Annotated in this window: 103 protein-coding genes, 3 tRNA genes and 1 riboswitch (1 of these 107 cut by a window edge); of the genes, 74 read left to right on the top strand and 32 right to left on the bottom strand. The window is 63.6% G+C overall.

Annotated elements, in window-relative coordinates; translation table 11 throughout:
- Positions 1–478: the 5' portion of a LysR family transcriptional regulator gene (locus GM909_RS16780; RefSeq protein WP_157017895.1), read on the bottom strand. 434 nt of this gene lie to the left of the window's left edge; 478 of the gene's 912 nt are visible here — the first part of the coding sequence; it begins with the start codon at positions 476–478; its stop codon lies off the left edge, out of view.
- 248 nt (positions 479–726) lie between these two features.
- On the opposite strand from GM909_RS16780, the gene GM909_RS16775 reads away from it, so the two are divergent.
- From GM909_RS16775 to GM909_RS16750, 6 genes are read left to right on the top strand one after another with little or no spacing between them, the layout of a single operon-like run.
- Positions 727–1,932 carry an ABC transporter substrate-binding protein gene (locus GM909_RS16775; protein WP_157017893.1) on the top strand — a complete coding sequence of 402 codons (1,206 nt, stop codon included), beginning with the start codon at positions 727–729 and terminating at the stop codon, positions 1,930–1,932.
- Positions 1,933–1,940: 8 nt separating this feature from the next.
- A complete protein-coding gene (locus tag GM909_RS16770; protein ID WP_157017891.1) occupies positions 1,941–2,735 on the top strand; it encodes an ABC transporter ATP-binding protein in 795 nt (264 codons plus the stop codon).
- Positions 2,728–3,444 (top strand): ABC transporter ATP-binding protein, encoded by a 717-nt coding sequence (locus GM909_RS16765; protein WP_157017889.1) that lies wholly within the window; start codon positions 2,728–2,730, stop codon positions 3,442–3,444. Before GM909_RS16770 ends, GM909_RS16765 begins: the two co-directional genes overlap by 8 nt.
- Positions 3,445–3,448: 4 nt before the next feature.
- Positions 3,449–4,336, top strand: a complete 888-nt coding sequence (locus GM909_RS16760) for a branched-chain amino acid ABC transporter permease (protein ID WP_157017887.1) — start codon at positions 3,449–3,451, stop codon at positions 4,334–4,336.
- Complete coding sequence (locus GM909_RS16755) at positions 4,329–5,315, top strand: branched-chain amino acid ABC transporter permease (RefSeq protein ID WP_198174288.1); 987 nt, start codon at positions 4,329–4,331, stop codon at positions 5,313–5,315. Before GM909_RS16760 ends, GM909_RS16755 begins: the two co-directional genes overlap by 8 nt.
- Positions 5,316–5,320: 5 nt before the next feature.
- Positions 5,321–6,919: a GMC family oxidoreductase gene (locus GM909_RS16750; protein WP_157017883.1), complete on the top strand. Its 1,599-nt coding sequence runs from the start codon at positions 5,321–5,323 to the stop codon at positions 6,917–6,919.
- A 46-nt stretch (positions 6,920–6,965) separates the two neighbouring features.
- Here GM909_RS16750 and GM909_RS16745 read toward each other — a convergent pair whose 3' ends face one another.
- The 3 genes from GM909_RS16745 to GM909_RS16735 form a co-directional block, all read right to left on the bottom strand.
- Positions 6,966–8,951 (bottom strand): BCCT family transporter, encoded by a 1,986-nt coding sequence (locus GM909_RS16745; protein WP_157017881.1) that lies wholly within the window; start codon positions 8,949–8,951, stop codon positions 6,966–6,968.
- Positions 8,952–9,040: 89 nt separating this feature from the next.
- On the bottom strand, positions 9,041–9,334 hold the full coding sequence (locus tag GM909_RS16740; protein ID WP_157017879.1) for a hypothetical protein: 294 nt from the start codon (positions 9,332–9,334) through the stop codon (positions 9,041–9,043).
- A gap of 18 nt (positions 9,335–9,352) precedes the next feature.
- A complete protein-coding gene (locus tag GM909_RS16735; RefSeq protein WP_157017877.1) occupies positions 9,353–10,246 on the bottom strand; it encodes a helix-turn-helix domain-containing protein in 894 nt (297 codons plus the stop codon).
- Positions 10,247–10,571: 325 nt separating this feature from the next.
- On the opposite strand from GM909_RS16735, the gene GM909_RS16730 reads away from it, so the two are divergent.
- Both GM909_RS16730 and GM909_RS16725 read left to right on the top strand, forming a co-directional pair.
- Positions 10,572–10,817, top strand: coding sequence for a hypothetical protein (locus GM909_RS16730; RefSeq protein WP_157017875.1), 246 nt, complete (start codon positions 10,572–10,574; stop codon positions 10,815–10,817).
- Positions 10,818–10,834: 17 nt separating this feature from the next.
- Positions 10,835–11,188, top strand: a complete 354-nt coding sequence (locus tag GM909_RS16725) for an EF-hand domain-containing protein (RefSeq protein WP_157017873.1) — start codon at positions 10,835–10,837, stop codon at positions 11,186–11,188.
- Positions 11,189–11,384: 196 nt separating this feature from the next.
- Here GM909_RS16725 and GM909_RS16720 read toward each other — a convergent pair.
- Positions 11,385–11,474: transfer RNA gene (locus tag GM909_RS16720), tRNA-Ser, on the bottom strand.
- Positions 11,475–11,766: 292 nt separating this feature from the next.
- Between GM909_RS16720 and GM909_RS26315 the strand changes: the two genes are divergently transcribed.
- The 8 genes from GM909_RS26315 to GM909_RS16680 all read left to right on the top strand — a co-directional run bounded on the left by GM909_RS26315 (position 11,767) and on the right by GM909_RS16680 (position 19,935).
- Entirely contained in the window at positions 11,767–13,023 is a 1,257-nt protein-coding gene (locus GM909_RS26315) for a septal ring lytic transglycosylase RlpA family protein (protein WP_157017871.1), read from the top strand.
- A gap of 263 nt (positions 13,024–13,286) precedes the next feature.
- The gene (locus GM909_RS16710) at positions 13,287–14,399 is read left to right on the top strand and encodes a D-alanyl-D-alanine carboxypeptidase family protein (protein WP_235911952.1); all 1,113 of its coding nucleotides are present in this window, start codon (positions 13,287–13,289) and stop codon (positions 14,397–14,399) included.
- 74 nt (positions 14,400–14,473) lie between these two features.
- Positions 14,474–15,133 (top strand): dTMP kinase, encoded by a 660-nt coding sequence (tmk, locus tag GM909_RS16705; RefSeq protein ID WP_157017867.1) that lies wholly within the window; start codon positions 14,474–14,476, stop codon positions 15,131–15,133.
- The gene (locus GM909_RS16700; RefSeq protein WP_157017865.1) at positions 15,130–16,179 is read left to right on the top strand and encodes a DNA polymerase III subunit delta'; all 1,050 of its coding nucleotides are present in this window, start codon (positions 15,130–15,132) and stop codon (positions 16,177–16,179) included. The genes tmk and GM909_RS16700 overlap by 4 nt, the downstream gene beginning before the upstream one ends.
- An 84-nt stretch (positions 16,180–16,263) precedes the next feature.
- Positions 16,264–17,817 (top strand): methionine--tRNA ligase, encoded by a 1,554-nt coding sequence (metG, locus tag GM909_RS16695; protein ID WP_157017863.1) that lies wholly within the window; start codon positions 16,264–16,266, stop codon positions 17,815–17,817.
- Between the two features lie 10 nt (positions 17,818–17,827).
- Positions 17,828–18,622, top strand: coding sequence for a TatD family hydrolase (locus GM909_RS16690; RefSeq protein WP_157017861.1), 795 nt, complete (start codon positions 17,828–17,830; stop codon positions 18,620–18,622).
- Complete coding sequence (locus tag GM909_RS16685; RefSeq protein WP_157017859.1) at positions 18,619–19,446, top strand: MBL fold metallo-hydrolase; 828 nt, start codon at positions 18,619–18,621, stop codon at positions 19,444–19,446. Before GM909_RS16690 ends, GM909_RS16685 begins: the two co-directional genes overlap by 4 nt.
- 18 nt (positions 19,447–19,464) lie before the next feature.
- Positions 19,465–19,935, top strand: coding sequence for a YbaK/EbsC family protein (locus GM909_RS16680; RefSeq protein ID WP_157017858.1), 471 nt, complete (start codon positions 19,465–19,467; stop codon positions 19,933–19,935).
- Between the two features lie 40 nt (positions 19,936–19,975).
- On the opposite strand, the gene GM909_RS16675 is transcribed toward GM909_RS16680, so the two are convergent.
- The 4 genes from GM909_RS16675 to GM909_RS16660 form a co-directional block, all read right to left on the bottom strand.
- Positions 19,976–23,236: an error-prone DNA polymerase gene (locus tag GM909_RS16675; protein ID WP_157017856.1), complete on the bottom strand. Its 3,261-nt coding sequence runs from the start codon at positions 23,234–23,236 to the stop codon at positions 19,976–19,978.
- Positions 23,233–24,843 (bottom strand): Y-family DNA polymerase, encoded by a 1,611-nt coding sequence (locus tag GM909_RS16670; protein ID WP_157017854.1) that lies wholly within the window; start codon positions 24,841–24,843, stop codon positions 23,233–23,235. Before GM909_RS16670 ends, GM909_RS16675 begins: the two co-directional genes overlap by 4 nt.
- A complete protein-coding gene (locus tag GM909_RS16665; protein WP_157017852.1) occupies positions 24,734–25,522 on the bottom strand; it encodes an ImuA family protein in 789 nt (262 codons plus the stop codon). Before GM909_RS16665 ends, GM909_RS16670 begins: the two co-directional genes overlap by 110 nt.
- 128 nt (positions 25,523–25,650) lie before the next feature.
- Positions 25,651–27,411, bottom strand: coding sequence for an adenylate/guanylate cyclase domain-containing protein (locus GM909_RS16660; protein ID WP_157017850.1), 1,761 nt, complete (start codon positions 27,409–27,411; stop codon positions 25,651–25,653).
- Between the two features lie 170 nt (positions 27,412–27,581).
- On the opposite strand from GM909_RS16660, the gene GM909_RS16655 reads away from it, so the two are divergent.
- From GM909_RS16655 to nirB, 4 genes are all read left to right on the top strand, one after another.
- Positions 27,582–28,190, top strand: a complete 609-nt coding sequence (locus tag GM909_RS16655) for an ANTAR domain-containing response regulator (RefSeq protein ID WP_157017848.1) — start codon at positions 27,582–27,584, stop codon at positions 28,188–28,190.
- A complete protein-coding gene (locus tag GM909_RS16650; RefSeq protein WP_157017846.1) occupies positions 28,187–29,419 on the top strand; it encodes a CmpA/NrtA family ABC transporter substrate-binding protein in 1,233 nt (410 codons plus the stop codon). Before GM909_RS16655 ends, GM909_RS16650 begins: the two co-directional genes overlap by 4 nt.
- 550 nt (positions 29,420–29,969) lie before the next feature.
- Positions 29,970–31,250: an MFS transporter gene (locus GM909_RS16645; RefSeq protein WP_157017844.1), complete on the top strand. Its 1,281-nt coding sequence runs from the start codon at positions 29,970–29,972 to the stop codon at positions 31,248–31,250.
- Positions 31,251–31,279: 29 nt separating this feature from the next.
- Positions 31,280–33,724, top strand: coding sequence for a nitrite reductase large subunit NirB (gene nirB, locus GM909_RS16640; protein ID WP_157017842.1), 2,445 nt, complete (start codon positions 31,280–31,282; stop codon positions 33,722–33,724).
- 7 nt (positions 33,725–33,731) lie between these two features.
- Here nirB and GM909_RS16635 read toward each other — a convergent pair whose 3' ends face one another.
- Both GM909_RS16635 and GM909_RS16630 read right to left on the bottom strand, forming a co-directional pair.
- Entirely contained in the window at positions 33,732–34,019 is a 288-nt protein-coding gene (locus tag GM909_RS16635) for a helix-turn-helix domain-containing protein (RefSeq protein WP_157017840.1), read from the bottom strand.
- On the bottom strand, positions 33,985–34,251 hold the full coding sequence (locus GM909_RS16630) for a BrnT family toxin (RefSeq protein ID WP_157017838.1): 267 nt from the start codon (positions 34,249–34,251) through the stop codon (positions 33,985–33,987). The genes GM909_RS16635 and GM909_RS16630 overlap by 35 nt, the downstream gene beginning before the upstream one ends.
- An 80-nt stretch (positions 34,252–34,331) precedes the next feature.
- Between GM909_RS16630 and nirD the strand changes: the two genes are divergently transcribed.
- From nirD to GM909_RS16610, 4 genes are all read left to right on the top strand, one after another.
- The gene (nirD, locus tag GM909_RS16625; RefSeq protein ID WP_157017836.1) at positions 34,332–34,676 is read left to right on the top strand and encodes a nitrite reductase small subunit NirD; all 345 of its coding nucleotides are present in this window, start codon (positions 34,332–34,334) and stop codon (positions 34,674–34,676) included.
- Between the two features lie 78 nt (positions 34,677–34,754).
- On the top strand, positions 34,755–37,430 hold the full coding sequence (locus tag GM909_RS16620; protein ID WP_157017834.1) for a nitrate reductase: 2,676 nt from the start codon (positions 34,755–34,757) through the stop codon (positions 37,428–37,430).
- A gap of 222 nt (positions 37,431–37,652) precedes the next feature.
- Positions 37,653–38,822 (top strand): Fic family protein, encoded by a 1,170-nt coding sequence (locus GM909_RS16615; protein ID WP_157017832.1) that lies wholly within the window; start codon positions 37,653–37,655, stop codon positions 38,820–38,822.
- A gap of 275 nt (positions 38,823–39,097) precedes the next feature.
- Positions 39,098–40,342 (top strand): tyrosine-type recombinase/integrase, encoded by a 1,245-nt coding sequence (locus tag GM909_RS16610; RefSeq protein WP_157017830.1) that lies wholly within the window; start codon positions 39,098–39,100, stop codon positions 40,340–40,342.
- Between the two features lie 156 nt (positions 40,343–40,498).
- On the opposite strand, the gene GM909_RS16605 is transcribed toward GM909_RS16610, so the two are convergent.
- A complete protein-coding gene (locus GM909_RS16605; RefSeq protein ID WP_157017828.1) occupies positions 40,499–41,893 on the bottom strand; it encodes an STAS-like domain-containing protein in 1,395 nt (464 codons plus the stop codon).
- A gap of 562 nt (positions 41,894–42,455) precedes the next feature.
- On the opposite strand from GM909_RS16605, the gene GM909_RS16600 reads away from it, so the two are divergent.
- The 11 genes from GM909_RS16600 to GM909_RS26400 all read left to right on the top strand — a co-directional run bounded on the left by GM909_RS16600 (position 42,456) and on the right by GM909_RS26400 (position 51,334).
- Positions 42,456–43,184: a hypothetical protein gene (locus GM909_RS16600; protein WP_157017826.1), complete on the top strand. Its 729-nt coding sequence runs from the start codon at positions 42,456–42,458 to the stop codon at positions 43,182–43,184.
- The gene (locus GM909_RS16595) at positions 43,184–44,998 is read left to right on the top strand and encodes a hypothetical protein (RefSeq protein WP_157017824.1); all 1,815 of its coding nucleotides are present in this window, start codon (positions 43,184–43,186) and stop codon (positions 44,996–44,998) included. The genes GM909_RS16600 and GM909_RS16595 overlap by 1 nt, the downstream gene beginning before the upstream one ends.
- 324 nt (positions 44,999–45,322) lie before the next feature.
- Positions 45,323–45,820 carry a hypothetical protein gene (locus tag GM909_RS16590; RefSeq protein WP_157017822.1) on the top strand — a complete coding sequence of 166 codons (498 nt, stop codon included), beginning with the start codon at positions 45,323–45,325 and terminating at the stop codon, positions 45,818–45,820.
- A 59-nt stretch (positions 45,821–45,879) separates the two neighbouring features.
- Complete coding sequence (locus GM909_RS16585; RefSeq protein ID WP_157017820.1) at positions 45,880–46,248, top strand: hypothetical protein; 369 nt, start codon at positions 45,880–45,882, stop codon at positions 46,246–46,248.
- Positions 46,248–46,802, top strand: a complete 555-nt coding sequence (locus tag GM909_RS16580) for a hypothetical protein (protein WP_157017819.1) — start codon at positions 46,248–46,250, stop codon at positions 46,800–46,802. Before GM909_RS16585 ends, GM909_RS16580 begins: the two co-directional genes overlap by 1 nt.
- Positions 46,802–47,044, top strand: coding sequence for a hypothetical protein (locus GM909_RS16575; RefSeq protein ID WP_157017817.1), 243 nt, complete (start codon positions 46,802–46,804; stop codon positions 47,042–47,044). The genes GM909_RS16580 and GM909_RS16575 overlap by 1 nt, the downstream gene beginning before the upstream one ends.
- A 14-nt stretch (positions 47,045–47,058) precedes the next feature.
- On the top strand, positions 47,059–47,490 hold the full coding sequence (locus tag GM909_RS16570; protein WP_157017814.1) for a hypothetical protein: 432 nt from the start codon (positions 47,059–47,061) through the stop codon (positions 47,488–47,490).
- Positions 47,491–47,998: 508 nt separating this feature from the next.
- Positions 47,999–50,002 carry a phage tail tape measure protein gene (locus tag GM909_RS16565; RefSeq protein WP_157017812.1) on the top strand — a complete coding sequence of 668 codons (2,004 nt, stop codon included), beginning with the start codon at positions 47,999–48,001 and terminating at the stop codon, positions 50,000–50,002.
- Positions 50,003–50,008: 6 nt separating this feature from the next.
- On the top strand, positions 50,009–50,350 hold the full coding sequence (locus GM909_RS16560; protein WP_157017810.1) for a hypothetical protein: 342 nt from the start codon (positions 50,009–50,011) through the stop codon (positions 50,348–50,350).
- Positions 50,351–50,579: 229 nt separating this feature from the next.
- On the top strand, positions 50,580–50,978 hold the full coding sequence (locus tag GM909_RS16555) for a hypothetical protein (RefSeq protein ID WP_157017808.1): 399 nt from the start codon (positions 50,580–50,582) through the stop codon (positions 50,976–50,978).
- On the top strand, positions 50,924–51,334 hold the full coding sequence (locus GM909_RS26400; RefSeq protein WP_328600465.1) for a helix-turn-helix transcriptional regulator: 411 nt from the start codon (positions 50,924–50,926) through the stop codon (positions 51,332–51,334). The genes GM909_RS16555 and GM909_RS26400 overlap by 55 nt, the downstream gene beginning before the upstream one ends.
- Before the next feature lie 20 nt (positions 51,335–51,354).
- Here the strand turns inward: GM909_RS26400 and GM909_RS16545 are convergent, their stop codons facing one another.
- The 3 genes from GM909_RS16545 to GM909_RS16535 all read right to left on the bottom strand — a co-directional run bounded on the left by GM909_RS16545 (position 51,355) and on the right by GM909_RS16535 (position 52,478).
- The gene (locus GM909_RS16545; protein ID WP_157017806.1) at positions 51,355–51,630 is read right to left on the bottom strand and encodes a type II toxin-antitoxin system HicB family antitoxin; all 276 of its coding nucleotides are present in this window, start codon (positions 51,628–51,630) and stop codon (positions 51,355–51,357) included.
- A gap of 6 nt (positions 51,631–51,636) precedes the next feature.
- Positions 51,637–52,221: a hypothetical protein gene (locus GM909_RS16540; protein ID WP_157017804.1), complete on the bottom strand. Its 585-nt coding sequence runs from the start codon at positions 52,219–52,221 to the stop codon at positions 51,637–51,639.
- 181 nt (positions 52,222–52,402) lie between these two features.
- A tRNA-Thr gene (locus GM909_RS16535) sits at positions 52,403–52,478 on the bottom strand.
- Between the two features lie 290 nt (positions 52,479–52,768).
- On the opposite strand from GM909_RS16535, the gene GM909_RS16530 reads away from it, so the two are divergent.
- From GM909_RS16530 to GM909_RS16515, 4 genes are all read left to right on the top strand, one after another.
- The gene (locus GM909_RS16530) at positions 52,769–53,269 is read left to right on the top strand and encodes a (2Fe-2S)-binding protein (RefSeq protein ID WP_157017802.1); all 501 of its coding nucleotides are present in this window, start codon (positions 52,769–52,771) and stop codon (positions 53,267–53,269) included.
- 161 nt (positions 53,270–53,430) lie between these two features.
- Positions 53,431–55,785, top strand: a complete 2,355-nt coding sequence (locus tag GM909_RS16525) for a xanthine dehydrogenase family protein molybdopterin-binding subunit (protein ID WP_157017800.1) — start codon at positions 53,431–53,433, stop codon at positions 55,783–55,785.
- A gap of 123 nt (positions 55,786–55,908) precedes the next feature.
- Positions 55,909–56,712: an FAD binding domain-containing protein gene (locus tag GM909_RS16520; protein WP_157017798.1), complete on the top strand. Its 804-nt coding sequence runs from the start codon at positions 55,909–55,911 to the stop codon at positions 56,710–56,712.
- 205 nt (positions 56,713–56,917) lie between these two features.
- Complete coding sequence (locus GM909_RS16515; RefSeq protein ID WP_157017796.1) at positions 56,918–57,157, top strand: hypothetical protein; 240 nt, start codon at positions 56,918–56,920, stop codon at positions 57,155–57,157.
- 137 nt (positions 57,158–57,294) lie between these two features.
- Here the strand turns inward: GM909_RS16515 and dgcN are convergent, their stop codons facing one another.
- Together dgcN and GM909_RS16505 are read right to left on the bottom strand one after the other, a co-directional pair.
- Positions 57,295–58,296, bottom strand: coding sequence for an N-acetyltransferase DgcN (gene dgcN, locus GM909_RS16510; RefSeq protein ID WP_157017794.1), 1,002 nt, complete (start codon positions 58,294–58,296; stop codon positions 57,295–57,297).
- Positions 58,297–58,441: 145 nt separating this feature from the next.
- A complete protein-coding gene (locus GM909_RS16505; RefSeq protein ID WP_157017792.1) occupies positions 58,442–59,395 on the bottom strand; it encodes an NAD(P)H-dependent flavin oxidoreductase in 954 nt (317 codons plus the stop codon).
- A 270-nt stretch (positions 59,396–59,665) separates the two neighbouring features.
- Between GM909_RS16505 and GM909_RS16500 the strand changes: the two genes are divergently transcribed.
- Positions 59,666–60,826 (top strand): serine/threonine-protein kinase, encoded by a 1,161-nt coding sequence (locus GM909_RS16500; RefSeq protein WP_157017790.1) that lies wholly within the window; start codon positions 59,666–59,668, stop codon positions 60,824–60,826.
- 28 nt (positions 60,827–60,854) lie between these two features.
- Here GM909_RS16500 and GM909_RS16495 read toward each other — a convergent pair whose 3' ends face one another.
- Entirely contained in the window at positions 60,855–62,456 is a 1,602-nt protein-coding gene (locus GM909_RS16495; protein ID WP_157017788.1) for a cisplatin damage response ATP-dependent DNA ligase, read from the bottom strand.
- A 236-nt stretch (positions 62,457–62,692) separates the two neighbouring features.
- On the bottom strand, positions 62,693–63,703 hold the full coding sequence (locus GM909_RS16490) for a ligase-associated DNA damage response exonuclease (protein WP_157018027.1): 1,011 nt from the start codon (positions 63,701–63,703) through the stop codon (positions 62,693–62,695).
- Positions 63,704–63,914: 211 nt separating this feature from the next.
- Here GM909_RS16490 and GM909_RS16485 point away from each other — a divergent pair, with 211 nt between their 5' ends.
- Both GM909_RS16485 and pdeM read left to right on the top strand, forming a co-directional pair.
- Positions 63,915–66,437, top strand: a complete 2,523-nt coding sequence (locus tag GM909_RS16485) for a ligase-associated DNA damage response DEXH box helicase (RefSeq protein WP_157017786.1) — start codon at positions 63,915–63,917, stop codon at positions 66,435–66,437.
- Entirely contained in the window at positions 66,434–67,147 is a 714-nt protein-coding gene (pdeM, locus tag GM909_RS16480) for a ligase-associated DNA damage response endonuclease PdeM (protein ID WP_157017784.1), read from the top strand. Before GM909_RS16485 ends, pdeM begins: the two co-directional genes overlap by 4 nt.
- 42 nt (positions 67,148–67,189) lie before the next feature.
- On the opposite strand, the gene GM909_RS16475 is transcribed toward pdeM, so the two are convergent.
- The 3 genes from GM909_RS16475 to GM909_RS16465 all read right to left on the bottom strand — a co-directional run bounded on the left by GM909_RS16475 (position 67,190) and on the right by GM909_RS16465 (position 72,764).
- A complete protein-coding gene (locus GM909_RS16475; RefSeq protein WP_407941309.1) occupies positions 67,190–67,993 on the bottom strand; it encodes a TIGR02186 family protein in 804 nt (267 codons plus the stop codon).
- Positions 67,994–67,997: 4 nt separating this feature from the next.
- Positions 67,998–68,921, bottom strand: a complete 924-nt coding sequence (locus tag GM909_RS16470) for a sulfite exporter TauE/SafE family protein (RefSeq protein ID WP_157017782.1) — start codon at positions 68,919–68,921, stop codon at positions 67,998–68,000.
- 201 nt (positions 68,922–69,122) lie between these two features.
- Positions 69,123–72,764: a peptidoglycan-binding protein gene (locus tag GM909_RS16465; RefSeq protein WP_157017780.1), complete on the bottom strand. Its 3,642-nt coding sequence runs from the start codon at positions 72,762–72,764 to the stop codon at positions 69,123–69,125.
- Positions 72,765–73,218: 454 nt separating this feature from the next.
- On the opposite strand from GM909_RS16465, the gene GM909_RS16460 reads away from it, so the two are divergent.
- Positions 73,219–73,674: a MerR family transcriptional regulator gene (locus tag GM909_RS16460; RefSeq protein WP_157017778.1), complete on the top strand. Its 456-nt coding sequence runs from the start codon at positions 73,219–73,221 to the stop codon at positions 73,672–73,674.
- Positions 73,675–73,755: 81 nt separating this feature from the next.
- Here the strand turns inward: GM909_RS16460 and GM909_RS16455 are convergent, their stop codons facing one another.
- The 3 genes from GM909_RS16455 to GM909_RS16445 all read right to left on the bottom strand — a co-directional run bounded on the left by GM909_RS16455 (position 73,756) and on the right by GM909_RS16445 (position 76,634).
- On the bottom strand, positions 73,756–75,078 hold the full coding sequence (locus tag GM909_RS16455) for a TRAP transporter large permease (RefSeq protein ID WP_157017776.1): 1,323 nt from the start codon (positions 75,076–75,078) through the stop codon (positions 73,756–73,758).
- On the bottom strand, positions 75,071–75,559 hold the full coding sequence (locus tag GM909_RS16450) for a TRAP transporter small permease (protein ID WP_157017774.1): 489 nt from the start codon (positions 75,557–75,559) through the stop codon (positions 75,071–75,073). Before GM909_RS16450 ends, GM909_RS16455 begins: the two co-directional genes overlap by 8 nt.
- A 70-nt stretch (positions 75,560–75,629) precedes the next feature.
- On the bottom strand, positions 75,630–76,634 hold the full coding sequence (locus GM909_RS16445; protein WP_157017772.1) for a DctP family TRAP transporter solute-binding subunit: 1,005 nt from the start codon (positions 76,632–76,634) through the stop codon (positions 75,630–75,632).
- A gap of 226 nt (positions 76,635–76,860) precedes the next feature.
- Here GM909_RS16445 and GM909_RS16440 point away from each other — a divergent pair, with 226 nt between their 5' ends.
- The 14 genes from GM909_RS16440 to GM909_RS16380 all read left to right on the top strand — a co-directional run bounded on the left by GM909_RS16440 (position 76,861) and on the right by GM909_RS16380 (position 91,872).
- Positions 76,861–77,667 carry an IclR family transcriptional regulator gene (locus GM909_RS16440; protein WP_157017770.1) on the top strand — a complete coding sequence of 269 codons (807 nt, stop codon included), beginning with the start codon at positions 76,861–76,863 and terminating at the stop codon, positions 77,665–77,667.
- A 5-nt stretch (positions 77,668–77,672) separates the two neighbouring features.
- Positions 77,673–77,807, top strand: a complete 135-nt coding sequence (locus GM909_RS26305) for a hypothetical protein (RefSeq protein WP_268890780.1) — start codon at positions 77,673–77,675, stop codon at positions 77,805–77,807.
- Positions 77,804–79,441, top strand: a complete 1,638-nt coding sequence (locus GM909_RS16435) for an acyl-CoA synthetase (protein ID WP_157017768.1) — start codon at positions 77,804–77,806, stop codon at positions 79,439–79,441. The genes GM909_RS26305 and GM909_RS16435 overlap by 4 nt, the downstream gene beginning before the upstream one ends.
- 5 nt (positions 79,442–79,446) lie before the next feature.
- Positions 79,447–80,205, top strand: a complete 759-nt coding sequence (locus GM909_RS16430; RefSeq protein WP_157017766.1) for an SDR family NAD(P)-dependent oxidoreductase — start codon at positions 79,447–79,449, stop codon at positions 80,203–80,205.
- Positions 80,202–81,098 (top strand): PCC domain-containing protein, encoded by an 897-nt coding sequence (locus GM909_RS16425; protein WP_157017764.1) that lies wholly within the window; start codon positions 80,202–80,204, stop codon positions 81,096–81,098. The genes GM909_RS16430 and GM909_RS16425 overlap by 4 nt, the downstream gene beginning before the upstream one ends.
- 197 nt (positions 81,099–81,295) lie before the next feature.
- Positions 81,296–83,092, top strand: coding sequence for an acyl-CoA dehydrogenase C-terminal domain-containing protein (locus GM909_RS16420; protein WP_157017762.1), 1,797 nt, complete (start codon positions 81,296–81,298; stop codon positions 83,090–83,092).
- Between the two features lie 272 nt (positions 83,093–83,364).
- Entirely contained in the window at positions 83,365–84,534 is a 1,170-nt protein-coding gene (locus GM909_RS16415) for an acyl-CoA dehydrogenase family protein (RefSeq protein ID WP_157017760.1), read from the top strand.
- A gap of 3 nt (positions 84,535–84,537) precedes the next feature.
- Complete coding sequence (locus GM909_RS16410) at positions 84,538–85,170, top strand: glutathione S-transferase family protein (protein WP_157017758.1); 633 nt, start codon at positions 84,538–84,540, stop codon at positions 85,168–85,170.
- Between the two features lie 58 nt (positions 85,171–85,228).
- Positions 85,229–86,437, top strand: a complete 1,209-nt coding sequence (locus GM909_RS16405) for an acetyl-CoA C-acetyltransferase (protein ID WP_157017756.1) — start codon at positions 85,229–85,231, stop codon at positions 86,435–86,437.
- Positions 86,438–86,613: 176 nt separating this feature from the next.
- Complete coding sequence (locus GM909_RS16400; RefSeq protein ID WP_157017754.1) at positions 86,614–88,833, top strand: 3-hydroxyacyl-CoA dehydrogenase NAD-binding domain-containing protein; 2,220 nt, start codon at positions 86,614–86,616, stop codon at positions 88,831–88,833.
- Positions 88,834–88,992: 159 nt separating this feature from the next.
- A complete protein-coding gene (locus GM909_RS16395; protein ID WP_157017752.1) occupies positions 88,993–89,538 on the top strand; it encodes a thioesterase family protein in 546 nt (181 codons plus the stop codon).
- A 59-nt stretch (positions 89,539–89,597) separates the two neighbouring features.
- Entirely contained in the window at positions 89,598–90,221 is a 624-nt protein-coding gene (locus tag GM909_RS16390; protein WP_157017750.1) for a 2-hydroxychromene-2-carboxylate isomerase, read from the top strand.
- A gap of 90 nt (positions 90,222–90,311) precedes the next feature.
- A complete protein-coding gene (locus GM909_RS16385; RefSeq protein WP_157017748.1) occupies positions 90,312–90,962 on the top strand; it encodes a LexA family transcriptional regulator in 651 nt (216 codons plus the stop codon).
- Positions 90,963–90,981: 19 nt separating this feature from the next.
- Complete coding sequence (locus GM909_RS16380) at positions 90,982–91,872, top strand: thermonuclease family protein (RefSeq protein WP_157017746.1); 891 nt, start codon at positions 90,982–90,984, stop codon at positions 91,870–91,872.
- A gap of 27 nt (positions 91,873–91,899) precedes the next feature.
- Here the strand turns inward: GM909_RS16380 and GM909_RS16375 are convergent, their stop codons facing one another.
- A complete protein-coding gene (locus GM909_RS16375) occupies positions 91,900–93,555 on the bottom strand; it encodes a lysine--tRNA ligase (protein WP_157017744.1) in 1,656 nt (551 codons plus the stop codon).
- 128 nt (positions 93,556–93,683) lie between these two features.
- Between GM909_RS16375 and GM909_RS16370 the strand changes: the two genes are divergently transcribed.
- Together GM909_RS16370 and GM909_RS16365 are read left to right on the top strand one after the other, a co-directional pair.
- Positions 93,684–94,109, top strand: coding sequence for a tellurite resistance TerB family protein (locus GM909_RS16370; RefSeq protein WP_157017742.1), 426 nt, complete (start codon positions 93,684–93,686; stop codon positions 94,107–94,109).
- Between the two features lie 59 nt (positions 94,110–94,168).
- On the top strand, positions 94,169–95,005 hold the full coding sequence (locus GM909_RS16365) for a sterol desaturase family protein (protein ID WP_157017740.1): 837 nt from the start codon (positions 94,169–94,171) through the stop codon (positions 95,003–95,005).
- Here GM909_RS16365 and GM909_RS16360 read toward each other — a convergent pair.
- On the bottom strand, positions 94,981–95,829 hold the full coding sequence (locus GM909_RS16360) for a transporter substrate-binding domain-containing protein (protein ID WP_157017738.1): 849 nt from the start codon (positions 95,827–95,829) through the stop codon (positions 94,981–94,983). The two genes, GM909_RS16365 and GM909_RS16360, sit on opposite strands and share 25 nt — an antisense overlap.
- A gap of 185 nt (positions 95,830–96,014) precedes the next feature.
- Here GM909_RS16360 and GM909_RS16355 point away from each other — a divergent pair, with 185 nt between their 5' ends.
- From GM909_RS16355 to GM909_RS16330, 6 genes are all read left to right on the top strand, one after another.
- Positions 96,015–96,746, top strand: a complete 732-nt coding sequence (locus tag GM909_RS16355; RefSeq protein ID WP_157017736.1) for a helix-turn-helix transcriptional regulator — start codon at positions 96,015–96,017, stop codon at positions 96,744–96,746.
- Positions 96,747–96,816: 70 nt separating this feature from the next.
- Positions 96,817–97,455 (top strand): acyl-homoserine-lactone synthase, encoded by a 639-nt coding sequence (locus GM909_RS16350; protein WP_157017734.1) that lies wholly within the window; start codon positions 96,817–96,819, stop codon positions 97,453–97,455.
- An 82-nt stretch (positions 97,456–97,537) separates the two neighbouring features.
- The gene (locus tag GM909_RS16345) at positions 97,538–98,272 is read left to right on the top strand and encodes an enoyl-CoA hydratase-related protein (RefSeq protein WP_235911943.1); all 735 of its coding nucleotides are present in this window, start codon (positions 97,538–97,540) and stop codon (positions 98,270–98,272) included.
- Between the two features lie 238 nt (positions 98,273–98,510).
- The gene (locus tag GM909_RS16340; protein WP_235911942.1) at positions 98,511–99,182 is read left to right on the top strand and encodes a helix-turn-helix transcriptional regulator; all 672 of its coding nucleotides are present in this window, start codon (positions 98,511–98,513) and stop codon (positions 99,180–99,182) included.
- Between the two features lie 82 nt (positions 99,183–99,264).
- Positions 99,265–99,918, top strand: a complete 654-nt coding sequence (locus GM909_RS16335) for an acyl-homoserine-lactone synthase (RefSeq protein ID WP_157017728.1) — start codon at positions 99,265–99,267, stop codon at positions 99,916–99,918.
- Positions 99,919–99,936: 18 nt separating this feature from the next.
- Complete coding sequence (locus tag GM909_RS16330) at positions 99,937–101,916, top strand: glycosyltransferase (protein WP_157017726.1); 1,980 nt, start codon at positions 99,937–99,939, stop codon at positions 101,914–101,916.
- Here GM909_RS16330 and ppk2 read toward each other — a convergent pair.
- A complete protein-coding gene (gene ppk2, locus GM909_RS16325; protein ID WP_157017724.1) occupies positions 101,913–102,812 on the bottom strand; it encodes a polyphosphate kinase 2 in 900 nt (299 codons plus the stop codon). The genes GM909_RS16330 and ppk2 overlap by 4 nt on opposite strands.
- 105 nt (positions 102,813–102,917) lie before the next feature.
- On the opposite strand from ppk2, the gene GM909_RS16320 reads away from it, so the two are divergent.
- Complete coding sequence (locus GM909_RS16320; protein WP_157017722.1) at positions 102,918–104,060, top strand: ATP-binding protein; 1,143 nt, start codon at positions 102,918–102,920, stop codon at positions 104,058–104,060.
- Positions 104,061–104,186: 126 nt separating this feature from the next.
- Positions 104,187–104,924 carry a phosphate signaling complex protein PhoU gene (gene phoU / locus GM909_RS16315; RefSeq protein WP_157017720.1) on the top strand — a complete coding sequence of 246 codons (738 nt, stop codon included), beginning with the start codon at positions 104,187–104,189 and terminating at the stop codon, positions 104,922–104,924.
- A 197-nt stretch (positions 104,925–105,121) separates the two neighbouring features.
- Here phoU and GM909_RS16310 read toward each other — a convergent pair whose 3' ends face one another.
- Positions 105,122–105,637: a GcrA family cell cycle regulator gene (locus tag GM909_RS16310; RefSeq protein WP_157017718.1), complete on the bottom strand. Its 516-nt coding sequence runs from the start codon at positions 105,635–105,637 to the stop codon at positions 105,122–105,124.
- Between the two features lie 422 nt (positions 105,638–106,059).
- Here GM909_RS16310 and GM909_RS16305 point away from each other — a divergent pair, with 422 nt between their 5' ends.
- Genes GM909_RS16305 through GM909_RS16295 form a run of 3 tightly spaced genes read left to right on the top strand, consistent with a single transcriptional unit; the run spans position 106,060 to position 109,194 of the window.
- Positions 106,060–107,256, top strand: coding sequence for an aspartate aminotransferase family protein (locus GM909_RS16305; RefSeq protein WP_157017716.1), 1,197 nt, complete (start codon positions 106,060–106,062; stop codon positions 107,254–107,256).
- Positions 107,257–107,276: 20 nt separating this feature from the next.
- Positions 107,277–108,197 (top strand): ornithine carbamoyltransferase, encoded by a 921-nt coding sequence (gene argF / locus GM909_RS16300; protein WP_157017714.1) that lies wholly within the window; start codon positions 107,277–107,279, stop codon positions 108,195–108,197.
- A gap of 4 nt (positions 108,198–108,201) precedes the next feature.
- Positions 108,202–109,194, top strand: coding sequence for an Hsp33 family molecular chaperone (locus GM909_RS16295; RefSeq protein WP_157017712.1), 993 nt, complete (start codon positions 108,202–108,204; stop codon positions 109,192–109,194).
- Positions 109,195–109,197: 3 nt separating this feature from the next.
- On the opposite strand, the gene apaG is transcribed toward GM909_RS16295, so the two are convergent.
- Positions 109,198–109,590 (bottom strand): Co2+/Mg2+ efflux protein ApaG, encoded by a 393-nt coding sequence (gene apaG / locus GM909_RS16290; RefSeq protein WP_157017710.1) that lies wholly within the window; start codon positions 109,588–109,590, stop codon positions 109,198–109,200.
- Between the two features lie 131 nt (positions 109,591–109,721).
- Between apaG and GM909_RS16285 the strand changes: the two genes are divergently transcribed.
- Together GM909_RS16285 and GM909_RS16280 are read left to right on the top strand one after the other, a co-directional pair.
- Positions 109,722–110,327: a CDP-alcohol phosphatidyltransferase family protein gene (locus GM909_RS16285; RefSeq protein ID WP_157017708.1), complete on the top strand. Its 606-nt coding sequence runs from the start codon at positions 109,722–109,724 to the stop codon at positions 110,325–110,327.
- A gap of 68 nt (positions 110,328–110,395) precedes the next feature.
- A complete protein-coding gene (locus GM909_RS16280) occupies positions 110,396–110,941 on the top strand; it encodes a RidA family protein (protein WP_157017706.1) in 546 nt (181 codons plus the stop codon).
- A gap of 207 nt (positions 110,942–111,148) precedes the next feature.
- Here GM909_RS16280 and GM909_RS16275 read toward each other — a convergent pair whose 3' ends face one another.
- Entirely contained in the window at positions 111,149–112,339 is a 1,191-nt protein-coding gene (locus GM909_RS16275) for an O-succinylhomoserine sulfhydrylase (protein WP_157017704.1), read from the bottom strand.
- A 44-nt stretch (positions 112,340–112,383) separates the two neighbouring features.
- A riboswitch (SAM riboswitch) is annotated at positions 112,384–112,461 on the bottom strand.
- 77 nt (positions 112,462–112,538) lie between these two features.
- Here GM909_RS16275 and GM909_RS16270 point away from each other — a divergent pair.
- Positions 112,539–113,624: a 2'-deoxycytidine 5'-triphosphate deaminase gene (locus tag GM909_RS16270; protein ID WP_157017702.1), complete on the top strand. Its 1,086-nt coding sequence runs from the start codon at positions 112,539–112,541 to the stop codon at positions 113,622–113,624.
- A 94-nt stretch (positions 113,625–113,718) separates the two neighbouring features.
- On the opposite strand, the gene GM909_RS16265 is transcribed toward GM909_RS16270, so the two are convergent.
- Positions 113,719–114,504 carry an ion transporter gene (locus GM909_RS16265; RefSeq protein ID WP_157017700.1) on the bottom strand — a complete coding sequence of 262 codons (786 nt, stop codon included), beginning with the start codon at positions 114,502–114,504 and terminating at the stop codon, positions 113,719–113,721.
- A 201-nt stretch (positions 114,505–114,705) separates the two neighbouring features.
- On the opposite strand from GM909_RS16265, the gene GM909_RS16260 reads away from it, so the two are divergent.
- Positions 114,706–114,780 (top strand) — tRNA-Gly (locus GM909_RS16260).
- Positions 114,781–114,889: the final 109 nt, after the last annotated feature.

The raw sequence follows: 114,889 nt of genomic DNA, 5'->3' as shown, positions 1-114,889 counted from the left end.
CTTTCTCGCAGTGATGCGAACCGGTGCCGGTAGGAGAGAGAGACACCGATATGTCCGCCTCGCGGCGCGACAATGACACGATCTGCTGGATGATGAGAAGCTCGATCGATAGGCCAGGCAGGGACTGGGCGAGGTCGGGCAGTCGGTCGGCAAGAAAGAAATTGCCGAACCCTTCCAGCGTACTGATGCGCACCACGCCGCTGACGGAGGTGGCCGCGCCGGCGACGTCGCTTTCCACGACTGTTGCCTCGCGTTCCATCGCTTCGGCGCGCTCGACCAGCTTTTCGCCGGCCGAGGTCAAGAGATAACCGCGCGGATTGCGTTCGAACAGCTTGGTCGCGAGCGCATTCTCCAGCCGGTCGATGCGGCGCGACACCGTTGCGTGATTGGTCCTGAGCTTGCGGGCGGCCGCAGAGAGCTGTCCCGTCCTTGCGACGGCGAGGAAGAACTGCAGGTCGTCCCAGGAGAATGGTCGCATCTATCTGTACATTTTTGCACCGGATTTGTGCGAAAATAGAGAGTTGTGTGCAGAAAGGTCAATGCTATGACTAGACCTAGTCGAGCATGGGGGAGGGAGGCCCTTGTCATGGCGCTTCCAGCACCCGTTTGACATGCCGATTTTCCCGCCGGGAGAGTGTTGATGAGGCACAGGCTCTCCCTGCGGCACGCCAGAGCGTTTGTCTGCGCGCCGCGCTGACATGATCCAAGGATTTTGGGAGGACAATAATGAAACTTCGTGCGCTTGCATCCGCGGCCCTGATGGCCGCCACCGCCATGCCGGCATTGGCCCAGGTGTCCGACGACAAGGTCAAGATCGGTATTCTGAACGATCAGTCGGGCGTCTATGCCGATTTCGGCGGAAAGTGGTCCTACGAAGCCGCGCTGATGGCTGTCGAGGATTTTGGAGGCACGGTGCTCGACAAACCGGTCGAGGTCATCACCGCCGATCACCAGAACAAGCCCGACATTGCCGCCAACATCGCCCGCCAATGGTATGACACCGAGCAGGTGGATGCGATCATGGAACTGACCACCTCCTCGGTGGCGCTTGCCGTGCAGGGCATTTCCAAGGAAAAGAAAAAGATCGACATCGTGACGGGCGCGGCGACCACTGAACTCACCGGCGCGCAATGCTCGCCCTATGGCTTCCATTGGGCCTATGACACCCACGCGCTGGCTGTCGGCACCGGCGGCGCGCTGGTGGAGCAGGGCGGCGACAGCTGGTATTTTCTGACCGCAGACTATGCCTTCGGCTATTCGCTCGAAGAGCAGACCGGCAACTTCGCCAAGTCCAAGGGCGGTGAGATCGTCGGCGCCGTGCGCCATCCGCTGGCAACCAATGACTTCTCGTCCTTCCTGCTGCAGGCGCAGGCGTCCGGCGCCAAGGTGATCGGCCTGGCCAATGCGGGGCTCGACACCTCCAACGCGATCAAGCAGGCCGCCGAGTTCGGTATCGTCGCCGGCGGGCAGCGCCTCGCGGCTCTCCTGTTCACGCTGGCCGAAGTGCACGGCCTCGGTCTCGAGGCAGCGCAGGGGCTGACCCTGACCGAAGGATTCTACTGGGATCGCGACGAGCAATCGCGGGAGTTCGGTCGCCGCTTCTTCGAGCGCACCGAGCGCATGCCCAACATGATCCATGCGGGCACCTATTCGGCCGTCCTGCAGTATCTCAAGGCCGTCGACAAGGCCGGCACCGACGAGACCGAGGCGGTTGCCAAACAGCTGCATGAGATGCCCGTCAACGACCTGTTTGCCCGGGATGCCAAGGTCGGCGCCAATGGCCGCCTGCTCAACGACATGTACCTGATGGAGGTCAAGGCGCCGGCGGACAGCAAGGAGCCCTGGGACTATTACAACGTCCTGGCGACCATCCCCGGCGAGGAAGCCTATATCGATCCTTCCGAGAGCGGCTGCTCCCTGGCTGCCCAGTGACGGAGGCCATGGTGAGCGAAGCGCCGGGTTCCGGTGCGGTGAATGAGGCCGAGCCGCGGGTGGTGCTTTCCGCCCGCGGCCTGCGCCGCGAGTTTTCCGGATTCGTGGCCGTCAACAATGTCGATCTCGACGTGCGGCATGCCAGGATACATGCGCTGATCGGCCCCAACGGGGCCGGCAAGACGACCGTGTTCAACCTTTTGACCAAGTTCCTCGCCCCGACGGCGGGGCGCATCGAACTGCTCGGCCGCGACATAACCAGCACGTCGCCGGCCAGGGTGGCGCGGCTCGGCCTCGTGCGCTCGTTCCAGATTTCGGCGGTCTTTCCGCATCTGAGCGTGCTCGACAATGTGCGCGTTGCGCTGCAGAGGCCGGGCGGGCTCGGCTATCAGTTCTGGCGCTCGCTCGGCAGTCTCGACCTTCTGACGCCGCGCGCCGAACAGCTCCTGGAGACGGTGGGGCTGCAGAACGAGCGCTACAAGCTGGCCGCCGATCTGTCCTACGGACGCAAGCGCGTTCTCGAAATCGCCACGACACTGGCGCTCGACCCGAAGGTGCTGCTTCTCGACGAGCCGATGGCCGGCATGGGGCATGAAGATGTCTACACCGTTGCCGAGATCATCCGCGATGTGGCCAAGGACCGTGCAGTGCTCATGGTGGAGCACAATCTGAAAGTGGTGGCGGATCTGTGCGACTGGATCACCGTCTTGCAGCGCGGCGAGATCATTGCCGCCGGCGATTATGCGACGGTCAGCCAGGATGAGCAGGTGAAGGTCGCCTATATGGGGACCGCCCATGACTGACAACCGGGCAAAGCCTCTTCTGTCCGTCCGCGATCTGCATGCCTGGTATGGCGAAAGCCACGCGCTGCACGGCGTGAGCCTGGATGTCGCCGAGGGCGAGACCGTCACGCTGCTCGGCCGCAACGGCGTGGGCAAGACGACGACGCTGCGCGCCATCATGGGCATCATCCGCAAGCGCAAGGGCGCGATCGCGTTCGATGGCCGTGACCTGATGCAGATGCCTTTGCATCGCACCGCGCATGCCGGGCTCGGCTTCGTGCCCGAGGAACGCGGCATCTTCGCCACGCTCTCGGTGGACGAGAACCTGCTGCTGCCGCCGATCGTCTCGCCGGGCGGGATGGGCGTGGAGGAAATATTCGACCTGTTCCCCAATCTGAAGGAGCGGCGCAACAGCCAGGGCACCAAGCTTTCCGGCGGCGAGCAGCAGATGCTGGCGATCGCCCGGATGCTGCGCACCGGCGTCAAGCTGCTTCTCCTGGACGAGCCGACCGAGGGCCTCGCCCCGGTCATCGTCGAGCGCATCGGCGAGGTGCTCGCAACGCTCAAGGCGCGCGGCATGACGATCCTGTTGGTCGAGCAGAATTTTCGCTTTGCCAGCCGTATCGCCGACCGCTTCTACCTCATGGAGCATGGCCGGATCGCCACAGAGTTCCCGGCCGCCGAGCTGGAGGAGCGCATGGAGGTACTGCACGAGGTGATTGGAGTTTGATGTCATGACCATGATCTTCGGAATCCCGATCCAGGCCCTTCTCGGCCAATTGCTGGTCGGGCTCATCAACGGCTCCTTCTACGCCATGCTGAGCCTCGGCCTGGCCATCATTTTCGGTTTGCTGCGGGTGATCAATTTCGCCCATGGCGCGCAATATATGCTGGGCGCCTTTGTCGGCTACCTGCTGCTGGCGCATCTGGGCATCGGCTACTGGCCGGCGCTGATTCTTGCGCCGCTGATCGTCGGGCTTTTCGGCATGGTGGTCGAGAAACTGGCGCTGTCGCGGCTTTACGATGTCGACCCGCTCTACGGATTGCTCTTCACATTCGGCCTGGCGCTGGTCCTGGAAGGGGCGTTTCGGTATTTCTTCGGCGTTTCCGGCCAGTCCTACACGCCGCCGCCGCAGCTTTCCGGCGGCACCAATCTCGGCTTCATGTTCCTGCCCAACTACCGCGGCTGGGTGGTCGTTGCCTCTCTCGTCATCTGCCTCGGCACCTGGCTCCTGATCGAGAAGACCAAGCTCGGCGCCTATCTGCGCGCGGCGACGGAGAACCCGACGCTGGTGCAGGCCTTCGGCGTCAACGTGCCGCTCTTGTTGACGCTGACCTACGGCATCGGCTCGGCCCTCGCTGGACTGGCCGGCATCATGGCCGCGCCGGTCTATCAGGTCAGTCCGCTGATGGGATCGAACCTCATCATCGTGGTCTTTGCCGTGGTCGTGGTGGGCGGCATGGGCTCGATCCTCGGCGCCATCGTCACGGGCTACATGCTGGGCCTCGCCGAGGGCCTGACGAAGGTCTTTTATCCGGAAGCCTCCAACATCGTCATCTTCGTCATCATGGCGATCGTGCTTCTTGTCCGGCCCGCCGGATTGTTCGGGAAGGATGCCTGACATGACCGATCTGACCACAACCGGGATCGAGCGTCAGACGCGGATGCGTGCCGAGTGGCTGCTTGTCGGCGCGGGCATTGCCCTGCTCGTGGCGGCGCCGTTCTTCCTCTACCCCGTCTTCCTGATGAAGATGCTGTGCTTTGCGCTGTTTGCCGCGGCCTTCAACCTGCTTCTCGGCTATACGGGCCTGCTCTCCTTCGGCCATGCCGCCTTTTTCGGCGGAGCGGCCTATTTCACCGCCCATGCGGTGAAGGAATGGGGCTGGACGCCGGAACTGGGCGTGTTGCTCGGCGTTGCCGGGGCGGCGGTTCTTGGCCTGATCGTCGGGTTCTTCGCCATTCGCCGGCAGGGCATCTATTTCGCCATGATCACCCTGGCGCTGGCGCAGATGTTCTACTTCTTCTGCCTGCAGGCGCCGTTCACCAGGGGCGAGGACGGCATCCAGGGCGTGCCGCGCGGCCACCTGTTCGGCCTGATCGATCTGAACGTGCCATTGAACATGTATTACTTCGTGCTGGCCGGCTTCCTGATCGGCGTCTTCGCCGTGTGGCGCATCGTCCATTCGCCTTTCGGGATGATCCTGAAATCGATCCGCGAGAACGAGAACAGGGCCATCTCGCTCGGCTACAGCGTGGCACGCTACAAGCTTGCCGCCTTCGTCATGTCGGCGACCCTGGCCGGCCTTGCCGGAGCGATGAAGACGCTGGTCTTCCAGTTCGCGACACTGACCGACGTCACCTGGCAGATGTCGGGCGAGGTGATCCTGATGACGCTGCTTGGCGGCATCGGCACCATGCTCGGCCCGATCGTCGGCGCCGGGCTGGTGGTCGCCTTTCAGAACTATCTCGCCACGTCGGCGTTTCCGGTGACGGTGATCACCGGCGCGATCTTCATGATCTGCGTCCTGCTTTTCCGGCGCGGCATTGTCGGCGAACTCCTCGCGCGCTTCTCGCGCGGGGAGGCGGGCGGCGCGCGCTGACGACCATGGCGGACGCGTTCGATTATATTGTCGTCGGCGCGGGCACGGCCGGTTGCCTGCTGGCCAACCGCCTCTCGGCGGACCCGAACGTCTCCGTGCTGCTCCTGGAGGCGGGCGGTCGCGACAACTACCCCTGGATCCACATTCCGGTCGGCTATCTCTACTGCATCTCCAACCCGCGCACCGACTGGTGCTTCACCACGGATGCCGAGCCGGGGCTTGGCGGCCGCTCGCTCGCCTATCCGCGCGGCAAGGTGCTCGGCGGCTGCTCCTCGATCAACGGCATGATCTATATGCGCGGCCAGGCGCGCGATTACGACCAGTGGCGCCAGATGGGCTGCACCGGCTGGGGCTGGGACGACGTTTTGCCCTATTTCAGAAAGCCGGAGGATTATTACCGCGGCGCCGACGAGATGCATGGCGCGGGCGGCGAATGGCGGGTGGAGGAAGCGCGGGTGCGCTGGGACATCCTCGACGCCTTCCAGGACGCGGCGCAGGCCGTGGGCATTCCCAAGGTGGATGATTTCAACCGCGGCGACAATGAGGGCTCGTCCTATTTCAAGGTCAACCAGCGCGCCGGCGTGCGCTGGAACGCATCGAAGGCCTTCCTGAAGCCGGTGCGCAACCGGAAGAATCTCAGCGTCGAAACGGGCGCCCATGTGCGCCGGCTCATCATCAGCGAAGGCCGCGTGACCGGCCTCGCCTTCGAGCAGAACGGCACGGCGCGCGAGGCGCAATGCCGCCGCGAGGTCGTGCTGGCCGCCGGCGCGATCGGCTCGCCGCACATTCTGGAATTGTCGGGCATCGGCCGCGGCGACGTGCTGCAGGCTGCCGGCATTCCCGTGGTCTGCGAGCAGCCGTTTGTGGGCGAGAACCTGCAGGACCATCTGCAATTGCGCTGTGCCTACAAGGTGTCCGGCATTCGCACGCTCAACGAGCAGGCCAGCCGTCTGACCGGCAAGGCGGCAATCGCGCTCGAATATCTGGTAAGCCGCTCCGGGCCCATGTCGATGGCGCCGAGCCAGCTTGGCCTGTTCACGCGTTCAGATGCCTCGCGGGAGACGCCCAACCTGCAATATCACGTCCAGCCCTTGTCGCTGGAAAAGTTCGGCGATCCGGTCCATCCGTTCCCGGCCTTTACGGCAAGCGTGTGCAATCTGAGGCCGGACAGCCGTGGCTCGGTGCATGCCGTTTCGGATGATTTCCGCCGGCAGCCGGCGATCCGGCCCAACTATCTCTCGACCGACAGCGACCGGCAGGTGGCGGCCGATGCGATCCGCCTGACGCGCCGCATCGTCGACCAGCCTGCCTTGCAGCGCTATAGGCCGGAGGAATTCAAGCCCGGGCCCGATTACCGCACCGAGGAGGAACTGGTCGAGGCGGCCGGCCGGATCGGCACGACGATCTTCCATCCCGTCGGCACCTGCCGCATGGGCGCGGACGACCGGGCGGTGGTCGATGCGCGTTTGAAAATGCGCGGAATTTCAGGCCTGCGGATCGCCGATGCCTCGGTGATGCCCTCCATTACGTCGGGCAACACCAATTCGCCGACCCTGATGATCGCCGAAAAGGCGGCTATGATGATGCTCGAGGACGGGCGGTAGGCCAGCGCATCGCGTCCAGGACGCAATGCGCTGATCGTGCTCGTCGTCAGACTTCGACCGAATGCTCTGGCGCGGCCTGCACGAGTTGGGATTCCGGTGATTGAACGAGGTTCAGGTATCGTTCGAATTGAACCAGAATATCCGTGATCAGCTGGTCGCGCGTCATGCCCATGACGTCATAACCGCGCGCTCCGCTGGAAAAATAGGTCTTGGCCTCGTATCGGAATTGCGGCTTGCCGGCGCGAAGAGACGGCAATTGATGTTTGTTCAACACGACGCCATAGACGAAGTCGCGAACGCCCTCGGCGTGTGAGCGCAGTGCAATCGCGCCGTTCTCCTCTTCCTGCACGACCGTTTCGCGGCCGCGATTGGAGAGCTCCCCGGCGACTTGATCCAGGGCGGGGCGCACCTCCTTGGTGATGAATCGCTCGACCTCTTTCTGAATTGGAGCATGGAGCATCAGTGCCAGCCGGCGCTGCCAGGTCAGGCCAGCAGCGGGTTGGGCGGGAGGCGAATGGGATGCGGCCGCAGCCGCGTGTTCTTGCGCAAGGTCGGCGCGCATGCCTTGAATCAACGCCCAAACAAGCGCGAGCATGACGAAGGTGAACGGCAGGGCGCTGGCGACTGTCGCCGATTGCAGCGCACCCAATCCGCCCGCCAACAGCAGGCACGCCGCGACAAACCCTTCAAGGCTGCACCAGAAGACGCGTTGTGCGGTTGTCGTTTCCGTCTCCCCGCCGGCGGCGATGGAATCGACCACCAGCGAGCCCGAATCCGACGAGGTGACGAAAAAGACCGCGACCAGAATGATTGCCAGCGTCGACGTCAGCGCCGGCAGGGGCAGATACTGGAAGAACTGAAACAGTCCCACCGACACGTCTTCGGCGATTGCCGTTCCCAGAGCGCCGGCGGCGATGCCCGTGTCGATGGCGATTGCCGTATTGCCGAAGACGGTCATCCAGAAGAAGGTGAATCCGGCGGGAATGAACAACACCGCGACGACGAATTCCCGCACCGTGCGCCCGCGCGATATGCGTGCGATGAACATCCCGACGAAGGGCGACCAGGATATCCACCAGGCCCAATAGAAGAGCGTCCAGCTATCGATCCACGGGGTCGGTTCGTAGGCGTAGATGTTGAACGTGCGCAGGATCAGCGTGTCGAGATAAAGGCCGACATTCTGGACGAAGTCGCGAAACAGGTTCTCCGTCGGCCCCACCACCAGCACAAAGAGCATGAGGAGAACGGCGACGATGAGATTGGTCTCGGAGAGGATTCGAATCCCCTTGTCCAGGCCGGTCACGACGGAAATCGTCGCCAGTGCCGTGATCGCCGCGATCAAGGGCAGTTGGACCTGCGGACCGATCGGCAGGCCGATCAGGTAGTTGAGACCCGCATTGATCTGGCTGACGCCGAGGCCCAGCGACGTGGCGATGCCAAACATGGTGCCGACGATGGCGAAGATGTCGACCGCGTGCCCGATCGGACCGTCAATGCGTTCCTTCAGCAGCGGATAGAGCCCCGAACGGATGGTCAGCGGCAGATTGTACCGGTAGCCGAAATAGGCAAGCGAGAGCCCCACCACGGCATAGATCGCCCAGGCGTGAATGCCCCAGTGGAAAAAGGTCACCGACATGGCCTCGCGCGTCGCTTCGATCGTGCGCGGTTCGGCGGTCGGCGGCAGCATGAAATGCGACATCGGCTCGCCCACCGCGAAGAACATCAGGCCGATTCCCATGCCGGCGGCAAACAGCATCGCGATCCACGAGACGAACCGGAAATCCGGCGTGGAGTCGTCCGGCCCCAGTTTGAGCTGACCGTAATTGCCCAGACACAGGAGCAGAACGGTGGCCAGGAAGATGCCGACGGCCAGCAGATAGAGCCAGCCAAAGGCGTTCAGAATGGCCGACTGCAGTGCGCTGAAGATTTCGCCGGCCTGGTCAGGTACGACAACGCCGATTGCCAGAAAGAGAGCGATAATCAGGATCGAGCCGTAAAAGACCGGCGGATTGATGACAAATGACTTAAACATTGATCGCATCCCATTCGTTCGTTGGCCAGCGCCGCCTCACCGTATTGCAGGACGGGACATGGCTAAATCCCTTCATCGCGGAAGCTGCCTTATCGCCGGAAACCCTTGTCGCGCATGCAGGATTTGACGAGTTCGTCCTCATCCATGACCTGGATCACGGCATCACCTATTCCATCGCCGATGGCCTCGCCCCAGGTCTTCGGGTGATCGTTCGCCCCGATCCCGATCGTCGCCGCCTCTGCCTGGTACTTGCATTCGGCCAGAGCCTGTTCCGTCTCCGTACGAGGCGTGTCATCCTTGACCCACGCGGTGTCGTCGCTCACGCAGCCGGCGAAAGCCAGAGCGGCGATGGCGAGGGTCGCATGGACGGCGAATTTCATCATGAAAGTCTCCTCGGGGATCTATCGTGGCGTGCCGGCCCTGCGCAGGATGTGATCGCGGCGCAGGGCGCTGGGCGTGGTGAATTTGTGCCGCCGCATGGATGCGGTGAGATGGCTGTGATTGGCAAAGCCCGCCATGCCGGCGATCCTCGACAGGGGCAGGTCCGTCGTGACCACCAGGTGCTCGGCCCGTTCGAGGCGTGCCGTGAGGATGTATTGATGCGGTGACTGGCCGGCGGTCTTCTTGAAGGCGCGCAGAAAATGGCTGGGTGAGAGACCGGCAAGCAATGCCAGCCGTTCGACCGGCAATTGTTCGCCGATATTGGCCTTGATGTAATCCTGTACGTCACGCCATCTCTTGGGCGACAAGCCCCCGCGGTATCGGGAGGCGGGCCGGTCCTGGAACGTCGAATAGTTGCGCAGGAGATAGGTGGAAAAGACCGTCAGCAGGGAATCCATGTAGACACGGTTCAGCGCCTCGCCTTTTTGAATTTCGTCCTTCACCAGATGGGCGAGCAGAAGCGCCTTCTCGTCGACATGCCCGACCGATGGAGGCCGGAACTCGAAATCGTTCCGCTCGAATTCCAGGCCCGCCAGCTTGCCGAGTTGTTCGGGCGCCAGGGCCAACAGCAAGTTTTCCTTCGGCACCTTCCAGCGGGCAAAAATATCCGCGTTGCAGGGAACGATCTCCAACGTGCCGACAGGCGCCAGGAACTGTGACGGCTTGTCCGAATTGAGCGCCACCTCGCGCCCGGGTTGCGGCGTCAGCATGACCAGCGCCATGTGGGAGGGTGCGTTGAAGCCGATCGAATTGGGACCCGTCAGCGTCCGAGTGGCCGCTCCGCTGGCCGTCTCGACCTTGGGGCCCCATTCGTCGGGAACGTTGCTCAAAAGACTGCTGGCGGCTTCGGCCAATATTGCCCTCGCAACGTAATGAATTTCGGACTCGGGACACTAGCGAGTTTTTAACAACCGTCCCCTAAAATTCAAGAAGCTCATCTCATTCTCATCATGATATCGCTATGATTCCGACAGGATGGGCAGGAAATTCAAGAAACATTTCAAATTATTACATCTCGTGGTGCCGGAAAGGGACAGAAAGTCCTCCTGACCTGCTGTCAAGATTCTATCATCTGTCAAGTATTCGCCATTTTTCCCGCGCCGGTCGATGAAAGATTGCCGTTTCTGTGCTTCATCCTGGGGTGTGCGGCGGGCGGTACAGGAAATGGCAGGTGAGGGAATGATCAAACGAAAGGCAATCGTCTTCGCCGGGACGGCGATGCTGCTGGCGGGCTGTCAGGCCAGCACCGACCCCCAGGTTCAGGCACGCAACCACGAGTTCGGATGTATCGCCGGCACCGTCGGCGGCGCCATCGTGGGCGGACTGATCGGCAGCACGATCGGCGGCGGATCGGGTACAGTGATCGCCGAGGCCGTCGGCATCGGCGGCGGCGGTTACCTTGGCAACCGTCTGGCATGCCGCTAGCAGTGAGGGGACATCAGATGCACAAGATCATACTTGCCGCCGCAATCACCTTCGTGGCTGGAACCGGCCTGGCAGCGGCGCAACAGGCACCCGCCATGCATGAAGGTCACCTCGACCGGCTCGACGCCAACAACAATGGGGGCGTCAGTCAGCAGGAATACGAGGCTTTCATGGTGGAAAGCTTTGCCAGGCTCGACAAGAACGGGGATGGGGTTCTCATTGAGAGTGAAGTGACGGAGGTGCTGACGCCGGAGCAGTTCCGCACCACGGACAAGAACGGGGATGGCCGCGTGAGCCGCGACGAGTTCCGGCGGCAGGTCATGAGCGATTTCGCTGCAGCCGACCGCGACGGCGACGGGCATCTGAAGTGATCCGCCCCGCAATCACTTCATGGAACGCGAAGTCTAAGGAGAGGCCGCCCCCTTGGCGGCCTTTTGGCTGTCCGCTTCCCTTCGAGGGTGAGCCAAGAGTGTTGAGGCAACGCCCGGTGCGCTCGGCACGAGACTGTCACCGACGTCTTAGCGACGATCTGTTACCTATGTCTCCGGGTCGTACACGCGGAAAATGTGGCGGAGGGAGTGGGATTCGAACCCACGAGACGGTTGCCCGCCTGCCGGTTTTCAAGACCGGTGCCTTCAACCACTCGGCCATCCCTCCACGGAACACAAGGCGGTGTATGTGCGAATGGGAACGAAATATCAAGCATGCGATACGATTGCGCCAAACGGTCTCCGGCCCCCGGGAACGCCGCACAAGGCCGGCAATTGCGGGGATATCGGGCGCCGGACCGCATTTCCTTGCCGTCTTGCCACAAAACCGCCGGGTTCGCGTCACAATCGGTTAAGAAAGTGATAATGATTTGTCGGGCAATGAACGCTCGGCTTGCGGGTTGCATTGATTGACCGCCCGTGTTGGTTTCCGCATCGATTTGAATGAGCGGTGATATTTGATGGTGAGTGGGGACGCGAGGGACGGCCGTCAGGCCGTGCAGCAACACAGGGGACGTGTCGCAACGATTGGCCCTGTCTTTCTGGCCGGCTTGTTTCTGGCGTCCTGCGCCGGCGCGCCGCAGACGGCCGAAAACGAAACGGGCAAGACCAAGGAATATTTCGCCGAATCCGCCTATGGCGTGAAGGCCAGCCCGCGCGTGACGACGAAGCGCAGCCGCGTCAAGCGCGGCGGCGGCCGCGAACAGGTCGGCAAGCCCTACAAGGTCAAGGGCAAATGGTACTACCCCAAGGAAGACCCCGACTATGAGAAGAGCGGGCTTGCCTCGTGGTATGGCGAAGCCTTCCATGGCCGGCTGACGGCCAATGGCGAGATCTACGACATGACCCATCTGACGGCAGCGCATCCGACCATGCCGCTGCCGAGCTACGCCAGGGTCACCAATGCCGCCAACGGCAGTTCGATCGTGGTGCGCGTCAATGACCGCGGTCCCTTCGCCCATAACCGCATCATCGATTTGTCGAAGCGGGCCGCGCAACTGCTCGACTACACCCAGAACGGCACGGCCAAGGTCAAGGTGGAATATCTCGGCCGCGCGCCGCTGCACGGCCAGGACGACCAGTATCTCATGGCGTCCTATCGGCCGGGCGACGGCCAGGACCAGCCGGCCGGTTCCGACGTGCCCGGCGTGATGGTGGCGATGAACGGATCGACGCCGAGCGCGTCGGGCGGCGCGCCGGCAGCACCCTTCCCGGGTGAACTGCGCACCAATTCCTCCGTGCGGGGCGCATCGATGTCGGCGGGCCAGCGCGCGATTGCCAGCACCTTCGAGCTCGATCTGCCGAAAGCGGGCCCCGCCGTGCCCGAGCGCCCTGCCGCGGCCGCTCCACGGCAGGCCGTGGCCATGGCCATCCTGTCCTATGCCGACGAGCGTGTCGCACGTGCGGCGCGCCCGTTCGAGGCGCTCGGCCCGGAGATGGATCCCGCGCGCATCGTCGCCTCGTGGAAGCGCGGGCACGGGCTGGAGGACGAAGCGGGCGGCTATGTCGCCGTCGGCTCCTTCGCCGACCGGCAGGAGGCCGAGCGCATCATCGCCCGGCTCTCCGATATCGGCCAGACGCGATTGCAGGTCGAGCCCACGGCGAGCGGCGCTTGGTATAGCGTTACGCTGCATGGCGGTGCGGCCACGCCGCTCGACGATCTGCTCCTGGCTGCCTGGGACGCCGGCGCCAGCGAAGCGCTTCCGGTACGCCGATAGAACATGTCCCGCTCAAACGGTGACGTTTGAGCGAAAGGTGCATGCTCCAACAGATTGATCTGGCGTGCATATCTTTGCTTCAAACGGTTCCGTTTGATGCGAATGCGCGCTAGGCTTGCCTCGGGGCATGTCCGGTGCCGCCGCCATTGGCGCGAAGGCGCAGCCTGCCGCAACGGCGCCAGCATGTGGATACGGGGCCAGCATCGATGACGTCGAAGCTCAATGCCGCGATCGGGGTGCTCGCCTTCCTGGCGGCGTTTGTGATGGTCAGCGTCGGCGCGCGCGCGCAGCTTTTTCAGACCCGCGCCGAGCAGGCTTTCCTCATCGATGCCGGGACCGGCACGGTGCTGTTTTCCATGGGGGCGGACGATCCGATTCCGCCGGCGTCGCTCGCCAAGCTGATGACGATGGAGGTCGTCTTCAACGCCGTCAAGGCGGGCCGGTTGTCGCTCGACGACACTTTTTTCGTCAGCGAGAACGCCTGGCGCACCGGCGGTGCGCCGTCCGGTACCTCTACAATGTTCGCCGAGCTCAATTCGTCGATCCGCCTGGGGGATCTGATCCAGGGCGTCATCGTGCAGTCGGCCAATGACGGCTGCATCGTCATCGCCGAGGGCATGGCGGGTTCGGAGGAGAATTTCGCCGAACTGATGACCGAGCGTGCGCGTGCCATCGGCCTGGAGAATTCGGTGTTCAAGAATTCCACCGGCCTGCCCGCCGAGGGCCAGGTGGTGACGGTGCGCGAGTTGACCATGCTCGCCCAGCATATCTGGCGCACCTATCCGCAGTTCTACAAATACTATTCGCAGCCCGAATTCACCTGGAACAAGATCCGCCAGACGAACCGCAATCCGCTGCTCAAGATGGATATCGGTGCCGACGGCATGAAGACCGGCTACACCGAGGAGTCCGGCTATGCGATCGTCGGTTCCGTGGAACGGGGCGACCGGCGGCTGTTTGCCGCGCTGTCCGGCATGACCAGCGAAAGACAGCGTGCCGAGGAGGCGCGCAAGCTGCTCGACTGGGGCATGCGCGCCTTCGAGCGCCGCGTCATTTTCGAGGAGGGCGAGGTGGTCGGCCAGGCGCGGCTTTACGGCGGCGCCAAGCGCAATGTCGCGCTGACCACACATGGCGGCGTTTCGATTTTCCTGCCGATCACCAACCGGGACCGCCTGATTGCCCGTATCGTCTATGACGGCCCGGTCGAGGCGCCGGTGGAGGAGGGAAAGCGCGTCGGCGCGCTGAAGGTCTGGATCGGCGACACGTTGAGTCAGGAAACGCCGCTTTATGCCGCCGAATCCGTCGCGGCGGGCCCCGTTCACCGGCGCGCCATGGACGCCATCGAGGAGCTCTTGACCGGCTGGCTGCGGTCCTAGGCCGTGCGGGCCATGGACCTCGCCGCACGCCCGCATTATGACGGGCGCGAAGCGCAATCCTGAAAGGGCTGTCGTTGGGACGCGGACTGTTCATCACATTCGAGGGCGGCGAAGGGGCCGGCAAGTCGACCCAGATCCGCCGGCTCGCCGATCTGCTGGCAAAAGAGGGCCGCCAGACGCTCGTGACGCGCGAGCCGGGCGGTTCGCCCGGCGCCGAGGCGATCCGCCATGTCCTGCTTTCGGGCGCCGCCGAACGCTTCGGCCCGGAGCTGGAGGCGATCCTTTTCGCCGCGGCGCGTTCCGACCATGTCGAACAGGTCATCCGCCCGGCAATCGAGGCCGGGAAGATCGTGCTCTGCGACCGCTTCATGGATTCCTCGCGCGTCTATCAGGGTGTCACGGGCGGGCTCGACCCCGCCTTCATGCGGGCGCTGGAAAAGGTGACGGTCAACGCGACGATGCCGGACCTGACCATCATTCTCGACCTCGACCCCGAGGAAGGGCTGCGCCGGGCGGTTGCCAGGCGCGGCGAGGACACGGCCGATCGTTTCGAGAAGGAAACCATCGCCGTTCACCGGCAGCGCCGCGATGCCTTTCTGGAGATCGCCCGCGCGGAGCCTGAACGCTGCGTCGTGATCGACGCCTCGCGCGACGAGGACACGGTGGCGGCAGATGTTGCGGCGGCGGCTGCACGCACCATCGCCGCGCACAAGCAACTGGTGGCGCCGGCATGATGGTCGAGCGCCTGGCGGCCGAGCAGCACGACACGCTGGCCGACATTCCCGAGCCGTCGGAGAATCCGGCGCTGTTCGGCCATGAGACCGAGCAGGCCAGCCTGGCCGCCGCCTATGCGAGCGCCAGGCTGCATCACGGTCTGATCTTTTCCGGGCCGCAGGGCATCGGCAAGGCGACGCTCGCCTTCCGCTTCGCCCGTCACATCCTCGCCCATCCCGACCCGGCCGGCGCGCCGCCGGCGATCGGCGACGCCGATCCCGCTTCCTCGCTCTTCCGCATGATCGCCAATGGCGGCCATCCCTCGGTCCTCTATCTGACGCGGCCACTCAACGACCGCACGAAGGCGTTCAAATCGGCGGTGACGGTCGACGAGATCCGCAAGGTCAGCCGCTTCCTGTCGATGACCGCGCATGACGGGGGATATCGCATCGTCATCGTCGACCCGGCCGACGACATGAACGCCAGCGCGGCCAACGCGCTGTTGAAGAGCCTCGAGGAGCCGCCGGCCCGCACACTCTTCATCCTCATTTCGCATGCCGCGGGCGGCCTTTTGCCGACCATCCGGTCGCGCTGCCAGACGGTCCGGTTTCAGCCGCTGGGCGATGAGGCCCTGTCGCAGACCCTGTCGCATCTCGGGCTCCCCGTTCCCGCACAGACGCTGCCGCAGCTCATCGAACGTGCGTCGGGAAGCGCCCGCGAGGCGATCCTTCTGACGCAGTATGGCGGACTGGAGATCGCCATCGAGATCGAGCGGCTGGCAGGCGAGAAACAGTTCGACACGGCGGGCGCATGGCGCCTGGCCGACGCCGTTTCGGGCCGCGACCAGGCCATGCAGTTCGCCATCTTCAACCGGCGCGCGCTCGACATGGTCGGCGCGCGCGCGACCGCCGTGGCGGGCGAGGGCCGGCTCGCCGAGGCCGAGGCGCTGGCTTCGCTCTGGCAGGAGATCGAGCGCACGATAGCGGAGACCGAAACCTACAATCTGGACAAGCGCCAGCACGTTTTCGGGCTCATGCGCCGCCTGCATGAAGCGCTCGCCGCCTGAACGCGCCCGACGGGATGGCAATCGGGACGGCGATGCGCTATCTGAACGCCACGACAACGCATTGCCTTGCGGATTTTTCCTTATATGTCCAACGACAAGTTCTACATTACGACGCCCATCTTCTACCCCAATGGCAAGCCGCATATCGGCCATGCCTATACGGTGATCGCGACCGATGCGCTGGCGCGCTTTCAACGGCTCGACGGCAAGGACGTCTTCTTCCTCACCGGCACCGACGAGCACGGGCTGAAGATGCAGCAGACCGCCGACAAGGAGGGCGTCACGGCGCAGGAACTGGCCGATCGGAACTCGGCCATCTTCCGCACCATGGTCGAGGCCGTCGGCGGCTCCAATGACGGCTTCATCCGCACGACCGAGGAGCGCCACAAGCGCGCCTGCCAGGCCATCTGGACGCGCATGGCCGACAATGGCGACATCTTTCTCGACCGCTACCGTGGCTGGTACTCGGTGCGCCAGGAAGCCTATTTCGACGAGAGCGAAACCGTCGTCGGCGAGGATGGCGTGCGCCGCGAGCCGCTCGGCTCGCCGGTGGAGTGGAACGAGGAGGAGACCTACTTCTTCCGCCTGTCGGCCTATCAGGACAGGTTGCTTGCGTTCTTTGAACGCCACCCCGAATTCATCGGGCCGGCAGAGCGGCGCAACGAGGTCATCAGCTTCGTCAAGTCGGGGCTGAAGGACCTGTCGATCTCGCGCTCCACCTTCAAATGGGGCGTGCCGGTGCCGGGCGACGAAAAGCACGTCATGTATGTCTGGGTCGACGCGCTGACCAACTACATCACCGCCGCCGGCTATCCCGACACCGACGCTGATGCCTGGTCCTATTGGCCGGCCGATGTCCATGTCATCGGCAAGGACATCGTGCGCTTTCACACCGTCTACTGGCCGGCCTTCCTGATGTCGGCCGGCATCGAGTTGCCGAAGCGCGTCTATGCACACGGCTTCCTGTTCAACCGCGGGGAGAAGATGTCGAAATCGGTCGGCAATGTCGTCGATCCTTTCGCGCTGATCGACCAGTACGGGCTCGACCAGGTGCGCTACTTCTTCCTGCGCGAGGTGCCTTTCGGCCAGGATGGCAGCTACAGCCACGATGCCATCGTCAACCGCACCAATGCCGATCTGGCCAACGATCTGGGCAATCTCGCCCAGCGCTCGCTGTCGATGATTGCCAAGAATTGCGGCGGCGCGGTGCCTGAGAAGGGCGACCTGACGGAGGACGACCGCGCCATCCTGGCAATGGCCGAGGGAGCGCTTGAAAAAGCCCGCAAGGCTATGGGCGACCAGGCGATCCACCAGGCACTGGCGGCGATCTTTGCCGTCGTTGCGGAAGCGAACCGCTATTTCGCCGCGCAGGAGCCGTGGGCGCTCAAGAAGACCGATCCGGCGCGCATGCAGACCGTGCTCCATGTCACCGCGGAGACCATCCGGCGGCTCGGTATCCTGTGCCTGCCCTTCATTCCGGGTTCGGCGGCGAAACTGCTCGATCTTCTGGCGGTGCCGGAAGAAGCGCGCGCATTCGCGCGGCTGGGAGACGGCGATGCGCTGACGCCGGGAAACCCGCTGCCCCCGCCGGCGCCGGTCTTCCCGCGCTATGTCGACAAAGACGAAGCCGCAAGCTGAGTTTGAAAATATGCTCGTCGACAGCCATTGCCATCTCGACTTTCCGGATTTCGCCGAGGAACGCGACGCCATCGTCGAGCGCGCCCGCGCCGCCGGTGTCGGCCTCATGGTCACCATCTCGACGCGGGTGAAGCGCTTCGACGATATTCTGGCGATCGCCGAGGCCTATCCGGACGTCTATTGCTCCGTCGGCACCCACCCGCACAATGCGCATGAGGAACTCGACATAACGGCCGACGAGCTGGTGCGGCTGGCCGAACACCCCAAGGTCGTGGCAATCGGCGAGGCCGGGCTCGACTATTTCTACGACAATGCGCTGCGCGCGGCGCAGGCCGAGGGTTTTCGCCGTCATATCGAGGCGGCGCGGCGGACCGGCCTGCCGCTCGTCATCCATTCGCGCGACGCCGACGACGACATGGCGGCCATTCTCGAAGACGAGACGGAGAAAGGGGCGTTTCCCTTCATTCTCCATTGCTTCTCCTCCGGCCGCGCGCTGGCCGAAACCGGCATCCAGCTCGGCGGCTATGTCTCCTTTTCCGGCATCCTGACATTCAGGAAATCGGAAGAGCTGCGTGAGATCGCCGGATCGCTGCCGCATGAGCGGCTGCTGGTGGAAACGGACGCGCCCTATCTTGCCCCGCCGCCCCATCGTGGCAAGCGCAACGAGCCGGCCTTTGTGGTCGAGACGGCAGGCGTGCTCGCCGATACGCTGGGCCTGTCGCGCGAGGCCGTCGCCGAGACCACGACGAAGAATTTCTTCCGCCTGTTTTCCAAGGTGCCGCCTGAGGCGGGTGCGCCTCGATGAGCGGCGAAGCCGACCGGCTCCGTCTGACCATCCTCGGCTGCGGCTCCTCGCCGGGAGTGCCGCGGCCGACCGGCGACTGGGGCAATTGCGACCCGGGCAATCCGAAGAACCGCCGCATGCGCGCCGGCGCGCTTGTCGAGCGCATCGCTCCCGACGGACGCCGCACGACCGTGGTGGTCGACACGACGCCTGATTTCCGCTCGCAGATGCTGATGGCCGGCGTCAAGCGGATCGATGCCGTGGTCTATACCCATCCGCATGCCGACCATATCCACGGCATCGACGATCTGCGCAGCTTCGTCATCAACCAGCGCCAGCTCCTCGACATCTACGCCGATGCACCGACCATGGCACGGCTGAAGGAGGGTTTCGGCTATTGCTTCGAGACTCCGCCCGGCAGTTCCTATCCGCCGATCGTCGCGCCGCACGCGATTGCGCACGATCAATCCTTCACCATCGAGGGCGAAGGCGGGCCGCTCACCTTCCTGCCGCTGCCGATGGTGCATGGCGACATCGTCTCGCTCGGCTTCCGCATCGGCGACATCGCCTATTGCAGCGATGTCAGCGGCTTTCCGGATGTGACGGCCGAGCGTCTCGCAGGCACGCACACGCTGATTATCGACGCGCTGCAATACCGTTCGCACCCCTCCCATTTCTCTCTTTCCGAGGCGCTCGACTGGATCGACCGTCTCAAGGTGCGCCGCGGCGTGCTGACCCACATGCATGTACCGCTCGACTATGAGACGGTGAGCCGGGAAACGCCGCCGCATGTATGGCCCGCCTATGACGGGATGGAGATCGAGCTTTCGCTCGAAGCCGCCTGAAACCGGAGGATACCCGACGTGAGCAAGAGCATCGAACGCGTCCGACGCGCCGCCGGGGAGGCGGGCCTGGAAATCGAGATCAAGCGCATGGGGGAATCGACGCGAACCGCTGCCGAAGCCGCGCAGCAGTGCGGCGTGACGGTGGCGCAGATCGTCAAGTCGCTGATCTTTCAGGGTAAAGAGAGCAAGAACCTGTATCTCTTCCTCGTCTCGGGCGCCAATCAGCTCGATGCCAAGAAGGCCGCGGCTCTTACCGGCGAAGAATTGGAGCGGGCCGATCCGCGCCATATCCGCGAGGTGACCGGCTTTGCCATCGGCGGCGTTGCGCCGCTCGGCCATCTCGAGCCGATCGGCGCCTTTGCCGACGAGACGCTGGCCGGTTTCGACATCGTCTGGGCCGCCGCCGGCGCGCATGATGCCGTCTTTTCGGCCGAGCCGCGGGCGTTGCTCGCCGCGGCCGGGGCAAAGCTCGTCGACATCGCTGCGTGAGGTGCGGCGGGGGTGGCCGGGACGGTCGATACATCCCCGCTCAATGAAAGTCGCGCGAGCGCGGGATGATGCGGACATTGCGCGGATGATGCGATCCCTGCGGATGGGCGGGATGGGTGACCTCGTCGGCGCGTGACAGGGCGAGCCGGGCCGCGTGGTCGTCCGACAGCCGGTCGAGCTCGCGCGTGCGGTCGCTGACCCGCTCGGCGATCAGGTGAACCACGCCCTCCGGGCTCTTCTGCACGCGGCCCTCGATGAGAGCGAGCTTGGCGCCCATCACCTCGCGGCGGAAATGCTTGAAGCGGCGCGCCCAGATCAGCGAATTGGTGATGCCGGTCTCGTCCTCTACCGTCATGAAGATGGCGTTGCCCTTGCCCGGGCGCTGGCGCACCAGGACGACACCGGCCACCGCCACGCGCTTTCCGTCGGGCGCGGCGGCGATCTCGGCCGAGCTCATCACGCCTTCGCGGCGAAACATGTCGCGCAGGAAGGCCATCGGATGCGCCTTCAAGGACAGCCGCGTCGTCTGGTAGTCGGCCACCACATGCTCGGCCAGCGGCATTTCGGGCAGCGCGGCCTCGGGCTCGCGGCCAAGTTCGCGCGCTTGTGCTGCGGCGAACAGCGGCAGCGGCGCATCGTCGGGCAGGCGGCGCACGGCCCAAAGGGCGGCCCGCCGGTCGAGCCCGAGCGAGCGGAAGGCGTCGGCGTCGGCCAGGATCTTGAGAGCCCGGTGCGGCAGGCGGGCGCGCCGCCACAGCGTCTCCATACTGTCAAATCCGGCCCCGCGTGATGCGGTGAGCGCTTCGGCCCAGTCTTTCTTGAAACCGTCGACCTGGCGCAGGCCCAATCTTAAAGCCAGCGCATCGCCGTCTGTTTCTTCCAGCGTGTTGTCCCAATGGCTGGCATTGACGTCGGCAGCGCACGCCTCCACGTCATGCTCGCGCGCATCGCGCACGATCTGGGCCGGTGCGTAAAAACCCATCGGTTGCGAGTTGAGCAGCGCGCAGGCGAACACCGCCGGATGGTGGCATTTGATCCAGGCCGAGATATAGACGAGCTTGGCGAAGGAGGCGGCGTGGCTTTCGGGGAAGCCGTATTCGCCGAACCCCTTGATCTGGGCGAAGCAGCGCTCGGCGAAGTCGCGCTCATAGCCGCGCCGCACCATGCCCTCGACCATCTTTTCCTCGAATGTGTGGATGGTGCCGGTATGGCGGAAGGTCGCCATGGCCCGGCGCAGCGCATTGGCCTGCTCGGCGGTGAACCGTGCCGCCACCATGGCGATCTGCATGGCCTGTTCCTGGAACAGCGGGACGCCGAGCGTGCGCCCGAGCACCTGCTTGAGTTCGTCCGGCGGCCCGTGCTCCGGCGCCGGCGCGGGGTAGTCTTCTTTCTCCTGCTTATTCCTGCGGCGCAGATAGGGGTGCACCATGTCGCCCTGGATCGGGCCGGGCCGCACGATCGCCACCTCGATGACGAGATCGTAGAACTCCTTTGGTTTGAGCCGCGGCAGCATGGAGATCTGGGCCCGGCTTTCGACCTGGAAGACGCCGATGGAATCGCCCTTCTGCAGCATCGCGTAGACGGCTTCGTCTTCCTTCATCACGCTTGCCAGATCGAGATGGAGGCCGCGATGCGCAGCCAGAAGCTCGAAGCTCTTGCGGATGCAGGTCAGCATGCCGAGGGCGAGCACGTCGACCTTCATCAGCCTCAGCGCGTCGATGTCGTCCTTGTCCCATTCGATGAAGGTGCGGTCTTCCATCGCCGCATTGCCGATCGGCACCATCTCGTCGAGCCGGCCGCGCGAAAGCACGAAGCCGCCGACATGCTGCGACAGGTGACGCGGGAAACCGAGCAGCCGCGTGGCGAGCGATACGGCCCGGCGCAACAATGGATTGTCCGGCTCCAGCCCCGACTGGCGCACTTGTTCGTTGGTGATGGCGTCGCCCCAGCTTCCCCATACCGTGCCGGCGAGCCTGGCCGTCACGTCCTCCGTCAGCCCCAGCGCCTTGCCGACCTCGCGAATGGCGCTGCGCGGGCGGTAGGTGATGACGGTGGCGGCGATGCCGGCGCGTTCGCGCCCGTAGCGCTCGTAGATGTGCTGGATGACCTCCTCGCGCCGCTCATGCTCGAAATCGACGTCGATGTCGGGGGGCTCGCGGCGCTCGGTGGAGATGAAACGGGCAAACAGAAGCTCGTTCTCGGACGGGTCGACGGCGGTGATGCCGAGCACGTAGCACACGGCTGAATTGGCCGCCGAGCCGCGGCCCTGGCAGAGAATGCCCTTGTCCTCGGCATAGCGCACGATGTCGCGGATGGTCAGGAAATAGCGCGCATAGTCGAGCTGGCCGATCAGTGTGAGCTCGTCTTTCAGCAGCCGGACGACTTTCTCGGGAATGCCGTTCGGATAGCGCAGCGCCGCGCGTCGCCAGGTCAGCTCCTCCAGCCAGCCCTGCGGCGTCTTGCCCGGCGGCACCGGCTCGTCGGGATATTCATATCTGAGCTCATCGAGCGAGAAGTCGATGCGCGCGAGGAAATCGGTCGTCTCGGCGATCGCTTCCGGCGCGTCGCGGAAAAGCCGCGCCATCTCGTCGGGCGATTTGAGGTGACGCTCGGCGTTCGCCTCCAGCCGCCGGCCGGCGCTCTCGAGGGTCACGCCCTCGCGGATGCAGGTGACGATGTCCTGCAGGTCGCGCTGCTCGGGCGCGTGGTAGAGCACGTCGTTGAGGGCCAGAAGCGGCACGCGCGCGGCATGGGCCACCGCCGTCAGCGCCGCCAGCCGGCGCCGGTCGCCGCCCTGGTAGAGCATGGCCGCGCCCAGCCACACCGCGCCGGGTGCCGCCTCGTTGAGCCGTGGCAGCAATGTATCGAGCCCTTCCAGCCGTCGCTCGGGCATCACGACCAGGAGAATATCGCCGCTGCGGGCCAGGAGGTCGTTGAGGCAAAGCGTGCATTCGCCCTTCTTCGCCTGCCGCTTGCCGATGGTCAGAAGCCGGCAAAGCCGCCCCCAGCCCTCGCGGTTTTGCGGATAGGCGAGGATATCGGGCGTGCCGTCGCAAAAGACGAGGCGCGCGCCGACGGCGAGCTTGAAGGGCAGTTCGCCCCCGTGCTCCTGGCGGAAGGCGGCGCGCGCCTCCTCCACGGCGATATGGGCGCGCACCACGCCGGCCACCGTGTTGCGGTCGGCAATCCCGATGCCGGCATGGCCGAGCGCGATCGCGCATGCGACGAGGTCGCTGGCATGCGAGGCGCCGCGCAGGAAGGAGAAATTGCTGGCGGCGGCGATTTCGGCGTAGCGGCTCATGCGAAAATCCCGTGCAGGAACCAGCGCGGGGTCTCGGCCTCGCGCTCGTAAAGCCCTTCGCGATAGACCCAGAAACGGTGTCCCGAAACGTCCTCCACGCGGTAATAATCGCGCGTCAGTTCGCCGCTGCCGCGCCACCATTCCGGCGCGATGCGCTCGGGCCCTTCGGCGCGCGCGACCTCGCGCAACACGCGGCGCCAGCGAAAGCGGATCGGCGGGCCCTCGGGCACCTCGGCCAGCGTCTCGATCGGCTGCGGCGGGTCGAAGAGATGGATGGGCCGGGCCGGCGGCATGTCCGCTTCGGGCGCCGGCCAGGCGGGGTTGGCCCCGGTCCGGGCGGCGGCCGCGACCGTGCGCACGGCGCGTTCGGGGATATGCGTGTCGGCGGGCTCGAAGCGCTGTACGGCCTGTACCCCGAAACGCGCCCCCAACCGGTCGACGAGCGCGGCCACTTCCTCCTCCTCGACCGCGCGCCCGTCGAGCCCGGCCTGGGCCGTGGCGAAGGGCTCGCCAGCCATCACCGAAAGCCGGATCAGGTCGAAGCCGAAGCCGGGATCGAGCGGATCGGCGAGCGCGTCGAGCCGTTCAGTAAAGAGCCGCATGAGGGCTTTGGCGTCGCGCATCGGCCGGCCGGTCTCGACCGCCAGGCGGAACAGCTTGCCGTCGGTGCGGAAAAAGCAGGCCTCGAAGCTGCGCCCGCCTTCGCCGCGCCGCTCCAGCGCCTGCATGACCTGCCCGCCAAGGCTTGCCAGAACGCCGAGCGCGGCCTCGGCGTCCAGGAGCGGTTCGGCAAAACCGCGCTCGGCCGAGCAGGCGGGAAGCGGCCGGCGCGGCGTGATGCGGATATCTTCGCGGCCCAGCGTGCGCCTGAGTGCGGCCACGAGGTCCTCGCCGAAGCGGGCGGCCAGCGGCCGCCAGGGCCGCGGTTCGAGATCGCCGATGGTCTTGAGCCCCGCCCGGCCGAGCGCGATGGCGGTATCGGGGTCGATGCCGAGGGCGGCGGTGGGCAGGGGGCGCACGGCTTTCGCTTCGCCGCCGGGCGGGATGATCGCCGTGGCGCCGAAACGGGCCAGCGCGCGGGCAGTCTGCGGCGTGCCGGCGATTGCCGTGCGGGCCTCGACGCCGGCCCTGGCGCAGCGGCCGACGAGATCGTCGCGCAAATTCGCCTCGCCCTTGAAGAGATGTGCGCAGCCGGTGATGTCGAGGATGAGCCCGTCCGGCGGGTCAAGGGCGACGAGCGGCGTGTAGCGGTCGCAGAAATCGGCGATCTGCTCCACGAGTGCCGCGTCGGCCGCCCGGTCCATCTCCGCGACCACAAGGCCGGGGATACGCGCGCGTGCATCGGCCAGCGTCAGGCCGGGGACAAGCCCCAGCCGGCGCGCGGCGCGGCCGACGGCGGCAAGGCGCAGGGCGTTTCTAACCTTCTCGACGAAGACCAGGGCAGGAGCCGGTTCTCCGTCTGCATCCCGCGCTGAATTTCCGCGGTCTGGTGCCGCCTCATCCCGTGCGTGCGAGCGCGACGACATCCGCGCCAGCTGGTCGGCCGGCAGGAACGGGAACCACAGGGCGAGATAGCGGCGCGGCGTCGCGGAAGGTGCGGCGGTCATGGTTCCACTCCAGGCGCCAGCTTTGTCCGGCGGTGCCGGCGCGCTGGCGCAACAATGTGACATCGAAGGTCGGATGGCCGGGGGCGCCGGCAGCAAGCGGCGGGGAGGCGCCGGCCACCACCTGCCAGCGTGTCGCCGCCGCACTGGCCGATGATGCGGCCGTCGCCATGCGCAGGAGAAGGCAGGTGACGCCCGAGCGCCCGGCGGCGAGCGCCAGCCGGCGCGAGGCGGTGAAATCGAGCGCCTTTGCTTCGCCCCATGGCTCGATGACGACGGCGCCGAGGGCGGAGCAGCGCACGGCCTCCGCCCCGGCGCGCAGGGCGCTCACGGCGTCGCGCACCCGCACCAGGATGAGCGTATCCGGGTCGAGCCCGAGCCCGGCCAGTCCTGGGGCATGGAGCGAGCCGGCCTCCGCCTCGCCATAGCCCTGCCGCACCCAGACGATGCTGCGGCCGGGCTCCGTGGCGCGCAGGGCAAGGGCGGCGGCAAAGCCGGCGGCGGAGCCGGCATCGGCGGTTGCCGGGGCCAGGATTTCGTGCAGGCCGCCGCGGGCAAGCCCGCCGCCGAGATGAGCGTCCACCGCCGGCAGGCCGAGCCCGAACAGGCCGTTGCCCGCGTGTGGAGCGGCCTTTTCGAGGGCGGCAAGGCTCGCACGCAGGCGAGACAATATTTCGTGCATGGTTCAAGTCATGTGTTCGTGTTTTGTTCTATTACGGACTCAAACCGCGTCGGGAGTCAACAGGCAGGATGGGCCAGGATGACGATGATGGAAGTTTCGGCCGGCTCGCTCCCGCGAGCCGTCGGCCTTCAAACGGCGATGCCGGCCTTGCGCAGTCCGTCGGCCACCCGGTCGAACTGGTCGGGATCGCGGTAGGGCAAAATGGCCTTCATCCGCTTCACCGAGAAATCCGGATTGACCTGAAGCGTCTCCTGCCAATAGCGCTTCGCTTCCTCGGTGCGTCCGGTCAGCCCGCAGAGGCAGGCGAGGTAGAAGCGCGACATGTCGGAATGCGGCGACAGCGTCAGCCTGCGTTTGAAGGCGGCTTCCGCCTCCTTGTAATGTCCGAGCGACAGGAGCGCCCGGCCGAGGAAATGCAGCGCCAGATCGAATTGCGGGTCGAGCAGCTGCGCCTTCTGGTAATGCGGGATGGCCTCCTCGAAGCGCCCCTGGAATTCGAGCATGTTGCCGAGGCCGGTATGCGCGTCGGCGGAATTCGGATCGAGCACGACCGCCCGCTCGGCCGCCTGCTCGGCCTTGTCCCACCGGCGCCGCCAGGAAAGGGCGAGCGAAAGGGCGCTGTGGCCCTCCGGCTCCGCCGGGCTCGTCTCGATCGCCTTTTCTGCCAGTTCCAGCGCCTGATCGAGATTGTCCTCGGTGGCATCGTTCCACTGGTTGACATAATCGGCGAAGGCGATGATGGCGAGGCGGGCATAGGCGGGGGCCAGCGCCGGGTCGATCTCGATTGCGCGCTCGAGCATGGCGCGCGCGTCCCTGGCCGCGGCCGGATTGAGCTGCAGGAGCGTCTGCCGCGAGCGCACCAGCAGGTCGTAGGCCTCCGGATCCACCTTGCCGCGGCTCGCGCGGCGCTCTTTTTCGCCCGCCGTCAGCTTGACCTTGAGCGTGTCGACGATGGTCCGCGTCACCTCGTCCTGGACGGCGAAGATGTCCTCCAGGTCGCGGTCGTAGCGTTCCGCCCAGACATGGCCCCCGGTCGTGCCGTCGATCATCTGGGCATTGATGCGCACCCGGTTGGCGGCCCGGCGCACGCTGCCTTCGAGCACGTAGCGCACGCCGAGGTCGCGGCTCACCTTGCGGATGTCGGGTGTCGTGCCCTTGTATGCGAAGGAGGAGTTGCGCGCGATGACGAACAGGCCCGAGACCTTCGAGAGGTCGGTGATGATGTCTTCGGTGATGCCGTCGGCGAAATAGCCCTGCTCGGGATCGCGGGACATGTTGTCGAAGGGCAGGACGGCGATCGAGGGCTTTTCCGACACCGCCGCCGCATTGCTGCTGGTAGCGTCATCGCCTTCCGCCTGGCCGTTCGGCGACCAGGTCCAGATATGGACCGGCCGGTCGATATTCTTCACTGTGTGGCGCCCGCCGTCGCGGAAGCCGACCGCGATGCGGCCTGTCACATATTCATGCACGGCGTCCGAGATCGCGATCCCGCCGGGCTCGGCCAGTCCTTCGATACGGGCGGCGACATTGACGCCGTCGCCGTAGAGATCGTCCTGATCGACCATCACGTCGCCGAGATTGACCCCGATGCGCAGCGTGATGGCACGCTCCGGCGGCGTGTCTCCATTGGCCTGGCGCATGGCGTCCTGCAACGCGATGGCGCATTCGACGGCGTTGACGGCGCTGGCGAACTCGACGAAGGCGCCGTCGCCGGTGCGCTTGAAGACGCGACCTTCATGGCGCCCGAAGACCGGCTCGAGCACGTCGCGCCAGCGTCCCATCATCGCCGCGTGGGTGCTTGCCTCGTCCTGCGCCATGAGGCGGCTGTAGCCGACGACATCCGCCGCCAGGATGGCGGCGAGCCGGCGTTGGATGCGTTGAGATGTCATGCGTCGTGCGGGCCTGTAAAAAGGGTGCCGTGGATTCTACCGGTGCACGACGGCCAAGTCCATGCTGGCCAGGACGGCAGGTCCGCCGAAGGGCGGCAGATCGGCACGATCCCGTCGTCGGGATGTTATTGCCGCATTGCACAATCGGCAGAGCCGGGCAATATGTCGGCATGGCTACGACCTCCCTCGCCATTCTGGTCATCGACGAAAACCGCATTCGCGCCTCGATCATCGAAGAGGGGCTGCGCGAGGCCGGCCATGACGATGTGACCCTGGTGCACGACGTGTCGGGCATTGCGCGGCGGATCGCCGAGATCAATCCCGACGTCATCGTCATCGACCTGGAAAACCCCAACCGCGACATGCTGGAAAACATGTTCCAGCTTTCGCGCGCGGTGAAGCGGCCGATCGCCATGTTCGTCGACCGCTCCGACCAGGCGTCGATCGAGGCGGCGGTCGATGCCGGCGTGTCGGCCTATGTGGTCGACGGGCTGAAGCGCGAGCGGGTCAAGCCGATCCTCGATATGGCGATCAGCCGCTTCAATGCCTTCTCGCGCCTGGCGCGAGAACTCGACGAGGTGCGCGGCGAACTGGAAAACCGCAAGCTGATCGAGCGCGCCAAGGGAATCCTGATGCAATCGAAGGGGCTGTCTGAGGACGCTGCCTATGCGCTTTTGCGCAAGACGGCGATGAACCAGAACCGCAAGATCGCCGAGATCGCGCAGAGCCTGGTCACCGCCGCGGGCCTCCTGTCGCCGCCGGGGGAGAACGACGAATGAGCGCCCAACACCACGTCACCGCCGGCTTCATTCCGCTGCTCGACAGCGCGCTTCTGGTCGCCGCCCGGGAGGTCGGCTTCGCGGCCAGGGAAGGGATCGACCTGACCCTGGTGCGCGAGACCTCCTGGGCCAATATCCGCGACCGGCTGGCGGTCGGCCATTTCGACGTCGCCCACATGCTGGCGCCGATGCCGATCGCGTGCAATCTCGGATTGACGCCGGTCACCTCCGACACGCTCGTGCCGATGGCGCTCGGGCTGGGCGGCAACGCCGTCACCGTCGCCATTGATCTGTGGGACGAAATGGCGGAATTCGGCGCCCGGCCCGATCTCGATCCGACGATGACGGGGCGAGCGCTCGACGCCGTCATATCGCGGCGCGCCGCCGAGGGTGGCGATCCGCTGCGCTTTGCCGTGGTCCATCCGCATTCGGGGCACAATTACGAGCTGCGATACTGGCTTGCCGCCTGCGGCATCATGCCGGACTGCGACGTCGAGATCGTCATCGTTCCGCCGCCGCTCATGCCCGACGCGCTGGCGGCCGGCCGCATCGACGGCTATTGCGTCGGCGAGCCGTGGAACATGGCCTCCGTGCTGGCCGGCACCGGGCGGATCGTCACCGTCAAGGCGGCGATCTGGAAATCGAGCCCGGAAAAGGTGCTCGGCGTTTCGGCCGCCTGGGCCGAGGCCAACCCCGACACGCTTTCCGCGCTGCTGCGCGCCCTTTTTCGCTCGGCCCTGTGGTGCGCCGACGCGTCCAATCGCGACGATCTCGCCGACATGCTCGCCGCGCCGGCCTATCTGGCAAGGCCGCGCGAATGGATGCTGCCGGCGCTCAGCGGGCGCATTCGGATCGGCGGCGGCGAAGAACGCCTCGTCGAGGACTTCTTCATACCGCATGCCAAGGCCGCGACCTTTCCCTGGAAGAGCCATGCCCTGTGGTATTACACGCAGATGGTACGCTGGGGTCAGGTGTGCGCGACGCGCGACAACGAGGCCGTGGTGCGCGACACCTATCGGCCCGACATCTACAGAGCGGCGCTCAAACCGCTCGGCGCGGCGCTGCCCGGCGCCAATGCCAAGGTGGAGGGCGCTCTTGCCAGGCCCACCGCTGTCGGGTCGGCAGGCGCCAGCCTGGAACTCGGCCCGGACGGCTTTTTCGACGGCACCATCTTCGATCCCGACGAGCTCGACATCTATATTGTCGGCCAGCGCCCGGATCCCGAATAGGGCAGGATACAAATAGAGGCTGAGCACGCGGGGCATTCTGGAGGCGCTGTGCCACGCCACGATCTCTCAGGCTTGACCCGAGGATCCATGCCTGAGCTTCGCAACAGGCAAGCGATCACGAGATTCCGACCTTGCTGGCGTTCAGGTGGAATGATGCCCGCGTGTTGAATTCATTATGTGCAGGTCAAAATTTAGGCAGTCGAAAACCGTGCATATTGTGCGCGCATGGCGATGCCCAATTGATCAGAATTGTGCTGCGGCTGCGAAATCGCAGATTCGCACGATTCAAGCAACATGCTGTAAAACAAAGATATTTTTGCTCCACTCAAAACTGGCACGGATGATGCATAGCAATATGCGGGTCCAGAGGGGATACCACCAATAGAAGCGTCCAGCGAAGGGCGCTCCAGGCAAGGCTGCCGGACAGGTCTGCACGCATCCGCATGGCGGGGGCGCGTGTTGGACAGGTCGGGCAGCCTTTTCTTTTGGGCCTCTCTATCGACGAACCACGCCTCGCCGCGAGGCTCAAGCAGTTGGATTGGAACAGCCGATGACAGCATCACAGTCAGCCGCCCCGACGCCGGAAACCACGCCGGCGCGCGCGCTCACCATGTCCACCATCGCCTTCACGGTCTGCTTCGCCGTGTGGACCATCTTTTCCATCATCGGCGTGCGCATCAAGGATGAGCTGGGTTTGAGCGAGACCCAGTTCGGCCTGCTCGTCGGCACGCCGATCCTGACGGGATCGCTCGTGCGCATGATGCTCGGCATCTGGACGGACCGCTATGGCGGCCGTCTGGTCTACACCGCCACCATGCTCGCGGCCGCCGTCTGCGCCTTCCTGCTCTCCTATGCCCATACCTATGAAATGATGCTCCTCGCAGCGCTCGGCGTGGGCGTGGCCGGCGGTTCGTTTGCAGTGGGCGTCGCCTATGTCTCGCGCCTTTTTCCTGCCGAAAAGCAGGGCACGGCGCTCGGCATTTTTGGCGTCGGCAATGTCGGCGCGGCGGTGACGAAGTTTCTCGCCCCCTTCGTGCTCGTTGCCCTGGGCTGGGAGGCGGTCGCGCAGCTCTGGGCCGGCATCCTTGCCATCATGGCGGTGGTCTTCTGGTTCACCACTGGTGACGACCCGGTGACCCGCGCGCAGCGCGCCGGCCAGAGGCAACGCCGCAGCCTCGCCTCGGAATTCGAGCCGCTGAGGAACCTCCAGGTCTGGCGCTTCTCGCTCTACTACTTCTTCGTCTTCGGCGCCTTCGTCGCGCTTGCCCTGTGGCTGCCGCGCTACCTCATCGGCGTCTACGGCTTCGACATCAAGACCGCCGGAATGATCGGCGCGATCTACTCCATCCCCGCCTCGATCTTCCGGGCCTATGGCGGCGCGCTGTCGGACAAGGCCGGCGCGCGCACGGTGATGTACTGGACCTTTGCCGTCTCGGCCGTCTGCACGCTGATCCTGTCGATCCCGGCCGCCGACTATGTGGTGCAGGGGATCGACGGCCCCAAGACCTTCCACTTTGCAGTCGGCCCCTGGGCCTTCGTCGTCGTCATCTTCGTGCTCGGCTTCTTCATGAGCCTCGGCAAGGCGGCGGTCTACAAGCACATCCCCGTCTACTACCCGGACAATGTCGGTGCGGTGGGCGGCATGGTCGGCATGATCGGCGGCCTCGGCGGTTTCATCCTGCCGCTGCTCTTCGGTTACTTGAACGACGTCACCGGCCTATGGACGAGCTGCTTCATGGCGCTGTTCGTCATCGTTGCCGCCTCCATCACCTGGATGCACCTCGCCATCCGCAAGCTGGAACGGCGCAGCGTCGAGTTGCAGCCGGCCTGAAAGCGTACCCGGAAATCGGAAAGAACATCATGACCGAGAAACTTGTCGTCATAGGCGCGGGAATGGCCTCCGGGCGCATGCTCGAACATCTGTTCGAGGCCGCACCCGATGCCTTCGACGTGACCCTGTTCGGCGCCGAGCCGCGCGGCAATTACAACCGCATCATGCTTTCGCCCGTGCTGGCCGGCGAGAAGACCTTTGACGAGATCGTCACGCACGACGCCGACTGGTATGCGGCGAACAATGTCACATGCCGGTTCGGCGAGACGGTCACCAGGGTCGATCGCAAGCGCAAGGTCGTTTCCTCCGCTCGTGGGGAACTGGCCTATGACAAGCTGGTAGTCGCCACCGGCTCGGCACCCTTCATCATCCCCATCGCGGGCAAGGACCTGCCCGGCGTGATGGCCTTCCGCGATCTCGACGATGTCAATGCCATGGTCGAGACGGCGGGCAAGCCGAATGCCAAGGCCGTCGTCATAGGCGGCGGCCTGCTGGGGCTGGAAGCGGCGGCCGCGCTCAGGGGGCGGGGCATGGAGGTCGTGGTGCTCCACCTGATGGGCCACCTGATGGAACGCCAGCTCGATCCTGCCGCCGGCTACCTGCTTAAAAAGGAGCTCGAGGGCCGCGGCATCACGATCCACACCGAGGCGCAGACCAAGGCTGTTCTGGGCGAGGAACGGGCCGAGGCCGTACTTCTCGAGGACGGCACGGTCTATCCCGCCGACATCGTCGTCATGGCGGTCGGCATCCGCCCCGAAACGCGCATCGCCACCGATGCCGGCCTCCATGTGGAGCGCGGCATCGTCGTCAACGACCAGATGGTTTCTTCCGATCCCGATATCCTGGCCGTCGGCGAATGCGTCGAGCATGAAAACATCTGCTACGGCCTCGTCGCGCCGCTCTACGACATGGCCAAGGTGGCGGCGAAGACGCTCCTCAAGCAGGACGCGGCGTTCCGCCCGGTCGAGACGGCCACCCAGCTCAAGGTGACGGGCGTCAATCTTTACTCCGCCGGCGATTTCGCCGAGGCCGAGGACCGCGAGGAGATCGTGCTGCGCGATGCCAGCGCCGGCGTCTACAAGCGCCTCGTGCTGAAGGAGAACCGCATCATGGGCGCCGTTCTCTATGGCGAGACCGCCGATGGCGGCTGGTTCTTCGACATGCTCAAGAAGGGCACCGACGTTTCCGAAATGCGCGATACGCTGATCTTCGGCCAGGCCTACCAAGGAGGGGGGCAACTGGACCCTATGGCGGCCGTTGCAGCCTTGCCGGATGATGCGGAAATCTGCGGCTGCAACGGCGTGTGCAAGAGCAAGATCGTCGGCACGATCAATGAAAACGGCCTGACCACGCTCGACGGCGTGCGCGCCCACACCAAGGCGTCCGCCTCCTGCGGCACCTGCACGGGGCTGGTCGAGCAGCTCCTGTCGCTGACGCTCGGTGACGCCTACAACCCGGCCGCCGTCACGCCCATGTGCGGCTGCACCGATCTCGGTCACGACGATGTGCGCCGGCTGATCAAGGCCAGGAAGCTGAAGACCATCCCCGCCGTCATGCAGGAGCTGGAATGGAAGACCTCGTGCGGCTGCGCAAAATGCCGCCCGGCGCTCAACTATTATCTCGTGGCCGACTGGCCGGACGAATATGCCGACGACTACCAGTCGCGCTTCATCAATGAGCGCGTGCACGCCAACATCCAGAAGGACGGGACCTATTCGGTCGTGCCGCGCATGTGGGGCGGGGTGACCTCTGCCGCAGAGTTGCGCGCCATCGCCGATGTCGTCGACAAGTTCAACATCCCGACCGTGAAGGTCACCGGCGGCCAGCGCATCGACATGCTGGGCATCGAGAAGGAGGATCTGCCCGCCGTATGGGCCGATCTGGGCAAGGCGGGGTTTGTGTCAGGCCAGGCCTACGCCAAGGGGCTCAGAACGGTGAAGACCTGCGTCGGCTCCGACTGGTGCCGTTTCGGCACGCAGGATTCCACCGGTCTCGGCATCCGCATCGAGAAATTCATGTGGGGATCGTGGACCCCGGCCAAGGTCAAGATGGCGGTTTCCGGCTGCCCCAGAAACTGCGCCGAGGCGACCTGCAAGGATGTCGGCGTCATCTGCGTGGATTCGGGCTTCGAGATCCATTTCGCCGGCGCGGCCGGCCTCGACATCAAGGGCACCGAGGTCCTCGGCCTCGTCAGGTCGGAGGACGAGGCACTCGAGCACATCGTGGCGCTCGTCCAGATGTATCGCGAACAGGGCCGCTATCTGGAGCGTATCTACAAATGGGCCAAGCGCATCGGCTACGACGAGGTCCGCCGCCAGATCATGGACGACGCCGAAAAGCGCAAGGCCTATTTCGAGCGCTTCGTCTTCTCCCAGAAATTCGCCCAGGTCGACCCCTGGTCGGAGCGCGTCTCCGGCAAGGACAAGCACGAATTCAAGCCGATGGCGACGCTTTCCCTGGAGGCTGCTGAGTAATGCCGCCTCACGCAGCGTTCACGATCTCGGCTACCTTGTCGGGCATGGCAGCAATGACGCGCGCATACGCCACCGCAAAGTCGGGCGGGGTCGAGCGCGCCTGCTCCCAGTCGCGCAGCGTTCCCACCGGTACGCGAAACCGATGCGCGAACTCCTCCTGGCTCAGGCCCAGCTCGGTTCGCGCCATGCGGATGATCCGGCACTTCAAGCCGCGCTCCAGACCTTCCTGCGTGACGTCGAAATCCTCCGGATCGTTCGGATCAGCGGAAAGAGCGATACGATCTTTCCTCGCCATTGTTGCTTCTCCTTACAGAAATGAAGCGGGGCTCACCGCCGCGCCAGACGAAAACCGCCGTAAAGAGCTTCTCTTCCACCATCCCGATCACCTTGAATCGCTCCTCAGGGCGGATGGAGGGAAGGATCAGATGTGCCGGGTCAGCGAAAATCCGGTCCCCGAATGCCAGGGAGAGCCCATGCTTCGTGCGGTTGATGGCATCCTTATGGGGATCGAAAGGTCGCGAGCTCACTCTTTGTGTGTACGGGAATTCCGTAGAGGAATCAAGCTATCAATGGCCGCAACCGGAACCCGGGCTGAAGGGAAGGATGAATGAACGCAATGAGCGAAAGTTGGGTTGCAATCGGTAAGCTCGAAGACATTCCGCGCCGCGGTGCGCGCTGCGTGAAGAACGGTGACACAACGATCGCCGTGTTCCGCACCGCCGACGATCGTGTGTTCGCGCTGGAGGATAAATGTCCGCACAGGAAAGGTCCGCTCAGTCAGGGCATCGTGCATGACGGCTGCGTGACCTGTCCGCTGCACAACTGGGTCATATCGCTGGAGACCGGCAGGGCGCAGGGCGCCGATGAAGGTTCGACGGCGACCTTTCCGGCCAAGGTGGAGGACGGCCGCATTCTCCTGTCGCTGAGGTCGGCGGCGGAGAAGGCGGCGTGATGAAGTTGCAGCTCGCGTATGCCTGTCCGGCCTTCTTGCCAGAGGGGGGTATTTCAACCAAGCAAGTGATTGCGTGCAATGCCTGAATCCGTGCGCACCACTTGCGCCTATTGCGGCGTCGGCTGCGGCGTGCTGGCAACACCGCAACCGGACGGGACCGTTTCCATCGCAGGCGACCCCGACCATCCCGCCAATTTCGGCCGTCTGTGCTCCAAGGGCTCGGCGCTGGGCGAAACGCTCGCTCTGGAGGGTCGGATGTTGCACCCCGAAATCGGGGACGAACGTGCAGGTTGGGAGGAAGCGCTGGACCTGGTGGCGCAGAAATTCTCGGCGGCGACTGCCGAGCATGGTCCCGACTCCGTCGCCTTCTACGTTTCCGGCCAGCTTCTGACCGAGGACTATTACGTCGCCAACAAGCTGATGAAGGGCTTTGTCGGCTCGGCCAATATCGACACCAACTCGCGCCTGTGCATGGCCTCCTCCGTCGCCGGCCATCGCCGCGCCTTTGGCGCCGACGTGGTGCCGGGCACCTATGAGGACCTGGAGCTTGCCGATCTCGTCGTGCTGGTGGGCTCCAACCTCGCCTGGTGCCATCCTGTGCTCTATCAGCGGCTGGCGGCGGCGAAGGAAAAGCGGCCGTCCATGAAGGTGGTGCTCATCGACCCGCGCCGCACCATGACCACCGACATTGCCGATATGCATCTGGCGATCGCGCCGGATGGCGACGTGGCGCTGTTTGCCGGCCTGCTCGCCTATCTCGCCGATCACGGCGCCGTCGATCATGCCTATGCTGCCGCCCACACCGCGGGGCTGGAGGAGGCGCTTGCCGCCGCGCGGAAGGTGCCGCTGGTCGAAATCGTCCGCAAGACGGGACTGGAAGCCGGTCAACTGGCCGATTTCTATTCCCTTTTCGCGTCGACTTCCAAGGCCGTCACGGTCTACAGCCAGGGCGTCAACCAGTCGGCCAGCGGCACCGACAAGGTCAACGCCATCATCAACTGCCATCTGGCGACGGGGCGCATCGGCCGGCCAGGCCAGGGGCCGTTCTCCGTTACCGGCCAGCCCAACGCCATGGGCGGGCGCGAGGTGGGCGGGCTCGCCAACATGCTGGCCGCCCATATGGACCTCGAGAATGCCGGGCATCGCGCCCTGGTCCAGGGCTTCTGGAACGCACCGCGCATGGCCGACAAGCCCGGCCTCAAGGCGGTCGACATGTTCCGTGCCGTTGCCGACGGCCGCATCAAGGCACTGTGGATCATGGCCACCAACCCGGTCGATTCCATGCCCGAGGCCGACATCGTCGAGCAGGCGATCAAAAACTGTCCGTTCGTCGTCGTCTCCGATGTCCTCGCCACCACCGATACCGTGCGCCATGCCCATGTGCGCCTGCCGGCCCTGGGTTGGGGCGAAAAGGACGGCACGGTGACGAATTCCGAGCGGCGCATATCGCGCCAGTGTGCCTTTCTGCCGCCGCCGGGCGAGGCCAGGCCGGACTGGTGGATCATCGCCCAGGTTGCGGCGCGCATGGGGTTCGGCGACGCCTTTGCCTATCGCTCGCCGGCCGAAATCTTCGCCGAACACGCGGCACTGTCGGCCTTCAAGAACGCTGGACAGCGCGACTTCGACATCGGTACCCATGCGGGGATCGACGAGGCTGGCTACGATCGGTTGCAACCCTTTCAATGGCCCGCGCCGGCATACCGGCATACCCCCCTCTGGCCAGAGGGGGGTGCTTCCCGCTTCTTTGCCAATGGCGGCTTCTACACGCCCGACCGCCGCGCGCGCTTCGTCGCCGTCTCGCCGGGACCGCGCCGCACGGGCAATCCGGCCTACCCCTTCACGCTCAACACCGGCCGCGTGCGCGACCACTGGCACACCATGACGCGCACGGCCAAAAGCCAGCGCCTGTCGCAGCACATGGCCGAGCCTTTCGCCGAGATCCATCCGGTTGATGCGGCACGCCATGGCATTGCCCATGCCGACATCGTGCGCGTGGCAACCGCCCATGGCGCGGTTCTCGTGCGCGCACTGATCAGTGAACGCCAGGCGCCGGGTTCGATCTTCGTGCCGATGCACTGGAACGACCAGTTTGCTGCCTGCGCCCGTGTCGATGCGCTGGTGCCGGCCAGGACCGACCCGGTCTCCGGACAGCCGGCGCTGAAGAGCGCGGCGGCGGGCATCGAACGCTTTGCTGTCGCGGCCTACGGCTTTGCGGTGGCGCGCCGCAAGCCGGAAGCGATCGATGCGGACTATTGGGCGATTGCCCGATGCGCCGGCGGCTGGCGCATCGAACTGGCCTTTGCCTCCGGCAGGACCGACTGGCAGGCCGTGGCCGACCGCCTTTTTCAGCCCGGTGCGGCGGCGGAAACGCTCGCCTATCACGATGAAACGGCCGGGCGGCACCGCCTCGCCTTGTTCGAGGACGGCCGGCTTTCTGGCGCGCTCTATCTGGCAGGCGAACCGGTCGCCGTCTCGCGCGGCTGGGCCGTCGACCAGCTCGCGGCGGAGACGTTGCCTCCCGCCGAGCGCCTGGCCGTGATCGTCGGGCGCCCCGGACGCGGGGCGCCCGACCGCGGCGCGACCGTGTGTTCCTGCTTCAATGTCGGCCTCAACCAGATCGCCGCCGCCGCCCGCGACGGCTGCACCAGCGTCGCGGCCATCGGCGAGGCCTTGCAAGCCGGCACGAATTGCGGCTCCTGCCGCAGCGAGATCAGGCAGATCATCGAGGCCAATCGCCAGCAGGCGGCCGAATAGGGGGACCCCGCCCCATCGACGGGTCTCACGGATCGGGCGGGTGTGTGGCCCCGGTGGTCTCGGTCGTCGCGGGCGATATGGGCTTCGCGGGAAGGGAAGAGTCCCCACCGCTAATTTCCGACCGTTAATTAACGATCGTCGCTAATTAACGAAAAGGCGATTTCTTTAAATAAGAGAATCCGTTATTAAAGGTCCCGAATCTTGGGATGTGAGGACCGGATCATGCCTGACGACCAAAGCGCCAAGAGCCGCCTCGGCCGGTTCGTGGAAACATCAGTTGGCGGCGAGAAGGTCAAGGCATTTGTGCCGCCACCCTTGCCGCCGAAACCGCCCATTGACCTTTCCAATATGCTGACGCGGCTCAGCGCGGCCGAGCGGGCACTCGGACGGCTGGACGGGGTTTCGGTACTCCTGCCGAACAAGGAACTCTTCCTCTATATGTATGTCCGCAAGGAAGCGGTTCTGTCCTCGCAGATCGAAGGGACGCAATCGACTCTTACCGACCTTCTCCGCTTCGAAACCGAGGCTGTCGCGGGTGAGCCGCTCGATGATATTCGGGAGGTTTCAAATTATGTCGATGCGATGATGTACGGCTTGGAGCGCATGGACGACCTGCCCATATCGCTTCGCCTCATCCGGGAAATGCACGGCCGGTTGCTCGACAGTGGCCGGGGCGCGGCGCAGAACCCCGGCGAATTCCGCGCCTCGCAAAACTGGATCGGCGGCACGCGCCCCGGCAACGCCATGTTCGTTCCGCCGCCACCAAACGAGGTGATGGGATGCCTCGGTGATTGGGAGCGCTTCGTGCACACCGAAACGCCGGACATGCCGCCGCTCATCAAGGCGGGATTGCTGCATGTGCAGTTCGAGACGATCCATCCGTTTCTCGATGGCAATGGCAGGCTCGGCCGTCTGCTGATCACCCTGTTTCTGTGCGCCGAAGGCGTATTGCGTCAGCCGCTTCTCTATCTCTCGCTCTATTTCAAAACCCATCGCGCGACCTATTACCGCCTGTTACAGGAGGTGCGAGAACGCGGCGCCTGGGAAGCCTGGCTGGAATTTTTTCTCGACGGCATCGCTGAGACGGCGGACCAGGCATTCGAGACGGCGAACCGGATTGCCGCGCTGCTGGCCCAGGACCGGGAACGCATCGTTGCGGAAGCCGACCGGACGGGCTCGGTGCTGCAAGTGCACGACCTCATGCGCACCCGCCCATTCCTGACAGCCTCAGCCGCCGTTGAGCAAAGCGGCCTCACCATGCCGACCGTCAATGCGGCCCTAGCTCAGTTGCAGTCGCTGGGGCTTGTCGAGGAGGTCACCGGGCGCAAGCGGGGCAGGGTGTTCGCGTACCGGGCATATCTGGACATTTTGAGTGAAGGGGCGGGGCAGTGATTTGTGGGAGACCTTGCCTGTGGCCCAAAAAAAATTGGTGCCGCTTGCGTGACTCGAACACGCGACCCCATCATTACGAATGAGGCATGAAGATCATTGCGGAACTATGCGTAAAATTGGTTCACATTGATTTATTATGAAAAACAATATGTTGTGAATGGATTCCGCTTGCTTCGGCATTGATTGACTGCGCCACGGTTTGCGCTATTGTGGTGCCATAATGGTACCAGCGTAAGCGTCCTTCAGTTGTGGTACCAATTTGGAGGGGGGTGCCCATGGCTAAGATTACCAAGGACTCTATCAAATCGTTGCGACCAGAGAACGGCAAGCCGGCCTTCCTGTGGGATGGCGAGTTGCGAGGGTTTGGCGTCCGCATGATGCCCTCCGGTGTCGCGTCATTTCTGTTGAAGTACCGAACAAAAGACGGTCGCCAGCGCAAAATGGTTCTGGCCCGAGTCGGCACGTTGACGCCGGAAGAAGCGCGTACACTAGTCAAGAAATATCTCGGAGAGATTGCCGGCGGCGCGGACCCGGCCGCTGCAAAATCTGAGGCGCGCAAAGGGATGACCGTTGCTGAGCTTTTCGAAGCATATCAGGCGCATCGGAAGCGAGATATAAAGCCGTCGACATGGACGGGTGATCAGGGACGCGCCGAGGTTCACATCAAACCGCTCATAGGCAAGCGGTTGGTGACGTCGATCACAACGAAAGATGTCACCGACCTTCAAACCGCTATCCGAACCGGCCAAACAGCAAAGAAGCGACGCAAAGGGCGTGGAGGTCATACGCTCGGTGGTGAAGGTGCGGCGGCGCGTGTGACTGCGACCCTCTCAGGAGCGTTCGAGTTTGCTCGCAAGACGTTGGAAATCATTGACCGGAATCCGGTCGCAAATGTGCAGAAGATCTCAATTTCAGCGCGAGAACGACACCTCTCACTCGATGAAATCACGCGCCTTGGAAAGGCCATGCGAAACGCTTCTGCTGAATTGGAACCACCAGTTGGGCTGGCAGCAGTTAGGTTCCTTCTTTTGAGTGGATGCCGCCGGATGGAAGCGTTGGCATTGCCCATTGAGTGGATCGACTTCCCGGCTAGGTGCATTCGCTTCGGGGACACAAAAACTGGTAGACAGACGCGTCCAATGGGTGCGAGCGCTCTACAGGCGCTCAAGGATGCGCCATCGGACAGGCAATGGGCATTTCCTGCACAACGTGGCGACGGACACTTCGTGGGGTTGCCGCGTGTGCTAGCCCGGCTTGCGGCGCGGGCCGACATTCATGGGATATCGGCTCACGTGTTCCGACACACATTCGCCAGCGTCGCTGCTGAGCTAGGATTTTCGGAATTGGTCATAGCCGGATTGCTGGGCCATCGACCAGCCGGTGTCACCCAGCGATATTCGCATACGCCTGATGCCGCGCTGCTTGTCGCCGCCGACAAAGTGTCCGCCCGGATTGCAGGTGCGCTCGATGGCAAAGAGGTCGGCAAAGTGGTTCCACTAGCACTTGCTCGACACCCCTAGTGGTCAAATCTGACTATTGCTACCCGCTGGCTATGGCCAGGCTCACCTTCATTGCGGCCGTAGCCAACGGACGCAATGAAGGGCTCGATTGAGCCCAAGGCCGGCCGACATTCTCCGCTTGAGCGCAAGGCAGGGATGCCTTTTCAATTGGTATGGCTATTGCCGCATCCTTTGAAGGATAGCCTTGTCGATCAACGCCTGCACGAGTGGGTCGACATTCTGAATGTCGATGCGCCTGCTAAATTCTAGCGGCCCCAGCTCAATGAACAGCTTGCCAAACACTTCATCTGCATAGCTGCTCGACACAAGCAAAACCTTATCAAGATCTATAATTACTCGATCTGCATCAGACATTCTAATGACATTGTGAAGTTTTCTTCGTACGGGATCACCCGCTGCTCTTGAGCCAAATCCTTCAGATTCCTGGGAAAGATCAAATACAATTGAACCATCCTCTCTGGCTTCAAAATGAGTTTCAATATAATCGGTAGGGACGTGCCTTTTGCCCGAAAAGATAAGCGCATCCTCCAATGCCAAATCAGCCGCATACCCAATCCGGCAGGACACGAGAGTGCCACTAAGGGGAATGTCGCGCTTTTGAATGCGGAGTCCATCTCTTTCAGATGATTCTAATGACGCATAACCGGAAAGTAACCGAAATCGTCCAAAGCTTTTCTTGGAAATCTGCCACGTACCATAGAGACCATTCCCTTGTCCTACGGCATTGTCTCTTGTAACACCCTCTCTAATTGCAGCATCTAAGGCCTCCTGATCATTTCGAATATCCGGTCGTGCCGGCCGTAATGATCCGGGTATGCCGATTCCCGCGTCAGCGACGACGAACTGTATTTGCGACTGTTGCCGATGATTGGTCACCTGCACCAATCCGCCAATTGGTGACTGCGAATGATTTATCACATTGTCTGTTATCTCATTTAAGGCCCATTCTATTATCCTTAAATCTTCTCTTTTAAGTTTGAGAAGGGCGGCAAGCAATATTTCTAGAATCTTGTTGATGGCCTCATATTGCTCCTTCCCACTCGAAAATCTCAATGCGGGAGCGTGCGTGTAGCCTCTGTACCTACTGGGCTCGAATTGCCTTATATCAATCAGATGAGCCCAATTGGTATTTAAGAACAGTTTGGACATTTTCCTTTCAGTTGGAAGAGAGAGGTGTATGTCTACTCCCTCTTTCCACAATTGTTGGCACTTCACGCAGACAGCAACCATCTCTGCTGGGTAGGCTTTCGTGCAGTCCGAGAAATCGAGTTCGATATCCTGATACTTCTTGACATGCACTTCATTGTGCATTGCCGCCAACAATCGCGAACAGTCGGCGGCGTCGAGCTCGCCGCGTACCGACACGCGATTCCCCACACTGAAGATTGACATTTCGATGTATGCCCCCCGACTCTTCTTAAGATGAACACCGTCATGGCATTTCAAGCCACCACATAGTGAAAGCTGGCAGACCATACGCTTATTGTCATTACCCGATGTATGAGAATGAAGATTGTTCCCAAGGGGGTTGAAGGTCCGCTTCCAGGACAAGCAGGTCCTCGTCCCTATGTCGGCCTCCCGCTTCCTCCCAGAGACGTCGACCTTCGCCGAACAGATTTCGGGTGGACCGAGTTGCTTCAATATTCATTTTGAATATCTACGTCATTTCGAAGGAAAATCGCAGGATTGTGGAATTGCGCACTTAAATGACGGTAATGCATATGTAGGTCCATCAATGATGGAGTCGAAATATGCTTGTAGAAAATCATGATGCCATTTCAGAACGTCGCCGCGCTGTATCGATTCCGTATGAGGAATTGGCAGCAGAGGCAGAAAGAGCACGGGCGATACCGGACTCTATTCTAATGCAAACACCTGAAGCCGTACGATTCATGGCCGCGCATGGCTATCAGGTTGCAGAGCTGACTCTCGTTCGGTGGCGAAGCGCACGCAGCGATGGCCCGCAGTTCCAAAAGCTTGGGCGACGGGCGGTCTACAGCGCGGGCAGCCTACGGGTGTTCCTTCGCACTAATGGCGTTGACGCCTGACGCAAAAGCCCGCCGGTGGGACGGCAGGCTTGTAGCGAGGCACTCTCAGATTCAGGCTCAGATCAATGACAATGCGTACCAAAATTGCCCCAAGCGGGCAATTCATTCAGCGCGACCATAGCGTTGACGATTTGCAAACTCTGTCGCCGCCCGGTGGAATGGAACGGCTCGCGGCGGCAGGAATTCACCTAACCGGCGAGCACATGAGGATCATCACGGAGTCGTGGCACGCGACGATTGACCCGAAGGTTGCCACGTTTCGGGTATGGCCCGTCAGCATCGAAGATGGAAACGTCAACATCGGCGGAACATGCCCGTTGTGCCGACGGTTCCACCGCCATTCGCTGGCCACAAATCCGCTGAAGTACCCTCACTGTGCGGATAGCCTGCCGCCGTTCCATTCGGGCAAGCTGAAGCCGCTATACTACCGTGTTGGGGTCGTCGTTGACGTACTGCCGGATGAGATCGCTTTCGCGGTCGAAGCGCCAACGGCGGACTTGCTCAACTACACCGCCCTTGCACTACAGTTCCGTGAGGCACGGCGATTGACCCGGAGCCGAACCATTCGGTGGCACCGGGATTATTCGGCGGTGGCTTTTCGGGCCATTGTTAGATCAGGCGTGCTTGATGAGCGCGCCGCCATCCTTCAGTTCGACTGCGGTATGGATAAGTGCTCCGCCGAGAAAGCCGCCTTGTCCCACTACATCAGGTCGCGCGGCCCAGGGCGAATGCGGTTGAGGCTGGCGCGTGCATTGATGGCAGCTTGGAAGGACGCCGGAAGGGGAGTCGCGTAGTGGACTCCCCGTTTGACCCCGACGACGATCCGCATCTCGATTTTGCGAAGCCCGGCCGAACCAAAGCGCGCGAAAACGCCGCACTGAAATTCGACCTTGACCGTGTTCGCCCCACCATCGATGCCGCGATCAACCCGCCGCCGGCCGATGCTGCGCCGGCCGGGGAAGAATTCGAAGCTGCCCTTCCAACCGGCATCCGCGCCCTTGGCTTCGATGAGGGAACGTTTTTCTATTGGTCGGAACGGCAAGAGCAGATTGTCGACATACGGGGGGCGGCTCACTCAAAACAGACGCTGATGAATTTGGCGCCGCTTTCCTATTGGGAAGTAAACTTTCCGGGTCGCAGGGGGTGCGATTGGGATGCAGCCGCGAATGCGATGCTTCGGAAGTGCGAAGATCAGGGCGTCTTTGACCCTTCGCGCAAAGTTGGGCGTGGCGTCCTTCTCGAAGATGATGGCAGCGTCGTTGCTCATCTCGGCGACCGGCTAGTCGTTGATGGAAGGGAGGCCAGCTTGTGCCTTCCCGGCTCCAAATGGATCTTCCAGAAGCGAACCCGGCTCAATATCACGAAGGCGGAACCCCTCAAGGATGACGAAGCTAGACAACTTTGTCATATCCTTGAATCGCTCAGTTGGGCCACACCGGACATGGGGCGACTTCTCGCCGGTTGGCTGACAATTGCACCGATCTGCGGCGCACTCGAAACACGGCCGCATCTGTGGATCACGGGCGAACGAGGATCCGGAAAATCTTACGTAATGGATGAGATAGCCGGGAGGCTGCTCGGCAATACCGCTCTCAACGTGCAATCAGACACAACCGAGGCCGGCGTCCGACAGGTGCTCAAGGGCGACTTGTTGCCGGTTTTGTTCGATGAATTTGAGGCCAAGACCGAAGATGACCGGCGGCGCGTCGCCAAGGTAATAGGTCTTGCCCGGCAGGCGTTTTCGGCAAATGGCGCTCCTATTGTGAAGGGAAGTGCCGGCGGCGCCAGCGCGACCTACCGTGTTCGCTCCACCTTCCTGTTTGCCAGCATCGACAAGAGCATGACGCTACCGGCTGACGAGAGCCGTATCATCACATTGGAGCTTCGCGGCACTGATCCAAATGCCTCTGCCGAAATTCGGCGCGACCGTGCGGAGCGCTTCGCACGGCTCCAGCGCGAAATTGATGATCTCCTAGCGAACAATTTCGGGGATCGACTATTCTGGCGTACGCTTGGACTCGTTGATGTGATCAATGCGAATGCCGAGACCTTCGCCACAGCCATCGCAAAGAGGACAGGCAACCGCAGACTAGGTGACACGCTCGGCGCGCCCTTGGCAGGGTGGCTAAGCCTCTATACCAGTAAGCGCATCGACGCGGAGACTGCAGAGGCCCGGTTGCAAAGCTGGAAATGGCTCGGTGAGGCCATATCGCGCGGGCAGACCGCAGCGGACCACGACGCCGCGTATACCCACCTCATGCAAAGCTCTGTGCTCCTTGATGGCGGAATCCGGCGCACAATTGGCGAAATGATCGATGCCGTAGTCGCACGCGACCCTGACTTTGCCGAATCCTATCACAAGGCACTTTTGCGTTACGGAATCCGCGTTGATGTTCCCGATGAGCCGGGCGGCGGGGCAGGTATCCTCGTCTCAAATACCCATCCATCGCTGAGATCAATCTTCCATGGAATGCCTTTTCAGGTGGCAACGCTAAAGCAGCATCCGGCCGCTACCGCATTTGAAAAGACGGTGCGGTTCGATTCCAGAGACAAGGTTCGTTGCCTGCGCATCGATTTGGAGGCCGCCGGCCATGGCGAAAGTGACTGAATCGGCCATCGTCCCCGTGTTTCGTCCCCCATTCGACCCCAAGTTCGTCCCCATGGCAAGTCATTGGAATCACATACGAAATCGGCAAATGGGGACATGGGGACGCACTTTCCCCGGAATAGATAGCCCTATGTGTAAATACACACCTGACACGTACGATTGGGCAGCAGTCGCATATGTACCTATGCTTTCTCTGTCCCCACCGTCCCCATTCAATTCAAATTCTAAATTATATAATTATATCAATAGGATAATATGGGGACATAAGTGGGGACAAAGCCGGGGACAGAATTTGGCGTTGTCCCCATGTCGGGATCGCCGGCCATGAGTGAACGCCGCACTGCCCGAACCGTCATTGTTCCTCTCAGCGAATGGGCGGCGTCGCGGCCCGCCGATCCTGAGTTCTATCGGCGGCAAGCCGAATTGATCCTCCTTGAAGCATTGTCGCGCACCCCGGATGAGGAAGTACGCCGCGCCCTGATAAAGATGGTCAACGAGAAAGGTCGGCCATTAGTCGGCACGTCCGGACCATCCAAAGCGGTAACCGTAAGAAAGGAAACCAGCTTGCTGCTCTGTGATCTTCGGCGAACCGTATACAAAGACATCCGCTCTTCAAATGGTGCCGCCGATAAAATCTTGGAAGCGGCGGGGCGCTACATGTCCGGGCAGTGGCGTCGCGATGTGGATGCTGAACGTAGCCCAGCCGTGGAGCCGCAACGCAGCATCCACCGAATCCTTACGGTCAATGACGGCAAATTTCCGAGTCATGGGAAAATTCGGAAGATCTTCGATGAAGAGCGCAAGTTGGCAAAAAATTCCTGAAACCACCTGAGATTTTGCCAAGGGCACCGGGCCATAGTCTTTCCGAAAGGAAACAGCATATGACCTTCAAGCTCTCCATCGAACGCCTTCGCCGGCTCTGCGCTCAGAGCGACTCCGCCTTTGCTACGGCCCGTGAAGCGCGTGAAGCTCTTCGAAACGCAACAGCGAACCTCCATGCGGTGGAAGCGAAGCTCGGCAGATCCAGCGATGATGGTGGCGTCTACTTTGGCGAGGATTGGGATCGCGTCCCCCGTAAGGATTGGCCGAAGGAATATGCCGAGGCTCGTGAAGCCGTTGAAGCGGCAAAGGCAGACTTGGCCCATCATTCCGGCGTCGTTGGACTCGTTGGTGGTCATAAGCGACGCGCCATCGAGTATTGCCGCGAACACGGTATCCGGCTTCCCGCTGACCTTGAAAGGGTATTCTGATGGCGAAGATCAGTGACCGGCTCTCGGGCATCTTCGACAAGCAGCGCCGCGCCGCGCGGGAGATCATGGACGCAATCGAGGGTGAGCGTGCCAAGCGGCTTGCATTGCTCGAAGAGCGCCAGTCGATTGAAGGAGCCCCAATTGATCCCGCCGAATCCGAGACCCGTATCGGTGCCTTGCTCGATGAGGCCGAGCGCGATGCGAAGCGCTACTTTCGTCCCGCGTGCCTTGTGACTCCATCCGGCGCCGGCCTCAGCACCGACCCCGGCATCGCAGAGGCATTCAAGCATTCCCCGCTTGGTGCGATGTGCCTCTTGGGCTTCCGCGAAGAATTCAGCGAAGCCCTTACCGAAATCGCTCAGTCTCAAATTCAATCCAAAGATCGTGCCTTTGCCGCCGAGGAACGGCGCGATGCACTGGCCCGCGTCGACGCCGCGATTCGCGATGCCGAACGAAATGAAGAAATCATGATCCGAGGCGCGGAAGAAGCGGGGTTCAGTGTGAACAGACGCGCTGATGCGCCCATGGAATTCATGTTGGCGGAGGAACTTTGATGAACCTCAATTTTCTGGCGGCAGCTGCCATTTTGGCCCGAAAGGCTCAGCAGAGCACCAAGCCGCAGCCTGCGCAGGCAGAGCGCCGGAAGTATCCGCCGCTCCAAGCCAATGCCCATCGGCCATACATGGACAAGAACCGTGTGCCGACCGCGTTGATCGGCATGTTTGAAGATCGTGAAACCGAGCGCCAGCGTTCAGCATGTGCCGATATGTGGCGGCGGGCGTTGCGGCGGAAGTAATAGGAGAAAGCACGATGTCAGAAGAATTCCGTAGGCTGGTTGCCGAAGAAGTTGCCAAAGGCACGCCGCCCCAGATTGCACGCCATCGAGCATTACGTGCGTTGGAAGCGCAGGCCGGAGCGCCGTCAGCCACATCGAAGACAGATGCGCACAGCGACGGCATCGACCGAGCCGCTGCTTGGAAACGTGCCCTGAAACGGGCCTCTGCCGATGCCCGTGGCTCGCAACCGTCAAACGCTTCTTCTGGCACGACCACTCCAGCAGATGCGCACAGCGACGGCATCGACCGAGCCGCTGCATGGAAACGTGCCCTGAAACGGGCCTCTGCCGATGCCCGTGGCTCGCAACCGTCAAACGCTTCTTCTGGCACGACCACTCCAGCAGATGCGCACAGCGACGGCATCGACCGAGCCGCTGCATGGAAACGTGCCCTGAAACGGGCATAGTGAATTCGAATCCGCCGTCTGAAACCACCGGCGGCTTGGCGACCGGGCTCCGCGAAACATCATGCCCGGTCGCCTCTTTTCAACATCGCTGTCTAGCACTCGGCAAACAATTCCGACGGGTCCTTCTACCGGGGTGAGGTCGTGAGGGGAACGCGGCAGCGCATGATTTCGCTAGCGACAGGGCTTCGCGGTGGGTATCACCACTACTCACCATGCATATCAAATCCCGCCAAATCTGAATAGAATCAACGGATTACAATGCTCCCGCCTTCCAGTCCCGTTAGCCCGACGCCGCGACAGTTCGCAGTTCGGTTCGGCGTCCACGGCGACGAATTCCTGAAAGAGTATGGCGACTGCCTGCCGCTGGACACTGCCAGCCGCGTCAAAGTCGGTGAAGCAATGGAGGCTCTGCATCATGCCGGCTTCCGACCATGGGCTCAGCTGATGGATACGGCATTCCGTCCCAAAAAATCAGAGTCGGCCGTTCCCGAAAGGAAAGAGAAGCGCCATGACTGCCCGTACTGCCGCTGCCGCAACAGTTGAACTGAGCCTTGTCGACCGGATCACCGGACCGATACGCCGGTTACAGGCGCGGATTGCATCGCTTTCCCGTTCATTCGGCCTAGACCGGATAGGCCGTGCCGCCGGCAACCTTGGCCGCAATCTAAGCGCTCTCGGCGACGGACTTGGCCATGCAACGCGTCGCCTTAGCATGTTGACTGGTGCGCTCGGCATTGGCGGCGCCGGGGCCGTGTTCGGCGCATTCAAATTGGCACAGCATACCGCCGCCCTTGGCGATGAAATCGCGAAGACCGCCCGACAACTTGGTATCGGCGCCGAGGCGCTGCAGGAATACCGGTACGCGGCGGAAATGTCCGGCGTCTCTTCGGAGGCATTGGAAAAGGGAATGAAGCGGTTCGGCGCCAACGCGGCGGATGCGGCACGCGGCACCAAGACCTATTCGCGCGAATTTGATGCGCTCGGCGTCTCTCTTCGTGATGCCGGCGGCAATATGAAGAGTATGGATCAACTGTTTAACGAGACGGTTGAGGCCATCGCCAGCATCGAAAGCCCGATGGAGCGTACTCGTATCTCCATGGTGCTGTTCGGCCGCGCCGGGCAGGACATGACGCGCATGTTCGAACAGGGCGCCGATGGCATTCGCCGGCAGAGAGAAGAGGCGCGCCGCACCGGGCATGTGCTGAGCCAGAACGCGTCGGAATTCTCCGAAGTATTCGGCGACAACATCGCCCGCCTGCAAAAGCGGCTTGAAGGCATCGCCAACATGATCGGCGTCCACCTTATGCCGGTCATGGACGAAATGGTCGTTCGTGCCACGGAATGGTTTGACGCCAATGCAAAGTTGGTCCGGTCCACTATCGCCGGATGGGCGAAGCGATTGTCGAATGTCCTTCGCGCCCTATTGGACCCGACTTCCTCGATCCGAATGGAGATCAGTCGGTTAGCGGATGGATTTTCCGGTTTCATTGATCGGATACGGCCGGTCATCGACTTCCTTGGCGGGCCGGGGCAGGCGGCATTCGTTGCCGTGGCGGCGTGGATCACGGGGCCGCTCGTCGCAGCCGTGGCGCTGCTTTCGGCGTCCTTCATCAAACTCGGCGTCGTCATCCTATCCACGCCGGTCGGCTGGATACTCGGCGGCCTCGCGCTCGTCGGTGCTGCCGCCTATGTGCTTGTACAGAAATGGGATGAATTCGTTGCCTATTGGGCAAATCTCTGGACGCGGATAACCGATGCCTTCGACAAGGGCTTTCTCCAAGGCATGGCGGCGCTATGGCTTGAGTTCAACCCGCTTGTCCATGTCGCACGCGGCTTGGATGCCGTGGTCAAGTATTTCACCGGGTTCTCATTGTTGGACGCGGGTGCCGGTGTCATCGCATCATTCGCGGAGGGCATCGGTTCCGGCCTCGCCGCGATCTACGAATGGCTTGCCGAGATCGGCGGCCAGTTCGCCGCGTTCATGGAAGGTCTGTTTTCCCGGTTCTACGGTTGGGGCGCTGCCATCATTGGCGCTTTGTGGGATGGCCTCAAGTCCAAAATGAAAGCCGTGGTGGGATGGTTCAAAGAGTCCATCAATGGGCTCGTGGGCTGGTTGCCGGAATCGCTGCAGAAGCGGATCGGTTTTGATGTTTCGGCCGTTTCGAACGTGGAAGGCCCGGCGGCCCCGACCGCCGATGTTGCGCCGCGCCCGGTGCTGACAGCGCCGCCGATAGCGCCCATGGCACTGCCTGCGTTCACGGCCCCGGATGCCACACCGCAGAAAGTCCAGACCGACAAGGTCGAGGCCGCCAACGTCACCGCCGCATCTGCTGAATTTCCGGAACCGATAACGGTTCACCAACCGCAAACCGTGAATGCCCCATTCAACGTGAACTTCACGATCAATGGGCGCGAGTCCGATGCCAATGAGATTGCGTCGGTGGTCAAAAGAACGCTGGCGAATGAAGTGGATCGGCAGCGGCAACAGATATTGAGCCGGTTGAACGATTGATCGCCCATGTCCAGCACTCCAACTCTCATCTTCTCGGACGGTGGCGACGTCGATTCCGTCATTATTGCACCGCGCATATTGAGCCGGCCCTTATCCGTCAACGGCCGCGCATTCGGAGATCGCGTCATATCCCTGATTGACTACACCGCCGGCGATGACGAAGACGACAGGGTGCGCCACGCCGCAATCCCGATGTCGGTGCCAGAACTCCAACGTGCGTTGACCGACGCGAAGATCTTGAAGCGCGTACTCTGGCTAAGCGTGCGCCCTGAAATTCCCGGCCTCGTTCATCCCCATACCGGGGAACCGATTCTCATCTGCTCGCTGGATTGGCTGGACGTGCGCTAGAATTCCCGTTGCGCGACGGACATGCACGGGTGCCGCGTTGTCATTTCGAAAACATCGCATCGGCCGAACACGGGCCGCGTTTGCAAATTGCAACCAACATATTGATATCTTTCGAATTTTCTTCGAATGCTGTTGATCGTGCGGGCGTTTTGATCAATGGTGAGCGAGCCGGGGTTGAGGCGGCAACCTCAACACCCGGCCTGACCAAACCGAAGAAAGGACCTTCGAAATGGCTAACGCTCATACTACCACGCACAACGAATTCGCGTCGACCACCATTGATATCCCCGTCGCCCCTGCCGACCCGAGACCCTTCCACTGCACTGTTTCCGAACTGATCCGGCATCATCGCCACGTCATTCGCGAAATCGACCGGATTTGCTGTCAGGCGGATCCAACGGATGACGCGTACGATCCGAATTGCCTGCCCTATTGGGACATGTTGCTTGAACAGGACGGCATTGCCCTGGAATCGCTGATCCGCGCGCCGGTGACGTCGCTCAGGGAAGCCCGTGCCAAGGCTGACTATCTCCTTGAAGCCGGCCTTCATGCCAATTGGATGAATCGAGAACGATGGGCTCATTTCGTGGCGTCGCTGGCGGGACGCATGGCGGAGACGCCACGGTGAACGCCGAGGCGCTACGGGAAGCCATCGCGGCGGCGAAACGAGCCGTCGCCTTGGCGTCAGAAGCCATTCAGGACGCCCAGAACAGGGCCAACGCAATGCAGGACGGGGCTTGCGGGGCTGTGAGTGCCGTACCCGCTGGCGTGCCTCGGCGAGGCAATAGGGCCGGTCTATTGACCCCTGCAGATGCGGCCGATGCTATGAACATCAGTATCCCAACACTGGCGCGCTGGCGTTCCGAAGGCGCGGGGCCGGCCTACGTCAAACTAGGCGGACGGGTTCTCTACAAAGTTGGCGATATCGAAGATTTCATTGAGGGTTCCATACGAACCAAGACGCGAGGCGAACGGTCAAGATAGCCGCGCCGGCAGGATAGGTGCTATTGGGTTGGTAGCTCAAACGGCACCATGACCAAAACGGCGCCTTCGGAATCTTCGCGAAAGGTTGCATCTCCGTTGAGTTCGGCGAGACTGCGCAGGAAGGGCAGCTTTTCGCCGTCTTCCAGCATCCCGGCGACGTGGAAGGTCAACGCGGCGCTGCCACGGCGAATAGCATCTTCCGGGGAGTCGCCGCCGCTGACGGCACCGGGGAAGTCCGGAAACGAGATACCAGAGGCGCCGTTTTCTTCGTGGATCAGTGCTGCGGCTAGCGGCATTGCCGGTCAAATCTTCTTCCTGGGTGGATCCAATTCGGCATGCTCGATCATACCGCTATTCTGAAATTGCAGGAGTCTATCGACGTTGTCGTGGATTAAAGATGTCCGAACCTGGGCCAGTTCGTCCGGAGTAATGCCCACACTTTGGAGTATTTCAATGCGCTCCTTAATCGCTTGATTCTCCAATAATTTGTTCTCCAAGGTCAGCCGTCTTTCTTCGGCAGATTCTCGGTACGCCCTATCCTTCCGCCTTTCGTGGGCGTCGTTTATCGCATTTCTGATGACCTCCAACGGATTCAACTTTCCGAGGAAATCCCAAAATCCGGGCGATTGCAGCACGACGCCCTTGAGGCAGAGGCGCGCTCCTGCAGGCAACGCAAATGAGATCGGCGCAAAGTCAATAGTCGGATTATGCAAGAACGGTTCATATCGCCGCCAGTAGCGGGCTCGGCTTGCTAGCCGCTCCAACTCCATTTCGTACAAAAGAATTCCCGAATAGGCTTGGTTCAAAGACGTCAGAAACACGACTGTGTCATCGACAGGTTCACCGCCATGACCATGAATTCGCAGAACGGCGTTTCTCTCGACCATGACCCCTCTCCCTCCGGCCAAGCTCTATTCTACAGATGTCTGTAACGTGAATCCAACCTACTGCCTTGCGGAACCTAGCATAGCCTTGCGTTGGCGCGGTACCATTCCGGTACCACAAGAAATCCGATTGTCCGTGGCACCAAGCTAGATAGAATTAGATGGTTGGTTTTATTGAGATTTTTGGTGCCGCTTGCGTGACTCGAACACGCGACCCCATCATTACGAATGATGTGCTCTACCAACTGAGCTAAAGCGGCAGCCATCGAGGGCCGGAGCCCTCGACAGTCAGCGCGTGATATCCATATTGCGCGCAGATTTCAAGCGCTGATCGGCACGAATTTCGGTCTTTGCTGATGGCGAGGCCGGGGCGTCCCGGTGCCATGCAGGCGCCCAGGCACGGCCACATATTCCTTTCGGCCCGGCCGCCGATTTTTAAGCTATTGCCGATGGACTCTTCTTGCTGCTGCGTTAATCTTCTGTCGAACCGAGTGCGAATGCGTTCGCCTTGTGGCCGGCCGCATAACGCTTGAATTCTGGAGGAGGATGAATGTCTGAGATTTCCATGGTTGTGAACGGCCGCAGCGTGTCGGCCACGGTCGAGGACCGAACGCTTCTCGTCCATTTCCTGCGCGAGCATCTCGGCCTGACCGGAACCCATGTCGGCTGCGACACCTCGCAATGCGGCGCCTGCGTGGTCCATTTGGACGGCAAGGCCGTGAAAAGCTGCTCGATGCTGGCGGCGCAGGCGTCCGGTTCCGAGGTCACGACGATCGAAGGCCTTGCCGACGGGGCCGATCTGCATCCCGTGCAGGCCGCCTTCCGCGAGCATCACGGCCTGCAGTGCGGGTTCTGCACGCCGGGCATGATCATGGCGGCGAGCGACATGATCCGCCGTCATCCCGACGGTCTGGACGAGAAGACCGTGCGCGCCGAGCTGGAAGGCAATATCTGCCGCTGCACCGGCTATCACAACATCGTCAAGGCGGTTCTGGCGGCGTCCAAGTCGATGGCCAAGGGCAAGGGCGGCAAGGCGAAGAAGGCGGCATGAAGGATCAAGGGAGTATGGGAATAGGGGAGTAAGGGAGCGGGTCGACAGGATTGGATCGGGGGTCTCGTCAGGGCGCTTCCTCGGCTTTTCCATTTCTCCACCGGCCTATTCCCCTACTCGCTTAGTCCCTTGCTCCCCTAGCATTGGGAGGAGGTTCCAAAATGGCCATGGAAGGCATCGGCGCCCGCGTGGCGCGCAAGGAAGACAAGAGGTTCATCACCGGCTCCGGCAGCTATGTCGACGACATGGTCGTGCCGGGCATGAAGCATTCGGCGTTCGTGCGCAGCCCGCACGCCCATGCCGATATCAAGAAGATCGACACCAAGGCGGCGGAGAAGATGCCGGGCGTGATCGCCGTGCTGACCGGCAAGCAGCTCAAGTCGGATGGCATCGGCAATCTGATCTGCGGCTGGATGGTCCACTCCAAGGACGGCTCGCCGATGAATATGGGCGCCTGGTCGCCGCTCGCCGTCGACCGTGCACGCTATGTCGGCGACGCGGTGGCGATCGTGGTTGCCGAGACCAAGGGCCAGGCGCGTGACGCGGCCGAGGCCGTCGAGGTTGCCTATAAGGAGAAAAAATCCGTCACCGACGCCGTCGCGGCATTGAAGAAGGGCGCGCCGCAACTGCATCCCGAAGCGGCCGGCAATCTGATCTACGATTGGGAGATCGGCGAAGCTGCGGCCGTCGACAAGGCGATCGCTTCGGCCGCCCATGTCACGACGATGCGCATCGTCAACAACCGCCTCGTGCCCAACGCCATGGAGCCGCGCGCAGCACTCGGCCATTACGACCGGGCGGAGGACCATCATACGCTGTGGACGACATCGCAGAACCCGCATGTGGCGCGCGTCGTCATGAGCGCTTTCTACAATGTCGCGCCGGAAAACAAGCTGCGCGTCATCGCGCCGGACGTCGGCGGCGGCTTCGGCTCCAAGATCTTCATCTATCCCGAAGAGATCGTCTGCCTGTGGGCCTCCAGGCGCACCGGCGTGCCGGTCAAATGGGTGGCCGACCGGACCGAAAGCTTCATGTGCGACGCGCATGGCCGCGACCATGTAAGCGAGGTGCAGCTCGCTTTCGATCAAAATAACAGGATGACGGCGCTGAAGGTCGACACGGTCGCCAATTTCGGCGCCTATATGTCGCTGTTTTCCTCCGCCGTTCCGACCTATCTCTACGCAACGCTGCTGTCGGGACAGTATGCGATCCCGCAGATCCACTGCAATGTGCGGGCCGTCTACACCAACACCGCACCGGTGGACGCCTATCGCGGCGCCGGACGGCCCGAGGCGACCTATGTCGTGGAGCGCGTCGTCGAGACGGCGGCGCGCGAGCTGGGCGTCTCTCCGGCCGAGCTGCGGCGCAGGAACTTCATCACCTCGTTCCCCCACCAGACGCCGGTCATCATGAATTACGACGCCGGCGACTATGCCGCTTCGCTCGACGCGGCGATGAAGGCGGCCGACTATGCCGGCTTCGAGAAGCGGCGCGACAAGGCGAAGAAGGCCGGCAAGCTGCGCGGCATCGGCATGAGCTGCTACATCGAGGCCTGCGGCATCGCGCCGTCCTCGGCCGTCGGCAGCCTGGGCGCCGGCGTCGGCCTGTGGGAATCGGCCGAGGTGCGGGTCAACATGGCCGGCACGATCGAGGTGCTGACCGGCTCGCACAGCCATGGCCAGGGCCATGAGACGACCTTCGCCCAGCTTGTCAGCCAGCGCCTCGGCCTGCCGCTCGACCAGATTTCGATCGTCCATGGCGACACCGACAAGGTGCAGATGGGCATGGGGACCTACGGTTCGCGCTCGGGCGCCGTCGGCATGAGCGCGATTGCCAAGGCGCTCGACAAGGTCGAGGTCAAGGCAAAGAAGCTTGCCGCGCATCTGATGGAGGCCGACGAGGGCGACATCGTCATCGAGAATGGCGAGTTGAAGGTCGCCGGCACCGACAAGACCGTGCCCTGGTCGCAGCTGGCGCTGGCCGCCTATGCGGCGCACAACCTGCCGGAAGGCATGGAGCCGGGTCTGAAGGAAGGGGCGTTCTACGACCCCACCAACTTCACCTTTCCGGCCGGCTGCTACATCTGCGAGGTCGAGGTCGATCCCGAGACGGGCCGCACGGAGATCGTGCAGTTCGTGGCGGCGGACGACTTCGGCAACATCATCAACCCGATGATCGTCGAGGGCCAGGTGCATGGCGGGCTCGCCCAGGGCATCGGCCAGGCGATGCTGGAAGGCACGCATTACGATGCCGAGTCCGGCCAGCTCATCACCGCCAGCTACATGGACTATTGCATGCCGCGCGCCGACGATTTGCCGTCGTTCCAGGTCTCGACCTCGAACACGCCCTGTCCCGGCAATCCGCTCGGCATCAAGGGTTGCGGCGAGGCGGGCGCGATCGGCTCTCCGCCGGCGGTCATGAACGCCATCACCGACGCCATTGGCGACAACGACCTGACCATGCCGGCGACGCCGCAGAAGGTCTGGGCGGCGCTGAAGGCGGCGACGAGACATTGAACAAGAGCGAGTAGCGAATAGAGGGAGTAGCGAATAGGGCAAGATTGGCGATGACGGCGACGGGAACGATCCCTACCCGCTTTTCGCTATTGCCTATTCGCTTTCTCCCGGAGGGAGAAGTCCATGTATTCCACCACCTACCACCGACCCACCACCGTCGCCGACGCCGTGAAGCTCCGCAAGAAGGCGGAAGACGGCCAGTTCGTCTCCGGCGGCATGACCCTGATCCCGGCCATGAAGACCAGGCTCGCCGCGCCGTCGGACCTGGTTGACCTGCGTCATGTCGGGGAGCTGAAAGGCATCAAGGTGTCGGGCAAGACCGTGACCATCGGCGCGGCCACGACCCACGCCGAAGTGGCGGAGAGCGCGAAGCTGAGAAAGGTCTGTCCGGCCATTTGCGATCTTGCCGCCCATATCGGCGACCCGCATGTGCGTCATATGGGCACGATCGGCGGCTCGCTGGCCAACAACGACCCGTCCGCCGACTACCCCGCCGCCATGCTGGCGCTCGGTGCTACGATCGTCACCGACAAGCGCGAGCTTGCGGCCGACAAGTTCTTCAAGGGCCTGTTCGAGACGGCACTCAAGGATGACGAGATCGTCACGGCCGTCACATTCACCGTGCCGGCCAAGTGCGGCTATGCCAAGTTTCCCAACCCGGCCTCGCGCTACGCCATGACCGGCGTATTCGTGGCCAAGACGAAGGATGGCGTGCGCGCCGCCGTCACCGGGGCCGGCGAGGACGGCGTCTTCCGCGCCAGGGAGGTCGAGGCCGCATTGGCGAAGAAGTTCGACGCATCGGCGCTCGAGGGCGTGTCGGTGCCGTCGAAGGATCTGATGAGCGATATCCACGCCTCGGCTGAATACCGCGCCAATCTGGTCGTCGTCATGGCAAAGCGCGCAGTTGCCGCGGCAAATGCAGGGTAGGGGCTGACGGCGGACCCATGGACAAGGCAGTGACGGTCGGCTGCCTTCTGCACTGAAGGGCCGTCATCAACTCTGAAACGCGGCGGGAACCGGAGCCGTGTGCACGCCGGCATTCGCAGCGTGCGTCATGCTCCCGCCACAGGCATGTGGTGGGGTGCCGGCGCATGCACCAGTTTCGGTGCGTGCGCCATTAATGGAGGAAATCATGCGTCGTATCGTGCTCACGGCCCTCGCGATCTTGTTTGTGCCCGCGGTCGCATTGGCAAATTCCTGTCCGTCCGTCATGGCCGAGATCGACTCGGCGATGGCCACGGCTTCACTCTCGGAGGCCGACATGACCAGGGTGCAGGAACTGCGCGCGCAGGGCGAGGAACAGCACAATGCAGGCGATCATGACGCCTCCTTGGCTACGCTCGGCGAAGCCAAGGGGATTCTCGGCATGTAGGATCTGGAACATGTCCCGCTCAAACGGTGACGTTTGAGCGAAAGGTACATGTTCCAGCATATTGATCTGGCGCGCATATCTTTGCTTCAAACGTTTCCGTTTGAAGCAAACGGCCGGCCGGCAACGCGCTGATGCGCTTACCTGTCCGCTAGCGCGTCAACCAGACGGTCGGCGCCGTCGCGGAACGGATCGACGGTCGGCAGGCCCATGCGTGCCTCGACCTCGGCCAGGCAGGTCTTCGCCTCCTCGGCCGAAAGGGCTGCCGTATTGACCGAGATGCCGGTCACGCGCACCTGCGGATTGACGATGCGCGCCGTTTCCAGGGCGAGGTCGCGCAGCGCCTCCAGCGATGGCAGCGAATAATGCGGCAGGCCCCGCATATGGGTCCGTGTCGGCTCGTGGCACAGAACCAGCGCGTCGGGCTGGCCGCCATGGATCAGCGCCATCGTCACGCCCGAGAAGGAGGGGTGGAAGAGGCTTCCTTGCCCCTCCAGCAGGTCCCAATGATCGGCGTCGTTGTCCGGCGTCAGCCATTCGACGGCACCGGCCATGAAATCGGCCACCACTGCGTCGAGCGGCACGCCCGAGCCGGTGATGAGGATGCCCGTCTGCCCCGTGGCCCGGAAGCTTGACTTCATGCCGCGCGCCAGCATGGCCTTTTCCATGGCAAGCGCGGTGTACATCTTGCCCACCGAGCAGTCTGTGCCGACGGCCAGGCATCGCTTGCCCGTGCGTTTTCTGCCGTCGGCGATCGGATAATCATGCTGCGGCACGCGCACGTCGAACAGGTTCGTTCCCGCCCCTTTCGCCGCCTTCACCAGTTCGGGAATGTCCGAGAGATGGTTGTGCAGGCCCGACGCGATGTCCATGCCGGCATGAGCCGCCTCGGTCAGGGTCGTCACCCAGTTCTGCAAAATCACTCCGCCGCGGTTCGCCGCCCCGACGACGAGCGTCTGTGCGCCGGCGGCCTTGGCCTGCGCTATCGTCATCTCGGGCAGGCCGAGATCGGCCTTGCAGCCCTCCAGGCGCAACTGGCCAAGGGCGAATTCGGGCCGCCAATCCTTGATGCCTTGCGCGACTTTCGCGGCCAGTTGGTCCGGCGCATCGCCGAGAAAGAGCAGGTAAGGGGTCTTCAGCATGGTTGGTACTCGCGCTTGGCGTTGGGAATGTTCGGCGCGGATAGCAGCGTCAGCCGCGGCGCAATGTCAAGCGGCGGCATGGCCGCGGCGGCGATATGCCCAGCCTGGTTGCGTGTCGTGCGTGGCCTGTGTTGCGACGAAGGCCTCAGGCGGCGAGTTTCCGCCTGGTCGCCTCATATTCGTCGGCCAGCCGGTCGACGAGCCGCGCTGCCGGCACGATCTCGTCGACAGCGCCGATGCCCTGGCCGCAGCCCCAGATGTCGCGCCAGGCCTTCGATGTGTCGGAGCCGAAATCCATCGTCGAGGGATCGGAGACGGGCAGGTTGTCGGGGTCCATGCCGGCCTTGACGATGGAGCCCTTGAGGTAGTTGCCGTGCACGCCGGTGAACAGGTTCGAATAGACGATGTCGGCGGCCTTGGAGTCGACGATCATCTGCTTGTAGTCGTCCATGGCACGGGCTTCTTTCGTGGCGATGAAGGGAGAGCCGATATAGGCCATATCGGCTCCCATGGCCTGGGCCGCCAAAACCGCGCCGCCGGTGGCGATCGCGCCGGACAGCAGCAGCGGGCCGTCGAACCACTGCCGGATCTCCTGGACGAGCGCGAAGGGCGACAGCGTGCCGGCATGGCCGCCGGCGCCGGCGGCGACCGCGATCAGCCCGTCGGCGCCCTTCTCAATGGCCTTGCGGGCGTGGCGGTCGTGGATGATGTCGTGCAGCACGATGCCGCCATAGGAATGAACGGCCTGATTGACCTCCTCCACCGCGCCCAGCGAGGTGATGACCACAGGCACCTTGTATTTCACGCACATTTCCAGGTCGTGCTGCAGGCGGTCGTTGGATTTGTGCACGATCTGGTTGACCGCGAATGGCGCGGCGGGACGCTCAGGATTGGCCGCGTCATGCCGGGCAAGCTCCTCGGTGATCTCGGCCAGCCATTCGTCGAGCTGGCTCTGCGGACGCGCATTGAGCGCCGGAAAGGCGCCGACGACCCCTGCCTTGCACTGGGCCAGAACGAGCGGCGGATGGGAGATGATGAAAAGCGGCGAGCCGACGACGGGGATGCGCAGATTTGTCTTCAGAATGTCCGGCAGCGCCATGCAGGTTCTCCAACTCGCTGACAATTGACGTTTTCGTAAACGTCGCTCTTCTAGCAGAAAGGCCGGACCGGGCAAATGCGAATCGGCGCAGCGTCAGTGATCTCGGCCCGGCATCGGGGCGCCATGTCGCCTGACGGCAATGTTTGGCCGCATTTCCCCGTCCATATTTCATGTACAGGCGAAATTCGGACGGCAAAGCCTTGATAATCATGTTGATTGCGCGGAAAGCTGCGGTTAACGATTGTGGCGGGGCGCAAAGGGGATGACGTCTTGAATCCGATCGAAAAAGCGATCAGGAGTGCATTGGCCAAGGGTGACGCCGCAGACCGTGCCCACCGGGAAAAGGTCTATCGGGCTGTCCATGCGGCGATCGAGAAGGGCCTGCGCGCCAATCCCGATATGACGGTCGAGGCTGCGATCCAGCGCCGGCAATTGCTGCGGCTGACGATCAGCCGCATCGAATCCGAGTATATCCCGGCCGTCGATCCTGCGCCGGCCACGGGCCCCGACACGGCTCCGGAACCGGAGGTGCGTGTCGAGGCGCCGCAGCCGGCATCCACGGACAATGCGGCGGCGAGACCATCCGGGCAGTCTGCGCCGCCGCAGGCGCCCGGCGTTGCGGCATCGCCTCGCGAGGCGCCATCGGCTCCGGCGAATGGCACGCTGCCGCGCCAACGGGCGGTTCCGGAACCGTCGGTCGAGGTCGAGCCGCGCATGAGCGAGGCGTCGCGGGCCGGCGGGCGTCCGGGCGTCGATGTCGGCGCGGAGCCGGGGGCACGGCGAAAGCCGCGCTCACGTGGCTTTGCGGCGATGTTCCTCGGCGTCACGGTGCTTGCTGCTGTCGGCATCGGCGTATGGTGGGCCGCCGAAACCGGTCTGCTCCTGACGGCCGAACAACGCGATACCGCGGTGCGCAATCCTCCGCCGGTGCTCGACGGGGAGGATTTCGACCCGGCCACCGGTCCGGCCGGGCCGGATGTGACGCAGGCGCGCGGCAACTGGATCACCATCTTCACGCCGTCCGATCCGACGCTCGTCACCGCGCCGACCGGCGCGACGGCCGAAGTGCTGTCGGACGAGGATGGCGCGGCGCTCAAGATCACGTCGGGCAATGCCGACGCGCCGGTGCTGTTCGACGTCGGCCAGGGCATCCTCGATCAGATCGCCGGCAGGCACGTCCTGTTCGACGTCACGGCGAGCGCCGAGGACGGACAGCCCACGCAGATCTCCGTCACCTGCAATCTGGGCGAACTCGGCGATTGCGGCCGCAACCGATACAATCTTGGCATCGAGCGTGGCGAGTTCCTGTTCGACATACGCCTGCCGGACGGCAGTCCGGGCGCGGCCGGAACGATCGCCATCGTCAGCGATGTCGACAATGACGGCAAGGCGGCCCTGATCCACGAAATCAGGGTGTCGGTGGCCGAATAGGCGTAATGAGAGGGCGCGCGCGCCTTCGTCAATCCACGAGCGCCTGCAGCGTCTCCAGCCGGTCGGCTTCGGCTGCCGGCTTGTCCCAGCGCAGCCGGGCAATGCGCGGAAAGCGCATGGCGAGGCCGGATTTGTGGCGCTGCGAGCGGTTGAGCCCCTCGAAGGCGACTTCCAGCACCAGGCCTTGCTCGCGGTCGGCGCGCACGGCGCGCACCGGGCCGAAGCGGTCTATGGTGTTGTCGCGCACATATTTGTCGATCTGGCGCAATTCCTCGTCGGTGAAGCCGAAATAGGCCTTGCCGACAGGCACCAGTTCCGGGGCGCCGGGCGGACCGGCCCATACACCGAACGTATAGTCGGAATAAAAGCTCGAGCGCTTGCCGTGGCCGCGCTGGGCATACATCAGCACCGCGTCCACGGTGTGCGGGTCGCGCTTCCACTTGAACCAGGGCCCTTTCGGCCGGCCGGCGAGATAGGGCGCGTCCCAGCGCTTCAGCATCACCCCTTCGATGATCGGATGGGGCGGGTTGGCGCGCAGGCGCTCAAGTTCCTCCCAGCCGCCAAAATCGATCAGTGGCGACAGGTCGAAACGGTCGGCGGGCAATGTCGATACGAAATGCGACAGGCGTTGCCGGCGTTCGCGAAAGGTCGCGCCGCGCATGTCGCTGCCTTCGACCACGAGCAGGTCGTAGCAGCGGATGAATGCGGGGTATTGCGCCCGGATCTTCGCCGACACGCTCTTGCGGTTGAGCCGCTGCTGGAGGTCGGAAAAGCTTCCGGTCTTTTCGCCGGGGATGCCGACGAGCAATTCGCCGTCGATGGCCGCATCGAAGTCGAGATGCTCGACAAGATCGGGAAAGGCGCCGGAAATCTCGTCGCCGGTGCGCGAATAAAGCCGCCGCTCGCCGCCCTCTGCGACTGCCTGGACGCGAATGCCGTCCCACTTCCATTCCGCTGCATAGTCGCCGGGATCGATCTTCCGCAGGTCGCCGTCGCCGACGGCATGGGCCAGCATGACCGGCCGGAAGGGGGCAAGCGCGGCCGAGACCGGCTTTGCCGTGCGGCCCTCCAGCCAGGCGAACAATTCCACATAGGGCGGGGCGAGACCGTGCCACAGTTCCTCGATCTCGGTGATGTCGACATTGCCGAATTGCGCCAGGGCTTGCTTGGCGAGCCGCGCCGAAACGCCGACGCGCAGGCCACCCGTCACCAGCTTGATGAGGGCGAAGCGTTCGGATGCGCCCAGCCGGTCGAGCAGGCCGGCAAAGACCGCCGGCCCATCCATACGCCCGGCCGATATGAGCCGCTCGACACATTCGTGGAGCGACAGATCGTGCTCGGACGGCACCTGGTCGGGGGGTGCCTGCCAAACGAGCGATACGGTTTCCGCCAGGTCGCCGACATAATCGTAGGAATAGGCGAACAGCACCGGATCCATGCGTTCCGTGACGAGCTGGCGCAGCATGGCCGGCTTGACGCCGGGAATGTCGAGGTCGCCGGTGATCGCCGCGAGCGCGAGGCCGCGGTCGGGATCGGGCGCCTCGTCGAAATGATCGGCCAGCAATTTCAGCTTGGCATTGCGCGCCGGCGTCAGCACGAGGCGGTCGAGCAGTTCGGCGAAGCGTTTCATGGCATGGTCGACCGTGGCTGCTGCAGCGCTCTACGTTGCCCCCCTCTGGCCTGCCGGCCATCTCCCCCGCAAGGGGGGAGATTGAACCGACCGCATGGGTTTCGCCAATCGACGACCTCGCCGGACGAGCGGCGTGGCCGAAGCTGCCGATCTCCCCCCTTGCGGGGGAGATGGCCGGCAGGCCAGAAGGGGGTGCGAAGGAATGCGACGTTTCTGCCAAGGCCAATCCCCATCCTTCAATCCCCCTCATCCTCGTAGCCGACGAGATGCAGCGGCCGTGCGGCGATGGCGTTGATCTCGCACCAGCGTACCAGCGCCTCCTCGCGGCCATGCGTCACCCAGACCTCGCCGGCGCCGGTGTCGCGGATCGTTGCAACGAGCTCGTCCCAGTCGGCATGGTCCGACAGGATCAGCGGCAATTCGACGCCACGCTGCTTGGCCCGCTGGCGAATGCGCATCCAGCCCGAGGCGAAACAGGCGACCGGATCGGGAAAGCGGCGCGCCCAGCGATCGGCGAAGGTCGAGGGCGGGGCGACGATGACGGCGCCGGCGAAATCCGCCGCGCTGGCGGTCTCGACGGTTGCCGGGGCGAGGGGGCCGAGTTCGACGCCCTCGCTTTCGTAATAGTCGCAAAGCGTCGCCAGCGCGCCGTGGATGAAGATTGTCTTGTCATAGCCGGCCTGGCGCAGCATGGCGATGACGCGCTGCGCCTTGCCCAGCGAATAGGCGCCGACCAGATGGGCGCGCTCGGGAAACTGCTGCAGCGATTTTACGAGCCGGGCGATTTCGTCGGCCGGGTCCGGATGGCGGAAGACGGGCAGGGCGAATGTCGCCTCGGTGATGAAGACGTCGCAGGCGACCGGTTCGAACGCAGCGCAGGTCGGGTCGCTCGCGCGCTTGTAGTCGCCGGAGGCGACGATGCGCAATCCGTCCTTTTCGACCGCGATCTGCGCCGAGCCAAGCACGTGCCCGGCCGGATGGAAGGTGACCGAGGCGCCATCGAGACGCAGCGTTTGACCGGCAACGGCGGCCTGGGTCGCGCCGGCAAACCCCTCGCCATATCTGAGTCCCATAATGGCCAGCGTCTCGCGCGTTGCCAGCACCGATCCGTGTCCGGCGCGCGCATGGTCGGCATGGCCGTGCGTGATCAGAGCGCGCTTGACCGGCCTGACGGGGTCGATGAAGAAGTCGCCCGGCGGGCAATAGAGCCCTTCGGGCCGGGAGCGGAGGATATCCTGGGCGCGCATTCGTGCAGGATAGCCATTCCACGCCGGCTTGGAAGGCTTGCAGTGTCCCATTGCGAAAGCCTCTTGCCGAAAACCGTCAGTTGATCGGCTCACCGGCTTTGCGGGAGACGGCTCTCGGCCTTGCCCCGCCTTGCTCGTTCAACCGGAATGATGCGCGACCTTGCAAGTCGACCGCTTGGCGGCGCCGGCGTTCTGGTTTAGTTCTAGCGCCTTGACTCAGCAAGCAAGCATCGCGACCGAAATTCCTGCCGCCCGCCTGCCGGAACCGTTTGTCAAATGGTTCTCGGAACGGGGATGGTCGCCGCGTGCCCACCAGATCGAGCTGCTTGCCAGGGCGCAGGCCGGCCGTTCGGCCCTTCTCATCGCGCCGACCGGTGCGGGAAAGACGCTTGCCGGCTTCCTGCCGAGCCTCGTCGATCTAACGACGCGGCCGAAGCGCCGGCCGGGCGAGGCGCGCCGCGGCGTCCACACGCTCTACATTTCGCCGCTCAAGGCGCTGGCCGTCGACATCGAGCGCAATCTCGCCAAGCCCGTCGACGAGATGGGCCTGCCGATCACCATGGAGACGCGCACCGGCGACACGCCGGCCCACAAGCGCCAGCGCCAGAAGCTTAGCCCTCCCGACATTCTGCTGACCACGCCGGAACAGCTCGCGCTGCTGATCGCGACGAAGGATGCCGAGCGCTTCTTTGCGGGCCTGCGCCATATCGTGCTCGACGAGCTTCATTCGCTGGTCATTTCCAAGCGCGGCCATCTCCTGTCGCTCGGCCTGGCGCGGCTACGCGCGCTGGTGCCCGGTTTGCAGACGATCGGCCTGTCGGCCACGGTCGCCGAGCCCGACGAACTGCGCCGCTGGCTGGTGCCGCAGAACCCGCCGGGCAAAATGTCCGACCTGATCGAGGTGACCGGCGGCGCCAGGCCCGATATCACCATACTCGCCTCCGACGAGCGCGTGCCGTGGGCCGGCCATTCGGCGCGCTATGCCATTCCCGAACTCTACGCGGCGATCCGACGGCACAAGACGACGCTGCTCTTCGTCAACACGCGCAGCCAGGCCGAACTCCTGTTCCAGGAACTGTGGCGCATCAACGAGGACAGTCTGCCGATCGCGCTGCATCACGGCTCGCTCGATGTCGGCCAGCGCCGCCGCGTCGAAAAGGCGATGGAGCAGAACGCGCTGCGCGCCATCGTCGCCACCTCAACCCTCGATCTTGGCATCGACTGGGGCGATGTCGACCTGGTGGTGCATGTCGGCGCGCCGAAGGGTGCCAGCCGGCTCGCCCAGCGCATCGGACGCTCCAACCATCGCATGGACGAGCCGTCTCAGGCGATCCTCGTGCCGGCCAACCGTTTCGAGGTGTTGGAATGCGAGGCGGCGCTGGAGGCCAACTATCTGGGGGCGCAGGACACCCCGCCGCTGCGTGAGGGTGGTCTCGACGTGCTGGCCCAGCATGTTCTGGGATGCGCCTGTGCCGAGCCGTTCGACGCCGCCGCGCTCTTCGAGGAGGTGAAGAACGCCGAGCCCTATGCCGGGCTCGACCGCGAGACCTTCGACAAGGTGGTCGATTTCGTCGCCACCGGCGGATACGCGCTGAAGAGCTATGAGCGCTATGCCCGCATCCGGCGGACGAAGGACGGGCTGTGGCGTGTCAGCCATCCGCGCGTCGCCCAGCAATACCGCCTCAATGTCGGCACCATCATCGAGGCGCCGATGCTCAATGTGCGCATGACGCGGGCCGGCCGCGGCGCCAATGGGCGCGGTGGTCCGATGTTGGGCAAGGTGGAGGAATATTTCCTGGAGACGCTGCGGCCGGGCGACACGTTCCTGTTTTCCGGCAAGGTGGTGCGCTTCGAAGGCATCCGCGAGAACGAGTGCCTTGTCTCAAGTGCTGCCGGCAGCGACCCGAAGGTGCCCTCCTATTTCGGCGGCAAGTTTCCGCTGTCGACCTATCTGGCCGGCGAGGTGCGCGCCATGCTGGCCGACCCGGAACGGTGGCAGGCGCTGCCCGACCAGGTCGCCGACTGGCTGCGCCTGCAGCGCGACAAATCGGTTCTGCCGGCGCGCGGCGAGCTTCTTGTGGAGACCTTTCCGCGCGGCGGGCGCCATTACATGGTGGCCTACCCGTTCGAGGGCAGGCTGGCGCACCAGACGCTCGGCATGCTGTTGACGCGCCGCCTCGACCGGGCCGGGGGCCACCCGCTCGGCTTCGTGGCAACCGAATATTCGCTGGCTGTCTGGGGCTTGAGCGATCTGGGCGCGATGTTTTCCTCAGGCGCCCTGTCGCTTGGCGCGCTCTTCGATGAGGACATGCTGGGCGACGACCTGGAAGCCTGGCTCGACGAGAGCTGGCTCTTGAAGCGGACATTCCGCGATTGCGCGCTGATTTCCGGGCTGATCGAAAAGCGCCATCCCGGTCAGGAAAAGTCAGGGCGGCAGGTCACCGTATCGACCGACCTCGTCTACGACGTGCTGCGCGCCCATGAGCCCGATCACATTTTGATGCGCGCCACGCGGTCCGATGCCGCCGCCGGCTTGCTCGATGTCGCGAGATTGTCCGAGATGCTGTCGCGCATCCGCGGGCGAATCGTGCATAAGCGGCTTGAACGCATCTCGCCGCTGGCCGTCCCGGTGATGCTGGAGATCGGGCGCGAGCGGGTAGATGGCGAGGCAAACGATCTGCTGCTCAGGGAAGCGGCCGAGGATCTCATTCACGAAGCGATGGGCGAGACATGAACCAGGCGGCGAAGATTGTGGCGGATGCGGCCCCGATCCCGACCGCGATCGCCGGCGAACAGGCGCTGTGCGATCACCGTGGTGTGCTCTATCTTCCCGCCATGCGGCTGATGGTCGTCTCCGACCTCCATCTGGAGAAAGGCTCCTCGCTGGCGAGGCGCGGCACGCTCGTTCCGCCCTATGACACCGCCGCCACGCTTGCGCGGCTGGCCGAGACGATTGCTCATTACCGGCCCGAAACGGTCGTCAGCCTTGGCGACAGTTTCCACGACGGTGAGGGCGCGGCGCGCATGCCCGACGCCTTTCGCGACAGGCTTGTCGCCATGATGGAGGGACGGCGGTGGTTCTGGATCGCCGGCAACCATGATCCGCTGCCGCCCGACGGCGTGCCGGGACGTACGGTCGACCAGTTGGCGGTCGGCGGCTTGCTTTTCCGCCATGAGCCGGCACCCGGCGCCCGTGTGGGCGAAATTGCCGGCCATCTTCATCCCGGCGCGCGGGTCGTGCGGCGCGGCCGTTCGGTCAGAAGGGCGTGTTTCGTCGGCGATGGCACCCGCCTCATCATGCCCGCCTTCGGAGCCTTTACCGGCATGCTCAACGTGCTGGACGATGCTTTCGATGGGTTGTTTTCGGCCGAACGCATGGTCGCCTATGTGCTGGGCCGCGAACGCGTCTATGCTGTGGCCTGGGCGCAGCTTCGGCGCGGCTAGAACATGTCCCGCTCAAACGGAATCGTTTGAGCGAAAGGTACATCAGTCGCGCTTGAAGATGATGCGCCCGAGCCAGCCCGTCACCATGGCGAGCGCCACGGCGAACAGCCCGTAGAGAAAAGAATTGTTGTGCGCGGCCAGGAATATGGACTGCTCGAAGCCGGCCTTGAGGATCGCCAGCTGGGCCGAGGTTTCCTTGATGAAGACGCCGTTCTTGAACAGGAAGGCGCGCGCCTTGTGCGTGCCGACGGGAATGTTCGGCGCAAGGGTCAGCGTGGCGCGAAACAGGCTCTGCGTCAGAAATTGAACGCCGCCCACGCGCTCCACATAGAGCCCGCTCGCCTTCTTCAACTGCCGCAGCGCCGTCTCGAATTCCTGGATGGTCGATGCGCCGGCCGTGCGCTCGAGCGGTTCCAGATAGATGTTGTCGGCGCCCAGTGCGAGCTGGCGGTAATTCGTCGTATCGGTGATGTCCTGCAGCGGCCGCGTCGTGGCGACCGAGTATGAAACCGGCACGTTGATGAAGGTTTCCGACTGCGTGTTGATCCACACGCCCAGAATGCGATTCTTGCGCCGCACCACGACCGGCCGCGCCGGCCCTTCCAGGACGACGATGATATCGTAGCGGCCTTGGCGGCTGACGAGCGGGTTGGAATTATCGAGAGCCCCGAAGATCGTCAGGTCGGCGCCCGAGAAATTCGATGTGATCGAGATCCGGTCGGTCGACAGGCCGATCTGGATGCTTTCGGGGTTGACCGGCGGCATCGGGCCTTGCGCGCGGACCGCCGCGCAGGCCAACGACAGCGCCGCCGCGGCAAGAAGTCCTATGCGGGCAAGGCGCATCATGCCGTCAAATAACCTCCAGCGGCGAGAGCGAATAGAGATTGGCCGGCCTGACGAAGAGATCGAAGGCGAGGCGCAGCGCGACGGCCAGCACGAGCGCGGCCAGCAGCGCGCGCAGCTGCTCGCCGCGCAGTTTCTGTCCCGCCTTGGCGCCGTATTGGGCGCCGGCCACGCCGCCGATCATCAGCACCAGAGCCAGCACGATGTCGACCGTCCGGTTGGTCGTGGCATGGATGACGGTCGTATAGGCCGACACGAACATGATCTGGAACAGCGACGTTCCGATCACGACATTGGTCGGAACCTTGAGCAGGTAGATCATGGCTGGCACCATGATGAAGCCGCCGCCCACGCCCATGATCGAGGCGAGGAAGCCGATGACCGCGCCGAGCACCAGAATCGGGATTACGCTGACAAAGAGCTTGGAGGCGCGAAAGCGCACCTTGAGCGGCAATCTGTGGATCCAGTTGTGCTGGCCGGGACGCTTCAGGCTCACCGAGACGCCCTTGCGCGCCTGACGCATCGCATTGACGCTTTCCACCAGCATCATGCCGCCGACGATGCCGAGCAGAAGAACGTAAAGCAGCGATACGAAAAGGTCGAGCTGGCCGACGCTGCGCAGCAGGGCGAAGACGTAGACACCGACCGTCGCCCCCACCACGCCCCCGGCCAGAAGCACGCCGCCGAGCTTGAAATCGAGGGTGCCGCGCTTGAAATGCGCCAGCGTGCCGGAAAACGACGATGCGACGACCTGGTTGGCGCCCGTCGCGACCGCGATCGCGGGAGGAATGTTGTAGAATATGAGAAGCGGCGTGATCAGGAACCCGCCGCCGACGCCGAACAGGCCCGACAGAAATCCCACCGCCGCGCCCATGGCGAGCAGCACGACAATATTGACGGACATTTCGGCGATGGGGAGATAGATGCCCACCCTGGCCACTCTGCGAAGTTACATTTGACGCCGGCACAACCGGCCCGGAAATCTATATAACATACCGATGCTTAAGGGGGTCTTGCGCCGACAATTTGTCGGAGCAAAGCGACATCGGCTTAAACTGTGATCCCGGACGGACGGGCGGAAGGACGGGTGGCCGCCGGCGCCTTCCCCCGGACGACGGCGGTCTTGCCTGTTCTACCGCGCCTTGAGCAGCGCCTTGACGAATGTCGGATCGACATTGCCGGTCTGCGCCATGCCGTGAGCTTTCTGAAAGGCCGCGATGGCATCGCGCGTCTTCTGGCCGATGATGCCGTCCGCCGGGCCGGCATCGTAGCCGGTCTCGTTGAGGATCGCCTGAACGTTGGAAACCGCCCGCTTCCTGTCGATGCCCGCCGTCGGAGCGCCGTCCGTGCGCCATTCGTCGGGGATGTCGACGACGTTGGCGCTCTTGTCGAGCGGCTTGGCCTGCCACAACTCGGCCGCCGCGCGGGCGCGCTCGAGCTGTTCCGGCCGTAGTGCCTTGGCCACCTCGTCCCGCTTGGCTTCGGCGTCCTTGTCGCCGGTCATCGCCACCAGCGCGAACCATTTGTAGGATTCTTCCAGGCTTTGCGGCACGCCCACGCCCTTTGCCGACAGGATGGCCATGTTGAACTGGCTGTCCTTGACGCCACGTTCCGCGGCATTCAGGAACCAGCGCGCCGCCGTCTCGTTGTCGGTCGATCCGTCCGCGCCCATGGCGTGAAGGACGGCGAGATTGTGCATCGCGCTGGCATTGCCCTGATCGGCCGCGCGGCGATACCACTGTTTCGCCTTCTCCGTATCGCGCTCGACGCCGAGACCCTTCTCGTAGGCATTGCCGATGCGGTATTGCGCCGGCGCAAGGCCGATCTCGGCCGCGCGCTCGTACCACATGGCGGCCTTGGCGGCATCGGCTGCGAGGCCGCGTCCGTCATCGTATCGGCGGCCGATCTCGAATATCGCCCTGGGGTCACCGCCGTCCGCGGCTTTGCGCAGTGCGGCCGGTCCGGCTTCCACCGGCGCCGGGTCGTGGGACGGCGCGGCGGTTGCCGCTTCAGGCGCTGTTCGGGATTTCGTCGCTTCGTCGGCCCCGGTCGCTGCGGATGGGCTTGGCGACGGCTCGGTCGTGATGTCGGCCTTGTCGGCGTCAGGAGCCGGTAGCGCGGCGGTTTCGATCGCCGTGTCCCGTTCATCGGCGGAGCTTGCCTCGGCCTGTTGGGAGGGTGCCTCGGCGGCGGGCGCTTCGGTGCGTTCTGCCGCCCCGGCGGCATCGTCCGTATCGGCAATCCCCTGCGCCTCCGCGACCGTCGGCGTTGCGGGCACCTGGGGCTGCGCCGTTTCCTGGGCGTCATCCTCCAAAAAGACCTTGCCGGCCTGCAGGCCGGCGAGCGCGAGAGCGATCGCCGTCGCCGCCATGAGGATCGGCTTGCGCTTGGCCCGCAAAAGTTCGAGCGGACCGAATTTGCGCGTCGCGCTTCCCTTGGCCGTATCCTGCTTCAGCGTTTCGGCTTCCGCTGCCGCGGCTTGCGCGGCCCGCCGTGCGGCGGCGATGAAGTCGGCGCGCGCGGCGACCGGGTCTTGCGAGGTGTCCGAGCGTGCCCGCTCGCTCCTTACACGGCGCATGATGGCATTGATGTCGGGCGCCCCGGAGCCGGGCTCCAGCGGGGTGTCGGCGATCGAGGGTTCCGGGGAGGCGTCCAGGGACGGCTCGGATTCTTCCGGCAATGCTTCGGTCGGCTCGTCGGAGCCGTCGAAGACGGGTTCTTGCGCCTCGTTCGCTGCGGCCGGCCCGGATTTGCGGCCCGGCAACATGCGCGACAGGCCTCCGATCAGGGAACGACCGCGCTCCTCGCGATGCGGATGCTCCTCCTCGACCGCGGCGCTCGCCGCGGCGGCGGCGGCTTCCTGCGGCGTACGAGGGCGCGGCATCGAATGGGACGCGGCGGCCTCCATCTCGAATGCCGCAGCCTCCGCCTCGTCCTCTTCGTCCGGCTCGATCGAAGGCGCACTCTCTATCCGGCTCCGCGCGAAAGTCCCGGTACCGTCCTCGCTCTCGGTGCGCGTCGGTTCAAGCGCGGCCAGCCGCTCGACGACTTGCAGCAACGTGTCGTGAATGGCCTCGAAGGTGCGCGTGTTTTTCTCGTCCGATCGGCGCGCCAGCGCCTCGAGCCCACGCAGTTCCTCTGCCAGAGCGGCAGCATTGTCGGCCTCGCCCCGGGTCTCGCCAAAGGACTGCACGGCCTGCAGCGCCGCCTGTCGGGCCGCTTCGATCAAGGTGTCGCGCTGGCCGGCAATGGACTGCTCGATTCCGGCCAGTTGCGGCTTGATCGCGTCGAGCGCCTGAGTGCCCAGCGGTGCGCGGCTGAGATGCGCCGTCAGATCGGCGAGCTGTGTTTCCAGGCTGCGGATCAGCTCGGCGTCGTGCCGGGGGAGCCCAGCCGTTTCGTCGAGACGGTTGGAAATCGCTTCGAGCCGGTGGTCGAGCGCTTCGATCATCCGGCCCGCGACGGCCTCGCCTCCGTTTTGCGCGACGTAGTCGGACAGTTCGACGAAACGTCGGTCGATCTGGTCCAGGATGGCCGTGTCGTTGGAGCCGCCTTCGCGGGGCCAGTTCTCCATCCTGCGCGACAGCTCGTCCAGGCGCGAACCCAGATCTTCGAACCGGCCGTCTTCCCTGGCTGTGACTTCCGCCTGCCGTTCGTCGAGATAGGCCAGTACCTCGGCGAAGCGCCGCTCGATCCTGTCGATCATCGCCTCGCCGTCGACGGCGTCCAGCCGTTCGCGGATGGCCGCGAGCTGGTCGGCCAACTGGTCGAGCGCGTCTTGCGGTAGCTCCGCCCGCGCGGCGATCGCATCGACGCTTTTCGCCAGGATGGCGATCTTTTCCGCCAGCTCGTCACCGGCCCGGTCCTGGACGATTTCCTCGATCTGCTGGGCGAGAGAGGCAATGCGCGCCTCGATCCGCTCCATCTGGTCCGAGGAGGGCGGCTGCGAATAGACCGCCGTCGCGGCGGCGATGGCGCGCGATATCTCGTCCAACCGCTCCTCGATGAGCTCGAACTGCTGCTGTGGTGCGTGGTCGATCTGGCGCGAGAAGTGATCGATGGCCGTGGCCAGCGCATGGACGTTTTCTTCCAGCGAGCGCACCATCTGCGATTGCGGCAGATGGGCGATTGCGTCGCCGATCCGGGTAAGATGCTCGCTCATCGCGCCAATCGCGTGGTCGGCCGGTATGCGCTGCTCGATTTCGGCAAAGCGCCGGTCGAACGCGTCCCAGCGCTCATCCATGGAACGCACGGTTTCCTCCCGCGCCAACTGGTTCATCGCACCGCGAAGCGCGTCGAGATCGTGCCGCAGGTGCTCCACGCTGGAGGCCTCGCCTTTCACGGCGAGCGACTGGATGGACTGCGACAACTGCTCCAGTTCGGCGTTGAGCGTGTCGGTGTGTGGTGAAGCCGGCTGCATTTCGGCAAGGCTGCGGCCAATCTCCTGGCGCAGACCGTCGAATTCGTCCTTCAGGCCGGCGGCCAGCTGTTCGCGCAGTTCGGCGCGCATTGCGTCCAGTTGCGACGCCGACAAGGTCGCCTCGGCCTCTTCCTGGCGCAACTCCATTGGACGCGGCTCGCCGCCGATGAGGCGCTGCGAGCGCCGCGAAAGTGGCTCTTCGGTTTCCGCGGCATCCGGCGTGTTCGCGTCATCGTTCATGCGCAGACGCTCTTCGAGTGCGGCGATCGTGTGTCTGAGATCCTCCAGGGATGAAGCCGGGCGCCGTTGGCGACCGTCGTTCAGACTGTCGAGATAGGACCTTGAACTGTTCATCGGGTTGCCCGCCTGAATTCGTTTGCCGGACTGCCGCCCGTTGAATTGCCGCGGGGTGTGGGCTCGCCGCCTGATCGGACCAAATCGTTCATGCGGATGATCATGATTGCGCCTTTCCCCCGGTTTGGCTGGCCGTGAGCAACGCAGGACAAAACCGCCACGGAATTCGATGCTCACATTTCCCCGCTCGTGGTAAACACCGGGTTAATCGTGGCGGCTGAATTGGCGACCCCGCTCGGGTCCCGATCTGCGACATAGCGCCACTGGGAGGCCGGATTCCGGGCAATCGTGAATTGAAAATCACGCATTGCCCCCCTATGTCGCGGTCAACACGTCGAATGGCCCGCACACCAGCGGCCTGACGAAAACTGCTTATCGGCGAAACGGAAAGCCTGACGCGGCCGCCTGCATGACAGGCTCGGCGGTCGGGCACATATGTGGGACCTGGACGAAAATGACGAAATCCATTGGGGTCGCGGATGCCGCGACCAATGCTACCGACACGCGTGTGGACGGCAATGCGGGCAGTGACCGCATCGGCGATCTGGCCCGCGCGTATGGCGTATCGCTCAGAACGCTGCGCTTTTATGAAGAGAAGGGGCTGATCCACCCCAGGCGCGTGGGCAATGCACGTCTCTATTCGCGCCGCGACAGGGCGCGCCTGGAACTCATCCTGCTTGGCCGCGACGTCGGCTTCTCGCTGCGCGAGGTCAAGCAGATGCTCGATCTCTACGATCCCGACAGCGGGAACATGCGCCAGATGCGCGTGGTGCTGGAAAAGTCCGAGCGCCAGCTCGCCCGGCTTCACAAGCAGCGCGAAGAGATCGACTCGGCCATTGGCCAGCTCAAGTCGGCGATCGGCACGCTGAGCGATCGTCTGGATAAACGGCGCCAACTGTCCGCGGTGTAGACCGCGCTTCAAAAGGACATGCTGGAACATGTGCCTTTCGCTCAAACGATTCCGTTTGAGCGGGACCACTCCAGCTACGCCCTACTCCATCGCCTTGATCAGCATTGAGGAAAGGCCGGGAACGGCGGACACGATCGCCAGGCCAATCAGAGCCGTGACGAGAAACGGCGCGGCACCGCGCGCCACGCGTTCGAGCGGCAGCCGGGTGACGTTGGCTGCGACATAGAGATTGATGCCGACAGGTGGCGTGAACAGGCCGATGGCCAGGTTGATCATGACCACGATACCGAACCACACCGGATCCCAGCCGAGCTCGCGGGCGACCGGCAGGAAGATCGGCAGACAGATGAACATGATGGTTATCGCGTCCATGAACATCCCGGCGACCAGGAGCACCACCATGATCACGAGCAGGATGACCCATTGATTGTCGCTGATGCCGAGCAGGGCTGAGGAATATTGTCCGATCAGGTCGTCGACCGTCACCACCCAGCCGAACAGGCTTGCATAGGCCACGACCAGCATGACGACGGCCGACGAGGCTGCGGCTTCCGTCAGGGATGCGTAGAGCTTTGCAACGGTCAAGGTGCGATAGACCAGCCCGCCGACGCCCAGCGCGTAGACCGTCGCGACCAGTGCCGCCTCGGTCGGCGTGAAGGCGCCGGAATAGATGCCGCCGAGGATGACGACAGGCGTCATCAGGCCCCAGAAGGATTCGAGGAAGGCTGGCCAAAGTCGCTGCAGGTAGGGCCGATCGGCATAAGGCGTGGGCATCAGCCGCTCGAGGCGGGACGTGCCGGAAACCGCCGTCCCGGTTTTGGCGAAGGGGAGGGTGGCCAGCATCAGGATGCCCATGCACAGGCCCGGGATGATGGCGGCGATGAACAGCTGCGAAATGGAGGTTTCGGCAATGACGCCGTAGATGACGAGGCCGATCGATGGCGGAATGACGATCGACAGCGCCGCGCCGGTGCACACGAGCCCGGCGGCGAAGGCGCGCGAGTAACCGTCTTCTTCCATTCCCTTGATGATCAGGGGGCCGATGGCGGCCACCGACGCCGGCCCGGAGCCGCTGACGGCGCCCCAGAACAGGCAGACCACCGTGCCGACCACGCCCATGCCGCCCGGCAGGCTGCCGATCAGGACCCTGAAGAAGCGGATCATGCGTTCGGCGATGCCGAGTGATCCCATCAGAACCCCGGCCAGGATGAAGAACGGTATGGCGAGCAAGGAGAACTTGGCGACACCGGCGGCGATCAGGTCGCCGACGAGGTCGAGGCCGAAGCCGAGCATCCACATGGCGTAGAGGGCGGAAAGACCGAGCGCGAAAGCGACCGGCAGCCTGAGCACCAGCAGGATGAAGAAAAGGATGAGCATCTGCGTGCCGGCGCCAAGGTCAAACATCGCCGGCCGTTTCCTCAGCGTTGATCTCGCGCCATGAGTCGACGATGTGCTGGATATAGCGCAGCGTTATCAGCGCAAAGCCGAATGGCAGGCCGACACTGTAGTACCAGGCGGGAATCTGCAGCGCGTAGGAGCGGATTCCGCTCGACACCTGGTTGACGACGAGCTGCCAGCTGAACCAGGCGGACAAGACCAGAAGCAGGACCGAAAGGGCTCCCGCTATCAGCAGCACGATCTTTCTGAGCGGCCTGGGCAGCAATTCGAAAAACAGGGTCACGGCAAGATGGTCGCCGGTGCGCGCCGCGACAGCCGCGCCCAGGATCGTAAGCAGGAGGAACCCGTTCGTCAGAAGTTCTTCGGACGAGGCGAGCGAATAGCTCGTCATGTAGCGCACGACCACATTGACGAAGCCGAGCGCGGTCATGGCCAGAAAAATGATCGCGCAGGCGATTTTTTCCGCATCGCGCAGGATCAGGGACATAACGCCTTTCCGGGAACCCTGTGGAATGGGACCGGCCAGTCGGCCGGTCCCGTCGGGACGGACGTCGCGGTCAGTTGGTCGCCGCGACGGTTTCCTGAAAGCTTTTCACCAGGTCTGCACCGACCTTGGCGGCCCAGGTGTCGAAGGCCGGCTGCGTGGCATCGCGGAACGCCTGCAATTCATCGGCCGAAGGCTCGTAGACCTCCATGCCCTTCTCGCGCAGGAAGGCGATGCCTTCTTCGGTGCTCTTGCGGGTGATTTCCTTCTGGTAGACCATGGCTTCCACGGCCGCCTCCCGGACCTTTTCCTTGGTGGCGTCGTCGAAGGAATCCCAGCGCTTCTTGCTCACGCCGATGAAGATCGGGTCATAGGAATAATGCCAGCTGGTCAGATATTTCTGCACCTCATATACGCGCTGCGGAATGATCACCGCGCCGATCGGGTTTTCCTGGCCGTCGACGACGCCCTGCTGAAGGGCGGTAAAGGTCTCTGTCCACTGCATCTGCTGCGGATTGGCGCCGAGCGCGTTCATGACGTCGATATACATCGGGCCGGCAACGCGCATCTTCAGGCCCTCCATGTCGGCGGGCGTCTTGATCGGGTGCACATTGTTGGTCACCTCGCGAAAGCCGTTTTCGCCCCAGGCCAGCACGACGATGTCATGCGCGGCCAGGATGTCGCTCATCTGCTTGCCGGGCTCTCCGCCGGTGGTCGCGTCGACCTGTTCGTAATTGGAGTAGAGATAGGGCAATGAGAACACCGCCATCTCGGGTACCAGCGGCGTCACGTTGATCGCCGAGGTGACGACGAAGTCGAGCGCGCCGCGGCTGACCATCTCCGCCTGCTTCATCTGGTCGCCGCCGGACAGCGTCGCATTGGGGAAGATGCGCACGGACAGCGCCTCGTCGGTGGCCGCGGTCAACAGTTCGTTGAACTTCTCGGCGCCCTTGTGCCAGGTGGTCGTGTCCCCGGTGTTGTGCGACAGGCGCAGGGTCTCGGCCTGCGCCTGGGAAAACAGGGCAAAGCAGGCAACGGCCGACGACAGGGCGATCGCGCCCAGCTTCGAAATTTTCATGGTCTCTCCTCCGTCATTTGCGCCGCATCGCAGCGGCAAGGCGCAACCTCCATCGCGCCTTTGTTGGTCCATATGATGGATCATTTCTCATCCATGCGGAAGTGTCAATTTGCAGATTGCGCAGGAGACCGCAACGATTGCAGTATCGCTTTACAAGTCGCGAAAGGCTCGGCTATGATTTTGATCCATAATATGGACCTTCGGTGGTAGATTGTTGGTGGCTGCGATGAGTGGTGCACAGAGCGTTGACCGCGCCCTGGCCCTTCTTTCGACGGTCGGGCGCCACGCCGGCCGGGGCGTGTCGCTGTCGGCCCTGGTGGATGAAAGCGGATTGAACAAGCCGACGGTGCGGCGTCTCCTGTTGGCCTTGATCCGCGGCGGGCTCGTCGAGCAGGAGGAGAAGAGCCGGCTCTATTTTCTCGGCGAAGAGGCCTATGTCCTCGGCACGCTGGCATCGCGGCGCTTCGGTCTCCTCGAGATCTGCCGTGGCAGTCTGAGCCGGCTTTCGGCCAAGACCGAAGACACGAGTTTCCTTTCGGTGCGTCGCGACATGCTGTCCTTGTGCCTCTATCGCGAGGAGGGCACCTATCCCATCCGCACGCATGCCCTGCAGATGGGGTTCGAGCATCCGCTCGGTATCGGTGCGGGGTCGCTGGCGATGCTGGCCGCGCTTCGCGACGAGGACGTCGAAGAGGCGCTTGCGGTCAATCGCGACATCATTCTGGAGCGCTATGCGAACCTGCCGCCCGACCGGATCCGGGCCGCTGTCACTCAGACCCGCGAGCGCGGCTATTCCCTGAACCCGGGGCTCATCGTTGCCAACTCCTGGGGCCTCGGCGTGGCGTTCCATTTTCCCGACGGGCGCCTGGCGGGTGCGCTCAGCATCGCCGCCATCGACAGCCGCATGCAGGAAGAGCGCCAGACGGAACTTGCCGGCTATCTGCGGCAGGAGGCGACGCGGGTGGAGGAAAAATTGGCGGCAATGTTTTCCGCCCGACGCGGCGCGGCGGACAAATCGCAATCGAGGAGGTAAGGCAAGTGGCAGACACACTGATCGTGGGCCGGGCGCATTCGCCCTTCGGCACATCGCAACGCGACGATACCGCCGAACTGATCGAGTACGAGGCCATGCATCTTGCCGGCGAGCCCGGCGACATGGAGCGCGTGATATGACTGCGCCTGCCGCATCCCCCGAAGGCGGCCTTGCGCCGTATTCGACCCGCGTGATGAACCTGGCCCATTTCCTGACCCAGTCGGCACGGCGCAATCCGGGCGAACCGGGCTTCGTCTGGGGCGAGACAATCTGGACATGGTCCGAGATGGAGGCTCGCGTCGAGGCGATGGCCCATGCGCTGGCAACCGAATTCGGCATCAGCAAGGGCGACCGTGTTCTGGTGCAATCGGCGAACTGCAACCAGATGTTCGAATCGATGTTCGCCTGCTTCCGCATCGGCGCGGTGTGGGTGCCGGCCAACTACCGCCAGTCGCCGGACGAGGTGGCCTATCTTGCCGCGGCGAGCGGCGCGCGCGGCATGATCTGCGGCGCCGCCTTTCCCGATCACGCGCGCGCCTGCCGGGAGGCGGCGCCATCGCTTGAAACTGTTCTGTCGATCGGCGGCGGCGCCTTTGCCGAGGACTACGATGCGGTGGTAGCGCGCCATCTCGGCCAGTCGGTCGCAAGCGTTGCGGTCGATCGCGATGATCCGTGTTGGTTCTTCTTCACCTCGGGCACGACCGGTCGGCCCAAGGCCGCCGTTCTCACGCACGGCCAGCTTGCCTTCGTCCTCACCAATCACCTGTGCGACCTCATGCCGGGCACCGGGCCGGGGGATGCCTCCATCGTGGTGGCGCCGCTGTCGCATGGCGCCGGCGTGCATCAGCTTGCGCAGGTGGCGCACGGGGTGAAGACGATCCTGCCGGCCTCCGAACGGCTCGACGTGCCGGCAGTCTGGTCGCTGGTGGAGAAGTGGAAGGTCACCAACGCCTTCACCGTTCCGACAATTCTCAAACTGCTTGTCGAAGACCCTTCGGTCGAGCAGTTCGACCATTCCAGCCTGCGTTACGTCATCTATGCCGGCGCGCCGATGTACCGGGCCGATCAGAAGCGCGCGCTTGCGGTTCTCGGTCCCGTCCTCGTTCAGTATTTCGGCCTTGGCGAGGTGACCGGCAACATCACTGTCCTGCCGCCGGCGTTTCACGCGATGGACGACGGCGAGGGTGCCCGCATCGGCACATGCGGTTTTGCCCGCACCGGCATGCAGATCGCGATCATGGATGATGGCGGCCACGAAGTCGCCACGGGGGAAACGGGCGAGATCTGTGTGCTCGGGCCCGCTGTCTTCGCCGGTTACTACAACAATCCCGAGGCCAACGCGAAGGCGTTCCGCGACGGCTGGTTCCGCAGCGGCGATCTCGGCCACATGGACGAGAACGGCTTCGTCTACATCACCGGACGCTCCTCGGACATGTATATCTCTGGCGGTTCCAACATCTATCCGCGCGAGATCGAGGAAAAGATCCTGCTTCATCCCGACATCAGCGAGGCGGCGGTGCTCGGCGTTCCCGATCCCGTATGGGGCGAAGTCGGCTTTGCGGTGTGCGTTGCCAGGGCCGGCGTGGACCCCGAAAAGCTCGATCTGGGGACGTGGCTGGAGGGCAAGATAGCCCGCTACAAGCTGCCGAAACGCTTTCTCTTCTGGGAGGCCATGCCGAAGTCGGCCTACGGGAAGATCACCAAGAAGATGCTCCGAGAAGAGATGGAGCGGCGTGGTGAAATGCCGGTATTCGACGCGACCAAGACCAGGTGAAGGTGATGGCGGCTGCAAACGACCTGAAAGTCGTGGCGATAACGGGTGGAGCTTCGGGCATCGGGCTCGCAACGGCCCGGCATCTGATGGAACGCGGATTTGCGCCCTGGCTGCTCGATCTGAAGAGCGAGGCGCTGCGGGAAGCCTGTTCTGCACTCGGCCTTGAAGCCGCACGCGGTTTGGCCTGCAACGTCACGGACGAGGTATCGGTCGACCGCGCTCTTGCCGATATTGCATCGGAATGCCGGCTGGCCGGTGTCGTCAATTCCGCCGGCATCGCCATCGACCGGCCATGTATCGACACGAGCGTCGCGGATTTCCGCCGCATCGTCGACGTCAATCTGACGGGGTCGTTCATCGTCGCCCGCGCCGCGGCGCGCCTGTGGCTGGAAGGCGGCGAGACCGGCTCCATCGTCCATATCAGCTCGATTTCCGGATTGTGCGGAAACAAGGGACGCAGCGCCTATGGTGCGTCCAAGGGCGGCATCAACACGTTGACGATGGTGATGGCCAACGAATTGGGCCCCCACGGCATTCGCGTCAATGCGGTGGCGCCGGGGCCGATAGACACGCCTCTGGCGCGAAAGGTGCACACCGAGGACGTGCGCGAGCAGTGGCACAAGCGTGTCCCGTTGCGGCGCTATGGTTCGACGGCGGAGGTTGCCGGTGCGATCGCCTTTCTGATGTCGGACGATGCGAGTTATGTGAACGGGCAGGTGCTGGCCGTCGACGGCGGGTTCGTCAATGCGGGGTTGTCGCAATGAGCGGGCGCAGCATACGGCATCCGGGTCCCGTGGCCGTGGCCCGCTATTCCGCCGCCGCCTGTCGGGCCGAAGCGCTGATCTTGACGGTGGAAGGCGGCAAGCCGTTCAACACCGCAGTGGCCGAAGCGTTCGCTGCACATGGCTACATCGGCGGCTATGCGCTGCTTGAAGACGTGGCCATGCGGCAGATGAACTATGTCATCCCGGCGGCAAGCCCGGATCGCGACCATGCGGCCTGGTACAGCGACACGCGCGCACCGGCGGCGGGCGGTGTCATCAAGCGGGCCGGCCTGCATCTCGGCCGGCGCGACGGTGAGCCTTTCCTTCATTGCCACGGCCTGTGGGACGTGCCGGGTGCTGGAATCTTAATGGGGCATCTGTTGCCGTTCGAAGCCGAACTGGAAGAGCCGACGCATGTGCAGGCCTTCGGCCTGAGGGGCGCCGTCCTGGATGTGACGGACGATGCGGAAACGAATTTTCGCCTGTTCGCGCCGCGGGCCGTTGAGTCGGCGAACAATGCCGGCCCGCTCAATGCCGTTCTTGCGACCGTGCGGCCAAATGAGGACATAAGCTTGGCCGTCGAGGCGATTTGCCGGGAACATGGGTTCGCAGCCGCCGACATCGTCGGCATCGGCAGCCTGATCGGCGCGGACTATGCCAATGGGCGCAGCGTCGCCTCCTACGCGACCGAGGTGCTGATTCGCGAAGGTCGCCTCGAGGCCACGTCGCAGGGTCCGCGTGCGGCGTTCGAGATCGCCATGGTCGGCATGGACGGCGAAATCTCCAGCGGGTGGCTGACCCATGGCGCCAATCCGGTCTGCGTTACATTCGAGCTCCTGATTCTCGGTCGCTCCGAGCGCCGCGAAAGGCAAGGCGAAGTCGCCAAGGGTTGATCTCGAACGAGCGCGCGATGGCCAACAGCCTAGGCTGGCTCTTTGCCATGAACCTATGACCGCGGACGTATTCTCCTGTCGCAGCGTAAAATTGACGTTTACGCAAACGTCAAAGTTTGCTAGTGGCGACTTCGATGATAGCCTCCGCCTCCTGGGTATTCCTGTGGCATCGCGGGGGTCTTGCTGGAGGATGTGTGATGCCGATCTACAAGGCGCCTGTTCGCGATACGCTCTTCGTGCTCAAGGATGTGCTCGGATATGAGCGCTATTCCAATCTCGCCGGCTTTGCCGACGCAACGCCGGACGTGCTGGAAGCCATTCTGGAGGAGGGCGCGAAGCTGGCGGAAAACGTCATGCAGCCGCTCAACCATTCCGGCGACCGGGAAGGCTGCGTGCGCCATGACGACGGCTCGGTGACGACGCCAAAGGGCTTCAAGAACGCATACGACCAGTATTGCGAGGGCGGCTGGATGGGGCTTTCCGCTCCGGCCGAGTATGGCGGCCAGGGCCTGCCCTATGCGGTCCACTCGGCCATTGGCGAATATCTGTCCTCCGCCAATATGGCGCTGATGATGTATCCCGGCCTCACCCAGGGCGCGATTGCCGCGATCCTCGCCCATGGCTCGGACGAGCAGAAACAGTCCTTCGTGCCGAAGCTGATCGAGGGCGTGTGGACCGGCACGATGAACCTGACCGAGCCGCATTGCGGCACCGATCTCGGCCTGCTGCGCACCAAGGCGGTTCCGAGCGGCGACGGCGCCTACAAGATCTCCGGCCAGAAGATCTTCATCTCGGCCGGCGAGCACGACATGTCGGTCAACATCATCCATCTCGTGCTGGCGCGCATCGAGGGCGCGCCGGAGGGCACGAAGGGAATCTCCTTGTTCATCGTTCCCAAATACGAGGTCGACACCGACGGCAATGTCGGTGCGCCCAACGGCGTCTCCTGCGGCTCGATCGAGGAGAAGATGGGCATCCACGGCAACGCGACCTGCGTCATGAATTATGACGAGGCGAAGGGCTTTCTGATCGGTGAGGAGAATGGCGGGCTGAAGGCGATGTTCGTGATGATGAACGAGGCGCGCCTCGGCGTCGGTATGCAGGGGCTGTCGATTGCCGAGACCGCCTACCAGAACGCCGCCGGCTATGCCAGGGAACGCCTGCAGGGTCGTGCGCTGTCGGGGCCGAAGGCGCCCGACAAGAAGGCCGATCCGATCATCGTCCATCCCGACATCCGCCGCAGCCTGATGACCATGAGGGCGTTCAACGAGGCCGGCCGCGCGCTCATCCTGTGGACGGCGCTGAAATCCGACGTGGCGCACCGTTCCGAAGACGAGAAGCAGCGCCAGGCGGCCGACGATCATCTCGGGCTGATGACGCCGGTCATCAAGGGTGTTCTCACCGACAAGGGCTTCGAGCATGCGGTGATGGCGCAGCAGGTCTTCGGCGGCCACGGCTATATCGAAGAGCACGGCATGAGCCAGTTCGTGCGCGACGCCCGCATCACCCAGATCTATGAAGGCGCCAACGGCATCCAGGCGCTCGACCTCGTGGGCCGCAAGCTGGCCATGAATGGCGGGCGCGCCGTGCAGGCCTTCTTCAAGGAAGTGGGCGATTTCTGCGAGGACAACCGCGCGGATGAGACAATGGCGCCGTTCACCAAGGCGCTGAAGAAGGGTCTCAACGACCTGCAGGCAGCGACCATGTGGCTGATGCAGAACGCGATGGAAAAGCCCGACAATGCCGGCGCGGCCTCGAACGACTACATGCATCTCTTTGGCCTCGTGGCGCTCGGCTATATGTGGGGCCGGATGGCCAAGGCCTCTCAGGCCAGGCTCGCCGACGGGGCCGGGGACGACGCTGCCTTCCATGAAAACAAGCTCGTCACGGCGCGCTATTTCATGGAGCGGGTCATGCCGGAGACGGCGGCGCATCTGGCGCGTATCTCGTCCGGGGCGGACTCGATGATGGCACTCGATGCGGAGGCGTTTTGAGTCGAATCAAACAGTTCAAAGTTGAACTTGTTGTCGGCGTGGGATAGATCGTTCTGAGATGGTGTCGTTCCTTCGCACCCCCCTCTGGCCTGCCGGCCATCTCCCCCTCAAGGGGGGAGATCAGCAGCGCCAACGGTATCGCCAGTCCTGGAACGTGCATGATTGGCGAATGCGGACGCGACAGCCAATCTCCCCCCTTGAGGGGGAGATGGCCGGCAGGCCAGAGGGGGGGTGACGAACCGCGACACGTCGCGATTGCCTGGAGTCAACTCATGACCGACCCCGCTTCCATCCTCGGCCTGCCCAAGCCCGCCTGGGCGGGTGAGGACGTTGCCATGCTTTACGACATGGCGACGCGCTTTCTCGAAGCCGAGATCGCGCCGCGCTACGAGGCATTCGAAAAGGCCGAGATCTTCGACCGGGAAAGCTGGCTGAAGGCCGGCCAGAACGGTCTTCTTTGCGCTTCCATTCCGGAGGAATATGGCGGTTCGGGCGGCACGTTCGCGCATGAGAGCGCGATCATCGAGGCGGTCAGTCATGTCGGCGTCGACGGCTTCGGCATCGCGTTGCACAACTCCATCGTCGCGCCCTACATCCTCCATTACGGCTCCGAGGAGCAGAAGAAGAAGTGGCTGCCGAAAATGGCGAGTGGCGAGCTGATTGGCGCCATCGCCATGACCGAGCCGGGCGCCGGCTCCGACCTGCAGGGCATCAAGACGCGCGCCGAAAAGGACGGCAACCAGTACCGCATCAACGGCTCCAAGACCTTCATCATCAACGGCCAGCTTGCCAATCTGATCATCGTCGTCGCCAAGACCGATCCCGAAAAGGGCGCCAAGGGCACCTCGCTCATCGTCGTGGAAACCGACGAGGTCGACGGTTTCGAGCGCGGCCGCAACCTCGACAAGATCGGGCTGAAGTCGAACGACACTTCCGAGCTCTTCTTCAACGACATGCGCGTGCCGACGGCCAATCTGCTCGGGGCCGAGGAAGGGCAGGGCTTTGTCCAGCTGATGCAGCAACTGCCCCAGGAGCGCCTGCAGATCGGCACGACAGCCATCTCCATGGTCGAGCGTGCGCTGGCGCTGACCATCGACTACGTCAAGGATCGCAAGGCCTTCGGCAAGGCGGTCATCGATTTCCAGAACACGCAGTTCAAGCTCGCCGAACTGAAGACGGAGGCGACCATCGGCCGCGTGTTCTACAATGATTGCGTAGCGCGCCACATCGACGGCGGGCTCGACCCGGTGACCGCCTCGATGGCGAAATACTGGCTGAGCGACCTGCAGGGCAAGATCGTCGACGAGTGCCTGCAGCTTCACGGCGGCTATGGCTATATGAACGAATATCCGATCGCCCGCATGTATCGCGACGCCCGCGTCCAGCGCATCTATGGGGGTACCAACGAAATCATGAAACTGCTGATCGCGAGGAGCCTTTAGACGATGGCCGAATTCACCCTCTACTGTTTCGCCGAGAGCGGCAACGCCTACAAGGTCGCGCTCATGCTCGAACTGTGCGGCGCCGACTGGGAGCCACGCGGCGTGGAATTCTTCAAGGGCGAGACGCGCAGCGAGGAATACCGCGCCGTCAACGTCATGGGCGAGGCGCCGATCCTCGTGCACCATCGTGCCGACGGCGATTTCACGCTCAGCCAGTCGGGCGCGATCCTGACCTATCTGTCGCGCCGCCTCGGTCGTTTCGGCCATGAGAGCGAGGCCGAAGAATACGAGATCCTGCGCTGGGTCCTCTACGACAACCATAAGCTCACCAGCTACACGGCGACCGAGCGCTTCATGCGCCATTTTCGCGGCAAGGCGGGCGACCCGACGGCCGAGTTCATCTATGCCCGCGCAAAGGATGCATGGAAGGTGCTCGATACCCATCTTGAAGGACGGGAGTGGGTTGCCGCCGCGCGGCCGACCATCGCCGATATCTCGATGTGCGGCTATCTCTTCTGGCCCGATCAGATCGGCGCCGACTGGAACGAGTACCCGGCCATCGCCGCATGGCTGGATCGCATTCGCAATCTCGACGGATGGGCGGCGCCCGAGGCGCTGATGCCCTCCGGTCAATAGGTGGAAACTCGATATTTCGCGGCCGCCTCCCGGCGCCGCGTCAACAAGGAGACATCCAATGGCTGATGCTTATGTCTATGACGCCGTGCGCACGCCGCGCGGGAGCGGAAAGAAGGACGGCTCGCTGCACGAGGTGCCAGCTGTGCGTCTGGCTGCAAGAACGCTGGAGGCGGTGCGCGATCGCAACGGGCTCGACACGGCGAAGGTCGACGACATCATCTTCGGCTGCGTCGATCCGGTCGGCGAGGCGGGCTCGGTCATTCCACGCGCCGCCGCCTTCGAGGCGGGTTACGCCACCGAGGCGCCGGGCATGCAGATCTCGCGCTTCTGCGCGTCCGGCCTCGATGCCATCAATCTGGGTGCAGCCAAGATCGCCGGCGGCTCCGACGAGATCGTGATCGCCGGCGGCGTGGAATCGATGTCGCGTGTCGGCATGGGCATGTCGGGCGGCGCCTGGTTCATGGACCCCTCAGTCGGTCTGCCGGCCTATTTCATGCCGCAGGGCGTTTCGGCGGATCTGATCGCGACGAAATACGGCTTTTCCCGCGACGATGTCGACGCCTATGCGGTGGAAAGCCAGAAGCGCGCGGCCAAGGCTTGGGAAAAGGGGCGGTTCAAGGAGTCCGTCATTGCGATCAAGGACCAGAACGGCCTGACCATCCTCGACCGTGACGAGCATATGCGGCCCTCGACCGACATGCAGTCCCTGGCCTCGCTCAACCCTTCCTTCGTCATGCCCGGCGAGATGGGCGGCTTCGACGCCGTTGCCGTCCAGCGCTATCCCGAGATCGAGGGCGTCAATCACGTCCACCATGCCGGCAATTCGTCCGGCATCGTCGACGGCGCGGCCGCTGTCCTGCTCGGCTCGAAGAAGGCCGGCAAGGCGATGGGGCTGAAGCCGCGCGCGCGCATCAAGGCCTTCACCAATATCGGTTCGGAACCGGCGATCATGCTGACCGGCCCGGTCGACGTCACCGAGAAGCTTCTGAAGAAGGCGAAGATGAAGCTCTCCGACATCGACCTCTTCGAGCTCAACGAGGCCTTCGCCTCCGTCGTGCTGCGCTACATGCAGGCCTTCGATATCGATCATGACAACATCAACGTCAACGGCGGCGCGATCGCTATGGGCCATCCGCTCGGCGCAACCGGCGCGATGATCTTCGGTACGGTGCTCGACGAATTGGAACGCCGCGATCTCAACACCGCGCTGGTGACCTTGTGCATCGGCGCCGGCATGGGCACGGCGACGATTATCGAGCGGGTGTAGCGCCCCTTACCCTCCCCCTTGAGGGGAGGGTCGGCGCGTCAGCGCCGGGGTGGGGTCGTCGCGGCAGTGCGCTGATCCTATCATGTCGTATCAATTGAGATTACCCCACCCGACCCGCTTCGCGGGTCATCCTCCCTCAAGGGGAGGGAACGGCACCGCCAAGGAGAAACTCTCCAATGACCGACTACAAGAATTTCACCGTCGAGACCGATGCCGACGGCATCGCGCTCGTCACATGGGACATGCCCGACCGCTCCATGAACGTCTTCACCGAGGAGGCGATGGACGAGCTGGAAAGAATAGTCGACGCGACGAGCGCCGACGAGGCGGTCAAGGGCGTCGTCGTCACCTCCGGCAAGGAGAGCTTTTCCGGCGGCGCGGACCTGACAATGCTCAAGCGCATGCTCGGCCGCTTCGAAGAGGAAAAGGCGAAGGACAAGGACGCCGCGATCAAGATGCTGTTCGACGGCGCCGGCCGCATGAGCGGGCTGTGGCGCAAGATCGAGACCTGCGGCAAGCCCTGGGTCTCGGCGATCAACGGCACCTGCATGGGCGGCGCGTTCGAATTGTCGCTCGCCTGCCATGGCCGCGTGGCCGCCGATTCCGACAAGGTCAGGATGGCGCTGCCGGAGGTTAAGGTCGGCATCTTCCCCGGCGCCGGCGGCACGCAGCGCGTTCCCCGGCTCGCCAACACGCAGGAAGCCCTGCAGATGCTGACGACCGGGCAGACCCTGTCGCCCAAGAAGGCGAAGTCGATGGGACTGATCCACGAGATCGTCAAGCCGAAGAAGCTGATCGAGACCGCGAAGAAGATGATCAAGGACGGGCTCAAGCCCGTGCAGCCGTGGGACGAGAAGGGCTTCAAGCTGCCCGGCGGTCCAGTCTATTCGGCCGCCGGCGCCAATCTCTGGCCGCCGGCAATCGCCATCCTGCGCCGCGAGACCTACGGCAACTATCCGGCGGCAAGCGCGATCCTCAAATGCGTCTATGAGGGCCTGCTGGTGCCCTTCGACACGGCGCTGACGGTCGAGCAGCGCTATTTCACCGAGATCCTGCAGACGACCGAAGCGAAGATGATGATCCGCTCGCTCTTCGTCTCGCTGCAGGAACTCAACAAGGGTGCCCGCCGCCCCGAAGGCGTGCCGCAGACGAAGTTCAAGAAGATCGGCGTGCTCGGCGCCGGCTTCATGGGCGCGGGCATCGCCTATGTCACGGCGAAGGCCGGCATCCCGGTCGTGCTGATCGACCGCGACGTGCCGTCGGCCGAAAAGGGCAAGGAGCACTCCGCCGGTCTGATGGACGGGCTGATCAAGAAGGGCCGGGCGAGCGCCGAGGACAAGGAAAAGCTCCTGTCGCTGATTACGCCGACCGACGACTACGCCGCGCTCGACGGCTGCGATCTCGTCATCGAGGCGGTGTTCGAGGATTCGGAGATCAAGAAGAGTGCGACGGAGAAATCCGAGGCGGTCTTGAAGCCATCGGCGATCTTCGCCTCCAACACCTCGACCATCCCGATCACCGGCCTGGCGAAGAACTCCAAGCGGCCGAAGAATTTCGTCGGCATCCACTTCTTCTCGCCCGTCGACCGCATGATGCTGGTCGAGATCATCCTCGGCAAAAAGACGGGCGATGAGGCGCTGGCGGTCGCGATCGACTATGTGCGCGCCATCAAGAAGACGCCGATCGTCGTCAACGACACGCGCGGCTTCTACGTCAATCGCTGCGTGCTGCGTTACATGTCCGAGGCCTATCAGATGCTGATCGAGGGCGTGCCCGCGCCGATGATCGAGAACGCGGCCAAAATGGCCGGCATGCCGGTCGGCCCGCTGGCGCTCACCGATGAAACGGCGATCGACCTGGCCCAGAAGATCATGAAGCAGACGATCCGCGATCTTGGCGAAAAGGCCGTCGACAAGGATCAGTTCGAACTGATCAACACCATGGTCGACAGGCACGGCCGGCACGGCCGCAAGAACGGCAAGGGCTTTTATGACTATCCGGCCAAGCCGGCCAAGAAGCATCTGTGGCCGGGGCTGAAGGATCTCTATCGGCAGAAAGAGCCCGAGGATGTCGATGTCGAGGAACTGAAGCAGCGCTTCCTCGTCACCATCGCGCTCGAGGCCGCCCGCGTGATGGAGGAAAAGATCGTCACCGACCCGCGCGAGGCCGATGTCGGCTCGATCCTCGCCTTCGGCTTCGCGCCCTATACCGGCGGGGCGCTGTCCTATATCGACGGCATCGGCGTGGAGCGTTTCGTCAAGCTGGCCAAGCACTTGCAGAAGAAGTACGGCGCGCAGTTCAAGGCGCCGAAGCTGCTTGCCGACATGGCGGCGAAGGGCGAGACCTTCTATGACCGCTTCGATCCCTATGCCGGAAAGGCGAAGGAAGCGGCCTGACGCGGCTTCTCCCTCCCCCTTTGAGGGGAGGGTGCCGAGTGAAGCGAGGCGGGAGGGGTTGGTTGATGCCGTGCTCGGCCGAAATGACCCCAGCCGTCCAATCGCCTGTGGCGATTGTCCACCCTCCCCTCAAGGGGGAGGGAGATATCGGAGCATCTCATGTATGTCTGGGCACGTCTTGCCAGGGCCGCGCTGACGGCGAAGCGCCGCGGCGCCTATCATATGGGCGAGGAAAGCAGGCTGACCTTCCGCTGCCTGCCGACCGACATTGATTCCAACATGCATCTGAACAATGCGCGCTACATGATGCTGGCCGATGTCGGCCGCATCGACATCTTCATGCGCGCCGGCCTGATCGATCTCGCGCGCAAGCAAGGCTGGGGGCCGATGATGGGCGGGCTGCAGACGGTCTATGTGCGTGAAATCAGGCTGTGGCGGAAATTCGACGTCGTCTCGACCGTGGAGACCTGGGAGGGCACGCAGGTGATCGGCCGCCATCGCTTCGTCCTCGGCGACGGCCGCACCGCGGCGCTGATCATGACGACCGCCGGCGTCTACGATTTCAAGGGGCGCCGCTATGTGCCGATCGACGAGGTGGTGGAGGCTTTGGGAAGTGCGGCGAGGCCGCGCGAGCCGAACGCGGCGGAGGCCTCCTTCATGGCATCGCATGCCGGCTTGCGCGCTATCGCGAAAGTGATCTCCTGACGCCTTGTCACCCCCGTGACGTGCACTAAGCTTGCGCTGCAATTGAAGAGGATTCGCGCATGTCCCGAGCCGTCATCGACTACTATTTCACCTCCGCATCGCCATTCGTCTATCTGGGCCACGAGGCGCTGATGGATGTTGCGGCGGCCCATGGCGCGAAGGTCAGTTTCAAGCCGGTCAACCTGGCCGCCGTGTTCGAAAATGCCGGCGCCCTGCCGCTTCCCAAGCGCGCGCCGGCGCGACAGCGTTACCGGCTGATCGAATTGCAGCGTGTCGCCGACATGCGCGGCATGCCGATCAACATTCATCCGAAATTTTTCCCCGTCGATCCGGCACTGGCCGACCATGTCACGATCGCGCTGATCGAACGCGGCGCCGATCCGAGCGGCTTCATGGCAAGGGTGTTTTCCGGCGTTTGGGCGAATGAAGAAAACATCGCAGACGCGGATACGATCGCCGCCTGCCTGAAGGCCGAGGGACACGATGCCGAGGCCGTCCTTGCCGAGGCGGCCGGCGACAAGGTCGCCGCGATCCGGGCGCGCAATACGCAAGATGCGCTCGAAGCCGATGCACTTGGCGTGCCCGTCTACGTGCTCGACGGCGAGCCCTTCTGGGGCCAGGACCGCATCGCCTTTCTCGAACATGCGCTGACGACGGACCGCGCGCCGTTCCGGGCACCATAGCCCGCACCGATCTGGACAAGAGCGGCCTGCTGGCATAAGTAACTGCAAAAGGCATTTTTTCCTGTCCGCCTCCAAGCACGGGAGCCCGCCATGCTCTCGCATGAGCGTGTTTGGGCCGCGATCGACGCGCTGGCCGAACGCTATTCCATGTCACCGTCCGGGCTCGCCAAGCGGGCCGGGCTGGATTCGACCGCCTTCAACAAGTCCAAGCGCCGCTCGGCCGACGGCCGGCCGCGCTGGCCATCGACCGAATCCCTGGCCAAGATCATCGAGGCGACGGGCGTGACGCTTGACGAGTTCGTCGGCCTGGTCGAGGCGAAGTCCGTGCTGCCTGGCGGTGCGCTGCCGAGGCAATCGTCGACGGTCCCGCTGATCGGCTTTGCGCAGGCCGGCGCCGGCGGTTTTTTCGACGACGCCGGCTTTCCGGCCGGCCAGGGCTGGGATCTGGTCGAACTGCCGGCAAGCGTCGACAACGGTGCCTACGCCCTGGGCGTGCAGGGCGATTCCATGCTGCCGCTTTATCGCGACGGCGACGTGCTGATCGTCGAGCCCGGCGCGACGGTGCGGCGCGGCGACCGGGTCGTTGTCAAGACATCGAACGGCGAGGTGATGGCCAAGGTGCTGATGCGCCGGAGCACGAAATCGCTCGAACTCGTCTCGCTCAATCCGGATCATCCCGACCGCACCATTCCGGTTGTCGACGTCGAGTGGATCGCCCGCATCGTCTGGGCGAGCCAATAGGCCCGTTATGCGCTGGTTGATGACCATACTCGCCGCCACCTGCCTCGGCGTCGCCGGTGTTGCGATCTATTCGGGTGCGGCCAGGATTGACGGCGGCGTGAGCGAACGAGCTGGCGCGCAATCAGCACCGGAAGATGTGGTCGCCGCTCGTCCGTCTGCTGCCGTGCAAGAGCAACGAAGGCCGCAACCGGCTGCGTCGCCGCCCCAGACGGAACGCAAGGCGCGGCCTTCAAGTGCAGATAAGCCGCAGCCGGCAACTGAGGGCAAGCCGACAGAAAAGCCAGACGATGTGCTCAACACCATACGCTCCGTTGCGCCCGACATTATTGCCTCGCCCGACATCGATCCGAATATGCTTCAACGCCTGGAGCCGCGCGGAGCGCTGAGCCGGATCGGTCGTGCCGGCCCGCCGAAGCGCTCGGTGCGTCCTGAAGGGCCGGACGTATTTCAGCCCGTTGCTGTCGCCGCCGGACGCATCGAGACGGACGAGGTGACGATCACGATCGCCGGCATCGAGCCGGTCGAGCCGGAGGCGCAATGTTCGCGCGCCGAGGGCGGGCAATGGCCCTGCGGCATGGCGGCGCGCACCGCATTGCGCTCGCTGCTGCGTGGCCGTGCGCTCGATTGCGACCTGCCCGAGGGCGAGCGCGGCGAGGCCCTCACCGCCTCATGCAGCCTGGGTGCGACCGATCTCGGCGCGTGGCTGGTCGAAAACGGCTGGGCCCGCGCGACCGCGGGTGGCCCCTATGCAGAGCTGGAAGATGCCGCAAGGCACGCCGGCCGTGGCGTTTTCGGCGCCGGCCCGAAGCCATTGCCGGAATTTGGCCAACCCCGACCGACGGTGCTTGAGACCGGCCAGCCGGCAACACGGCCTTCTCCATCGGCCCCGCTCGGCAACGGGCTATATTAGAGTCAAACCGCCGGCCGCGCAGCGCCGTCAGGCGGCGGCCCCCGAACCGAGCGTCTTGCCGATCAGAGCGCGGGTCTCGTCGATGCCGTAGAGCGCGATGAAGGAGCCGAAGCGCGGGCCGCGTTCCTGGCCAAGCAGCACCTGGTAGATCATCTGGAAGAATGCGACCGAGACGCCGGGTCCGCCGGTGGGGCTCTTCTTGGTGTGATCCTGGTAGCGCTCGATACCACGTGCCACGTCGAGCAGCGCATTCTGGATCGTTTCGCCATTCGCGTCGAAGGGCAGTTCGCCGAGCTTCTGCGATATCGCGCCAAGCGCTTGCGCTTCAACATCGTCCGGTTCGCGAAACTGCTTGGAAGGTTTCACGAAATCGTTGAAATAGCGGATCGCGAATTCGACCAGCCGGTCGAGTTCGGGATGGGTCTCGGGCGTGACGTCGGGCGCATAGCGCGAGATGAAGCCCCACAACACGGTCTTGTCGTGCGCGTTGGAGGCGCTGACCAGATTGAGCAACAGCGCGAACGGCACCGGAAGATCGATGGCCGGCGGCGCGCCGTTGTGGATGTGCCAGACCGGATTGCCGAGGCGGTTCTTCCAGTCCTGCCGCGGATAGGCCGAGAGGAACTGGTAGTACTCGTCCACGGCGCGCGGGATAACGTCGAAATAGAGCTTCTTCGCCGTCCTCGGCTTCTGGAACATGTAGAGCGCCAGGCTCTCCGTCGGCGCATAGGTCAGCCATTCGTCGATGGTCAGCCCGTTGCCCTTAGACTTGGAGATCTTCTGTCCGTTCTCATCCAGGAACAGCTCGTAGATGAAGTGTTCCGGCGCCCGCCCGCCGAGGATCGCGCAGATGCGGTCATAGAGCGGGGCATTGGGACCGTGGTCCTTGCCGAACATCTCGAAGTCCACCCCGAGCGCGGCCCAGCGCATGCCGAAATCGGGCTTCCACTGCATCTTGACCCGGCCGCCCGTGATCGGCAGCGTCGTCTCGGTCCCGTCCTCGTCTTCGTAGGTGATGGTGCCGTTCTTTGCGTCCACATGCTTCATCGGCACGTAAAGGACGCGGCCGGTCTTGGGCGAAATGGGCAGGAAGGGGCTGTAGGTCGCCTGGCGCTCCTCGCCCAGCGTCGGCAGCATCGCCGCCATGATCGCGTCATAGTGCGCCGCCGCATTGAGCAGCGCTTCGTCGAAGCGGCCGGACTTGTAGTATTCCGTGGCACTGGCGAACTCATACTCGAAGCCGAACGTGTCGAGGAAGCGGCGCAGCATGGCATTGTTGTGATCGCCGAAGCTCTTGTAGTCGCCGCCGAACGGGTTGGGAACGGCGGTCAGCGGCATGTGCAGATAGGGCTTCAGTGCCTCCGGATCCGGGACGTTGTCGGGAATCTTGCGCATTCCGTCCATGTCGTCGGAGAAGCAAAGGAGCCGCGTCTTCACCTTGTCTTCGGTGAGGATGCGGAATGCATGGCGCACCATGGTGGTGCGGGCCACTTCGCCGAAGGTGCCGATATGCGGCAGGCCGGAGGGGCCGTAGCCGGTTTCGAAAAGCACCGTCTCGGGAAAATCGCCTCCCTTGTAGCGCGCGACGATCTTGCGCGCTTCCTCAAACGGCCAGGCCTTGCTCTCGCTCGCCGCAGCGAGAATTTCGGGATCGAGGTCGATCGTGTCGGGTGCGCTCGTCATGTGCGTTCTTCCAGATGTTGCCCTGCTCTAGGGCGCGGCGCCGCAAGCGTCAATCGGCAGCAGCATTTTTCCTTGCAGGCAGGCACGGCGCTTCTTACCCTGCAGCGATTCACTGGACAGGTGTGCGAATGACGAGTGACCCGCAGGCTGCCAAGACCCAGGAGGCGATGATCCACCTCATGGTGACCGTGTCTGCTTCCGACAGCGACATGACGGACCGCGAATTGGCCAAGATGGGCGATGTGGTGCGCACCATGCCGGTGTTTTCCGGCTTCGACCCGGATTCTCTGCTCGATGTTGCCAAGAAGAGCCAGCAATTGATGCAGCAAGACGGTGCGCTGGGCGATCTGCTGTCATCAATCGTCGACCTCATTCCCCCCAGGCTGCGCGACACGGCCTATGCCATAGCCGTGGAGATTGCGGCTGCGGATCTGAGCGTCAGGCCGGAGGAGCAACGTATCCTGCAGCTTCTGCGCGGACATCTGGGCGTCGATACGCTGACGGCCGCGGCGATCGAACGGGCGGCGATCATACGGCACCGCACAATGGTATGATCGCTCCATTGGCCGCTTGTGGCGCTGAGCGCCCAGGCGGAATATGAGCGTGAACCCATATGTCCGAACCGGTCATAAGACTTCTGGCGTTTCTGGCCGTCTTTGCCGCGATGGCCGCCTTCGAGCTGTGGTCGCCACGGCTCGAACGCGACGAAATGCACGGTGCATTGAAGGCCAGGCGGTGGGCGGCCAATCTCTCCGTCGTGCTTTTGTCGTCGCTTGTCGTGCGCATCGTCTTTCCGGCCGCCGCGGTGGGGGCGGCACTTTGGGCCGAAGGGCGCGGCTGGGGCCTGTTTCCGGCGCTCGGCGTGGCGCCCCTGGTCGCGGGCATCATATCCTTCGTCCTGCTCGATTTCGCCGTCTGGCTGGAGCATGTCGCCAGCCACAAGATCCCGCTGTTGTGGCGCATCCACCGCATGCACCACGCCGATATCGGTTTCGACGTCACGACCGGCCTCAGGTTTCATCCATTCGAGATCGTGTTGTCGATGGTCTGGAAGGCTGCCGTCGTCATCGCGCTAGGCGCGCCGTTCCTGGCCGTCCTCGTCTTCGAGATCGTGCTCAACGCGACCTCGATGTTCAACCATTCCAATGTCAGGCTTCCGCTCGGGTTCGACCGTTTGTTGCGCCTGGTCCTCGTGACGCCCGACATGCACCGGGTTCACCATTCGACTATTCGTCGGGAGACGGATTCCAACTACGGCTTCAACTTTCCCTTCTGGGATCGCATCTTTCGCACCTACAACGCCCAGCCGCAGCTCGGGCATGAAGGCATGGAGATCGGCCTGAAGGAATATCGCGGCGGCGACCCGTCCCGGTTGAGTTGGATTCTGATGCTGCCGTTTCGCCCCTTGCGCCCCGGCGTGGCGCCTCAAAAGAAGCTGAGCGGGAAATAGCGCAGATAGAGTTCGGCGAAGGTGCCGTCCTCGTCGATTTCACGCAGCGCGTGATTGAACGCGGCCGTCAGTTCGATGTCGTCGGGCCGAACCGCGATCGCCATGCCCGGACCGAAATAGTCGGGCAACAGATAGGGTCCGCCGGCGAAACGGCAGCATCCCTGCGATGCCGAGCCGGCGAGCCAGAAGGAAAGCTGCATGCCGTCACCGAACACGGCATCCGTGTTGCCGTCGCGAAGGTCTTCGAACATCCATTGGCGCTTGCTGTAGGTGACGACACGCAGGCTGCCGAAAAGTTCGCGCAAGGCACGCTCATGCGCCGAGCCGGCCATGACCCCGATGCGTTTTCCCCGCAATCGTGCGTAGAGCGGCCCGGCTCCAGGCAGCCCGTCGGCGGTGACGAAACGGCCGGGGAAAATCAGGTAGGGTCGGGAGAAGGCATATTTCGAACGCGATTGCGGCGTCATCGCGACGCCCGCGATCACGGCATCGCCCTGTCCCTCCGAGAGCGCCTGCTCGATCTCGTCCCACGGCAAGGCCTGGATCTGGCAGGTCCCGGACAGGTCAAGCTCCATGCAGATGGCACGGGCGAGATCGACGTTGAATCCTGCCAGCCGACCTTCCGTGGTCAGGTAGTTGAAAGGCGGGAAATCGATCGTCGTCAGGAAACGCAGGCGGGTTCGGCCGGAAAGATCGGGCTGGGCGAGGCGTTCATGCGCATCCCACAGATTGGGGATCGCCGGTTCCTCGGCCGAGGCCCGTCCGGCCAGGAAGGCGAGAAGGAACACCGCCGAAAGGCGAATCGTTCTGGAGCTTCTACCCATTGTTGCAGCCGCCTCGTCATAGCCGTGCCGCTATTTGTTGAGCAAGTGATCCCGCAGGTCAATCGGCGGTGCTCGCTGCGCCGTGCGAACGGCCAATTACACATACAACCAGCAGTTAATGGAGTAGGGCGACACACGGTTGCTATAATGATCCCTTCGGCTATCTTGGCCGAAAGGGGTGTGGAATGCGTCAGTTCGACGAAACATTGCAGTTTATCGACAATCTTGACCATGCCGATTCTCCGCAGGCCGTGTGCAAATTGCTCGTTGGCGTGACGGGCAATTTCGGCCTGACTGCCCTGATGGCTGGCACGGTTCCACGCGCCGGAACCCCGCGCACCCGGCAAAAAAGCCATGTTCTGCTGTGCGATTGGCCCTCGCAATGGCTGGAGCGCTATGTCGAGAAGAACTACGTCGACCGCGATCCGGTGGTCCTTTACATGCGTCAGTCCCCGACCCTGGTGCAATGGCGCGACGCGGCGCAGAAGCTGCAGATCGGCCCGGGCGGTCGTGAGGTTCTGGGCGATGCCGGCCAGTTTCACTTGAAGGACGGCTTCGCCTTCCCGCTCATCACGCTGGAGGGCACCATGGTGATGGTGTCGCTGGGCGGCGAGGATGTGGACATTTCACCGGAAGGGCAGGGCATGGTGTCGTTGGTGTCGACCTATGCCATCGGCCGGGCCATGCAACTCTACCACAGCGAGGCCATCTTCGATCAGCGGCCCGATCTCACTCCGCGCGAGATCGAATGTCTGAAATGGGCCGCGGAGGGCAAGTCGGAGTGGGAGATATCGCGAATACTGGCCATCTCCGAACATACGTCCGAGAAACATTTGCTGAATGCCAAACGCAAGCTCGGCGCTGTCAACCGCGTTCATGCGGTCGCCGAGGCGATTCGGCTTGGCTACATATCGTGACTACGTGATCACGTAATATTTTCGCCCATCGTGCTACGCAACCATCTCTCCAAAACCAAAGGAGAGAAGGATGATCTACGCACTTTCCACAACAGAATTGAACGAACTTCCCGAACTCAAGGATGCCGTGCACAGGTTGCGCCACGACATCTTCGTTGACGAGATGGGCTGGGAGGATCTGCGAACCTCGGAGGGTTTCGAGACCGACCAGTTCGACCACGAGGAGGCGGTGCACCATCTGTGCATGCGCAACGGACGGCTGGCAGGCTACCAGCGCATGTTGCCCACCACGCGGCCGCATCTGCTGACGGATGTGCTTTGTGATCTGTGCGAAGGTGAATCGCCCAGGGGAAAGAACGTCTGGGAGCTCACGCGCTATGCCGTGGCGCCGGCCTATCGCGATGGCCGGCGCGGCGTGTCCACGGTCGGCAGCGAGCTGATCGCCGGCTTCGTCGAATGGGGCCTTTCAAGCGGTGTCGACCAGGTGATCATCGAGTTCGAGCCGATGTGGGTGCTCCGGGCTCTGCAACTCAGCTTCCTGGCTCGGCCGCTCGGCTACCAGCGAACCTATGGCCGTCAGCAGGTCGTGGCGACATTGCTGACATTCAACGAGCAGACGCTGGAAGTGGTTCGCAACCGTCGCAACCATCATGCGCCGGTGATCACGCAGGGCGGATGGGACCTTCTGGCGTGTCGACAGGCTTCCTGAATTACGAACTTTCAACGTTTTCTTGGGTCGCAGGCCATGGAGCCGGGGCGGCCCAGCTGGGAGAAAGATTATGGAGATCGTAATGGACAACGTACCGAGGCAACATGTTCTCGGTTTGACTCTGTCGGGGGTGGACGGACGCCCCATTCTTGATCACAGGGCCTACGGACGCCTCGCCGCGTCGCTGCAGGCAGCGGCCGACGACGACGACGTCAGAGTGGTGCTTCTGCGGGGGCTGTCGGGCTGCTTTTGCCTGGGCGGGGATCTTTCCGAGTTCGTCGACGACGCCAAGCATCTGCCGCTCATCGGAGCGGTGACCGACCTGTTCCGCGCTCTGGCAACATTCCCGAAGCCGATCATCGGCTGTGTTGACGGGGATGCCGTCGGGGTCGGCTGCACGGTGCTGTTTCACTGCGACCTGGTCTTCGCCGCCAGGCAGAGCACCTTCCGTGTTCCCTTCGTCGATTTCGGGCTCGTTCCGGACGCGGCCACCAGCATTCTGGCGCCAGAGAAGCTTGGCTATGCGGAGGCCTTCCGGTTCTTCTGCATGGGCGAGCAACTCGACGGTGAAGCGGCACATGCGCTCGGGCTGGTGTCGGATCTGTTCGACGACAACCCCGACGAGGCGGCGTGGAATGCGGCAAGGCAACTGGCGCGGAAGCCGGTCCAGGCGCTGGCCATGACGCGCAGTCTGCTCAAGGGCGATACGGCGCAGCTGTGTCAGCGCATTGACCGCGAGATATCGCTGTTTCACAAGGCCTTGCAGGACGAAACGACGATCCGCCGGTTGAGGAGGATATCGCGCATGGCCGCCTGAGCGAAGCGAATGCGGCTCGGACCGGCCCGCCCGCGGCGGGCCGGTCCATCATACGGCGTCCAGGCACAGTTGGGGGATCGGCTGCGCGCAAGGCGGGCTGCCTGAGCCTTATTGCAACGATGAATTGTCTCCGATAAATTAGTTTGCTATAATACGACTGGCGAGATTGGGGTCTCGGGCGGTCATGCATGATTCCGAAATGTTTGATTTCATTCAACGGTGTGCTTCGCGTCGAGAGGTGAAGCCGCTGCTGGACGATTTGTTGCATGTCGTCAGCCAGCTCGGATTCTATCATCTCATTCTGTCCGGCGTGCCCGTGCGGGGGCAGAAGCTCGATCAGCTTGTCGAACTCAACGGCTGGCCTGAAGACTGGTATCGGCGATATCTGGAGCGCGACTATGCCAGCGTCGACTCGGTGTGCGCCTATTCGGCGGTGTCCCACGCGCCTTTTCACTGGAAGGATATACCGCAATTATATTCCGGCACGCGGGAGTCCATCCGGGTCAGCGGCGAAGCCGCCGAATTCGGGATCGTCAGCGGCTTTGCCGTGCCCTTCGTCAGTTTCAGATATTGGCAATCGGTGGTCTCTTTTGCATCGCCGTGGAAGGACTGCACGCTCTCGGCCCGGCAGAAGGCTCAAATCGTCACCATTGCTACATTTGCGGGCGGGGCCGTCGAAGCATTGACCTTTTCGGACGGGCGCAAAGAGCGCGTCGAACTCTCGGACCGGGAGCGCGATATCCTGCTCTGGCTGGCCGAGGGCAAGTCTGCGTGGGAGATCGGGGAAATCCTCGGCATCGCCGAAGTCACGGTCAAGTGGCATTCCCGGCGCATCAGGGAAAAATTCGGCGTGGCGACCACCGTCCAGGCGGTCGTGGAGGCCATACGCTGCCGGGCCATCCTGCCTTGAGGCCCGGAACTATTCGATCGGATAGCTGACATCCAGGGTCGTGTTTGTATCCTCTGCGCGCCATTTTGGGAGGCGCTTGGGTATGATCGAAGGACATGTCGTCCAGCCGGGCAACCGGCATCTGTACGAGGCCGAGTTCGAGGAATTTCTTCGTCGCCGGCATGACTATTTCGTCAAGCAGAAGCGATGGCTGCCCGAGAGCCCGGACGGGCGGGAGGTGGACCAGTTCGATACGGATTCGGCTACTTATATTCTGGGCATCGAGGAGGGGCAGGTCGTCACCTCCTGCCGGCTGATCCCAACCAGCGAACCGCATCTGGTGTCGGAAGTGTTCCCCCATTTCTGCGAGGCGCGTGGCGTTCCGCGGCGTGCCGATTGGGCCGAGTGGACACGCACATTCGTCGCCACCGCGCAGCGCGGCATGACGCGGCGGGGCACGCTGACCCAATTGTGCTGCGCCGTCATGGAATATGCCCTCGACGAAGGGTTGTCCGCCGTCGGCGGCATCCAGGAAACCTACTTCCTGTCGCAACACAAGATGCTGAACTGGCGGGTCAGGCCAATGGGGCTTTCCCGCGAGGTCAATGGGGAATGGTGCATTGTCGCCTACATCGACGTCGACGACGCTGCGCTCGCCAACGCACGCCGCGTGCTTGGCATCGACCGATCGCTGCTGGTCCGCCGCGGCGTTCAGCGCCGGTTTCTCGGTACCGCATGCTCGCTTGGCAGGCGTTGAGGGCCGGGCAGCGGAGCAATGGCGGACAGGACGGTACAAGGCACAGTGCGCGACGACCTGCATTTGCCTGCCAATGGGCGAAGGCGTCCGTCCGGCGGGGACGCCGAGGATGATCGCCTTGTCGCGGCGTGGGAAGGGATTCTTGATCGGCTGCGCATACCGCTGAGAATTGCGCGCCAACTGGCGCGCCGCGCCCGCGTCAACAACACGTCGTTCCAATCCGAGTTGCTTGCCTGCGGCTTCACATCGGAGCGCGCGCACTACCGCGCACTGGCCGACGATCTCGGACTCGAATTCGTCGATGATATCGGTGCACACGACATCATATTGCGGCCGGAAGACACCATTGCCGCACTTCGCGGTCCCGCAACAGGCCATCTCGCCTTCCTGCACAGTCGAACCGGCGGCATGCCGTTGCTCATCGCCCCAAAAGCTCTCGACCTGCCGACGATGCGCGGTTTCATGCGCAGATTTCCGGAGTTCGCGACCCGGCTGCGCATCATCACGCCAACACGGCTGCGCCAGGCTCTCCTGGATCGCGCGCGGGATAAATTGCTCGGGAATGCGCGCGAAGGCCTGTTCGCGGCGCGGCCCGACCTGTCGGCGCGCACGGTCACCAACTCGTGGCAGGGATTCCTGATAGGCGTTCTGGTGGTGTCCCTTCCTGTCGGCCTGCTGCTTGCTCCGATTTCCACCGTCCTTTTGTTGCACCTTTGCTGTTCGCTCGCCTTCCTTTTCTGCGTCACCCTCAGGCTCAGGGTCGCCAGAAGCCTGCCCTTTGCTCCCCGGGCCCCGGCGCCGGATATGGACGGCGCCGAGGACGTGCCCGTCTATTCCGTGATGGTCGCCCTGCATGACGAGGCCGACGTGCTGCCCGATCTCATGGCGGCGCTCGGCAAGCTCGTCTGGCCGCGCAGCAAGATCGAGATCAAGCTGGTCTGCGAAGAAGACGATCACGGAACGCTTGCCGCGTTGGGGCGGATGCAGTTGCGGCCCTGGGTCGAGGTGGTCAAGGTGCCGGCTTCGCTTCCGCGCACCAAGCCGAAGGCGCTGGCTTACGCACTGCCGCTGGTCAAGGGGCGCTATGTGGCGCTGTACGACGCGGAGGACCGGCCGCACCCCTTGCAACTCGTCAAAGCCTGGCGGCGGTTCCAAGGGGCCGGGGACGAAGTCGCCTGCCTGCAGGCGCCGCTCGCGATCGCCAACCACGCCTACGGCGCGCTGCCGTTCATGTTCCGGCTCGAATATGCCGCCTTGTTTCGCGGTCTTCTGCCCTGGCTGGCAGAACGCAGCCTCGTCCTGCCGCTCGGCGGGACATCCAATCATTTTCGTCGCGATCGGCTGATCGAATGCGGCGGATGGGACCCCTACAACGTGACCGAGGATGCGGATCTCGGTGTCCGTTTCGCCCGCTTGGGCTATCGCTGCGAGACGATCGAACCGCCGACGCTCGAGGATGCGCCCGAGCCGGCCGGAGTCTGGATCCGGCAACGCTCGCGCTGGTTCAAGGGCTGGATGCAGACCTGGCTCGTCCACATGCGCGATCCTGCCGCCCTGATGCGGGATATCGGGCCGCGATCCTTCCTGATCGTGCAGATCCTGTTTGCCGGTATGATCCTTTCCGCCCTGTCCCATCCCTTCCTGCTTGTCTCCGCCGCCTGGATCGGCGCCAGCCTGGTCGGCACCGCGGAACTGAGCATCGTCAAGCTTGCGCTTCTCGGGGTGGATATCGCCAATGTGGTTCTTGGCTATGCTTCCTTCCTCTTTCTCGGCTGGCGCAGCCTGCATCGGGCCGAGCGCGCCTCGTTCTGGCGTGCGATCGTCCTCACGCCGCCCTACTGGCTCTTGATGTCGCTGGCCTCCTGGCGCGCCCTGTGGCAGATCGTCCGCGACCCGTTTCGCTGGGAAAAGACCCCGCACAGACGCTACCGCCGCTCTCCGTCACGCGCTCCCTCGGCGGCCCGGCGGCCGGCCCCCCGACTAATCCCTGCCGCTTAATCCGTGATCTCGTCGGGCTTGAGGACGATTTGCGGATCGGGTTTGCCGATCACGTCGTCGTCGCGCCCGTCATAGGGCAGCGGCAGGAGGATCTGGCGGATCGCCTCCAGCCGGGCCCGCCGCTTGTCGTTGGATTTCAGTACGATCCAGGGCGCATGCTCGGTGTGCGTGCGTTTCAACATAGTGTCACGCATTCGCGTGTAGTCATCCCATTTCGCCATGCCGTCGATGTCGATCGGCGAAAATTTCCAGATTTTCAACGGCTCGTGCCGGCGGTCGTGAAAACGCTTGAGCTGCATTTCCTGCCCGATATTGAGCCAGAACTTGTAGAAATGAATGCCCTCGTCGACGATCATCTTCTCGAATGCCGGAGTCTCGTCAAAGAATTTCTCGGTCTCGGCCGCGGTGCAAAATCCCATCACCGGTTCCACCACGCCGCGGTTGTACCAGGATCGGTCGAAGGTCACGAACTCGCCGGCGGTCGGGAAATGCGCGACGTAGCGCTGATAGTACCATTGGCCGCGTTCGGTATCGGTCGGCTTCGGCAGCGCGACATTGCGCGCAACGCGCGGGTTCATATATTGCCGGACGACGAAGATCGTCCCGCCCTTGCCCGCTGCGTCGCGGCCCTCGAAGACGGCCATCACGCGCTTGCCGGTCTTTTGCAGCCAGTACTGGACCTTGACGAGTTCGATCTGCAGCTTTTCGAGTGCGTCTTCGTATTCCTTCCGCTCGAGCTTCTTGTCATAAGGATATCCGCCGGAGCGCATGGCTTCGTCTTCGACCCAGTCCGGCAGTTTGGGATCGTCGATGTCGAGCAGACGTTTCTTGCCGTTGAGTACGACCTGCACTGGCTTTGCCAGGTCGAGATCCTCAAGTTTATGAATTTTGGCCATGGCGCAGTTACCTCCGGATATGGCGGACATGCTATTTGGCCGGCGGGCATGCGTCCAGCATGAGCCAGCAGTGAATACGCAGAGGGCGCGGAGCCGAGGGAAGTGATGAACGAACCGTCGAACGACGCGAAAATCAGGCGATGGCTGGACGGCGCCATGTCGAGACTGACCGGGCGCCAGCGCAGGGCCGCCGTCGCCGGATCCGAGCAAAGGGAGGGTCCGGAACAACTGACCGCCCTGCATCTGGCCGAGGCGGTTCCCGATCCGCTGCTTCTTGCGGATCGCACCGGGGCGTTGCTGCTGCTCAATCATGCGGCTCGTGCGGCCTTCGGCACGCTCAGGCCGGGCACGCTGTTGCAGATGCGCTTCCGTTCTCCGGAAATGCAGGAGATGATCGGCCGTCTGATGGCCGAAGAGCCGGGGCCGCATGTGGTGGAATATGTCGAGCGCGTTCCCATCGAGCGCTGGTTCAGGGTTGTCGGAAAGCCCGTGGGTGAAGGAACGGGACTGATCGTCCTGGTCTTCAAGGATCAGAGCGAGGTGCGCCGGATCGACCGCATGCGCGCCGATTTCATCGCCAATGCCAGCCACGAACTGCGCACGCCGCTGGCCTCCATCGCCGGCTTCATCGACACGATCCGCGGTCCCGCAAGCCAGGATCCCGAGGCGCGCGATCGCTTTCTGCAGATCATGGAGGCGCAGACGGCCCGCATGGCGCGCCTCATCGACGACCTGCTTTCGCTGTCGCGGCTGGAGATGAAACCCTATATCGCTCCTTCGGAACCGATCGAGCTTGGCCGCCTGGTCAATGGGGTGATCGATGCCCTGGGTCATCTGGCCTCCGAGATGGAGGTCGCGATCGAAAAGGACATCCCCGGCGAGCCGGTCGAGATACGCGGCAATCGCGATGAACTCATACAGGTGTTCGAGAACCTGCTCGAGAATGCCTGCAAATACGGGCAGTCGGGCGGCCGGGTCGTCGTCCGCATGGAGGTCGACAAGGGCGCTCCGGCCGGGGAAGTGCGGGTGGCCATCCGCGATTTCGGCCCCGGCATCGCGGAAGAGCACATCCCCCGGATCACCGAGCGCTTCTACCGCGTCGATGTCGAAACCAGCCGGTCGCACAAGGGCACCGGCCTTGGATTGGCGATCGTCAAGCATATACTGACGCGCAACAATGCGCGCCTGTCGATCAAGTCGAAGCTCGGTGAGGGTGCGACCTTCACCGTTCACCTGCCGCTTGCCTGAAGATATGGATAGTCAGCGCCCAACCGTTCTTTTTTCGGTCATGCGGCTCGACTATGATGCTGCCATGCGTGCTTGCCCGCAATCGCGCGCAATTTGGCCGGCGGCACCGGATTGGGATAGACGAGCATGACGACGACCCATCACATCATGAACGCATTCGATCAGGAGTTGCAGTTCCTGGGCAACCGGATCGCGACGATGGGCGGTCATGCCGAGCGAATGGTCGAACAGGCTGTGCAGGCGCTCGTCACCTCCGATGGCGGCTTGGCGCAAAAGGTCATCAAGGACGATCTCGTGCTCGACGAGGGGCAGCGTGAGATCGACGAGAAGGCGGTCATCATGATCGCGCGGCGCCAGCCCATGGCGGAAGACCTGCGCGAGATCATCGGGGCGATCCGCATCTCGTCCGACCTCGAGCGCGTCGGCGATCTCGGCAAGAACATCGCCAAGCGCGTCGTCGCCGTCACCGAGACGCGCCAGCCCATTCGGCTGTTCCGTGGACTGGAGGCGCTCGCCAACCTCGCTTTGACCCAGCTCAAGGAAGTGCTCGATGCCTATGCGGCCCGCTCGGTCGACCGCATCGGCTTCGTGCGCGACCGCGACGACGACATCGACGCCATGTACACCTCGCTGTTTCGCGAGCTGCTGACCTACATGATGGAGGATCCGCGCAACATCGCCGCCTGCACCCATCTGTTGTTCTGCGCCAAGAACATCGAGCGCATCGGCGATCATGCGACCAACGTTGCCGAAACGGTCTACCATATCGTGACCGGCGAGCTGATGCCCCCCGACAGGCCCAAGGACGACAAGAGCCACAAGGTGGTGATCAAGGGAACAGAGGAAGTGCAGTTGAGGGAATAGGGGCGTGAGGGATTAGGGGAGTAAGGCGGTAGGGAGATATGGACGTTCTGCGCCTTTCAGCCATGCCGGAGAATGAAGTTGGCGTGATCGTCGCTGGTTATTTTGTCCAGAGGGAATAGCCAGTGGTGTGGCGATCCGTCGTGGATCGTCGGATGTGCCTTACTGCCTTATTCCCTTACTCCCCCATTCCCGTTCTTTCACCGGTTGCGCCGACGATCCGCCGGCTGGAAGGCCAGCCGTGCATGATACTGGCAATAGGGGCTGGAATCGCCCGAGTCATGACCGCAGAAGTGGAAATCCTCGTCCAGCGGGTCGCCGATCGGCCACTTGCAGGTGCGCTCGTTGAGGTCGACCAGCTTGAGCCGACGCGCAATGGGCACCACGTCGGCTGCCGGCCGGCGCTGGGCAATGGCATCCGTCTCGACGTCGTAATCCATCTTCAGTGCCGTCGCACCGATTGTCTGCGGCGCCGTCCGTGCGGGAGCGCTGCTGGCGCGCGAGGCGCTCTTTTGCGTGCCGGACGGTTTCGGAGCCCTTTTCTGACGCGTCTGGGTGGGCGTTGCGCGTCCGCGGCTCGAGAGCTTGAGCCTGTGGACCTTGCCGATGACCGCATTCCTGCTGACGCCGCCGAGTTGTGCGGCGATCTGGCTGGCACTCAGACCCTCCGACCAAAGTTTCCGCAAAAGTTCGACCCGCTCGTCCGTCCAGTTCATCGACTTTGCTCCTGGTCATTGCGCGGAATCGGAATCCGTACCCACCCCAGCATTGCCGGGAGGACACCACATCTATACATGTGAATGGGTCCGCCGCACGAAATCTAGTTCTTTGCTGCCGATGAACCTACTCCAAGGGCTGACTCCCTGACAAGAGTCGGGCCGGCCTGCGGATTCCGTTTTTTCGGTTTTCCCCAACTTGACGGGCCGCGCTGCCGAGCGAGGGTCATATTGGACATCATGTCGGTTCCAGGTACCGGATGCTGCGAGACCCGTTTGCATTGACTTCCTGCGGGAAAGACCCAATATGCTGGGCAACAGGCCGCCCGGTGGGCGGCTTTTTGATTTGGCGGGCCCGCCCATTTTCTTCGATCGGGCAGCTTCCCCGCCGGTTCATCAATTGGAGTATGTGGAGCACGCGCATGACCGCATCGGCGCTATATGAAACCTTCGCTCGCGCCCCGCTCGAATTCGAGCGCGGTGACGGAAGCTGGCTGGTGACTGCCGAGGGGGAGCGCTATCTCGATTTCGCCGCCGGGATCGCCGTCAACTCGCTCGGCCACGGCCATCCGCATCTCGTGGCCGCGCTCACCGAGCAGGCCGGCAAGCTCTGGCACATCTCCAATCTCTACAACATCCCGGATCAGGACCGGCTCGGCGAGCGACTGGCGACCAACACATTCGCCGACAAGGTCTTTTTCGCCAATTCGGGCGCCGAGGCACTGGAATGCGCGATCAAGACTGCGCGGCGCTACCAGTATGTCGGTGGCCATCCCGAGCGCTATCGCATCGTCACCTTCGAGGGCGCGTTCCACGGCCGTACCCTGGCGACCATTGCGGCCGGCGGCCAGCCGAAATATCTGGAAGGGTTCGGGCCCAAGGTCGAAGGCTTCGATCAGGTGCCATTCGCCGACATGGAAGCCTTGAAGGGCGCGATCGGACCCGAGACGGCGGCGATCCTCATCGAGCCGCTGCAGGGCGAAGGCGGGATCCGCACCGTTTCGAAGGAGACGCTGCGCGCCATTCGCGCGCTGTGCGACGAGCATGGCCTGCTCCTGATATTCGACGAGGTCCAATGCGGCGTCGGGCGCACGGGCAAGCTGTTCGCCTATGAATGGGCCGGTATTGCGCCGGACATCATGGCGGTCGCAAAAGGCATCGGCGGCGGCTTTCCCATGTCGGCCTGTCTCGCTACCGCCGAGGCGGCGAGCGGCATGACGGCCGGCGTGCACGGCACGACCTTCGGCGGCAACCCGCTTGCCATGGCGGTCGGCAATGCCGTGCTCGACGTGATCCTGGAGGACGGCTTTCTCGACGAGGTAAGCCGCAAGTCGCTGCTCTTCAAGCAGGGTCTTGCTCAGATCGTCGATGAGTTTCCGCAGGTCTTCGAGGAGTTCCGCGGCACAGGGCTGATGCTCGGGCTCAAATGCAGGATGCCCAATGCGAAGGTCAATCTGGCGTTGCGCGAGAGCAAGCTCCTGACGGCGCCCGGCGGCGACAATGTCGTCCGGCTGCTGCCTCCGCTGACGGTGTCGGACGAGGAGATCCGCGACGGTCTCGAGCGTATCCGGCAGGCCGCGGCGCACCTGGCCGCCACGGCCGAACTGGAGCAAGGATGATTACCCGTGGAGGGACTTTGATGAAGGCTGGCCTGCGCCATTTCACCGATCTTTCAACCGTGCCGGCGGCTGATCTTCGGGCGATCCTCGATGATGCGCGCGCACGAAAGTCGGAACTGAAATCCGGCGCCCGCTCAAAACCCTTCGACGGCAAGGTGCTGGCGATGATCTTCGACAAGCCGTCGACGCGCACCCGTGTTTCCTTCGATGTCGGCATGCGCCAGCTCGGCGGCGAGACGATCATGCTGACGGGCACCGAAATGCAGCTCGGGCGCAGCGAGACGATCGCAGACACGGCCAAGGTCCTGTCGCGCTATGTCGACATCATCATGATCCGCACGACCTCGCATGAGCGGTTGCTGGAGCTGTCGGAGAACGCCACGGTGCCCGTAATCAACGGCCTGACCGACGACACCCATCCCTGCCAGATCATGGCCGATGTGCTGACCTATGAGGAGCATCGCGGCAGCGTCAAGGGCAAGCTCTTCGCCTGGACGGGCGACGGCAACAATGTGCTGCATTCGCTCGTCGAGGCGGCCGCCCGCTTCGACTTCAGTCTCAATGTCGCGGTTCCCGAGGGCAGCGAGCCGGGCGAGAAATATGTCGACTGGGCGCGCGGCGAAGGCGCGCGGATCTCGTTCTGCGGCTCCGCCGAGGACGCGGTGCGCGACGCCGATTGCGTCATCACCGACACATGGGTGTCGATGGGCCAGGAGCATCGCGCGCGCGGCCACAACGTCTTCGTGCCTTACCAGGTCAACGAAAAGCTGATGGCGCATGCAAAGCCCGACGCCCTTTTCATGCACTGCCTGCCCGCCCACCGCGGCGAGGAGGTGACGGACGGCGTGATCGACGGTCCGCAGTCCGTCGTGTTCGATGAGGCCGAGAACCGCCTTCATGCGCAAAAGGCGGTGCTCGCCTGGTGTTTGTCCGGAGAGTGACTGAGTGAACGAACCACAGCTCATAGGCGAATTGCAGCCGGCCGGCGACGACCATGTCGTGCCGTTCCAGGTCGAGCCGCTGGACGTGCGCGGCCGCATCGTCCAGCTCGGCCCGATGCTGGACGACATCCTGGACCGGCACGACTATCCCGAGCCCGTGTCGTGCCTTCTGGCCGAGATCATCGTGCTCACATCGCTGCTCGGCTCGTCACTCAAGTTCGACGGCAAGTTCATCGTCCAGACGCAATCGGACGGACCGGTCGACATGCTGGTGGCCGATTTCGCCACACCCGGCTCCATCCGCGCCTATGCACGGTTCGACGAGCAGAAGCTTGCCGATGCCGAGGCCGAGGGGCGCACTTCGCCCGAGGAGCTGCTGGGCAAGGGCGTTCTGGCGCTCACCATCGACCAGGGATCGCACATGCAGCGCTATCAGGGCGTCGTGCAGCTCGACGGCTCGTCGCTCGAGGAGATCGCGCGGGTCTATTTCCGCCAGTCGGAGCAGATTCCGACCGAGGTGCGGTTGGCCGTTGCGCGCCAGATGGTGGCGGGCGAGGGCGGCCGGCGCCCACACTGGCGCGCCGGCGGCATGCTGGCGCAGTTTCTCCCCGACGCGCCGGAGCGGCTGCGCATGCCAGACCTCCACGGCGGCGATGGCGACGACGGCGAGACCGACCGCGGCAATGTCGACGATTCATGGACCGAGGTGCTGGCCCTCATGTCGACGATCGAGGTCGACGAGCTTCTCGATCCGACGATCGGCGCCGAACGGCTGCTCTACCGGCTGTTCCATGAGCATGGCGTGCGGGTTTTTGCAGGCACCGCCGTCCAGGACGATTGTTCGTGTTCGCGCGACAAGATCCGCACCATTCTGGAAGGTTTCACAGACGAGGAAATCGCCGAAAGCGTCGAGGACGGCTCGATCAACGTCAGTTGCGAATTCTGTTCGAAGCATTACCGGTTCGACCCGGCCGAATTCGGCCATAAGGGCGAGTAGGGGTCAATTGACGATGCGGCCTGCGTCGGGCAGGTCCAGCGAAAAGGCCGGGATTTCGACTTCGAACAACGTGCCGCCGCCGTCGCGCATCGTGTAGCGGCCTTCCATGATGCCGGACGGCGTGGGCAGCGGGCATCCGGACGTGTACTGGAAACTGTCGCCGGGGTTGAGCTCCGGCTGCTCTCCGACAACGCCGGCCCCGCGCACTTCCTCCACGCGCCCCGACGCGTCCGTGATATGCCAGTAGCGGCTTATCAATTGCACGAACTCGTCCGAACGATTGGCGATCGTCACGCGGTAGGCCCACACATAGTGGCCGTCCTCCGGCTCCGATCGGTCGGCCAGATAAAACGGCTCGACGCTGACCTCGATGTTGCGTGTAATGGCCCGATACATGACACAAGCTCCGGGACTCACAATGAGACAAATCTTTGCCGACACTGCGGTGCGGGTCAACCGCCGATATGGCGCTTCGGCTTCCGCCTGGTCGGGGTGGGCGGTCGCGTCAGCAGGCCGGGAGACGCGTTGTGCTTGACGGCTGGGCGCGCCGCCGGCTCGACCCGGCCCTGCAGCGCATCGCCCGGCATCTCGCCGCGGCCGGGGTCACGCCCAACGCCATCACACTGGCCGCCTGCGCCGGCGGTCTTGCGGCGGCCGGCGCCATTGCGCTCGGCCACGAATGGTGGGGCCTCGCGCTCATCCTCCTGAGCCGCCTCGGCGACGGTCTCGACGGCGCCGTCGCCGCCATCAAGGGGCGCACGGACATTGGCGGCTATCTCGACATCGTGCTCGATTTCGTCGTCTACGGCGCCGTGCCGCTCGGCTTCGCGGTCGCCGATCCGGCATCGAATGCCCTGGCGGCGGCGGTGCTCTTGTTTTCCTTCTACGCCAACGGGGCGAGTTTTCTCGCCTTTGCCATCTTGGCCGAAAAGCGCGGCCTTTCGAGCAGCAGCAGGGGAGCGAAATCGCTCTTCTTCACCACCGGATTGGCCGAGGCGACCGAGACGATCGCCGTCTTCGCCGCCTTTTGCCTCGTGCCGGCCTGGTTCGCGCCGATCGCTTATGTCTTTGCCGCAATTTGCATTTATACGGCCGTGTCGCGCATTGTGCTGGCGGTGGGCACGTTCGGCTGAGCGGTTTGCCGGGTCACGGGTTTCGGGACGTGGCCGTCGCACCTGGCGCAAGGCAGGAGGAGGATCGGATGACATACGCCATTGTGAGTTCCGGCTCTCATCTCGAACCGCTGATCGGGTTTTCACGCGCTGTGCGCGCGGGCCCGCATATCGCGGTTGCCGGCACGGCGCCGATCGGCGAGGACGGCGAGACCGCCGCCAGCGGCGATGTCTACGGACAGACGGTGCGCTGCCTGGAGATCGTCGAAAAGGCGATCGCAGACGCCGGCGGTCGTCTCGAAGACGTCGTCAGGACCCGCATCATGCTGACCGACATTTCGGCCTGGCGCGAGGCGGCCTGGGCGCATGGCGAATATTTCGGCGAGATCCGACCCGCCTGCACTTTCGTCCAGGTGGCCGGCTTTATCGATACGGGCTGGCTGGTCGAGGTGGAGGCGGACGCCATCGTCGGAGTTTCGGACGAAAACAAGCCTGTAGTCGAGGCGGGAACGGCTGACGCCGCCGCCACGAGCCCGTCCGAAGAGGCGGTGAACGAAGGCGAAACCGGTCCAATGGCGCAAGATCTGGCGGCGGCCGATGTACTCGAGCGCCTGAAACTGCCCTGGCATCGCTGAAGCGTCGGCGAGGGTGCCGGACAGCCCCTCCGAGGAGGTGGCGCAGCAACCCGCGCAACACGCGTCATCCCGGCCAAGCGGCGAAGCCGCGCGAGCCGGGACCCATTGAGCGAAGGTACATGCTTCAACTTATTGATCTGGCGCGCATATCTCTAGGTCCCGGATAGCCCTGCGGGCTTCCGGGATGGCGGTGGAGGGGTGTGGCGTTCAGGCCGCCTTGCCGAGTGCCCGGTCGATGTCCTCGATCAGGTCGTCGGCATCTTCGAGCCCGATCGACAGGCGCACCGTGCCCGGATTGATGCCCAGCTCGGCGCGCGCCTCGTCGGTCAGGTTCTTGTGCGTGGTGGTGGCCGGATGCGTCACCAGCGATTTCGAGTCGCCCAGATTGTTGGAAATCCTGATGATCTCCAGCGCATTCTGGAAGTCGAAGGCGGCGCGCTTGTCCTTGAGGTCGAGGCAGATCAGGGTCGAGCCGCCCTTCATCTGGCGCGCGATGATGTCGGCCTGCGGGTGGTCCTTGCGTCCGGGATAGATGACGCGGACAACCGCCGGGCGGGAGGCGAGATGCTCGGCCACGCGGCCGGCCGTCTCGGTTTGCTGGCGCACGCGCAACGGCAGCGTCTCCAGGCCCTTCAGCAGTGTCCAGGCGTTGAAGGGCGAGAGGGACGGGCCGGTGTGGCGGAAATAGTCGTGCAGGTGCTCGTCGATCCACTGCTTGTCGGACAGAACGACGCCGCCGAGGCAGCGGCCCTGGCCGTCGATGTGCTTGGTGGCCGAATAGACGACGACATGGGCCCCGAGTTCGAGCGGCTTTTGCTGCAGCGGCGTGGCGAAGACATTGTCGACCACCAGCCGTGCGCCGATCGCATTGGCGATCTTGGCGACCGCGGCGATGTCGATGACCTCGAGCGTCGGGTTGGTCGGGCTTTCCAGGAAGAAGAGTTTGGTGTTCGGCCTGACGGCGTTCTGCCAGGCCTCGATGTCGGTGCCGTCGACGAGCGTCGTTTCGATGCCGTATTTCGGCATCAGCGTCTCCACCACCCAGCGGCAGGAGCCGAACAGGGCGCGCGCGGCAACGACATGATCTCCCGCCTTCACCGAACACAGGAGCGCGGCCGAAACGGCGGCCATGCCCGACGCCGTTGCCCGGGCATCTTGCGCGCCTTCCAGTTCGCACATGCGCTTTTCGAACATGTCGACGGTCGGGTTGGCGTAGCGCGAATAGATGAAGCCGGGCTCGTCGCCCTTGAAGCGGGCCTCGGCGGCTTCCGCCGTCTCATAGACGAAGCCCTGGGTCATATAAATCGCCTCGGAAGTCTCGCCGAAGCCGGAGCGCAGCGTCCCCGAATGAACCAGCGCCGTCTGGGGCTTCCAATTGCGTTTTGTCTCGTTTGTCATGACCCTTGCCTCAAACACAAAAAACCGGCCGCGTCGTCGCGTGCCGGCTTGCAAAATCGGCCCTTTAGCGACTTGTTTAACGTGGCTGCAAGCCGGCCGGCCAAATCACCACGGGATAAAGGCTGCATTAGCCCCGAACGGCTCTTGCGTCAATCGCCGGCGGAGGTAAACCTCTCGAAAATTCAGGAGCCGCCGAACAGTGCGCCAGTCAGGAATTCTGCCCGATCACGAGATCGCCCAGCTTTTCGGGGGCGGTTCGCTGTCCGCGCCGCGCGCGCTCGACGACGATCAGATCCAGCCGGCGAGCCTCGATCTGCGGCTGGGCGAGCGCGCCTACCGTGTGCGCGCCAGCTTTCTGCCCGGCCCGCAGCACAAGGTGGCAGACAAGCTGGAACGGCTCAAGCTGCACGAGATCGATCTTACCGCCGGTGCGGTCCTGGAAACGGGGTGCGTATATATCGTGCCGCTGCTGGAGCAGCTCGACCTGCCGGACGCCATCGCGGCGGCGGCCAATCCGAAGAGCTCGACGGGCCGGCTCGACATCTTCACCCGCGTCATGACCGATCACGGGGCGGAATTCGACAAGATCGCCGCCGGCTATTCGGGGCCGCTCTATCTGGAAGTCAGCCCGCGCACATTCCCGATCGTTGCGCGCACGGGCTCCCGCCTGTCGCAAATCCGCTTCCGGAAGGGCAGTGCCATGCTCGATGAGGCAAGCCTTCTGGCGCTGCACGAGACGGACACGCTGGTGGCTGCCGAACAGCCCAATGTCACGGGCGGCGGCATCGCGCTGTCGATCGACCTTGCCGGCAATGCGGACGGGCTGGTGGGTTATCGCGGCAAGCACCACACCTCGCTCATCGACGTCGACAAGCGCGGCGCGCACGACGTCATGGAATTCTGGGAGCCTCTCGGGGCGCATGAAGACCGCGCGCTCATTCTCGATCCCGACGAGTTCTATATCCTGGTCTCGCGCGAGGCGGTGCACGTGCCGCCGGACTATGCCGCCGAGATGACGCCCTTCGACCCGCTGGTGGGCGAGTTCCGCGTGCATTATGCGGGCTTTTTCGATCCCGGTTTCGGCCATTCTGCGGCCGGCGGCACGGGAAGCCGCGCGGTCCTGGAGGTGCGCAGTCACGAGGTTCCGTTCATCCTCGAACACGGCCAGACCGTCGGCCGGCTGGTCTACGAGCACATGCTGTCCCGCCCGAAGGCACTCTATGGCGCCGATCTGCGCTCGAACTACCAGGCGCAGGGGCTGAAGCTGTCGAAGCACTTCCGTTAGATCGGCTCACCCGTTCACGGAATCGTTTCGCTGATCCAACTCTTTGATTTCACGCAATTTCGAACGGAAGCGGCTTCAACTTCTCCTGGATTTTCTACCCGTTCTCGGCACGTAGCGTCCGGATTTCCTCGCGCAGCGCCCTGATCTCGATGAGGATCGTTTCCTGCTCGTCATGCAGCGCCGTGCGTTCGGCCGAGGCCGTGGCGTCGTGCTCTTCCTGCATCGCCGACACGATGATGCCGATGAACAGGTTCAGCACGGCGAACGACGTGGTGACGATGAAGGGAACGAAGAACAGCCAGGCCCAGGGGTGGACCTCCATCACGGGCCGCACGATGCCCATCGACCAGCTTTCGAGCGTCATGATCTGGAACAGCGAATAGGCCGAGGCTCCGATGCTGCCGAACCACTCGGGAAAGGTTGCGCCATAGAGCTTGGTCGCCATGACGGAAAAGACGTAGAAGACGAGACCGAGCAGCAGCACGATCGAGCCCATGCCCGGCAGGGCCGCGACGAGGCCGCCGACGACGCGGCGCAGCGACGGCACGGTCGAGACCAGCCGCAGCACGCGCAGGATGCGCAGAGCACGCAGCACCGAGAGATTGCCGGTCGCCGGCACCAGCGCGAAGCCGACCACGAGAAGGTCGAAGATGCGCCACGGATCGTGAAAGAAGCGCAGCCGGTAAACGGCGAATTTGGCCAGGAGCTCGGCCACGAAGACGGCGAGGATCAGCCTGTCGAAGACGATCAGGATCGAGCCGAACTTGGCCATCGCGGTGCTCGAGGTTTCCAGCCCGAGCGTGACGGCGTTGATCATGATCAGCACGGTGATGAACAGTTCGAAGCGGCGCGATTCGACGAGACGTTGCAGCGTTGACACGGAAAGCCAGGCTCCAGTTGGAACGGGATGGGCGAAGCACTGCTTCATCGCGGTGGCAGCGTCAAGGCATGGCGAACGATCCGCCCCATCAGGAGAGGGAAGGATCGCGTGTCTGTCGGCCGTCTCGAATTGTCTTGCGCGTCAATCCTCTTGAGTGGCCTCTTGACGGACGAGGCGGCGTCGCCGATTAATGTCGGCGACGCGGGTGTAGTTCAGTGGTAGAACGCAAGCTTCCCAAGCTTGATGTCGTGGGTTCGATCCCCATCGCCCGCTCCAATACCTTACCGAAAATGCTGGTTTAGCAGGTTGCTGAAGAAGCCGCCAATTTTGCCGGCATTTCTTTGATGGGCGTTTTCTGGCGTGTCTTTACGTGATCCTTGCGATG

Origin of the sequence: Mesorhizobium xinjiangense, from assembly GCF_009749525.1 — a bacterium.
Taxonomy (GTDB): domain Bacteria; phylum Pseudomonadota; class Alphaproteobacteria; order Rhizobiales; family Rhizobiaceae; genus Mangrovimarina; species Mangrovimarina xinjiangensis.
Note: the sequence above shows the minus strand (reverse complement) of the source record. Positions and strands in the feature narration are given on the sequence as shown.

Coding starts and splice junctions, on each gene's coding strand:
- GM909_RS16745 (WP_157017881.1), bottom strand. CDS start 8,951: ATGTTTAAGTCATTTGTCATCAATCCGCCGGTCTTTTACGGCTCGATC.
- GM909_RS16430 (WP_157017766.1), top strand. CDS start 79,447: ATGGCGGCTGCAAACGACCTGAAAGTCGTGGCGATAACGGGTGGAGCT.
- apaG (WP_157017710.1), bottom strand. CDS start 109,590: ATGTATCGGGCCATTACACGCAACATCGAGGTCAGCGTCGAGCCGTTT.
- GM909_RS16675 (WP_157017856.1), bottom strand. CDS start 23,236: ATGAGCCGCTACGCCGAAATCGCCGCCGCCAGCAATTTCTCCTTCCTG.
- GM909_RS16475 (WP_407941309.1), bottom strand. CDS start 67,993: ATGATGCGCCTTGCCCGCATAGGACTTCTTGCCGCGGCGGCGCTGTCG.
- GM909_RS16515 (WP_157017796.1), top strand. CDS start 56,918: ATGCGTCGTATCGTGCTCACGGCCCTCGCGATCTTGTTTGTGCCCGCG.
- GM909_RS16670 (WP_157017854.1), bottom strand. CDS start 24,843: ATGACCGCCGCACCTTCCGCGACGCCGCGCCGCTATCTCGCCCTGTGG.
- GM909_RS16350 (WP_157017734.1), top strand. CDS start 96,817: ATGATCTACGCACTTTCCACAACAGAATTGAACGAACTTCCCGAACTC.
- GM909_RS16360 (WP_157017738.1), bottom strand. CDS start 95,829: ATGGGTAGAAGCTCCAGAACGATTCGCCTTTCGGCGGTGTTCCTTCTC.
- GM909_RS16560 (WP_157017810.1), top strand. CDS start 50,009: ATGTCCAGCACTCCAACTCTCATCTTCTCGGACGGTGGCGACGTCGAT.
- GM909_RS16775 (WP_157017893.1), top strand. CDS start 727: ATGAAACTTCGTGCGCTTGCATCCGCGGCCCTGATGGCCGCCACCGCC.
- dgcN (WP_157017794.1), bottom strand. CDS start 58,296: ATGCTGAAGACCCCTTACCTGCTCTTTCTCGGCGATGCGCCGGACCAA.
- nirB (WP_157017842.1), top strand. CDS start 31,280: ATGACCGAGAAACTTGTCGTCATAGGCGCGGGAATGGCCTCCGGGCGC.
- GM909_RS16275 (WP_157017704.1), bottom strand. CDS start 112,339: ATGACAAACGAGACAAAACGCAATTGGAAGCCCCAGACGGCGCTGGTT.
- GM909_RS16465 (WP_157017780.1), bottom strand. CDS start 72,764: ATGAACAGTTCAAGGTCCTATCTCGACAGTCTGAACGACGGTCGCCAA.
- GM909_RS16730 (WP_157017875.1), top strand. CDS start 10,572: ATGATCAAACGAAAGGCAATCGTCTTCGCCGGGACGGCGATGCTGCTG.
- GM909_RS16770 (WP_157017891.1), top strand. CDS start 1,941: ATGGTGAGCGAAGCGCCGGGTTCCGGTGCGGTGAATGAGGCCGAGCCG.
- GM909_RS16690 (WP_157017861.1), top strand. CDS start 17,828: ATGCTCGTCGACAGCCATTGCCATCTCGACTTTCCGGATTTCGCCGAG.
- GM909_RS16450 (WP_157017774.1), bottom strand. CDS start 75,559: ATGTCCCTGATCCTGCGCGATGCGGAAAAAATCGCCTGCGCGATCATT.
- GM909_RS16545 (WP_157017806.1), bottom strand. CDS start 51,630: ATGCCGCTAGCCGCAGCACTGATCCACGAAGAAAACGGCGCCTCTGGT.
- GM909_RS16455 (WP_157017776.1), bottom strand. CDS start 75,078: ATGTTTGACCTTGGCGCCGGCACGCAGATGCTCATCCTTTTCTTCATC.
- GM909_RS16425 (WP_157017764.1), top strand. CDS start 80,202: ATGAGCGGGCGCAGCATACGGCATCCGGGTCCCGTGGCCGTGGCCCGC.
- GM909_RS16600 (WP_157017826.1), top strand. CDS start 42,456: ATGACAATGCGTACCAAAATTGCCCCAAGCGGGCAATTCATTCAGCGC.
- GM909_RS16525 (WP_157017800.1), top strand. CDS start 53,431: ATGGCCATGGAAGGCATCGGCGCCCGCGTGGCGCGCAAGGAAGACAAG.
- GM909_RS16655 (WP_157017848.1), top strand. CDS start 27,582: ATGGCTACGACCTCCCTCGCCATTCTGGTCATCGACGAAAACCGCATT.
- GM909_RS26400 (WP_328600465.1), top strand. CDS start 50,924: ATGGGCTCATTTCGTGGCGTCGCTGGCGGGACGCATGGCGGAGACGCC.
- GM909_RS16565 (WP_157017812.1), top strand. CDS start 47,999: ATGACTGCCCGTACTGCCGCTGCCGCAACAGTTGAACTGAGCCTTGTC.
- GM909_RS16405 (WP_157017756.1), top strand. CDS start 85,229: ATGGCTGATGCTTATGTCTATGACGCCGTGCGCACGCCGCGCGGGAGC.
- GM909_RS16615 (WP_157017832.1), top strand. CDS start 37,653: ATGCCTGACGACCAAAGCGCCAAGAGCCGCCTCGGCCGGTTCGTGGAA.
- GM909_RS16555 (WP_157017808.1), top strand. CDS start 50,580: ATGGCTAACGCTCATACTACCACGCACAACGAATTCGCGTCGACCACC.
- GM909_RS16490 (WP_157018027.1), bottom strand. CDS start 63,703: ATGCGCGCCCAGGATATCCTCCGCTCCCGGCCCGAAGGGCTCTATTGC.
- GM909_RS16395 (WP_157017752.1), top strand. CDS start 88,993: ATGTATGTCTGGGCACGTCTTGCCAGGGCCGCGCTGACGGCGAAGCGC.
- GM909_RS16440 (WP_157017770.1), top strand. CDS start 76,861: ATGAGTGGTGCACAGAGCGTTGACCGCGCCCTGGCCCTTCTTTCGACG.
- GM909_RS16280 (WP_157017706.1), top strand. CDS start 110,396: ATGACATACGCCATTGTGAGTTCCGGCTCTCATCTCGAACCGCTGATC.
- GM909_RS16580 (WP_157017819.1), top strand. CDS start 46,248: ATGGCGAAGATCAGTGACCGGCTCTCGGGCATCTTCGACAAGCAGCGC.
- GM909_RS16335 (WP_157017728.1), top strand. CDS start 99,265: ATGATCGAAGGACATGTCGTCCAGCCGGGCAACCGGCATCTGTACGAG.
- pdeM (WP_157017784.1), top strand. CDS start 66,434: ATGAACCAGGCGGCGAAGATTGTGGCGGATGCGGCCCCGATCCCGACC.
- GM909_RS16590 (WP_157017822.1), top strand. CDS start 45,323: ATGAGTGAACGCCGCACTGCCCGAACCGTCATTGTTCCTCTCAGCGAA.
- GM909_RS16320 (WP_157017722.1), top strand. CDS start 102,918: ATGAACGAACCGTCGAACGACGCGAAAATCAGGCGATGGCTGGACGGC.
- GM909_RS16760 (WP_157017887.1), top strand. CDS start 3,449: ATGACCATGATCTTCGGAATCCCGATCCAGGCCCTTCTCGGCCAATTG.
- GM909_RS16665 (WP_157017852.1), bottom strand. CDS start 25,522: ATGCACGAAATATTGTCTCGCCTGCGTGCGAGCCTTGCCGCCCTCGAA.
- GM909_RS16520 (WP_157017798.1), top strand. CDS start 55,909: ATGTATTCCACCACCTACCACCGACCCACCACCGTCGCCGACGCCGTG.
- GM909_RS16330 (WP_157017726.1), top strand. CDS start 99,937: ATGGCGGACAGGACGGTACAAGGCACAGTGCGCGACGACCTGCATTTG.
- GM909_RS16305 (WP_157017716.1), top strand. CDS start 106,060: ATGACCGCATCGGCGCTATATGAAACCTTCGCTCGCGCCCCGCTCGAA.
- GM909_RS16700 (WP_157017865.1), top strand. CDS start 15,130: ATGATGGTCGAGCGCCTGGCGGCCGAGCAGCACGACACGCTGGCCGAC.
- GM909_RS16750 (WP_157017883.1), top strand. CDS start 5,321: ATGGCGGACGCGTTCGATTATATTGTCGTCGGCGCGGGCACGGCCGGT.
- GM909_RS26315 (WP_157017871.1), top strand. CDS start 11,767: ATGGTGAGTGGGGACGCGAGGGACGGCCGTCAGGCCGTGCAGCAACAC.
- GM909_RS16345 (WP_235911943.1), top strand. CDS start 97,538: ATGGACAACGTACCGAGGCAACATGTTCTCGGTTTGACTCTGTCGGGG.
- GM909_RS16765 (WP_157017889.1), top strand. CDS start 2,728: ATGACTGACAACCGGGCAAAGCCTCTTCTGTCCGTCCGCGATCTGCAT.
- GM909_RS16365 (WP_157017740.1), top strand. CDS start 94,169: ATGTCCGAACCGGTCATAAGACTTCTGGCGTTTCTGGCCGTCTTTGCC.
- GM909_RS16575 (WP_157017817.1), top strand. CDS start 46,802: ATGAACCTCAATTTTCTGGCGGCAGCTGCCATTTTGGCCCGAAAGGCT.
- GM909_RS16635 (WP_157017840.1), bottom strand. CDS start 34,019: ATGGCGAGGAAAGATCGTATCGCTCTTTCCGCTGATCCGAACGATCCG.
- nirD (WP_157017836.1), top strand. CDS start 34,332: ATGAACGCAATGAGCGAAAGTTGGGTTGCAATCGGTAAGCTCGAAGAC.
- GM909_RS16380 (WP_157017746.1), top strand. CDS start 90,982: ATGACCATACTCGCCGCCACCTGCCTCGGCGTCGCCGGTGTTGCGATC.
- ppk2 (WP_157017724.1), bottom strand. CDS start 102,812: ATGGCCAAAATTCATAAACTTGAGGATCTCGACCTGGCAAAGCCAGTG.
- GM909_RS16755 (WP_198174288.1), top strand. CDS start 4,329: ATGCCTGACATGACCGATCTGACCACAACCGGGATCGAGCGTCAGACG.
- GM909_RS16610 (WP_157017830.1), top strand. CDS start 39,098: ATGGCTAAGATTACCAAGGACTCTATCAAATCGTTGCGACCAGAGAAC.
- GM909_RS16390 (WP_157017750.1), top strand. CDS start 89,598: ATGTCCCGAGCCGTCATCGACTACTATTTCACCTCCGCATCGCCATTC.
- GM909_RS16740 (WP_157017879.1), bottom strand. CDS start 9,334: ATGATGAAATTCGCCGTCCATGCGACCCTCGCCATCGCCGCTCTGGCT.
- GM909_RS16650 (WP_157017846.1), top strand. CDS start 28,187: ATGAGCGCCCAACACCACGTCACCGCCGGCTTCATTCCGCTGCTCGAC.
- GM909_RS16570 (WP_157017814.1), top strand. CDS start 47,059: ATGTCAGAAGAATTCCGTAGGCTGGTTGCCGAAGAAGTTGCCAAAGGC.
- GM909_RS16375 (WP_157017744.1), bottom strand. CDS start 93,555: ATGACGAGCGCACCCGACACGATCGACCTCGATCCCGAAATTCTCGCT.
- GM909_RS16530 (WP_157017802.1), top strand. CDS start 52,769: ATGTCTGAGATTTCCATGGTTGTGAACGGCCGCAGCGTGTCGGCCACG.
- GM909_RS16725 (WP_157017873.1), top strand. CDS start 10,835: ATGCACAAGATCATACTTGCCGCCGCAATCACCTTCGTGGCTGGAACC.
- GM909_RS16400 (WP_157017754.1), top strand. CDS start 86,614: ATGACCGACTACAAGAATTTCACCGTCGAGACCGATGCCGACGGCATC.
- GM909_RS16445 (WP_157017772.1), bottom strand. CDS start 76,634: ATGAAAATTTCGAAGCTGGGCGCGATCGCCCTGTCGTCGGCCGTTGCC.
- GM909_RS16585 (WP_157017820.1), top strand. CDS start 45,880: ATGACCTTCAAGCTCTCCATCGAACGCCTTCGCCGGCTCTGCGCTCAG.
- GM909_RS16660 (WP_157017850.1), bottom strand. CDS start 27,411: ATGACATCTCAACGCATCCAACGCCGGCTCGCCGCCATCCTGGCGGCG.
- GM909_RS16310 (WP_157017718.1), bottom strand. CDS start 105,637: ATGAACTGGACGGACGAGCGGGTCGAACTTTTGCGGAAACTTTGGTCG.
- GM909_RS16460 (WP_157017778.1), top strand. CDS start 73,219: ATGACGAAATCCATTGGGGTCGCGGATGCCGCGACCAATGCTACCGAC.
- phoU (WP_157017720.1), top strand. CDS start 104,187: ATGACGACGACCCATCACATCATGAACGCATTCGATCAGGAGTTGCAG.
- GM909_RS16540 (WP_157017804.1), bottom strand. CDS start 52,221: ATGGTCGAGAGAAACGCCGTTCTGCGAATTCATGGTCATGGCGGTGAA.
- GM909_RS16645 (WP_157017844.1), top strand. CDS start 29,970: ATGACAGCATCACAGTCAGCCGCCCCGACGCCGGAAACCACGCCGGCG.
- GM909_RS16495 (WP_157017788.1), bottom strand. CDS start 62,456: ATGAAACGCTTCGCCGAACTGCTCGACCGCCTCGTGCTGACGCCGGCG.
- GM909_RS16385 (WP_157017748.1), top strand. CDS start 90,312: ATGCTCTCGCATGAGCGTGTTTGGGCCGCGATCGACGCGCTGGCCGAA.
- GM909_RS16420 (WP_157017762.1), top strand. CDS start 81,296: ATGCCGATCTACAAGGCGCCTGTTCGCGATACGCTCTTCGTGCTCAAG.
- metG (WP_157017863.1), top strand. CDS start 16,264: ATGTCCAACGACAAGTTCTACATTACGACGCCCATCTTCTACCCCAAT.
- GM909_RS16710 (WP_235911952.1), top strand. CDS start 13,287: ATGGTCAGCGTCGGCGCGCGCGCGCAGCTTTTTCAGACCCGCGCCGAG.
- GM909_RS16355 (WP_157017736.1), top strand. CDS start 96,015: ATGCGTCAGTTCGACGAAACATTGCAGTTTATCGACAATCTTGACCAT.
- GM909_RS16410 (WP_157017758.1), top strand. CDS start 84,538: ATGGCCGAATTCACCCTCTACTGTTTCGCCGAGAGCGGCAACGCCTAC.
- GM909_RS16435 (WP_157017768.1), top strand. CDS start 77,804: ATGACTGCGCCTGCCGCATCCCCCGAAGGCGGCCTTGCGCCGTATTCG.
- GM909_RS16685 (WP_157017859.1), top strand. CDS start 18,619: ATGAGCGGCGAAGCCGACCGGCTCCGTCTGACCATCCTCGGCTGCGGC.
- GM909_RS16505 (WP_157017792.1), bottom strand. CDS start 59,395: ATGGCGCTGCCGGACATTCTGAAGACAAATCTGCGCATCCCCGTCGTC.
- GM909_RS16415 (WP_157017760.1), top strand. CDS start 83,365: ATGACCGACCCCGCTTCCATCCTCGGCCTGCCCAAGCCCGCCTGGGCG.
- argF (WP_157017714.1), top strand. CDS start 107,277: ATGAAGGCTGGCCTGCGCCATTTCACCGATCTTTCAACCGTGCCGGCG.
- GM909_RS16370 (WP_157017742.1), top strand. CDS start 93,684: ATGACGAGTGACCCGCAGGCTGCCAAGACCCAGGAGGCGATGATCCAC.
- GM909_RS16620 (WP_157017834.1), top strand. CDS start 34,755: ATGCCTGAATCCGTGCGCACCACTTGCGCCTATTGCGGCGTCGGCTGC.